The organism is Bradyrhizobium sp. 197, from assembly GCF_023073375.1.
In the GTDB taxonomy this organism is placed as follows: domain Bacteria; phylum Pseudomonadota; class Alphaproteobacteria; order Rhizobiales; family Xanthobacteraceae; genus Bradyrhizobium.
Genome location: NZ_JADPJJ010000053.1, coordinates 1 through 96,597, shown reverse-complemented (window position 1 = coordinate 96,597; position 96,597 = coordinate 1). Strand labels below are relative to the sequence as shown.

The window sequence follows — 96,597 nt, the reverse complement described above, 5'->3', positions numbered from 1 at the left end:
CATTGTCCCGATGCCCCACACAACTCATCCACAAACTCAGCGTCGCCTAACCGAGCAAACGGACCTGGGCAGTTACGCGCAGCGAAGCAATCCAGACTGCCACCGCGGAAAGATTCTGGATTGCTTCGTCGCTTCGCTCCTCGCAATGACGGGGAGAGAGTGGAGTTTAAGCCTCGCGCTGCTTCAGCAGCTCTTCCAGGTCCAGCCGCTTCGTGACCATCGCAAGCTTTCCGTCCGGCCCGAACGGCCATTGCTCCCTGGGCCGGTCCCGATACAGCTCCACGCCATTCTGGTCGGGATCGCGCAAATACAGTGCCTCGCTGATGCCATGGTCGCTGGCGCCGTCCAGCGCAATGCCGGCCGAGAGCACGCGATGCAGCGCATCCGCCAGCGCAGGCCGTGTCGGATAGAGGATCGCGGTGTGATAGAGACCGGTCGCATCAGGCGGCGGCGGCGAGCCGCCCTTGCTCTCCCAGGTATTGAGCCCGATGTGGTGGTGATAGCCGCCGGCCGAGATGAAGGCCGCGCCGGAGCCCATCCGCTGCATCAGCTCGAAGCCGAGCACGCCGCAATAGAAGCCGAGCGCGCGATCGAGATCGGCGACCTTGAGGTGAACGTGGCCGATCCTGGTGTCGGCATGGACGGCTGGGCTTTGCGACATGTGGCTGCTCCGTTGGTGAATTCCACATAAGGCGAGCCTCGGCACAGCGCTACGGGGCTATCCCGAAACCCAGCGTTTCCGAATCGGCAATCAAGCCAGCTCCTGGTCCTCGCCCTCCGGCAACTCGAACTCGAACGTGTTCAGCGTCATCGACACCATTGTGTAATAGCCGCACAGTCCGATTACCTCGACGACGCCGCGCTCGCCGAGCACCTTCACCGCCTCGTCATAGAGGCCCTTCTCGACGCCGTGGCCCTCGTGCAATGACTTCGCGACGTCGTAGATCATCTTGCCCTTGGGATCGTCGAAGACGGGCGTGCGGCGGTCGCGGATGGCGTCGATGATCTCGGGCTTCATGCCGCCTGCAAGCGCCAGGCGCTTGTGCGCATACCATTCGTAATGCGCGGTCCAGTGCCGCGCCGTCACCAGGATCGCGATCTCCGAAAGTTTTGCGGGGAAGATCGTGTCGTAGCGCAGGACCTCGCCGAGTCGCGTGGCGTGACGGGCCATGTCGGGGCTGTTGAGCCAGGCCATCATCGGCGCCGGCGGCTTGCCGCGTTTGCCGGCAATCGACTCGTCATAGGTCTGCCGCTGGCTCTCGTTCATTTCGCCAGGCGAAAGAAGCTTCAGGCGCATTGTTGTTTCCTCTTTGTTTTCAAGCTTCGCCGTCGCGGCGACTATAGCCGATGCGGGACGCGGAAGTGGTTGAATTCCACGAGGCGATGGCCCAGAGTCGCCGATAACAAGTCGTTTTTGATTGATGGAAACGCCCATGAGCGATGCTGAAAACGCCGATCACGAAACATTCCGCAAGCAAACGCGCGCCTGGCTGGAAGCCAACTGCCCGCCGGAAATGTGCAAGCCCGCGACCTCCGACGCCGACGTCTTCTGGGGCGGGCGTAACGCAAAGTTTGCATCCGAGCCGCAGCGCATCTGGTTCGAGCGCATGCGCGACAAGGGCTGGACCGTGCCGGACTGGCCGAAGGAATATGGCGGCGGTGGCCTCAGCGCTGCCGAACACAAGGTGCTGCGCGCGGAAATGGCCAAGCTGGGTGCGCGGCCGCCGCTGTCGAGTTTTGGCATCTGGATGCTCGGGCCGGCGCTTCTGAAATACGGCAACGACGCCCAGAAGAAGGAGCATCTGCCCAACATCGCCGCGGGCCTGATCCGCTGGTGCCAGGGCTATTCCGAGCCGAACGCCGGCTCCGATCTCGCTTCGCTCCAGACCCGCGCCGAGAGCGACGGCGATGATTTCGTCATCACCGGCCAGAAGATCTGGACGTCCTATGCCAATTATGCCGACTGGATCTTCTGCCTGGTGCGCACCGATTCCGCGGCGAAGAAACACGACGGCATCAGCTTCATCCTGTTCGACATGACCTCGAAGGGTGTCTCGACCAAGCCCATCCTTCTGATCTCCGGCTACTCGCCGTTCTGCGAGACCTTCTTCGACAATGTCCGCGTGCCGAAATCGCATGTGGTCGGCACCGTCAACCGCGGCTGGGACGTCGCAAAATATCTGCTTCAGCATGAGCGCGCGATGATATCAGGCATGGGCGAGCGCGGCGTCGGTCGTCCGCTCGGCCAGATCGCGGCGGATTCCGTCGGCACCGATGCGCTGGGGCGGCTCGACGATCCCATGCTGCGTGGCCGGATCGCCAGCTTCGACGTCGACGAGGCCGCGCTTGCAGCCTGCGCCGAGCGCGCGGTCGACCTCGCCAAGGCGGGTCAGGCGCATCCGGCGTTCTCTTCGGCGATGAAATATTACGGCACCGAGCTCAACAAGCGCCGTTACGAAATTCTGATGTCGGCCGGCGGTGTCGATGCGCTGGAATGGGAGAGCGAGCGTTCGAAGCAAGGCGCCCGGCCACGCGCCTGGCTGCGTACCAAGGCCAACTCGATCGAGGGCGGCACGACGGAGGTCATGCTCGGCATCGTCGCCAAGCGCATCCTCGATCTGCCGGGGGCGTAAGCGAAGTCCTCATCCGGAGGAGCGGCCGTCAGGCCGCGTCTCGAAGATGGCCTCGTGGTTCGAGACGGCGCTGACGCGTCGCCTCACCATGAGGGTCACCACCGAATTCCGCCGAACCGCACTTTGTTGGAGCCCGCCATGGCCCTCGTCCTTACCGAAGAACAATCGATGCTCCGCGACAGCGCGCGCGGGCTGATCAGCGACAAGGCGCCGGTGTCGCATCTGCGCAGCTTGCGCGATAGCAAAGACCCCACCGGCTTCTCCAAGGAGTTTTGGCATTCGTTCGCCGAGATGGGTTTTGCCGGCTTGCTGGTGCCGGAAGAGTTCGGCGGCAGCGGCCTCGGCTATGTCGAGGCCGGCGTGGTGATGGAGGAGATCGGCCGCACGCTGATGCCGTCGCCCTTCCTCGCCACCAGCGTGGTCGCGGCCTCGGCGCTGAACCGTGGCGGCAATGCCGCGCAGAAGTCGGAATATTTGCCGAAGATTTCCAACGGCTCGCTGCTCGCGACGCTCGCGGTCGACGAGGGCGCAAAGCACCGCCCGCTTCAAACCAGCTTGCAGGCGGTGCGCGCCGGCAACGGTTTCAGGCTCTCCGGCGCCAAGGCGCTGGTCGTCGACGGCCATGTCGCCGACCTCCTCATCGTCGCCGCGCGCACCGCGGGCGCTGCCGGCGAGCGCGAGGGGCTGACGCTGTTCCTGGTCAACCCCAAGGCCAAGGGCGTTGCGATCGAGCGCACCATCATGGTCGACGCGCACAATGCGGCGCGCATCGAGCTTGCCAATGTCGAAGTCGATGCCGACAGCGTGCTCGGCGAAATCGACCAGGGTGGCGCGCTGCTCGACGGCGTGCTCGATATCGGCCGCGGCGCGGTTGCCTCCGAAATGGTGGGCTTGAGCGAAGAGGTGTTCAACCGCACCGTCGAGTACCTGAAGAGCCGCAAGCAGTTCGGCAAGCTGATCGGCGAATTCCAGGCGCTGCAGCACCGCGCCGCCGAACTCTATGTCGACATCGAGATCACTCGCGCCGCGACGATGAAGGCGCTTCAGGCGCTGGATACAGACGTTGCCAAGGCCGCCTCAGCCGTCGCAGTGGCAAAGGCCCGCGCCGGCACCACCGCCGCGCGCGCGGTGCAGGAAGGCGTGCAGATGCATGGCGGCATGGGCATGACCGACCAGTTCGACATCGGCTTCTTCATGAAGCGCGCGCGCGTGTGCGAGGAATTGTTCGGGGACGCCAATTACCAAACCGAGCAGTTGGCAAGGGCAAGAGGGTATTGAACTCCATCTCCTCATGGTGAGGAGCCGCGCTCTTGCGCGGCGTCTCGAACCATGAAGGCCCGGCTAGGGCCTGCATCCCTTCGAGACGCGCGTTCCGCGCTCCTCAGGATGAGAGGGAGAGAGCGTCACCCGTTACGTAGGTCGTCATGGCCGAGCGCGTCCCGGCCATCTACGTTCTTAATGTGCCTCAAACGTAGATGCCCGGGACAAGCCCGGGCATGACGAATGAGGATGTGGCGCGAGCCCCGCTCCGCTCGCAATGACGGCGGATAGAGCTCCTTATCTCACCGGCGGCGCGTACTGGACGCCACCGGCGTTCCACAGCTGGTTCATCCCGCGCGGGATCTTCAGCTTGGACTTCTCGCCGATATTGCGCTCGTACATCTCGCCGTAATTGCCGACGTTCCGGATGATGCGGACGACCCAGTCCTTGGTGAGGCCGAGCTGCTCGCCGTAATTGCCCTCGGTGCCGACCAGCCGCATCACTTCCGGCTTCTTCGACTTCAGGGCCTCGTCGATGTTCTCCGAGGAGACGCCAAGCTCTTCGGCGTTGATCATCGCGTACAGCGTCCACTTCACGATCATCATCCAGTCGTCGTCGCGCTGGCGCACGACGGGGGCGAGCGGCTCCTTGGAGATCATGTCCGGCAGGATCATGTGGTCGCCGGGCTTCGACAGGTTGATCCGCAGCGCGTAGAGCTGGGAGACGTCGGCGCTCAGCGTGTCGCATTTGCCGGTGTCGTAGGCTTTCACGACGTCGTCCAGCTTGTCGAACTTCATCTCTTCGTACTTCATATTGTTCGCACGGAAGTAATCCGCGACGTTGAGCGCCGTGGTGGTCCCCGTCTGGACGCACACCTTGCTGCCGGTCAGGTCCAGTGCGGTCTCCTTGTTGCGCGCGCGCGGCAGCATGAAGCCTGCGCCGTCATAATAAGCGACCGCCGGGAAATAGAGGTCATATTCGAGTTCGCGCGCCATGCTCCAGGTCGAGTTGCGCGAGAGGATGTCCACTTTCCGGCTCTGCAATTCCTTGAAGCGCTCGCTGGCATCGAGCGCGACGAATTTCGCCTTGTTCGGATCGTTGAAGATCGCGGAGGCCACCGCGCGGCAGAAATCGACGTCGAAGCCGGTCCAGTTGCCCTTGTCGTCGGGGATCGAAAACCCCGGCAGGCCCTTGTTGACGCCGCACAGCACTTCGCCGCGGCGCACGGTGCGCTTCAGCGTGCGGGTGTCATAGAATTCATAGATGATGGCCAGAACGGCGACCAGCACGGCGACCGCGAGCCCGATCAGCAGGCCGCCTCGAAAAGTGCGCATCATGTTGCTCTCTCGAAAATATCGGGAAAAGGAATTTTGACGAAGCGGGAAGATCAGAGTTCGGGCTTCTGCCGGATGACCACCTTGGTGCCGACAGGGACGCGATCATAGAGATCGGCGACGTCGTGGTTGACGAGCCGGAAGCAGCCCGAGGACACTTTGGTGCCGATCGTGTCGGGCCGATTGGTGCCGTGGATGCGGTAGACCGTGGTGCCGAGATACATGGCGCGCGCACCGAGCGGATTGCCGGGGCCGCCGGCCATGAAGCGCGGCAGATAGGGCTGGCGCTGGATCATCTCCGGCGGTGGCGTCCAGTCCGGCCACTCCTTCTTGTTGGTGATATTCACTAGCCCCTGCCACTGAAAACCATCGCGGCCGACGCCGATGCCGTAGCGGATCGCGCGACCGCCGGGCTGCACCAGATAGAGATGCCGTTCGGCGGTCGAGATGATGAGGGTGCCGGGCGCTTCGGTGGTGCGGAAGTAGACGACCTGCTTCTGCCATTCCGGATCGAGCTCGTAGGCATCGTCGGCGACCAGGCCCGGTTCGTCGCCGCGGTCGGGCTGCTGGGCGGAGGCGTGCGGGATGGCCAGGACCAGGCCGATCGCAGCTACAAATATTCCGGTCAGGCGACGAATATCCGTCATTTCAAGCTCTCCCCGCTGCCACAGCGCAAATCATCAGAAACCATCTGAACCCAGGGGCAGCTTCATGGCAAGTTGATGGCGCGCCCGGCTGGTATGTCACGAGAATGCTTTGGTTTTTTGACGGACCGCGAGCAATGCCACAAACAGGGGATGGCGCGAAAAGCAGTGAGCTGGGCGCGATGTGCTCCCTCCCCCCCGCTTGCGGGGGAGGGTCGGGGAGAGGGTAGCTCCGCAGGAAGACCCAGAGGAGAGAACCCTCACCCGGCGCTCTGCGCCGACCTCTCCCGCAAGGGGGTGAGGTTAGAGCGAGCACGCGGCCAGATCACGTGAGCCGAAGGGCAACCTTGTCACTGGATCTGATTGCTCTCAGCCGCGATCCCGAGGCGCCGGACGATCTCGGCGCCTACGGCCCGGGCCTCAGGCCGCGAACCGATGCGCGGGCTGCGAAACCGTTGTCCTGAGAGCAACCGGATCACAACGATGCAGTGCTCGTCTTCCGACCGGCCGCGGCGCTCGACCGTGATCGTCTTCACCTGGCGCCCTTCAATATGGTCGGCGCGCAACGTGCCGTCGCCCCACAGGCGTTCGACGCGGATATCGCCTTGGCGGATGATCCAGAAAGCGCCGGTCACGAGATTGGCGTATCTGTGCACGGCGAAAGCGGCAATCGCGCCAACCGGCAGCAGCATCATGTCGACCGGCCCGGGCGACAGGCCACGCCAGAGCCTGTAGGCGTAGGGAACGGTACATAGCGCGACGACGATCAGTGCGACGATCCTTATGTCCCTCGTGGAAAACGGCTCGAGGGGGTCGCCGAGACGCATCTCGGGATTGCTGGCATCGAGCGGATTGACGGGGGACTCGACATCGGGAACGTCGAATTGTGCGGCGATCCGCGCCACCGTGTCGTGCACGTGGGTGACATCGGCGATCGGCGGGGATGTCAGGCGCTCCCCGGAGGCCAGCGTGAAGGCGAGCCGAAAGCGGGCTTTCGCCCTCTTGCTGCCGGGAACCTGCAATCCCCTGATGTCGTCTTTGGCCACGACCCGCGTCCGGAGTTTTCCGAACGGGCGCTGCTCTCCGATCAAGATCTCGTCCGCCGTGATGATCCACACCACCGCCGGCGCCAGCATGATGACGCCGACGAACGCTGCTCCCACGAGGAGCGCGACCACGGAGATGATCACTTCCAGGGTGTCGTGCGTGAACAGGCCCGGCGTGAAGCACAGCGCAACGGCGGCCGCAAAGCCGGCCATGACCAGCCGCTGCGCGATCGAGGCGCCTTCACGAAGGCGAATGTCGGTGCTGGTGCTGGGGTCGTCCATCGCGGGCGGCTGATTGCGTTGCCGCGAAACTCCACGGACGGGTCCGTGGAGTCAAGCAACAAGGGCGGGACCGCCGTAGCCCGGGCATCAGCTCTTGGCGTTCAGCAGCTTTGCCACGGTGCGATCAATCTCGTCGTAGCGGCCTTCGCCCTCGTGCTGGAACACGATCTTGCCGTTCTGGTCGATGATGTACTGCGCCGGCCAATATCGGTTGCGGTAGGCGTTCCAGGTCTTGGAATCATTGTCCTGCGCCACCGGATAGGTGATGCCGTGGCGCTTCAGTGCGGACTGGACGTTCGAGGCCGAGCGCTCGAACGGGAATTCCGGCGTATGAACACCGACCACGACGAGGCCCTTGTCCTTGTACTTGGCATAGAGCTCGGTGACGTGCGGCAGCGTGTTGACGCAGTTGACGCAGCCATAGGTCCAGAAGTCCACCAGCACGACCTTGCCGCGGAGATCGGCAATGTTCAGCGGTTTGGAGTTGAACCAGTTGTTGATGCCGGCGAAGTCGGGCGCGGCCTCCTGGCTGGCGGCAGCGGTGACGACAGGCGCGGCGCGCGCGGCCTCGTCGCAGATGCCGGGGATGACGGCGCCGGTCACAGCGATGGCGATCAGTGCGGCGGAGACGGCGAGCAGTTTGAAAGTCATGGATGAGTCCTTCGGTTGCGATGCGCGATGATCACAGGCCGATCTGGCCGGTGGGATAAAAGCCGGTGAGCCACGCCACGATCAGCGTGTCGTATTGGAAATAGGCGGCGAGGGCGAAGCCGATCACCACGACGCCAAAGCCCTGCTGAAGCCGTGGCGAGATGCGGGCGAGGCTGCGCACCCGCGTGGTCGCGGCCTGCCCGCCATAGGCGATCGCCAGCATCGGAATCGCCGCGCCGATCGCGTAGGCCACCAGCAACGTGCCGGCCCAGCCAAAATTCTTCGCGGTCGCGACCAGCGTCAGGATCGAGCCGAGCACCGGGCCCGCGCAGGGCGTCCAGACCAGGCCAAGCGTGGTGCCGAGCAAGAGCCCGCCGAGCGCGCCCTCGCGCTGCGTAGCGTTGGAATTGCCGAGATCGAGCCAGCCATTGAGCCGGATCGACAGCCATTCGAACGGCGCCGGCCACAGCATCAACAGACCGAAGCCGAGCAGCAGGATCGATGCCGCCTCGCGCAGCACGTTCGGATCGAAATCGAACAGCCGCGTGATTGTGCCGAGCAGCAACGCGGTCGCCGAGAACGAGATGACGAAGCCGAGCGCGATCATCGCCGGCCGCAAGTGTCCCGCGCGCCCGATCGAGGCGCCGAGCAGGATCGGCAGCATCGGCAGCGTGCAGGGCGCGGCGATGGTGAGGACGCCGGCAAGGAGGGCGAAGGTGAGTTCGAGCATGGGGCACTCGTGATGGGGGTCACGAGAGGAGTTCGGGCGGGATGGGGCGGACGTTACGCGGCGTCACACGTTCGTGACGGGGAAGCCGTGGCCGCATCGGCGGTGTGCCCCCTCTCCCGCAAGCGATTCCGGCAAGCGGGAGAGGCGGGAGCCCGTGGTTGGCCCCACAGACCCCCAAAATACAAAACGACCCGGAGGGGGCATCCCGGCCGGGTCGTTGGAGGTCTTGGGAGGTTTAACGAAACCGTATGTGATCTTTATAGGAGGGAAGTTTTTCCGCCTGATGTTGTGCTTTGTTTCAATTGTTTCGTCCGCGGTAACACTTCCGTGTCCGGGATAGGACCATCGTAAAACCCTATCTCTTTGAAATAATTCATCTTTAGGCAGCGAAGCGCTCGACGCCGGCGCCCTTAAGCAACTCGGCCAGTTGCTTGCGGGCGTAGAACATGCGGGTCTTCACCGTGCTCTGCGGGATGCCGATGATCTGACCGACCTCCTCCACCGACTTCTCATGGTAGTAGACGAGGTTGATGATTTCGCGATGCGCGGGTGACAGTTTCTGAACGCAGGCGCGCAGGATGGCGCTGGTATCGCTGCGGTCGAGCGAGGTCTCGGGCGTGTCGCAACCATCGGCGATCTGGCGCACGTCTTCCTGGTCGATGTCCTCGAAGCGCCGCTGGCGCATCGCGGTGAGCGCCTTGAAGCGGGCGATCGAGAGCAGCCAGGTCGAGACCTGCGAGCGGCCCTGGAATTGGCCGGCGGTCCGCCACACATCCAGAAACACCTGGCTGACGAGGTCTTCCGCCGTGGTGGCGTCCCGCACGATCCGCAGGATGAAGCGGTAGACGCGCACACTGTGACGGCAATAAAGGATGTGCATGGACGTACGGTTGCCGTCGGCAATGCTTTCGAGAAGCATGTCGTCCGAGGTCGCCTGAGCGGCGATGATGCTCTGGCTGGCTTGGGCGTTGATGGCGATGACGTTCGGCATTGACTTGGCTCCCCGTAGCGCCGCAACCGAGCGGCGTTTCCTTCGAGCAAAGTGTTAATGAGCCAACGTTTCGGGACGTCTGCACGAAAAGAGGAAAATGGTTTCGTGCGCAGCCAAATTGTTTCGTCGGATAGGGTGCGACGAAACATTCGAGGCAAAAAGGCGTGGAATTTCAATATACGGAAAATACGGGGCGGGGGGTCGGCGGCGCCGGGAACGTATTTCGGGCTTTTGCGTTCGCTGTCGCCTCAACCCCGATGTCGTCCTGGCTTTCGCGAGGACGACACTCAAGCCTTCTCCCCGACCGGCGAGAACAAATAGCCGCCGCCGCGGATGGTGCGGATCACGGCGGGTTTTGTCGGATCGGGCTCGATCTTGCGACGGATGCGCATGATGCGCAGATCGACGGCGCGGTCGAAGGCTTCGGCGTCACGCGCGTTGGCCAATTCCAGCAGGCGCTCGCGCGACAGCACGCGCTTCGGGTTGGCCGCGAACACCTTCAACAGCCCGAACTCGGATGCGGTCAGCGGATGCTCGTTGCCCTCGTCGTCGCGCAAGGCCTGCGCTTCGAGATCGAGCCACTTTGTCCCGAACCGTACCAATTGCTCCTTGTCCGATTTCGCAGCCGCCGCTTCCGCCGCCACGGCTTTCACCGGCGTGCTCCGGCGCAGCACCGAGCGGATGCGCGCCATCAGCTCACGCAGCTCGCACGGCTTTGCCACGTAATCGTCGGCGCCGAGCTCGAGGCCGACGACGCGGTCGATCGGGCTCGCCGTCGCGGTGAGCATGATCACCGGCACGTTGATGCGGCTCTTGAGGTCGCGGATGATAGAGAGCCCGTCTTCCTCGGGCATGTTGAGGTCGAGCACGACGAGGTCGGGCATGCTGCCGTCGATCGCGGTGCGCAACGACTTGCCGCCGTCGCACAGCGTCACGGTGAAGCCGTGCATCTTGAGGTAATCGCCGACCATCTCCCGGGCCGGGGCCTCGTCATCGACGATCATGATGTGCTGGCTTTGGGTCATGGTCTTGAAATCACGGGATTTCTGTCGCGGGGAGGGTGATGGTGAAGGTCGAGCCCTTGCCGGGGCCCTCGCTCTCGGCGGTCACTTCGCCGCCATGCATGTCGATAATACGCTTGACGATGGACAACCCAAGCCCCGTCGAGCTCTCGCCGGCGGTCGGTTTTGCGGACAGTCGCTGGAACCGGCCGAACAGGCGGCCGAGATCCTCCGGCGACAGGCCGGCGCCCTCGTCGCTGACGCGGACGATGGTGTCGCCGCCCTCATGGCTGACGGCGACGTCGATCTTGCCGCCGATCGGTGAGTATTTGATCGCGTTGCTGATGAGATTGTCGATCGCCTCGCGGATGCGGTCGGTGTCGCACATGGTGACGATGTTGGCCGGCGCGATGACGCTGATCGCCTGCTGCTTGTTGACCGCGAGCGGCTGGTTGGCCTCGGCGACCTCCTTGACCAGGGCCGCGACGTCGACCGGCTCGCGACGGATGGTGATGTCGAAGGCATCGGCCATCGCGTCCGAGATCAGATGGTCGACCATCGTGGTCAGGCGCTTCGTCGCATCGCGGATGTGATCGACCTGGGCGACCACGCCGCTCGACGACGCGCCGGTCGAGATCAGCTCTTTCAGCATCTCGGTGCGGCCGAGGATGACGCCGAGCGGGTTCTTCAGATCATGCGCGACGGTGCCGAGAATCTCGTTCTTGAAGCCGTTGGCGCGCTGCAGCCGCAGCCATTGCGCCGAGAGGCGGCGGTTGGCCTGCATCAGCGCGCGGGTGCGCTGGGCGACGCGGTCTTCCAGCTGGGTGTTGGCGGCCTGGAGCTGCTGGTAGAGGATGACGTTGTCGAAGGCGATCGAGAGCCGGCTGGAGAAGATCTCGACCAGCGAGCGGTCGGTCTCCGACAGCTCGCGCTCGGCCTGGAGCAGCACAACGACCTCGCGGCCGCTTCCGGTGCGCAAATAGATCACGCTGCGGTGGTCGGCGAACTCGTTCTTGCGGCGCTGGAACGCGTCCTCCACCATCTGGCGCAGCTCGGGGTCGAGCGCCTTCGACGTGGTCATGCCGATGAAGCGGCTGTAGCAGCCGCTGCCGGCGAGCACCGAGAGCTCGGGGTCGATGCCGCCATTGTCGCGCAAAACCAGTATACCAGCGCAATCGACATTGAGCAGCGAGGCGAGCTGCGTCAGCACGCCCTCGGCGAGCCGCTGCATCGACTTGAAATCGTACAGCGTCGAGGCGGCGTCGATGATGATCTCGAGCCCGCGCCGGGTCTGCAGCATGCGCTCGAGCTGCTGGTAGGAGCGTAGCGCCGCGGTCAGCGAGGTGAACAGCTTGTCGGCGGTGAGCTCGGTCTTGGCCTTGTAGTCGTTGATGTCGTACTGCACGATCACGCGCCGCTCGGGCGCCTGGCCGGGCTGCCCGGTGCGCAGGATGATGCGCACGGTCTCGTTCTTGAGCTCGTTGCGGATGTACTCGACCAGGTCGAGGCCGGCGACGTCCGTTTCCATGATGACGTCGAGCAGCACGGCGGCGATGTCGCTGTGCGCGGCCATCAGCTTGCGACCTTCCGCCGCGGAATGGGCAGAGAGGATCTCCAGGCCCTGGCCGTTGAGACTGTAGTCGGACAGCGCGAAGCGGGTGCCGTCATGCACGGCCTGATCGTCGTCGATGACGGCGATCTTCCATTTCCGGGCGTCAACATCCTCCGACGCGGTACCGGTGTCGTCGATCAGGTGGAGGACATCGTCCTGTTCGGCCATTGAGAAGTCCCGTCAGTCTCTGTGCTTTGCGCGCCGCCCCTGGCGACCCGGGGCATGATAATGCGAAATGTAGTGCCTTGTCCCAGCTTGGATTCCAGCATCATGCGACCGCCGAGCTGCTGGGTGACGAGGTTATAGACGATATGGAGCCCGAGTCCCGTGCCACCTTCATTGCGCCTTGTGGTAAAAAATGGGTCAAAGGCCTGGCGCTGCACGTCGGAGGTCATGCCGGCCCCGTCATCGGTGAAGATGATCTCGACGTCGTCGGCCCCGCGGGGCCGCGCCGAGATCGTGATCGTGCCGGCACGGCCGTCGGCAAAGGCGTGGTTGGCGGCGTTGAGGAAGAGGTTGGTCAGGATCTGGCCGTAGGAGCCGGGATAACCGTCGAGCAGCAGCCCCTCGGGCATGTCGACATGGAGCGTGATCGGCGACCGCTTCAGCACCGGGCGCAGGCTCGCGATGATCTGGTCGGTGGCTTCGCTCAAGGAGAATTGCCGCCGCTCGGCATGGGAGCGGTCGACCGCGACCTGCTTGAACGACTGGATCAGTTCGCCGGCGCGCTGCAGGTTGGCGACCAGCTGCTGCGAGGCGTCGCGCGAGGACTGCACGAATTCTTCGAGCTGCGAGCGGCGCAGGCCGCCTTCGCCCTTGAGCTGGGCCTCGAAGATCTCGGTGCGCCGGGCAAAGCTGGAGGCGACGGTCAGGCTGATGCCGATCGGGTTGTTGACCTCGTGGGCGACGCCAGCGACGAGGCCGCCGAGGGCTGCGAGCCGCTCGGCATCGATCAGATTCTGCTGCGCGGTGTTGAGCTCGAGCAGCGCGCTCTCGGCCTTCTCCTTGGATGCGCGCAGCTCGTCCTCGGTCTCGCGCTTGGCAATCGCGTTTTCGCGGAATACTTCCACCGCGCGCGCCATGGCGCCGACTTCGTCGCGCGCGCGCGTGCCCTGCACCTCGCGGCCGAGGTCGCCGAGCGTAATCGCGCGCATCGCGGCCATGATCTGCTGCAGCGGCAGCCGGATCGACAGCGCGATCAGCACGCCGGCGGTGAGGATGATGCCGAGGAAGATTACGGCGATGGAAAGAACACGCCGCGAAATGTCCGCGAGCGTCCGGTCGAACGTCTCCTGCGCCTTCTGCTCGCGCTGGCGCATCTTGGTGGAGAGGTCGTCGATGGCGCCGATCGCCTCGGCCTGGTTGGCGTCGATGGTGTTGCGCAGCAGCTCGGTGCGGCTCGTGAGCTGTTCGGAGAGCTTTGCAAAGCCCTCGCGCAGCGCCATGGTGCGGGCCCCGAGCTTTTGCAGCGCCATGCGCTGGAGATCGTTGTCGGCGAGATCGATCATGACCGGGATGGTTGTCTCGATCGTCTCGGTGTTGCGCCGCGCCTCGTCGGCTGCGGCCGGTGACAGCGACAGATAGTAGGAATTGGCCGCGACCAGCATCGCGGTGAAGGCCTCGCGCGACTTGCCGAGCGAAGGCCAGATCAGCGCGTCGCGATGGCCGGTGGCGCCTTCGATGATGGAGTAGAGGCCGGCCATGTCCCTGGCGGGTCCCTGCACCTGGTCCTCGTAGGTCCTGGCGATGGTGACCTGCACGCTGCGCAGTTCGCCAAAGCCGTTGAGAAAGCGGTCGGTGGTACGCTCCAGCTCCTCGACCGAGCCCGACAGCATCGGGTCGTTGGCGGCGCGGTTGGTCAGCGTACCCAGCACCGCCTCGCGCAGCAGCAGGATCTCGGCGAACAGATCCGGGCTCGGCTGGTTGATGTAGCGGTGAATCAGATTGTGCAGCCGCCCTGTCTCGCTTTCGAGCAGCGCCAGAATCCGGTCGGACTCGCGCACCTGGCGCACGTCGTCCCAGGCCGAGCCGAGCACCTGCGAGCCGTTCCAGATCAGCGCGACCAGCACCACCACCACGGCGGAATTCAGCGCCGCGATCGACAGGATGCGCCAGCGGATCGGCACCGCCCGGAGCGCACCGAGGAGCCGCGCGCGCAGCCGCCCGATCGTGCCGGGCGGCCAGTCTGCGTGCTCGCTGTGTCCAAGCCCGGGCAAGAGGCCTTACTCCACCTTGCGAATGCGTTCGATCAGCGCGGTCGCGGCGGGATCGTCGACGGTCCTCGCGTAGACCACGCTCTTCACCGGGCGGCGCGCGCCGGAATCGCAGAGGGTGAGGCCGACCAAGCCGCAGGGCTCGAAACCGCCGAGGGTCTCGCTGCCGATGGGGCCGTCCAGCACCTTCCGCATGTGCTCGATGGACCGGAACAGGATCTTGTGCCGGCCGCCGCTGCGCTCGGCGATCAGGGCGCCCATGTAGCGCAGCGCCTGCACGGTCGGATAATCCTCGGTCTGGGTGTCGGCCGCGCGGAATTCACGCGCGACGGCGCTCGTCGCGCAGATGGCGATCACAAGCGCGACGAAAACCACCCCGGTCCGCGAGCGTTCGGCACGGTTCAACACTGGCACACTCAACCCCTCAGTGGTGGAGTCTATGGCGGGAGGAAAAGGTTCAATGCAATCTAGCAGATGGTCGGGGGAAGGCCATCCCGCCCGGCGCAGCCGCATGATTGTGCGGCGCGGCCGGCGCGCATTCCCGGTTGAAACCGCAAATGCCGCGCCTTAAGCAGGGACAGCCGCCTTTCGTCGTGCGGCACGGGAAGAGCCATCGTGACTTCAGCATCGCGCCTTTTGCAGATCGTCGCCGCCTTTGCGGCTCTCTCATTGGCTGCGCCGGTGCGTGCCGCCACCGACATCGCGTGGTGGCACGCCATGTCCGGCGAACTCGGCCGGCAGCTCGAGAAGCTCGCCTCCGACTTCAACGCCTCGCAGCCGGATTATCGCGTCGTGCCAACTTACAAGGGCAATTACACCGAGACGGTGACGGCAGCGATCTTCGCCTTCCGCTCGCGCAGCCAGCCCGCGATCGTTCAGGTCAACGAGGTCGCCACCGCCACCATGACCGCGGCCAAGGGTGCGATCTATCCCGTGTTCAGCCTGATGCGGGACATGAACGAGCCGTTCTCGCTGGGCGATTACCTTCCCGCCGTCTCCGGCTACTACACCGATGCGGCCGGCAATCTGTTGTCCTTCCCGTTCAATTCGTCGACGCCGATCCTCTATTATAACAAGACCATGTTCCGCGATGCAGGGCTCGATCCGGAGACGCCGCCGAAAACCTGGCCGGAGCTCGGCGCTGCTGCAAAACGCCTGCGCGATCGCGGCGCGGTGTGCGGCTTCACCACGTCCTGGCCGTCCTGGATCCATGTCGAGAACTTCTCGGCGTTTCACAATCTGCCGCTGGCGACGCGGGCCAACGGCTTTGCCGCGCTGGATGCCGAACTGACCATCAACAATCCGGTCGTCGTCAAACACGTTGCCCAACTTGCCGAATGGCAAAAGACAAAACTGTTCGATTATAGCGGCCGCGGCCAGTCGGCCGAGCCGCGCTTCCAGAACGGCGAATGCGGCATCTTCATCGGCTCCTCGGCGACGCGCGCCGACATCAAGGCGAATTCGAAATTCGAGATCGGTTATGGCATGATGCCGTATTGGCCCGACGTGAAGGGCGCGCCGCAGAACTCGATCATCGGCGGCGCTACGCTGTGGGTGCTGCGCGATCGCCCGCGCGAGGAATACAAGGGTGTGGCGCGGTTCTTCGCCTATCTGTCGCAGCCCGGCGTTCAGGCCGCCTGGCACCAGAACACCGGCTATCTGCCTGTTACCCGCGCCGCCTTCGAGCTGACGCGCGCGCAGGGCTTTTACGAGCGCAATCCGGGCTCGGCGATCTCGTTCGAGGAGATCACGCTGCATCCCCCGACGGAGAATTCGAAGGGCATCCGGCTCGGCTCCTTCGTGCTGATCCGCGGCGCGATCGAGGACGAGCTGGAGCAGGCCTTTGCCGGCCACAAGAGCGCGCAAGGTGCGCTCGATTCCGCGGTCGAACGCGGCAACAAGCTGCTGCGCCAGTTCGAGCGCGCCAGCCCGGATAGGTAGCGGCGATCCGAGCGCGCGCCTCATCCTTCGAGACGACCGCTTCTAGCGGTCTCCTCAGGATGAGGCTCAAGCGGCATCGGTGCCCGTTGAAATTGCTGCCGCGCACTCCGCCCTCATCCTGAGGAGCCCGCCAAAGCGGGCGTCTCGAAGGATGGGCCCCCGGGGATTGTTTGAAATGCTATTAAAGTTGCGATGTCGATGACGCTACCTCACTTCGCCGACGCAGAAAGCTTTCGCGCCTGGCGCTCCGCTTCCTCGCGATGGCTGCCGATCGCGCTCGACATCGTGCGCAGTCACGGTGTCGATGTCAGCGCGCCGCATGTGTTTGCGACCGGCACCAATCTCGTCGTCGGCCTCAGTGACCGGCTGATCCTGAAAATCTTCCCGCCGCTGCTTCGCGCGCAATTCGTCTCAGAGCGCGGCTCGCTGACGCAGCTTGCCGGCCGTCTACATTTGCCGATTCCCGAGATCGTCGCGGAAGGCGAGCGCGACGACTGGCCTTATCTGATCATCACGCGCCTTGCCGGCACGCTCGGCTCGGAGGTCTGGCCGCAATTAGCCGAAGCGCAGAAGGAGCGCGTGCTGCGTCAGATCGGCGAGACCATTGCGTCCGTGCAGCGCGCGCCGTTCGGCCCGCTCGCGCAAATCCAGCCGCGCTGGGACGACTTCATGCGCGCCCAGATGCTGGGCTGCAAGGCGCGGCACACGCGTCTCGGCCTTGCGCCGAAATTCCTCGCCGGCCTCGACGATCTCCTGCGCGACGCGCCAAAACTCATTCCGATGGACGCGCCGCCGGTGATCCTGATCGGCGAATACATTCCAGAGAACTTCTTGCTCGCCTGCCGCGACGATCAATGGTCGCTCGCCGGCCTGTTCGACTTCGGCGACGTGCTGACGGGATGGCGCGATTACGATCTGCTCGGCCCCAGCGCGTTCATGGCGGCGGGCCGGCCGGGGAGGGTGCGCAACCTGCTCGAAGGCTTTGGTTATGCAAAGCTCGATTTCGCGCTCAAGCGCCGGCTGATGGCCCTGATGCTGCTGCATCGCGCCAGCGACCTCAACAGCCACGTCTGCATCGAGGGCTGGCAGGAGAAGGCTGATAATCTTGTCGAGCTGCAGGACCTGATCTGGCCGGGATGACGCCCACGAGTTGAGCGCGGAGTACGGCAGTCTATTTTATGTGCAAATACGCCTCTTTGTATGCAATGCCTTGGCATCTTGATCGAGAGCGGCTGCTGGGCCGAAAAGCTATATTATCACGTACTAACAACATCTTATTGATTGACTAGCGTCTCGTTAAGCCTTGGCACGAACCTTGCGAATCCAGTTCCAACCAAAAACTTTTGAGTTGGAGCCGTTTCATGAAGCGCCGCGATTTCCTCAAGTCCGTTTCCGGATTGGCCGCTGGCGCGGCGCTTCCGGCCATGCCGTCCGTGATCTCGTCCGCCCAGGCCGATGCGCGGTCGGAGACGCTGCTGATCGTCTCGGAAGGTGGCCCCAACAATCTCGATATCCATGGCATCGGCACCAACGTGCCCGGCTACGAAGTGTCGTGGAATTGCTACGACCGCCTGATCAGCCACGAGATGAAGAGCGGCCCCGGCGGCGTGCCCTATTACGACCGCGACAAGTTTAGGGGTGAGCTCGCCGAGGACTTCAAGATCGACGAGATGTCGGTCACCTTCACGCTGAAGAAGAACGCCAAATTCCACGATGGCGCGCCTGTGACCGCCAAGGACGTCAAATGGTCGCTTGACCGCGCCGTCAGCGTCGGCGGCTTTCCCACCTTCCAGATGAGCGCGGGCTCGCTGACGAAACCCGAGCAGTTCGTCGTGATCGACGACTACACGGTGCGCGTCGACTTCCTGAAGAAGGACAAGCTGACGATCCCCGATCTCGCGGTGATCGTGCCGTGCATCATCAATTCCGAACTGGTGAAGAAGAATTCGAGCGAGAAGGATCCCTGGGGTCTCGAATTCACAAAACAGCAGACCGCGGGCTCCGGCGCCTACAAGGTGACGAAGTGGACCGCCGGCACCGAAGTGGTGATGGAGCGCAACGAGGATTGGGTCGGCGGCCCCTTGCCGAAGATCAAGCGCGTGATCTGGCGCATGGTGCCGCAGGCCGGCAACCGCCGGGCGCTCTTGGAGCGCGGTGACGCCGACATCTCCTACGAGCTGCCGTTCAAGGATTTCCAGGAGATGAAGGCGAGCGGCAAGCTCAACGTGGTGTCGCTGCCGTTCTCCAACGGCATCCAGTATATCGGCATGAACGTCACCAAGCCGCCGTTCGACAATCCCAAGGTACGTCAGGCGGTCGCCTATGCGATTCCCTATCAGAAGATCATGGACGCGGTGATGTTCGGGCTGGCGAACCCGATGTTCGGCGCGGCCAAGGACAAGCCGACCGAAGTCGCCTGGCCGCAGCCGCACAAATACAACACCGACATGGACAAGGCGAAGGCGCTGCTCGCTGAAGCCGGTTATGCCAACGGCTTCGAGACCACGATCTCGTTCGATTTGAATTTCGCCGGCGTCAACGAGCCGCTCTGCGTGCTGGTGCAGGAAAGCTTGGCCCAGATCGGCATCAAGACCACCATCAACAAGGTGCCCGGCGCCAACTGGCGCACCGAATTGAACAAGAAGGAGATGCCGCTCTTCACCAACGTGTTCTCGGGCTGGCTCGATTACCCCGAATACTTCTTCTACTGGTGCTATCACGGCAACAATTCCGTCTTCAACACCATGAGCTACAAGTCGGCGGAGATGGACAAGCTCATCGACAGCGCACGCAATGCGGCAGCTATCGGCGACACGGCGACCTACGACATCGACGTGAAGGGCTTTGTCGACCTCGCCTACAGCGACATCCCGCGCATTCCGCTGTACCAGCCCTTCGTCAACGTCGCGATGCAGAAGAACATCAGCGGCTACCAATACTGGTTTCACCGCCGTCTGGATTACCGCACGATGGCGAAGGGGTGAGGGGTCATGCTGACCATGATCGGCAAGCGCCTGATGTTCGCGATCCCGTCGCTGATCGGGGTCGTCATCGTCACCTTCCTGCTGACGCGCGCGCTGCCCGGTGACCCTGCCGCGTATTTCGCCGGTCCCGCCGCGACCAAGGAAGCCGTCGAGCAGATCCGCAAAAAGCTCGGCCTCGACAAGCCGCTGATCGAGCAGTTCTTCCGCTACACCAACGACCTCGCCCATGGCGATTTGGGCAATTCGCTCACGACGGGCCAGCCGGTCGCGGCGGAGATCCGCAACCGCCTGCAGGCCTCCGCCGAATTGACGCTGCTCGGCCTCGTCGTCTCGATCGTGATCGCCATTCCGCTCGGCGTGCTGGCGGCGACGCGGCCGGGATCATGGGTCGATCATCTCTGTCGTGTCACGACGACGGCTGGCGTCTCGCTGCCGGTGTTCTTCACCGGCCTCGTGCTGGTCTATGTCTTCTATTTCCGGCTCGGCTGGTCGCCCGCGCCGCTTGGCCGGCTCGATGTGTTCTATAGCGCACCGCCGACGGTAACCGGCTTCTACCTGATCGACACCCTGATCGCGCGCGACCTCGAGGCGTTCCGTTCGGCATGCAGCCAGCTCATCCTGCCGGCGACGACGCTTGCGATCTTCTCGCTGGCGCCGATCGCGCGCATGACGCGCGCCTCGATGCTGGCGGTGCTGTCGTCGGAGTTCGTGCGCACCGCGCGCGCCAGCGGCCTGTCGCCGGCGACCGTCATCGTCACCTACGCGTTTCGTAACGCGATGCTTCCCGTCATCACCACGCTCAGCATGGTGTTCTCGTTCCTGCTCGGCGCCAACGTGCTGGTCGAAAAAGTGTTCGCATGGCCCGGCATCGGCTCTTACGCGGTCGAGGCGCTGATCTCGTCGGACTTCGCGCCGGTGCAGGGTTTCGTGCTCACCATGGCGGTGATGTACGTGCTGCTCAATCTGGTGATCGATATTCTCTATGGCGTGATCGATCCGCGCGTGCGGCTGGAAGGGTAGGGAGCATTCATGAGTTCTGTTGCGCCTGCTGTTGAACCCGTCGGTCCCGCGCGGACGTCAGGGCTCGTCGCGCTGCTCGACCAGACCCGCTACGTGCTCGGCGAGAACAAGGTCACGGGCTTCGCCTTCGCGCTGCTGATCGTGATCCTCATTGCTGCGATCTTCGGTCCCTATGTGGTGCCGTATGATCCGCTGGCGTCCGACACCGCCGCGTCGCTGAAGCCGCCCTCGGCTGCGCACTGGTTCGGCACCGACCAGCTCGGCCGCGACATCTTCAGCCGGGTCGTCGTGGCGACGCGGCTCGATGCGTTCATCGCGGTGGCCTCCGTCGTGCTGGTGTTTTTGATGGGCGGGCTCGCCGGCATCGCCGCCGGCTATTTCGGCGGCTGGACCGACCGTATCGTCGGCCGCATCGCCGACACCATCATGGCCTTTCCGCTGTTCGTGCTCGCCATGGGCATCGTCGCGGCGCTCGGCAACACCGTGCAGAACATCATTTTGGCGACCGCGATCGTGAACTTCCCGCTCTACGCCCGGGTCGCGCGCGCCGAAGCCAATGTGCGCCGCAATGCCGGCTTCGTTCAGGCGGCGCGTCTCTCCGGCAACGGCGAATTCCGTATTCTTCTCGTGCATATTCTGCCCAACATCATGCCGATCATGATCGTGCAGATGTCGCTGACCATGGGCTACGCCATCCTCAATGCCGCCGGCCTGTCCTTCATCGGCCTCGGCGTCCGTCCGCCGACGGCGGAATGGGGCATCATGGTCGCCGAAGGCGCGGGCTTCATGGTTTCCGGCGAATGGTGGATCGCGCTGTTCCCCGGCCTCGCGCTGATGATCGCCGTGTTCTGCTTCAACCTCCTCGGCGACGGCCTGCGCGACATCGTCGACCCGCAGCGGAGGACGTGATGGCTGGAGTACGCGCAAATTCCCGCTCAAAATTCTCCAATGAAATCAATCCAATTCTACTGTGCATGGGGTTGTTTTCGACGTTTTTGTTTGGGAGGCACCCTTGACCGCCCGGCCCCTGCTCGACGTCCAGGACCTCACGGTCGAATTCAACACCCGCCGCGGCATCGTCAAGGCGGTGCAGCACGTCAACATCTCCGTCGCCAAGGGCGAGACGCTTGCCATCGTCGGCGAGTCCGGCTCCGGCAAATCGGTGACGTCGTATGCGGTGATGCGCATCCTCGACCGGGCGGGCCGAATCGCCGAGGGCTCGGTGATGTTCTCCGGGATCGACGTCAAGGCCGCGACCGAAGACCAGATGCGCGACCTGCGCGGCCGCGAAGTCTCGATGATCTTCCAGAACCCGCGCGCCGCGCTCAATCCGATCCGGAAAGTGGGCGATCAGATCGAGGACGTGCTGCGCACCCATGTGCAGCAGGCCATGGTCTCGGACCGCGGAGAAAAGGCGATCGAGGCGCTGGAGCAGGTCAAGATCGCCCGCCCGCGCGAGCGCTATCACGCCTATCCATTCGAGCTGTCCGGCGGCATGTGCCAGCGCGTCGTCATCGCGCTCGCGCTCGCCTGTAATCCGCAGCTGCTGATCGCGGACGAGCCGACAACTGGGTTGGACGTCACCACCCAGAAGGCGGTGATGGACCTGATCGTCGAGCTGACCAAGCGCAAGGCGATGTCCACCATCCTGATCACGCACGACCTCGGCCTCGCGGCAGCCTATTGCGACCGCGTCGTGGTGATGGAAAAGGGCCGGGTGGTCGAGACCGCGAAAGCCGCCGACATCTTCGCCAGCCCGCAGCACCCCTATACGAAAAAGCTGATGCGCGCGACGCCGCGGCTCGGCGTGAGCCTGCGGGATCTGTTGCCCGAGGAGGAGGCGGGTCCATCGACGGCATCAAGCAGCGCCCCAGCGGAGAGCCTTGCTGTCCCCGCCAGCGGGAAGCAGCCCCTTCTCCTCATCGAAAAGCTCGTCAAGGAATATCCCCGTCAAGGCGCCACTACCACGCTTGGCAAATTGTTCGGCCGCAAGCCGCCGGTCGAGCCGGATATGTTCCGCGCGGTCGACGGCATCAGCTTCTCGATTGGCCATGGCGAGAGCGTCGGCCTGGTCGGCGAGTCCGGCTGCGGCAAATCGACCACGTCGATGATGGTGATGCGGCTCTTGGACCAGACCTCGGGCCTGATCCAGTTCGACGGCGAGGACATCGGCGGCATTGCGCCGGCGGGATTTGCCCGGCTGCCGCAACGCAGCCGTATCCAGATGGTGTTCCAGGATCCGACCGACAGCCTCAACCCGCGCTTTACCGCCGCACGCGCCATCATCGACCCCATCATGCAGCTCGGCGACATCAGGGGGCGCGATGCGCTGCGCACCCGTTGCGAGGAACTGGCCACCATGGTGGGCCTGCCGCTCAATCTGCTCGATCGCTTCCCGCATCAATTGTCGGGCGGCCAGAAGGCCCGCGTCGGCATTGCCCGCGCCATCGCCCTGCACCCAAAGCTCGTCATTCTGGATGAGCCGACCGCGGCGCTCGACGTCTCGGTGCAAGCCGTGGTGCTCAATCTGCTTCAGGACCTCAAGGCACGGCTAGGTATGAGCTATCTGTTCGTCTCGCATGATTTGAATGTGGTGCGCTTGTTGTGCGATCGTGTCATTGTCATGCGGTCGGGTCGAATCGTCGAAGAAGGCTCTTCCGACAGAGTTTTGAGCGATCCGCAGGACGATTACACCAAGGAGCTGCTGACGGCGATCCCGCATCCGCCGTTGCCGTTGCATTGATTGTTTGGGAGCGTGATGGCCGAACCGCTGGACGATTACATCGACGCCGTATCGCAGGCGCTGGCATTGCCGGTCGAGGACGCTTGGCGACCGGCCATTCGCGCCAACCTCGAAGTCTCGTTGCGGCTCGGCCGCCTCGTCGACGAATTCGCGCTGCCGGACGAGACCGAGCCGGCGCCCGTGTTCACGGTCTGACGCCGCCATGACGACCAAGCCAGAGATGACAGCTTCCGATATCGCGAGCGCGGTTGCGGGCCGTAAAATGTCGGCGCTCGATGCGACCGAAGCAGCGCTTGCGCGCATCAAGCAGCACGACACCATCCTCAATGCGTTCACCGACATCACCGCCGATCGCGCCCGCGCCAAAGCGCGCGCGATCGACGCCGATATCGCCGCCGGCAAGACCGTCGGCCCGCTCGCCGGCGTGCCGTTCGCGGTGAAGAACCTGTTCGACGTCGCGGGCCTCGCCACACGCGCAGGCTCGAAGATCAACCGAGACCGCGTGCCCGCCACGCGCGATGCCACGCTGATCGAGCGCATGGAGGCCGCCGGCGCCGTGCTGGTCGGTGCACTCAACATGGGCGAATACGCCTATGACTTCACCGGCGAGAATGTCCATCACGGTCCCTCGCGCAATCCGCATGACACCACGCGAATGAGCGGCGGCTCCTCCGGCGGCTCGGGCAGCGCTGTCGGCGGCGCGCTGGTGCCGATCGCGCTCGGCTCTGATACCAACGGTTCGATCCGCGTGCCGTCCTCCTTCTGCGGCATCTTTGGCCTGAAGCCGACCTATGGCCGGCTCTCGCGCGCGCGCTCGTTTCCGTTCGTCGCGAGCCTCGATCATCTCGGCCCGTTCGCGCGCTCGGCCACCGATCTCGCGCTCGCCTACGACGCGATGCAGGGCCCGGATGCCGACGATGCCGCCTGCACGACGCGCGGGATAGAGCCGACGCTGCCGCTGCTCGCCAATCCGGTTTCGGATCTGCGCATTGCGATCGCCGGCGGGTACTTCCAGCAGAATCTGTTTCCGGAAGCCGTCGAGGCTATCGGCCGCGTCGCCAAGGCGCTGGGCGCAACGCGCGTGGTGGACGTGCCCGAAGCCGCGCGCGCCCGTGCCGCGGCCTATGTCATCAGCACCACCGAAGGCGCCTCGCTGCATCTCGATCGCCTGCGCAAGCGGCCGAACGATTTCGATCCAGCCGTGCGCGACCGGTTGATCGCGGGCGCCATGGTGCCGGCGCCGCTGGTCGACCGCGCCCAGAAATTCCGTCGCTGGTATCGCGCGCAACTCGCCGAGGTCTTCAAGTCCGTCGACGTGTTGCTCGCCCCCGCGACGCCTTGCACCGCGCCAAAGCTCGGCCAGGTCAATTTCAGCCTTGGCGGCGTTGAGCTGCCGGTGCGCGCCAACATCGGTATCCACACCCAGCCGATCTCCTTTATCGGCCTGCCCGTGGTCGCCGTGCCGGTGCCGCTCGAGCCGCTGCCGATCGGCGTACAGATCATCGCCGCGCCCTGGCGCGAGGACATCGCGTTGCGTGTCGCGTACGCGTTGGAGAAGATGGGCGTCGTCGCCGCGCCCAGCCCAAAAGGATTTTGAGATGGAGATCGATCTCCCCGACGTGATCGCGGAAGTCAAAGCCGCGTTCGACCGCTACGAGCAGGCGCTGATCACCAACGACGTCGCCGTGCTCGGCGAGCTCTTCCGCAACGATCCCCGCACGCTGCGCTATGGCATCGGCGAGAACCTCTACGGCTATGAGGCGATCTCCGGCTTTCGAGCCGGGCGCTCGCCGGTCGGCCTCAACCGCCGCACTGCGAAAACCGTGATCACCAGCTATGGCCGCGACACCGCGGTCGCCTCCACCCTGTTCTATCGCGACACGGTGCCGGGTAAGGTCGGCCGGCAGATGCAGACCTGGGTAAAATTCCCGGAGGGCTGGCGCGTCGTCGCCGCCCATGTCAGCATCATCGACGAGTCGAAAGAGACCTGATCGTATGACGCTTGACGACCTTCCGCAGGGAACACTGCCGGCCGAGCCGGTGGTGCCGCGCGTCGACCGGGCGTCGCCTTCGGTGCAGAAGGTCACGCGCGCCGAGGAGCTGCGCCTGCAGCTCGCCGACGAGATCGTGCGCGGAGCCCTTGCCCCCGGCGCGCCGCTTGACGAAACCGACATCGCGCGCCGCTTCGGCGTTTCGCGCACGCCGGTGCGGGAAGCACTGCGCCAGCTCGTGGCAAGCGGCCTCGTCGAAGCGCGTGCTCATCGCGGCGCGGTCGTGGCGCAGCCTTCATTCGAACGGCTGACAAGCATGTTCGAGGCGATGGCGGAGCTAGAGGCGCTCTGTGCAGGTCTTGCGGCCGAGCGCATGTCTGCCGTCGAGCGCCACGGCCTGGAGGCCATCCACGAAGAGCTGCGGGTCTTGAGCTACACCGGCAATCCCGATCGTTTCCACGAGGACAACGAGCGCTTCCACAACGCGATCTATGCAGGCTCGCAGAACGGCTACATCGCCGAGATCACGCTGGCGACCCGCGTGCGCGTGCAGCCGTTCCGCCGCGCCCAGTTCCGGAACCTCGGCCGTCTCGCCAAATCCCAAGCCGAGCACGACCGCGTCGTCGTCGCCATCATGCGCGGCGACAAGCAGGGCGCCGCCGCCGCGATGCGCGCGCATATCGAGCTGGTGCGCGGGGAGTACGAGATCTACGCGGTGTCGGTGTGATCTCATCCTGAGGAGCGGCCGAAGGCCGCGTCTCGAAGGATGAAAGGCCGAGATGCAGCCGCGTGGCCTTCATGGTTCGAGACGGCGCCTGCGCGCCTCCTCACCATGAGGAGATGCACCTATCTCGTCGCCTTCTCCGCCATATACGCCCGCCAACCGCCATAGTCCGTAATGTCGCGGGCGTCGCCCAGCACTTCCGGCTCGACGAGAAACCCCTTCACGGTGCGGCCGTCGGCCAGCCGCACCGTGCCGATCGCCATCGGCGCGGGGATCGCGTTGACGAACTTGCCGAAAGCGGACGACGACAGCGACCATATCTCCAGCTCGATCGACGCGCCCTTGTCGGCTTCGACGCGCAGCATGCCCGGCTTCGGCGGCGTGGTCTTCAATGCGTAGAGCTTGTAGTCAGCCGCGGTCCTGGTCGCCTCGATCAGGTGGCCGTTCAGCGCTTTCAGCTCGCCGTTCAGCGCCATGCCGGACAGATGCGCGCCGACGACGGCGATCGGAATTTCATCGACGCTGGTCGCGGCAAGCGGCGCGAGCGGAGACTGCGCCACGCCCCTTGCGCCAAGCGTCAGCTCCGTAGCCGCATGAAACACGCGCCCGATGCTCGCGAGCAACGCGTCGTGGCCGGCGGGCGCAAGCAGCGTGATGCCGAACGGAATGCCGTCGTCACGCATCGCTGCCGGCACCGCGAGGCCGCAGAGGTCGAGCAGATTGACGAAATTGGTGTAGGTACCGAGCCGGCTGTTGAGCTCGACCGGATTGGCCAGCACCTGAGCGGTCGTATAGACCGTCGGTGCCGTCGGCAGCACCAGCGCGTCGACGTCTGCAAACGTGCGCTCGGCGATCTTGCGCAGGCCCTGCAAGCGGTAGAGCGCGGAGAAGGTCTCCGCCGCCGTCAGCCGCGCGCCGGCCACGGTGATCTCGCGCGTCACCGGATGGATCGCATCCGGCCCGGACGCCAGCAGGTCGCGGATCACGAGATAGCGCTCGGCGACCCACGGTCCCTCGTAGAGCAGCCGCGCCGTCTCGTAGAACGGCTCGAGGTCGAACTCGACGAGCGCTGCGCCAAGCGCGGTCCAGCGCTTCAGCGCATCGCTAAAGGCCGCTTCCGCCTGCTTGTCGCCGAAAAAGATCAGCTGTCCGTTGCGCGGCACGCCGAGACGCAGGTTTGCCGGGAGCGGCGTGATCGCGCCCAGCGGCCGGTCGCGCGAGAACGGATCGGTCTGGTCGGGGCCAGTCATCACGGAGAGCGCCAACGCGGCGTCGTCCACGGTCAGAGCGAACACCGAGATGCAGTCGAGCGTCCGGCAGGCAGGCACCAGGCCCGCGGTCGAGATCATGCCGAGGCTCGGCTTGAGACCGACGATGTTGTTGAGCATCGCCGGCACGCGTCCAGAGCCGGCGGTGTCAGTTCCCAGCGACAGCGGCACCAGCCCGGCGCCGACGGCGGTGGCCGAGCCCGAGCTCGATCCGCCGGGAATGAGATCATCGCGGATCGAATTGCGAGGGATGCCATGAGGGGAGCGTACGCCGACGAGGCCGGTCGCGAACTGGTCGAGATTGGTCTTGCCGATGATGATGGCGCCGGCGGCGCGCAGCCGTTGCACCGCGGTCGAATCATGGGTCGGCGTATACGAGAAGGCCGGGCAGGCCGCGGTGGTCGGAAATCCCAGCGCGTCGATATTGTCCTTCACCACGACCGGCACGCCATAGAGCTGCAGGCTGGCGACATCCTTCGTGGCGAGCTTCTCGGCCTCCGTGGTCGCGTCCTTTTCGTCGCGCAGGCTGATGAACACGGCCGGATCGTTGTGGTCGCGGATGCGCTGATAGGTGCGCGCGATCGTCTGCGCCGGCGTGAGCATGCCCGCGCGATGCGCGGCCACAATCGCGGCGATCGTTTCAGGCTGCTCAGCCCCCATTTCAGCCCTCATGGCCACAAAACTCCGGCTATCTGTCTTCACCCGGATCGAAGCAAGCGATGTGCCATTGTGTACACAATCCGGGCAGGACGAGTGCTCCGGATACTATCGGGGGATCAGTGGCTTGGGGATATTTCGCGGGCTGTCGGGCTTTAAGGCCCGCGCCCTGTTACGGGCAATTGCGTAAATATTGGGCAGTCTGGGTCAGGTGAAGTCAGCGAGGATCCGCAGCAGCCGTTCCCGGTTCTCCTTGCCGATCCTGTCCTCGACATGCCGCTCGTGCTCCGCGGCGAGGCGCTTGAATTTCGCCAGCGCCGTCTCGCCTTGCGCGGTGAGGTGCAGGGCATGGGAGCGCCGGTCGGTCTTCGATCTGACCCGCTTCACGAGCCTGCGCTGTTCGAGGCTGTCGAGCAGATGCACAAGCCGCGCGCGCTCGATGCCGAGGCGCTTGGCCACCGCCATCTGCGAAAGGCCGGGATTGGCGCCGATCACCGTCAGCACCGAATATTGCGTCGGCCGGATGTCGACATTGCCGAGCGTTTTGATGAAGTCCTGGAAAATCCAGATCTGGAAGCGCCGCACCGCATAACCGGCGTGGCCGACCAGTGCATCGAGGCCGATTTCGTCCGCGTCGTTCCGCGGCGTTGCGCCGTTGGCCGCACGCTTGCGTGGGAAAGTCTGGGCTGCGGTGGTTGTCACGTCGGGTCTCCTGCCGGGCCATTGTTGTAGCGTCTTCGCCGTGCCAACGGAAGATTGTTGTTGACGACAACAATTGCCACGCCCAACATTATGGCCAACGCGGCCCGCGACGAGGCTGCGGCCGATCCCGGCATCCGGGCGAGGAGGAAACCATGACAGCCGCCCCACGCGGTGATGCTTCGAGCCTGTTCGCGACGCCCAGAACCGTTGCCGAGCATCGCGCCGACGGCAGCATCGTGCTGCGCTCGCCCGACCCCCTGCGCGATGGCGCACGCTGCATCGGCGACTGGCTGGAGCAATGGGCGCGGCAGAGGCCCGATGCGATTTTCCTCGCGGAGCGCAGCAGCACCGAGGCGCCATGGACCACCGTTACCTATGCGCAGGCGCTGCGCCAGGTGCGCGCGGCGGCGTCCTGGATTTTGGCGCGGGGGCTCAGCGCAGAGCATCCGCTAGCGATCCTCTCCGACAACAGCATCGATCATGCGCTGCTGGCACTTGCGGCCCAGCATGTCGGCGTGCCCTCGGCGGCGATCTCGCCAGCCTATTCGCTGATGTCAAAGGACTTTGACAAGCTCAAGAGCATGATCACTCTGCTTGAGCCCGCCGCGATCTATGTCTCAGCAGTGAAGCCGTTTGCGGCGGCGATGGCCGCGATCAAGCCCCTGCATCGTGCGCAGATCATCAGCGGCAATGCAGACGATATCGATGCGCTGGCCTTCGGCACCATCGCGGCAACGCCCGAGAGCCCCGAGGTCGCAACGGCCTTCGCCGCGGTGACGCCCGATACGATCGCAAAATTCCTGTTCACCTCGGGCTCGACCGGTGCGCCGAAAGCCGTGATCAACACCCAGCGCATGCTGACTTCCAGCCAGCAGGCCAAGGCGCAGACCTGGACCTTTCTCGAGCAAGCTGGCAGCGATCTCGTCATTCTCGACTGGCTGCCCTGGAGCCACACGTTCGGCGCCAACCACAATTTCAATCTCGTGCTGCGCAATGGCGGCTCGCTCTATATCGACGGCGGCAAGCCTGCGCCGGGCCTCTTTGCGACGTCACTCGCCAATTTGAAAAGCGTGATGCCGACGGTCTATTTCAACGTGCCGCGCGGCTTCGACATGCTGATCGCGGCGCTGCGCGGCGACGAGGCGCTGTGCCGCCGCTTCTTCGGCGAGGTGAAGTTCGCGTTTTACGCCGGTGCCGCGCTGCCGCAAAATCTATGGGACGCGATCGAGGAGCTCTCCGTCAAGACCGTTGGCCGCGCGATACCGATGGTCTCGGCGTGGGGTTCAACCGAGACCTCGCCGCTGGCGACCGACTGCCATTTCCTCGCGGAGCGCTCGGGCAATATCGGCGTGCCGATTCCCGGCACCGAATTGAAGCTCGTTATCTCCGGCGACAAGCTGGAGGTGCGCGTGCGCGGCCCCAACGTCACGCCGGGTTACTGGAAGGCGCCGGAGCTAACCAGGCAGGCGTTCGACGAAGAGGGTTTTTATCTCATCGGTGACGCCGTGAAGTTCGCCGACGCCGGGCGGCCCGAGCGCGGCCTGTTCTTCGACGGCCGCGTCGCGGAGGACTTCAAGCTCAATTCCGGCACCTGGGTCAATGTCGGCACGCTGCGCGTCGCCGGCATCGCCGCGCTGGCGCCGCTCGCGCAGGACATCATCGTCACCGGTCATGGCGGCGACGAGGTGCGCTTCCTGGTGTTCCCGAACATCGCCGCCTGCCGCGTTCACGCGGGTTTGCCCGAGACGGCAGGTGCGAACGACGTGCTCGCGCATGAAAAGGTCAGAGCGGCGATCGCGCGGGGTCTCGCGAAACTGAGGCAGCAGGGGGCCAATTCCTCCGGCCACGCCACGCGCGCACTGCTGCTCGCCGAGCCGCCGTCGGTGGACGGCGGGGAGATTACGGACAAGGGCTACATCAATCAGCGCGCCGTGCTAACGCTGCGCGCCAAAGCGCTGGCGCGGTTGAACGACGATGCGCCGGGGGAGTGGATTGGTCCGTAGCGGTTGTTTGGGCCCGTGCCCCGGACGCAGCGCAGCACGCAGTGGTGCGCTGCAGAGCGGGGGCCTATCTCGCCTAGTGCGCGCGGTCGCATGGATCCCGGCGCCGCGCAGCAGCGCTTCACGCTGCAGCGCGTCCGGGACACGAGAGTTGGGCAAGCCCAATTACGCCAGCGATTCTGCCGCAATATCTTTGCCGAATTCTTTTGTTGCCTAAGCAACTAACTTGTGCGAACCGTTCCGGACAAGGATGATGGCTGGAGCAACCGCCGCGTCTGATCTCGGAGGGAGCAATGCTCGGCAGAGAGGGTGCCGCGGGCGAGTGCCGGCGCATGCCTGGACGTGACAGGGGTCCGCGCCCGCTGCGCGGCGCGTCAGGTCTCGGTGCCGCCGGTGACCGCGCCGAGATTCTCGTGCAGGCGGCGCAACAGGTCGATCAGCACCTCGCGCTCGTCCTTGCCCAGACAAGACAACAGGCGTCGCTCGCGCTCGAATGCCGCGACGATCACCTTGTCATGGGTGGCGCGGCCCTTCGCCGTCAGCGAGATCGAATGGGTGCGCCCGTCGTTGGGGTCGGTGCGGATCGACACCAGCCCCCGCTTTTCGAGGCCCGCCAGCGTCCGGCTCACCGGGCCCTTGTCGAAACCAATGACGTGGCAGATTCGCGAAGCGGGAATGCCGGGCTCGATCGCCAGCAACGACATGATCCGCCATTCCGTGACGTTGACGCCGAACTGCCGCTGATAGAACGCGGTGGCGCTATTCGAGAGCTTGTTGGCGATGAAGGTGATGAACGCCGGGACGTAGCGATCGAGATCGAGCGTCGGCCCCGTCTCCGCGGGCGCAGGTTTTTGGCGGGCTCTGGTCGAAGACGGCGGCATATCGGGATTCTGTCTCGCGGCGTGTCCGGAGACCTAAAGGTAAGCGCGGCCCTTTCACAAGATCAAAATGAGGGAGGACTTCAATGAGTGCACCCGGCTCTGCCGTATCGGCCGTCCCGCATCTCGACGTCGATCCCTTCGACATGGATTTTTTCGCCGATCCTTATCCGACGCATGAATTGCTGCGAGAGACAGGTCCGGTCGTTTATCTCGACAAATGGAAACTCTACGGCGTAGCGCGCTATGCCGAGGTTCATGCCGTGCTGAACGACCCCGCGACGTTCTGCTCGAGCCGCGGTGTCGGTCTCTCCGATTTCAAGAAGGAGACGCCGTGGCGGCCGCCGAGCCTGATCCTCGAGGCCGATCCTCCCGAGCACACCCGCACCCGCGCCGTGCTCTCAAAGGTGCTGTCGCCGACGGTGATGAAGGGGCTTCGCGACCGCTTCGCCGCGGCAGCGGAAGCGCGTGTGGACGCGCTGCTGGAGAAACGCAGCTTCGATGCCATCGCGGACCTCGCCGAGGCCTATCCGCTGTCGATCTTCCCGGACGCGCTCGGGCTGAAGCCTGAGGGACGCGAGAATCTCATTCCCTATGCGAGCCTGGTGTTCAACGCCTTCGGCCCGCCGAACCAGTTGCGTAAGGAGGCGATCGCGCGCTCGGCGCCGCACCAGGCCTACGTCACCGAGCAGTGCCAGCGCGACAATCTCACGCCCGGCGGCATCGGCGCCTGCATCCACGCCCATGTCGACGAGGGTGCCATCACCGCCACCGAAGCGCCGCTGCTGGTGCGCTCGCTCTTGTCGGCCGGTCTCGACACCACCGTCAACGGCATCGGTGCAGCGGTCTACTGTCTCGCGCGCTTCCCTGAGCAGTGGCAGCGCCTGCGCAACGATTTCACGCTGGCGCGCAACGCTTTCGAGGAGGCCATTCGTTTTGAAAGCCCGGTGCAGACCTTCTTCCGCACAACAACGCGCGAGGTCGAACTGTCAGGCGCGACCATCGGTGAGGGCGAGAAGGTGTTGATGTTCCTGGCTGCCGCCAATCGCGATCCGCGGCGCTGGGACAAGCCCGACAGCTACGACATCACCCGCCGCACGTCCGGCCATGTTGGCTATGGCTCAGGTATTCACATGTGCGTCGGCCAGCTGGTCGCGCGGCTCGAAGGCGAGACAATGCTCGCGGCGTTGGCCCGCCGGATCGCAAAGATCGAGATCACCGGCGCTCCACAACGTCGCTTCAACAACACGCTGCGCGGGCTCGACAGCCTGCCTGTGACCATCACGCCGGCCTGACGCTGCTGGCATCGAAAACAATAAATACGACAGGGGAGGGAACAATGAAGAACTTGAAGTGGACACTTGCGCTGGCTGCGAGCTTGATCGGCGGCGCGGCAAATGCCGAGATCTCGGACAATGTCGTGCGCGTCGGCGTGCTCAACGACATCTCCGGCATCTTCCAGGACACAAACGGCATGGGTTCGGTCGAGGCCGCGCGCATGGCTGTCGAGGATTTCAACGGCGGCGGCAAAGGCATCAAGGTCGAGATCGTCTATGCCGATCACCAGAACAAGGCCGATGTCGGCAACGCCATCGCGCGCAAATGGCTCGATGTCGAGGGTGTCGACGCCATCGTCGACGTGCCGAACTCGGCCGTTGGTCTCTCCATCAACACGCTGCTACGCGACAGCCGCATGACGTTCCTGGCGTCGTCCACCGCGAGCTCCGATCTCACCGGCAAGGCCTGCTCGCCCAACACCATCCAATGGGTCAACGACGCCTGGGCCACCGGCAATACGACAGCGGCCGCGATGATGTCGCGCGGCGACAAGAACTGGTATTTCCTCACGGTCGATTACGCGCTCGGCAAGGGCATCGAAGCGGAAGCCCAGAAATACATCGAGGCGCATGGCGGCAAGGTGTTGGGCTCCAGCAAGCATCCGCTCGGCACCTCCGATTTCGCGTCCTTCCTGTTGCAGGCGCAGGGCTCGAAGGCGGAGGTGATCGGGCTCGCCAATGCCGGCGGCGACACCATTAACGCGGTGAAGCAGGCCGCCGAGTTCGGGATACAGCAGGGCGGACAAAAACTGGTCGCCTTCCTGCTCTTCATCAACGACGTCCATGGCATGGGTATCAAGGTCGCGCAGGGCCTTCAGCTCATGGAAGCCTTCTATTGGGACATGAACGACGACACCCGCGCCTTCGCCAAGCGGTTCGCCGCCCGGCCCGGCATGAACGGCAAGATGCCGAGCGGCAACCAGGCCGGCGTCTATGCGTCCACGCTCGCTTATCTCAATGCGGTCGCCGCGACCGGCAGCGACAGTGCCAAGGACGCTGTGCCCGAGATGAAGAAGTTCAAGGGCAAGGACAAGCTGTTCGGCGACACCACGATCCGCCAGGACGGCCGCGTCGTGCATCCGATGTATCTGTTCGAGGTGAAGAAGCCGGAGGAGTCGAAATATCCGTACGACTATTACAAGCTGGTCTCGACGATTCCCGCGGAGCAGGCGTTTCGGCCGCTGGCGGAGGGCGGGTGTGAGCTGGTGAAGTAGGGTCTCGTGCCCGGACGCAGTGCGGCGCGTAGCGCTGCGCTGCAGAGCCGGGGCCCACAGGTCTGGGCCCCGGCTCTGCGTCGCGTCATTTCATGCCGCGCCGCGTCCGGGACACGAGAGGATGATCCCTACACCACCTTGCTGCTTCCCTGCGTGATCAGCCGCGCGGCGCGCTGGTCGCGGGCGTAGATCCAAAGCCAGCTCAGCGCGACGCTGAGGCGGTGGCGCAAGCCGATCAGGAAGTAGATGTGGGCGATGCCCCAGATCCACCACGCGACGGTGCCGCGCAGTTTCACCTTGCCGAAGTCGATCACCGCGAGCCGTTTGCCGATCTGCGCAAGGCTGCCGGAGTGCTTGTAGCGGAACGGGCCTGTCGGTTCTCCGCGTAGCAGGGCCTTGATGCTGTCAGCGACGTGACGGCCCTGCTGCTTGGCCGCCGGCGCGATACCGGGCACCGCCTTGCCGTCCCAGGCGTTGATCACAACGGTGTCGCCGATCGCAAAGATTTCGGGATGACCGGGGATGGTGAGATCGGCCTCCACTTGCACGCGTCCGGCACGATCGGCCGGCGCGCCCAGCCACTCAGCCGCGGGCGAGGCGCGGACGCCGGCGGCCCAGATCTTGGTTTTGGCATCGAGCCGCGTGCCGCCGAAAACCACGCCGTCGCGGTCGATCTCGGTGACGGCCTTGCCAAGTACGACCTCGACGCCGATCTTTTCCAGCGAGACCTGCGCATAGGCCGAGAGGTCGTCGGCAAAACCTGCCAGCACGCGCGGCCCCGCCTCGATCAGCACCACGCGCGCTTTCGTCGTGTCGATGTTGCGGAAATCGCCGGGCAAGGTGTGGTGCGCCATTTCGGCAATGGTGCCGGCAAGCTCGACCCCGGTGGGGCCGGCGCCGACGATGACGAAAGTCAGCCGCGCCGCGCGCTTTTCCGGATCGGTCTCGCGCTCGGCGCGCTCGAACGCCACCAGGATGTGACGGCGCAGCGTGGTCCCGTCCTCCAGTGTTTTGAGACCCGGCGCGAACTGCTCCCATTCGTCGTGGCCGAAATAGGCATGCCGCGCGCCTGTGGCGAGCACCAGCGTGTCGTAAGGCACCTCGCTGCCGTCGTCGATCAGCACGCAGCGCCTGTCGGCATCGACGCCGCTGACGGTCGCAAAGAGCGTCGTCACGTCGCGCCGGTCGCGCATCAGGTGCCGGACCGGCCAGGCGATCTCGCTGGTGGCGAGCGAGGCGGTCGCGACCTGATAGAGCAGCGGCTGGAACAGGTGATGGTTGCGGCGGTCGATCAGCGTGATCTCGACCGGGCTGCCGGCCAGCCGGTGGGTCGTCTCCAGTCCGCCGAAGCCGGCTCCGACGATGACGACGCGATGCGGTGTCGTGGTCATGATGCGCCCTCGAATCTCGCTGCTCTGTTCTTTCATTTAAGTGCGAATTGGGCGTCGCGGTCCAATAGCGGTCATCAATCGCCGGATAGGCCAAGTGTATCGAGTGTACCGATATCCCGCGAAAAAGCGCCGCAGCCCTCGCCGAAGTGAGTAGAACTATATTTCTTGCCATTCACGATTAGGGCGAATTATGGTGCAGGGCAGGCGCTGAGCCATTGGCGGCTCGACAGATTTTGCGTTCAATAGAGATTGACCCGGGGCGGCGATCACCCGTTTGCGGGCTTCAATAATAAGGAGGGGAGAGGCTATGAGGACGGCATTCTGGCTGGCGGGCGCAGCGGCGCTGGTGCTGGCAAACCCGGCATCCGCCGGCGACACCATCAAAATCGGCTTCGTTTCGACCTTCAGCGGCCCGACCGCCGTGATCGGCAACGACATGCGCAACTCCTTCGAGCTCGCGCTGGATCACATTGGCCGCAAGATGGACGGCAAGCCGGTCGAGGTGATCTACGAGGACGACGGGCAGAAGCCCGATGTCGGCAAGCAGAAGACCGAGAAGCTGGTGCAGTCCGACAAGGTCGATTTCATCGTCGGCTACATCTGGTCGAACGTGCTGCTGGCCTCGCTCAAGACCGCGGTGGATTCGCAGACCTTCCTGATCTCGGCCAATGCCGGCCCGTCGCAGCTCGCGGGCGATCTTTGTTCGCCCTACGTGTTCTCGACCTCCTGGCAGAACGACCAGACGCCGGCCGCCATGGGCCTTTACATGAACCAGAAGGGCGTCAAGAGCGTCTTCCTGATCGGCCCGAACTACGCCGCCGGCAAGGACATGCTCGCGGGCGTGAAGAGCACGTTCAAGGGCGAGGTCAAGGGCGAGGAATACACGGTGTGGCCGAGCCAGCTCGACTTCTCCGCCGAGCTCTCCAAGGCGCGCGCCTCGGGCGCCGAGTCGATCTTCGTGTTCTATCCCGGTGCGGCCGGCGTGCAGTTCCTCAACCAATATGCGCAGGCCGGGCTGAAGAGCACGATGCCGCTCTATACGGCTTTCACCGTCGACGAGCTGTCGCTGCCGCTGCAGAAGGAGAACGCGCTCGGCGTGCCCGGCGCGCAGGAATGGGTGAATGATTTGCCCAACGAGCAGAACAAGCGCTTTGTCGCCGACTACCGCAAGAAGTACACCGGCCTGCGCCCGACCTATTACGGCGCGCAAGCCTATGACGCCGCCCAGCTCATCAACAGCGCGGTGGTCGCGGTCAAGGGCGACACCAGCAAGAAGGACGCGATGAAGGCCGAGATGGAGAAGGCCAACTTCAAGTCGCTGCGCGGCCCCTTCAAGTACGGCAAGAACCACATCCCGGTGCAGAACTTCTATCTCCAGGACGTGGTCAAGGATGGCGACGGCCAGCTCTCGCTGAAGACGGTCGCGACCATCGTCGAGAACGACCAGGATCGCTTCCACGACAAATGCGCGATGAAGTGAGGTCTCTGCTTTCCCTCTCCCCGCTCGCGGGGAGAGGGGCTCTCAGCTCTCTCCCCGTCATTGCGAGCGCAGCGAAGCAATCCAGAATCTTTCCGCTGAGGGATTCTGGATTGCTTCGTCGCAAGGGCTCCTCGCAATGACGGCGTAGAGAGAGTCTACACCCGCGGCATGCTCGCAGGCCGCACCTCGCGCGCCTGCGCCGCGAGCCTGATGCCGGCATTGGCCGCGCCGAAGCCCTGATAATCCCGCCGCTCCACGATCTCGAAGAAAAACCGCTCGTCGAAGATGTGGGTATAGACCTGGAAGAATTCCCCGTCGCCTTCGCGGTCGTAGAGGATGTGGTTGGCGCGCAGCTGCGCCATCAGCTCGGGTGCCAGATCGTACTTGGCTTCGATGTCGTCGTAGTAATTATTAGGGATATCGAGGAAATCAGCGCCGCGCTTGCGCATCTCCGCGACCGCCGCAAAAATGTCCCGGCACGTGAAGGCGACGTGCTGCACGCCTGAGCCGAAAAACTCCGAGATGAAGCGCGCCGGCAGTGTACGGTTGGCGGATGAGCCGTTGAGCACGAAACGCAGGCTCTGGTCGCCATTGATGACGGCCTGGCTCTGCACGAGCCCTCTGGGATCGGCGATCTCCATCTGCGGCAGACGCGTCAGGTCGAGGATCCCGGTGTAGAATAACAGCCAGGACAGCATCTCGTCATAGGGCATCGACTGCGCGATGTGATCGACCGCCAGCAGCGCGTCCGCGCCGGCGTCGCTCGCAATCGGCTCGAAATCCGTGTTCCAGTTCTTGCCGGCTTGATCGAGGAAATACAGCAAGCTGCCGCCGACGCCATGGATCGCGGGAATCTCGAGTTCGCCCGGCCCGACCGGCTGGTAGAAGGTGCGCGCCTTCAGTGTCTCGGCGCGTTGCATGGCAAGGCCCGCATTGTCGACCTCGAGCGCGATGGCGCAGACGCCGGGACCGTGCGTGACATAGTGCGAATGCGCAAAGCCGTCGGTCTCGGAGTTGATGACGAGCTCGACCTTGCCTTGCGACCAGCGCTCCACCGCCTTGCTGCGATGCTTGCCGGTCTTGCGGAAGCCGAGCTGCGAAAGCAGGTGGGCAAGTTCGCCGGCCTTGGTCTCGTTGACGGCAAATTCGATGAAGCCCGTGCCGCGACTTTTGGCTTTCGGCGCCAAAGGCTCGCTGACGAGCTTTGGCCAATCCGGCGCAAGCTGGTCCTCCAGCAGGATCAGCGAACGCAGGCCGTCGACCGCGGTCTGCGCGGCCGAGCCGGCGCGGAACTGGTCGTTGAAGATCTCCAGCGACAGCGGCTCCGCATAGCCGGTCGCCGCGATCGCCGCCATGAACTCGCCGACCGGCAGATTGCCCTGGCCGGGGAAGGAGCGGAAGTGCCGGCTCCACGACAGGATGTCGAGCTCGAGCTTCGGCGCATCCGCAAGCTGGACCAGAAAGATCTTGTCGCCGGGGATCGAGGCCATCGCGCGAACCGGAAAGCCGGGGGCCAGCGCGTGAAAGCTGTCCAGGATGACGCCGATCGCGGGGTGATCGGCGCGCCGCACGATCTCCCAGGCGTCGCGGTAGTCGTTGACGTGGCGTCCCCAGGCCAAAGCCTCGTAGCCGACACGCAAGGACCGTTTTGCCGCGCGCTCGCCGAGCTCGCGAAAATCATCCGCGGCGCGGTCGATGCCGCCGAGCGAGCTGGGGGACACGTTGGAGCAGATCAGCAGCAGATCGGTGCCGAGCTCCTGCATCAGGTCGAACTTGCGCTCGGCGCGGGCAAAGTTGCGCGAGCGCTGCGGCTCCGGCATGCCCTCGAAATCGCGGAACGGCTGAAATGCGCAAATCTCGAGATTGAGGTCGCCGCAGAGCTTTGCGATGTCGCGCGGGCTTGCGCCGAACGACAGCAGATCGTTCTCGAAAATCTCGACCATATCGAAGCCGGCGGATGCGATGGCGCGGAGCTTTTCGTCGAGGCTGCCGGAGAGGGAGACCGTTGCGATCGAGCGTTTACTCATGCTGCGTTGTCCTCCATCGCGCCGCCGAGGAATAATTGTCCGATGCGGGGATCATTCAGGATGCGCTCGGCCTTGTCGAGCATCCGGGTCTGGCCGAGCTCGAGCACGATGCCGATGTCGGAAATCTCCAGCGCCGAGCGTGCGTTCTGCTCGATCATCAAAATCGTGACGCCCCGGTCGCGCAGGGATTTCAGGATGTCGAAAGTCTGCTGCACCATCAGCGGTGACAGGCCGATCGAGGGCTCGTCGATCAGCACCAGCTTTGGCTCGAGCAGCAGCGAGCGGGCGATTTCGAGCTGCTTCTGCTCGCCACCGGACAGCGTGGAGGCCTGCTGCGTCGATTTCCGCCGCAGCGCCGGGAACAGGTCGAGTGCGGCCTCGATCCGCGTGGGCAGGTCGATGCCCTTGCCCGCGGAAACGCCGCCGAGCTCGATGTTGTGGCGCACCGACAGCTCGGGAAAGATGTTGCGGCCCTGCGGCACGTAGCAGATCCCGGCATTGAGCAGCGCGCGCTGGCTCAAATTGGTGACGTCTCGGCCGGCAAAACTGATCTTGCCCTCGCGCAGTTTGAGCAGGCCGAAGATCGCCTTGAACACGGTGGACTTGCCGGCGCCGTTCGGGCCGATGATGGTGGTGATGGTGGCCTGCGGCACGGCGAAGGTCGTGCCGTTCAAAATCGTCATCTTGCCGTAGCCGCCGACGAGATTGTGAACCGAGAGGATCGGATCGCTCATGATGGCTCTCCCTAATGTCCGAGATAGGCTTCGATCACGGCGGGATCCTTGCGGACCTCGTCGGGCCGTCCCATTGCCAGCACCTTGCCTTCCGCCATCACCATCACGCGCGAGCACAGCGACATCACGAATTCCATGTTGTGCTCGATCACGACGAACGTGGCGTTCTTCTCGCGGTTGATCGCGACCAGCCGCTCCTTCAAATCCGTCAGCATCGACGGGTTGACGCCGCCGGCGGGCTCGTCGAGCAGCACCAGGCGCGGTCCACCCATGAAGGCCATGGCGGCGTCGAGCAGCTTCTGTTGGCCATAGGAGAGTCCGCCGGCCGGCTCGTCGGCGAGATGATCGAGCTTGAAAAAGCCGATCATCTGGTTGGCGGCCTCCGTCAGTCCGGCATCGGAGCGGCCGACCAGGCGCGAGGCCATGCTGCCCTGGTGCTCCTGTCCTGCGAGGATCAGGTTCTCGCGCACCGAGAGTTTTGGAAACACCTGCAGGAGCTGGAAAGTGCGACTGACCCCGAGCTTGTTGAGCTCTGCAGGGCGCAGGCCGGTGACCACCTTGCCGTCGAGCTTGACCTCGCCGCCTGATGGCGTGAGCTGGCCGAGGATGCAGTTGAACAAGGTGGACTTGCCGCAGCCGTTCGGGCCGATCAGGCCGAGGATCTCGCCTTCGCGCACGTCGAAAGAGACGCCGCCGACGGCACTGATGCCGCCAAAGTTCTTCTTGATGTCGGTGACTTCGAGGACTGCGCTCATTGCACCGTCTCCAGCCGGGATTTTGCGACAGCGCGCAGCGTAGAAGCCGCCTTGGTGCGGCGTTCGGCCAGATAGCGATCCAGGATTCCCAAAATGCCGGTCGGCGACCAGATCAGCAGCCCCATCACCGCGATCGCGTAGAGCATCAGATAATAGCCCTCGGTGAAGCGCAGCCATTCCGGCAGCAGCACGGCGATCATCGCGCCCAGGAACGGACCCAGGAAGAAGCCGGCGCCGCCGACGATCACCATCATCAAGAGGTCGAGCGAGAGCGACAGGTTGAACGGCACGGGATCGATATATTGCGTCAGCGGCGCATAGAGCGCGCCGGCGCCGCCGCCGAGCGCCGAGCCGATCGCGAACGCCATCAGCGTATAGCGGCGCGTGTCGACGCCGAGCGATTGCGCGCGCAGCGGATTTTCGCGCAGCGCCATGAACGCGCGGCCCCAGGGGGAGCGGATCAGCCACCACACCGCCAGCGACACGATCGCGAGCGAGCCGAGGCAGACATAGCAGAACGGCAGCGGCTTGCTGGTTGGGATGCCGAAGATGTGCGGGCGCGGAATGTTGGAGATGCCGTAGATGCCGCCGGTGAGCCAGCTCTCGTTGCGAAACACCAGGAAGGCCAGCGTGGAGAAGGCGAGCGTGACGAAGGCGAGGTAGTGGTGCTGCACCCGCAGCGCGGGGTAGCCGAGCACCCAGCCGACCGCGAAGCTCAACGCGATCGCGACGACGATCGCCGCCGGCAGCGGCCAGCCATGCGTGGTCATGATCGCTGCCGCGTAAGCGCCGATGCCGACGAAGGCGCCCTGCGCCAGCGAGACCTGGCCGGCATAGCCGAGCGTGAGGTTGAGGCCCATGGCGGCGATCGCCATCACCGCCCACTGGCTCAGGATGAACAGGCCATAACGGTTGAAGTTCATGGGGATGACGATCAGCGCGGCGATGACGATGAGGCCGAGCGCGATCTTCAGAGGTTTGGCGAAGGCGCTCATACGGTGCGCTCCTCGGCACGGCCGAGCAAGCCCTGCGGCCGGAACAGGATGACGGCGATCAGGATGATCATCGGCACGGCGGCGCGGTACTGCGTCGAGACGTAGGCGGCGGCGAGATTGTCGAGCGTGCCGATCAGGAGGCCGCCCGCGATTGCGCCGCGCACCTGGTTGAACCCGCCGACGATCGCGGCGATGAAGGCGGCCTGGCCCAGCACCTCGCCCGATGTAAATTTTGCGAGATAGATCGGCGTGATCAACAGCGAGGCGAGCGCGACCAGAAACGCATTGATCAGGAAGGTCAGGAGGATCATGCGCTCGACCGGGACGCCGATGATGCGCGCCACCGTCGGGTTCTGCGCCGCCGCCTGCATCTGGTGGCCGAGCGAAGTTCGGTTCAGGAGCGCCGTCAGACCGGAGACAGCAAGGATGGCGAGGACGAGGACGCCGATGCTTTGCAGCGAGACGGCATGGCCGAGGATGGAGACGTCGCCGGTCGGCACGATCGAGGGGAAGGGTGATGCTTCGGCGCTGAAGAACTGCTTCACGGCCTCCTTGATGCCGATCGCAAGCGCCATGGTCGCGATCGCAAGCGGCAGCACGCCATGGCGCATCATCGGATCGACCAGCAGCATCTTGAACGCGAGGCCCAGCAGCAGCATCGAGAGCAGGATGCCGAGGATAATCGCGAGCCAGAACGGCGCGCCGGCATGCATCGCTGCCAGCATCAAAAATGCCGGCAGCATCACGAACTCGCCTTGCGCGAAATTGATGGTCTGCGAGGTCTGCCACAGCAGCGTGAAGCCGACCGCGACCAGCGCATAGATCGCGCCGGTGGCAAGTCCCGCGACCAGAAGATCAAACAGATTGGACATTTTCCCCTCTCGGCGCTCTGTCTTCTCCCTCTCCCCGCTCTCTTTTTTCTCCCTCTCGCCGTTCTTACGAGGAGAGGGAGAAGAGAGATCTCTCCCCGCGCGGGCGGGGGGAGGGGAGGAAGCCCTCACTTCACTTTGGGCAGCACCTGCTTCACGACTTGCTTGCCTTCGACCACCTCGACCAGAAAGCTCTGGCGGTCGATGTCGCCGGTGTCGCTGAAGGTGACGTCCATCAGGATGCCCGGCTCGTCCGCGGCCTTGATGGTCAGACCATGCAGCGTGTCGGCGAAGGCTTTGGAATCGACTTTGCCCATTTTCTCGGTCGTGGCTTTCACCATGTAGACCGCAAGATAGCCCTTCAGGCCGTTATGGTCGGGCACGTAATTGTACTTCTTCGCGAACTTGTCGCGAAACGCCTTGATCAGGTCGACCGGCGCGTCGGTGGTCAGGCCGACATGGCCGCGCGCGCCATTGGCGGCATCGCCCGCGAGCTCGATCACCTTCTGGCCGATCAGCGTGGTCTCGCCCATCAGCGGCGCGGTGACGCCCTGGCGCTTCAGCTCCTTCAGGATGCGCGCGCTCTCTTCCTCGTTCAGGTAGACGAACACGGCGTCGGGATTGGCCGCCTTGATCTTGCCGACGTCGGCGGCGAAATCCGCCTGGCCCGCTTCGGTGGAGAGATCGGCGACCACCTTGGAGCCCAGCCGGTCGAGCTCCTTGACCACGACGTCGCGACCGCCGCGGCCGAAATCATTGTTGACCCAGACCACCGCGACCGACTTCCCCTTCATGTCGTCGTGAATGTATTTGGCGACCTTCGGCATCGAGGATTGCTGGCCGAACGAGGTGCGGAACAGGAATTTGTTTCCGGCCTGCGTCAACTCGGCGGCTTCACCGCCCATGATCTGCGCGATGCCGGCTTCGGCCGCGAGCGGCGCGGTGACCTTCACGGAGCCGGAATAGCCGGGCCCGAGCAGCACATAGGGCTCGGCGTCGAGCGCCTTCTGCACCTGCGCGCGCGCAACCCCGGGGTTGGATTGCGAGTCCGCATGGGTGACCTCTAACTTGCGGCCGAGCACGCCGCCCTTGGCGTTGATCTCTTCGATCGCGAGATCGATGCCGTTCTTCCAGTTGGTGCCGACGGTTGCGCCGCCGCCGGAAAGCTCGGCGACGTCGGCGAGCTTGATCGCCTGGGCGTGAACACTGGTTGCAGTCGCGAAGGCAAGCAGGGCGCCCGCCAGAATGGCCGATTTCATGGTCTATCCTCCCATTTTTCGTTGATGTTGTTCGCGGCCTTGTGTCCGGCCGCTTTGGTTACGCTGCGTGATAGGCCGAGCTTCGTGCCGCCATCACCTCGTCAAATGCCTCTCCCATGACCTCGGTCGATGGGGCAAGGCCCGTGAACAGTTCGAAAGCGTCGGCGGCCTGGTAGATCGCGAGCTCCCGCCCGGTCATGATCCGCGCGCTCGTGGCTTGGGCGGCCGCGAGCAGCGGCGTGATCAGCGGCGAGTAGACGGCATCCGCAACCCACAATTTTTCATGCAGCAGCGTGGCCGGGACCGGCATGCCGCGGTTCGGCAGCATCCCGACCGGCGTGGCGTTGACGAGGCCGGTCGCGCCTTGCAGCGCGTCCTCGATGCTCGACGCCAGCCTTGCGACGCCCTGTGCGGCGAGCAGGGAGACGAGCGTTTCGGCGCGCGCCGGCTCGCTGTCGAAGATGCGGATGTCGGTCACGTCCAGGCTCGCCAGCGCAAACGCGATTGCCTTGCCGACGCCGCCGGCGCCGATCACGGCGACGGCGTTGCCGGACGGTGCCAGCAGTGGCGCCACCGCGCGCGCGAAGCCGGTGGTGTCGGTGTTGTGGCCGGTCAGCCGGCCGGCCCGGGCGACGACGGTGTTGACCGCGCCCATCGCGGCAGCGCCCGGCGCCAGTTCGTCGAGCAGCGGGACCACCGCTTCCTTGTAGGGGTAGGTGACGTTGACGCCGGCAAAGCCGAGCCGCCGCACGCCCTCGAGCATCATGCGAACCCCGGCCGCATCGGCGCCGGCGACCTCGATGAGCTGGTAGTGGCCGCGCAAGCCCAGAGCCTCGGCGGCGCTCTCATGCATGGCGGGGGATGCGGAATGCGCGATCGGCGCGCCGATCAGGCCGGTGAGGAGTTTTTTGCTGGCGGCGTATCCGCGCTCGGACATGGTTCGCTATCGTCTCGTTGGGAGTGTTCGGTCCCGGCCATTAGCGGGGAAATCCGCGCAATTCCAAGGGGGCTTCCATGTGCGACGATAGTCTTTCCCCTGCCTAACACAATTACCCATTTATCTGGCAAACCTAACATAATGTTATTTCTTGCGCCCGCGCGAAGGGATGGCCTTGCCGTTGATGCGGGACGGCTCCACCGCGCGCATCTCGGCGCGCAGGGACTCGATGAAATACTCGACGTGAAGCGACAGCGGCGCGCCGCGCTTCACCGCGATGTAGGTGTCGAAACGCGTCGGCTCGGTGATCTTCAAGAGCTCGATGCCGGGATAGCCGCCATGGGCGACCGTGAACTGGTCGATGATGGCGATGCCGAGCCCCGCCTTCACCAGCGCGCAGACCGTGGTACCGAAGCGCGCGCGGATGGTGATGTTGTAGTCGAGCCGGTTGCGCGCAAAGATCTCGGCCATGATCCGGCCGTAAGGGTCGTTGGGATCGATGCCGATCAGCGGATAGCGGGTGATCTCGGCCGCGGAAACCTGCTTGCGGCCGGCGAGCTCATGGCCTGATGGCACGATGCAATAGAGCTCGCCGGAGGCGAGCGGCATGAAGTCGAGCCCGGAATGGTCGAGCCGATAGCTCATCGCGACGCACTCGCCGCGGCCGAGCAGGAGATAGTCGATGGCTTCCTCGAGCTTGAGGATGTTGATGTCGATGCCGAGGTCGGGATAGCGGCGGCGGACGCGCTCGATCGCGCGCGGCACCATCACCTGCGAGATGCTCGGTACCGAGCCGATGCGCAGCTCCGACAATCCACCGCGGCCGATCTTGGAGATGAGCTCGGAGAGGTCGTCGACCTTCTTGTAGACGCCGTTGATCTGCTCGAAGATGTTCTCGGCTTCCGGCGTCGGGAAATAGCGGCCGTTCTGGCGCTGGAAGAAGCGGATGCCGAGCGAGCGTTCGGTATATTTGACGAGGCGGCTGATCCCCGGGGCCGAAACGTTGAGCAGCTTCGCCGCGCCGCCGATGGTGCCCGTCACCATCACGGCACGGATCACTTCAACCTGGCGCAGCGTCATCATGTCCTGGGCATCCGAAAGATAATCGTGGTCGCGATCATCTCACGAGAGCCGCGAGGTCATCCAGCGGCAAATGTTCGACAACGTGAATTGGCCGCGCGCCCGCGCTGCCGCGACCGCGTTTAGCTCGACGGTCCTTCGGGCGACACGCTGCCGGGTCGTTCCGGGCGCTCGCTTTGCAGCACCTCGCGCGCGAACTCGATGATCTTCTGCTTGTTCGCCGTTTCACGGACGGCGAAAAACACGCGGTTGAGTTCCAGGCCGAGAACGCTGTTGAGGGCGATGTCCTCGTCTTCCATCGTGGTTTTCCCGCTTCAGACGTCATAGGTGTAACTTGACGTTCCATCTTCCACAAGTAGATCAAAGCTTCGAGGTCAATGGGATACCGGACAACTACGGAAACGGTGAATTGAGGCAGCCCGCGAAGACGTGCTATACCGGAGCCCAAGGGTCAGGAAACGCACCGATGTCCGCCGTGGATTATGGCCGGGAGGCGCTCGACTTCATTGAAGGCCTGGCGGCCTATCGTAAGGTTCCGGACGCGATGAACGCGCTCGAAGGAGCGTTCGGGCGCTTCGGCTTCGAAACCATCATCGTGACAGGGTTGCCGAATCCCGACCAGCGGTTCGCACAGATGGTGCTTGCCAAGCGCTGGCCCGCGGAATGGTTCAGTCTCTACACACAGAACAACTACGACCGCGTCGACCCGGTGGTGCGGATGTGCCGACAATCGGTCAACCCGTTCGAATGGTCGGAAGCGCCCTATGATGCCGAACTCGATCCGGGCGCGGCGGAGGTAATGAACCGCGCCGGCGATTTCCGCATGTCGCGCGGCTTCATCGTGCCGATCCACGGGCTCACCGGCTATGAGGCCGCCGTGTCGCTCGGGGGCATCCATCTCGATCTCAACGCCCGCAGCAAGCCGGCATTGCACCTGATGGCGATGTACGGCTTCGACCACATTCGCCGTCTGCTCGATCCGGCGCCGTATTCCTCGACACGCCTCACCCCGCGCGAGCGCGAAGTGATCTCCTGGGCCTCGCAGGGCAAGTCGGCCTGGGAAATCGGCGAGATCCTGCACATCACGCAGCGTACCGCCGAAGAGCATCTTGCAACCGCCGCGCGCAAGCTCGGTGCCGTCAACCGCACGCATGCGGTTGCACTGGCGATTCGCAACAAGATCATCAATCCCTAACCGACGTACTGGGAAACAATATCGAACCTGCCTCATTTCGCAGAGGCTGCTCCCCATTGAGGACGAATGGGGGCTTTCATGATTCACGCCATTTCTGCGGTAAATCGTCACCTTTACGAAGACGTGCTCGAGCAGCATTTCCGGCTGCGGCACGACATCTTCGTCGAGGAACGCCACTGGGAGGCACTTCGCAAACCGGATTGCCGCGAGATCGATTCCTATGACGATGAGGATACCGTCTATCTGCTTGCGCTGGAGGGGCGGCGCATCATCGGCGGTCACCGTCTCTACCCGACCACCAAGCCTTCAATGATGAGCGAAGTCTTCCCGCATCTGGCGGCGGTGCGCGGCTGTCCGGCGGATCCGCTGGTCTGGGAATGGTCGCGCTACTTTGTCGTGCGCGATCGCCGCGACGGCGCGCTCAACCTGCAACTGATGACGGCGGTGCAGGAGTTCTGCCTCGGTCAGGGGATCGCGCAAGTCAGCGCGATCATGGAAACCTGGTGGTTGCCGCGCTTTCATGAGGCCGGCTTCGTCGTGACCCCGCTCGGTCTGCCGGCTCTGGTGGAGAACGCATGGACCATGGCGGCGACCATCGACATCCGTCGGGAGACGCTGGATGCCCTGCATGATCGCATCGGCATGCCTTCGATCGTGCAACAGGACGGCCCGCGTCTGGACGCCGTCGCCCGTGCCAACCTCTGCGGCCTCGCCGCGCAACAAAAGAGCGCCTGAGATGTCGAACATGATGCGGAACAGCCAGATCATGGCGCAGACCAAGGACGAGAATCTCGGCTACATGTCCGACATGGCGCTCGAACTGGCGCAGATGGCGGAAGACACCGGATTGGGGACGCTTGCCTATCTGTTCCGGATGGCGGCGCTGGAAGCCTCGACGGCCAACAGCGTGCTCGCTGAACCGGATGACCTTCCCCGGCAGATGACGTCGCACTAGGCGCCATCCTTCCTGACGTTGCGACGAATTTCACACCCTTCCTTCGGCAACGGGGGGAGGGTGATCGTTTGGGTGCGGCAGGTTGACCCATCCCGCGCGGCAGCCTTCGTGCACAGCGCTTTGCACGGCGGCGCTCGATCGCATGCATCGGCATGCAACAAAGTGCATGTTTGGTGTCAAATCGCTCTTGCCTCGGAACGATACTGCCATTACCCATTTTTCCGCCTTGTACAGGCAGGGGGAACTCTTTCACTGATGGCGACCGTGTTCGAACATCGGCGCGAACCTGCGTACGCCTGAAAGAGTTTTGATGTTGCTCGTCGTCGAACAGTTCTTGAACGGATTGCAGTTCGGCCTGCTGCTGTTTCTGCTCGCCGCCGGCCTGACGCTGGTGTTCGGGATCATGGATCTCGTCAACCTCGCGCACGGCTCGCTCTACATGATGGGCGCCTATTTCGCCGCGACCTTCGCAGCCTGGACCGGCAGCTTCCTGCTCGGCGCGCTGCTGGCGCTCGGCGCGACGCTCGTGCTCGGCATCGTGCTGGAGATGAGCGCGCTGCGGCATCTCTACGGACGTGACCATCTCGACCACGTGCTCGCGACCTTCGGCCTGATCCTGTTCTTCAACGAAGCCGTGCGGCTGATCTGGGGGCCGGCCGGCCTTGCGCTGCCGCTCCCGGCCTGGCTCACCGTGCCGGTGCCGATCCTGCCCGGCATTCACTATCCCGCCTATCGCCTCGCCATCATCGCGGTGGCGCTGCTGGTCGCGCTCCTGCTCTATCTCGGCGTGATGCGTACCCGCATCGGCATGCTGATCCGCGCCGGCGCCTCCAATCGCGAGATGATCGGCGCGCTCGGCATCAACATCAAGCTGCTCTACACCTTGGTTTTCGGCCTCGGTGCCGCGCTCGCCGGCCTTGCCGGATTGATGCAGGCGCCGATCCTCACCGTGCAGATCGGCATGGGCGAGAACATCCTGATCCTCGCCTTCGTCATCATCGTGATCGGCGGCATCGGCTCGATCCGCGGCGCCTTCCTGGCCGCGATCTTCGTCGGCATGATCGACACGCTCGGCCGCGCCTTCCTGCCCAATCTGTTGCGGCAGGTGCTGAGCGGCGCTGCGGCCTCCACCGCCGCGCCCGCGCTGTCGTCCATGCTGATCTATCTGCTGATGGCGATCGTGCTGGTGGTGCGGCCGGAGGGGCTGTTTCCGGCCAACCGTCGATGAAGACATTCACTGTGAGCAAGGCCGTCACGGTCCTGATGCTGGCGGGCCTCGTGCTGCTGCCGCTCTATTCGCAAGCCTCCGGCAACATCTTCATCCTGACGCTGTTCACGCGCATCGTCATCCTGGCGCTGGCGGCCGCGAGCCTCAACCTCATCATGGGTTTTGGCGGCATGATGAGTTTTGGCCACGCCGCCTATCTCGGCATCGGCGGCTATGCGGTCGGCATGCTGGCGCAGGAAGGCGTCGGAAGCGGCTTCATCCAGTTTCCAGTCGCGATCGCGGCCTCCGCGATCTACGCGCTGGTGATCGGCGCGCTCTCCCTGCGCACCCGCGGCGTCTATTTCATCATGATCACGCTCGCCTTCGCGCAGATGGCCTATTACGTCGCCTCGGGGCTGGCGCGTTACGGCGGCGATGACGGCCTCACCGTCTACAAGCGCAGCGACTTCTCCGGGTTGATCAATCTGTCGAACCGCACGCAGTTCTACTATCTCTGCCTCGCCTGCCTGTTCGGCGTGGTCTTCCTGATCTGGCGCATCACCAATTCGCGCTTCGGTCTCGTCCTGCAGGGCCTGCGCTCCAACGAGCAGCGCATGCAGGCGATCGGCTTTCCCTCGAAACGCTACCAGCTGGTCTGCTTCGTCATCTCGGGCACGATGTGCGGCCTCGCCGGCGCGCTGCTCGCCAACAATACCGATTTCGTCAGCCCGGCCGTGATGTACTGGACGCGTTCCGGCGACCTCATGGTGATGGTGATCCTCGGCGGCATGGGCACGCTGTTCGGTCCGGTCGTCGGCGCGGTGGTATATTTGCTGCTGGAAGAGTTCTTGTCGCAGCTCACCGAATACTGGGCGCTGATCATGGGCCCGCTGTTGCTGCTGGTCGTGCTGTTCGGCCGCGGCGGCATCATGGGCCTGCTCGGGAGGCTCAACCGTGGCTGAACCGCTGCTCCGCGTTGACAAGCTGGTGCGCCGCTTCGGCGGCATCATTGCCACGGACAACGTCTCGCTCGACGTCGCGGCAGGTGAACTGCACGCCATCATCGGCCCGAACGGTGCTGGCAAGACCACGTTGATCAGCCAGCTCACCGGGCATCTGGAGCCGCATTCCGGCAGCATCTCGCTCGGCGGTCGCGACATCACCTACTTGCCGGCCTATCGCCGCTGCGCGCTGGGCCTGGCGCGTTCGTTCCAGATCACCTCGCTGCTGCTCGATTTCACCGCCGCCGACAATGTCGCGCTCGCGGCGCAAGCGCATGCCGGCACCTCGTTTCGCTTCTTCGCCGATGCGCGCAAGGAAAAAGGCCTGCGCGATGCCGCGCATGCCGCGCTCGACCGCGTCGGTCTCGCCCATCGTGCCGATGTCCTGGTGTCCAGGCTCAGCCATGGCGAGCGTCGCCAGATCGAGCTTGCGGTTGCGCTGGCAAGCAAGCCGAAGCTTTTGCTGCTCGACGAGCCGATGGCGGGTCTCGGCGTCACTGAGTCCCAGCGCATGGTGCAGCTGCTCCAGGAGCTGCGGAAGGAAGTCTCGATCGTGCTGGTCGAGCACGACATGCCCGCGGTGTTCGCGCTCGCCGACCGTATCTCGGTGCTGGTCTATGGTCGCGTCATTGCCTCCGGCGATCCGGCCGCGATCCGGGCGAACGAGGACGTCAAGCGCGCCTATCTCGGCGAGGCGCATGTGGTGACGCACCATGTCTGAAAAAATGGTGGCTGACACGCTGCTCGAGGTCGACGGCATCGAGACCTGCTACGGCCTGTCCCAGGTGCTGTTCGGCCTGTCGCTGTCGATCAAATCAGGCGAGATGGTCTCACTGATGGGCCGCAACGGCATGGGCAAGACCACGACGATCCGCTCCATCATGGGCCTGACGCCGGCGCGCGCGGGCAGCATCCGCTTCGCGGGCTCGGAAGTGCGGACGCAGCCGTCCTACCGAATCGCAAAACTCGGTGTGGGCCTCGTCCCCGAGGGACGTCAGATATTCCCGAACCTCACCGTGCGTGAAAATCTGGTCGCGGCCGCCGCCGATCGCTTTGGCAGCGCCAATCCCTGGACGCTGGCGTCGATCTACGTGATGTTTCCGCGCCTCGCCGAGCGCGCCTCCAACATGGGCAACCAGCTCTCCGGCGGCGAGCAGCAGATGCTCGCCATCGGCCGCGCGCTGATGACCAACCCGAAGCTCCTCATTTTGGATGAAGCGACCGAAGGCCTGGCGCCGCTGATCCGCGAAGAGATCTGGAACTGCCTGTCGCTGCTCAAGAGCCGGGGACAGTCGATCCTGGTCGTCGACAAGAACGTCGACCACCTCGCCCGCATCTGCGACCGCCACACCATCATCGAGCGCGGCAAGACGGTGTGGAGCGGCACCTCCGAAGAGCTGATGGCGGAACCGGATCTGCAGCACAGATATCTGGGAATTTGAGCCTCCGCTCTCTCCCGTCGTCACGTGCGTAGCGAAGCAATGACGGGGAGAAAGCCGAGGTCAAAACACCTCGAAATACTCGCGGTGCTCCCAGTCGGTCACCTCGGACAGGAAGCGGTCGATCTCGGCGTTCTTGATGTGGGTGTAGTAGTCGACGAACTCGGCGCCGAGTTTTTCGCGGAAGAACGGATCGTCCTTCAGCGCGCTGACCGCATCGCGCAGGGACTTCGGCAAGAGCGGCGCCTTGGTCTCGTAGGGCGTATCGGCGGACGGGCCGGGATCGAGCTTGCGGTCGACGCCGTCGAGGCCTGAGAGAATCTGCGAGGCCATGTAGAGATAGGGATTGGCGGCGGGCTCGCCGATGCGGTTTTCCAGGCGCGTGGCGGCATCGCCGGCCGCGCCGAGCACGCGGATCATCACGCCGCGATTGTCGCGGCCCCAGATCGCGCGGTCCGGCGCCAGCGAATAGGAGCGGTAGCGCTTGTAGCCGTTGATGGTCGGGGTCGTGAACACGGTAGACGCGCGGGCGTGGTCGAGCAGGCCGGCGAGCCAGGCCCGGCCGAACGCGCTGAGCGGTTCGCCGCCCTCCTTGGTCGTTTCCTTGGCCATGAACTGGTTGTCGCCGCTCGTGCGGGAGACGACCGATTGGTGGAGATGCCAGCCGCTCGCGAACAGGTTCGGCAGCTTCGGCCGGCACATGAAGGTGGCGTGATAGCCGTGGCGGTGCGCGATCTGCTTCACGGCAGAGCGGAACAGCACCATATTGTCGGCGGGCTCCAGCCCTTTCTTCGGCGCGAAGGTGAATTCGCACTGACTTGGCCCGAACTCGACCTCGACCGAACGCAAGGGCAGCCCGAGCGCGACGATGTCACGCCGCAAAATCTCCAGCACCGGCTCCATCTGATCGAAGCGCTGCTCGGTGAGGTACTGATAGCCGTGGCTGAGCAGGCTCACCGAGGGCGGCGTGCCTGGCTGTCCCGCATCCTCCGGGCGCATATGCGCGTCGTCGAGCTTGAAGATGTGGAATTCGACCTCGAGGCCTGCAACGAAATCGTGGCCGCGGCGTCCAAGCTCGTCGAGCGCCTTGCGATAAAGCGCGCGCGTCGCAAACGGCACGGGCCGGCCGTCGTTGAAATAGAGGTCGCAGAGCACCCAGCCCGTCGCCGGCGCCCATGGCAAAACACGAAAAGTGGTGGGATCGGCGATCATCAGCACGTCGGCCGCGCCCTCCATCTCCTTCATGCCGAAGCCGCCGCCTGACGTGAACACCGGAAACACCGTGCGGTGCGAGGTGTCCTTGGCGAGCATGGTCGTGGTGATCGAACAGCCGCTTTCCAGCGCGGCGATCGCCTCCGAGGCGATGATGGTCTTGCCGCGCAGAATGCCGTGCTGGTCGGGAAAGGCGAGGCGGATGACTTCGAGATTTTTCTCCTCGACGAGACGGCGCATGCGCGTCGCCGCGTCCTTCTGCTCATCCGACCACAGCGCATGACGCGCGACGAAACTCACTATGTTTGCTCCTTCAGTCACCGATGCACGACGGGTGCAAGACGCCCGCCACATTCTCCGTCATTGCGAGCGCAGCGAAGCAATCCAGAAATGCGTCCGCGGAGACAGTCTGGATTGCTTCGCTTCGCTCGCAATGACGAGGATGGGCCGTCACCCTTACTCCGCCGCCGTCAGCCGATGCACATTGTCCGCGATCTCCTTCGGCACCGGTGCCGTCCACGGCGCGCCGCGGCGGCGCTTGACGTCGACTTCCATCCAGTAGGTCTCCCAGCCACGTGTCGGCCCGATGCCGTCCATGGTCGCCGGACCCTGGATGCTTCGTGCGGTGCTCTCGTCGAGATGCAGCATCGGCTTCTCGCCGCCCGCGACCTTCTCGATCTCCTGCCGCAGCAGGCGGCGGTATTGCACGATCGCCTTGTCGCTCGTGCCGAGGTGCTCCTTGGTGCGGTCCTGAATCGCGCCCATCGACTCCACCGCCCACTGGTCGTGGACGTTGATGTCGGTGCCCATGCCGGTATAGGTCGCCGTCTGCTGCTCGTGCGGATCGAAGCCGTAATCGTTGTTGCTGTTCTTGCGCGATTTGTAGTCCGGCAGCTCGTAAAGCTCGAGCCGCTGGTCGCGCATCTTCTGCTTGTCGACCTGGTTCGCGTAGCTCGTGAAGATCGCGTACCAGTAGCAGTTCTCGTCGTCGACCGGCACGTGCCACTGCGTGATCGTCATCTCCGTGCTCATGGGGATGACGAAACCGTGCGGGAACAGCTGGTTGGTGACGCGCACATGCGTCCGCTCCTCGTCGATCTCGCGCAGCGCGATCAGCCGCAGGCCGTATTCGGTGTGCTCGACATTGATGATCGGGCGGTCGTACTCGCGCAGGATCTTGGTCATCGGCAACTCGCTGCCTGCGGAGGCGCCGCGGAACTGCTTGCCATACGCCGTGGACGTGTCCTCGTCCTCAAAGAAGCGATGCAGATAGGACGCGTGCGCGGGATCGATGCCGACTTCGAGTGCCTGGAGCCAGTTGCAGGCCATATGGCCTTTGAACGCAAAGGTGTGGGTGCCGGGCGCGACAAAGCAATCGAGTTCGGGAAAGGCCGGCGGCTCACCTTCGCCGAGCCAGGCCCAGAGGATGCCGCTCTTCTCCACCACGGGATAGGAGCGCTGGCGAATGTTCTGGCAAAGCTTTGAGTCCTTCGGCTCAGCCGGCGTCTCGATGCATTGCCCGGTCGCGTCGAACAGCCAGCCGTGGAATGCGCAGCGCAGGCCGCCATGCTCGAGCCGTCCGAAGGCGAGATCGGCGCCGCGATGCGCGCAGTGGCGATCGATCAGGCCGTAGCGCCCGGTCTCGTCGCGGAACAGCACCAGGTTTTCGCCGAGCAATTTGACGGGGCGGATCGGGCGATCGCCTTCAAGTTCGTCCACCAGTGCCGCCGGCTGCCAATAGCTCCGCATCAGCTTTCCGCAAGGGTTCTTCGGACCGGTGCGGGTGATCAGGTCGTTCTGCTCCTGGCTCATCATGGCGAGTGCATCCTTGTGGAGTGGCGTTTGTTCGCCTATTGAACGAATGGGCGAATTATGACATGCCTTGGATCGGCAGCAAGCACTATTTTGCAGGAATGTCCCGACGCCATGCCCAAGCTGAAGCGAAGCGAGAGCGACGAACGCGCGACGGATTTCGTCGAGAGTCTCGATCGCGGCCTGCGCCTGCTGCAATGCTTTGGCACCGCGGCCGGCCCGATGACGCTGAGCGATCTGGCCCGCGCCGCCGATCTGCCGCGCGCCACCGCGCGGCGCATGCTGTTCACGCTCCAGCGCGGCGGCTTCGTCGCCGGCGACGGCAAGCTGTTTTCACTGACGCCACACGTGCTGACACTGGCCGCATCGTATCTGCGGTCCAGCCAGCTCGTCACGGTCCTGCAACCGGTGCTCGATCGCGTCGCGACAGCGGCCAACGAGATCTGCTCGCTCGCGGTGCTCGACGGCGATGAGGTCGTGTTCGTCGCGCGCAGCAGCCCGGCGCGCATGTTCTCAGGCGGGCTCGAAATCGGCTACCGCCTGCCGGCGTTCTGCACCTCGGTCGGCCGCGCCATGCTCGGCCAGCTCGATGATGCCGAGCTCGTTGCGCGCCTGAAAGCGATGAAGCGTGAGGCGCTGACGCCGCAGACGGAGACCGATCCCAAGGCGTTGCTCGCGCGCATCGTCGCCGACCGCGCGCAGGGCTATTCGCTGGTCGACCGCGAAGCCGAGCCGCATTTCCGTTCGATCTCGGTCCCTGTCCGCCGCTACGACGGCGTGATTGTCGCCGCCATCAACATGGGCGCCCATGTCGACCGGGTGCCGGCGCAGGAATTGATCGGCCGCTTTCTGCCGCTGTTGCGGGACGGTGCGGAGTCGGTGCGTTCGCAGCTGTTGTAGCTGAGGCCAGGAGAGCAAATAGCCCAGAGAGCAAAGAGGTGGGTTTCGCTCGTCCTGCCTGGCAGGCTATAATGCGCGCGGCAAAAAAGAGAACAGGGAGAACGCCATGCACCATACCATGGTTCCCAGTGATCGCGTGGAGCATGTCGCCGTCTACGGGCGCGACGGCACCAAGCTCGGCACGATCGAGCGGTTGATGCTCGACAAGGTGAGTGGAACGGTCGCCTACGCCGTGATCAAGACCGGCGGGCTGCTCGGCACCCACCATCATTATCCTCTGCAGTGGAGCGCACTGAGATATGATCCAGGACGTCAGGTCTTCCAGGTCGAGCTGACGCCGGAGCAACTGAGCAGCGGCCCCTGCGAGGTCGATGGCGATGAATTCGACTGGGGTGACCGCTCGCGGCCTTACCCGCATCCGAATTACTGGTCGATCTAGTCGCGTCGCAAGTCTCATAGTCCGGGTCAGCGAAGCGGTACCCGGAACGCCACACGTCGGCCTTGATCGACGCTTTTACGGCCGGTTGCGCATCCAGTCGGCGAGGCCGGACAGCGCCTTGTCGAGGTCTTGCCGCGCGGCAGCATCGACGACCGTCTCCTCCAGCGCGCCGCGCATGCAGAGCATCCACGAATCGCGCTCGGCATCGCCGATGGCAAAGCCGATGTGGCGCTGGCGCAGCCGCGGGTGGCCCTTCTCGACCGAATAGAGTTTTGGGCCGCTGGTCCATTCGGTGAGATAGCGCTTCAGCACGTCCCTGATCGCGCCGAGATCGGCGGCGTGCATCGTGCGGATGACCTGCGCCTCCGGCAGGGTGTCCATGCGATCGTAGAAGCGATCGACCAGCCGCTCGATCGTGGCGCTGCCGCCGATCCGCTCGAACATCGAGATTGCGACGTCGCTCTCGGCCATGGGAGTTCGGACCTACAGCGCCACGCTGCGCAGCCCAAAGCTGCGCGCTTCGTTTTGCAGCACCGGCCGCACCGCATCAATCAGACGGGCCGCGGCGGCATCGACGGAAAGTCCCGCCGTGTCCACCACCGCCGTCGCGCGCGCATACAGCGGCTCGCGGCTCAAGAGGATGTTGCGCAGCTCCGCCATGGCGGAGCGGTCGTCCGCCATCGGCCGCAAATCGCCCTGGCGGCGGACGCGGGCCATGTGCTCCTCGGGCTCGGCCTTCAGCCAGATCGTGTAGAACGACGACAGGATCTGGTCGAAAGTCAAAGGCTCCGAGACGATGCCGCCGCCGGTCGCCAGCACCATCAGCTCGTTGCGCGCGAGCAGCTGTTGCAGCGCCGCCTGCTCCATGCGGCGAAAGCCTTCCTGGCCGTAGAGCGCGATGATCTCGGCGACCGAGAGGCCGTTCTGCTGCTCGACCTCCTTGTTGAGCTCGACAAAACTCCAGCCGACCTTCTTCGCCAGCATCCTGCCGAGCGTGGATTTACCGGCGCCGCGCAGGCCGATCAGCGCGATGCCGCAGAACGGCGCGCGCCGCGGCGCCGATGCGCTGCCGCCGGCGAGCAAATCCTTGGCTTGCGCGATCTGCGCAGGCGTCGCCTTGCGCAAGAGATCGCGAAACATCTGCCAGTCCGGGGTCGGATCGGCCGAGGGAAGCAGATCTTCCAGATGCGCGCCCATCGCGTCGGAGACGCGGCGCAGCAGCACGATGGAGACGTTGCCCTTGCCGCTCTCGAGCTGCGCGATGTAGCGCTCCGAAATTCCTGATACCTTGGCGAGCACTTTGCGCGACATGCCGCGCAGCGCGCGCATGGTGCGCACGCGCTGGCCGAGCTGTTCGAGAAATCGGGATTCGGCGTCGGGACTGTCGGTCATGGACTACGGATCATGGGCCTTCTTGAGCGGGTGTCCTGCGGCGCATATTAATGAAACATAGTGCCTGCTGGCATTGACAGCAAGCCGCCACAGTGTCTTTCTATGAATTATAATTCTAAATTCGGGGGAGAAGTCCGTGAGCGAGGGATCCTATAACGCGGTGACCTGGCTGCTCGACCGGAACGTCGAGGAGGGGCGCGGCAACAAGACCGTGTTCGACGACACCGTCTCCCGGCTCACCTATGGCGAGCTCCAGCACCAGACCCGCCGCACCGCCAACATGCTGCGCCGGCTCGGCGTCCGCCGCGAAGAGCGCGTGGCCATGATCATGCTGGATACGGTCGATTTCCCCGTCGTGTTTCTGGGTGCGATCCGCGCCGGCATCGTGCCGGTGCCGCTCAACACGCTGCTGACATCAGATCAATACGCCTACATCCTCGCCGACTGCCGCGCGCGCGTGCTGTTTGTCTCCGAGGCCCTCTATCCCGTCATCAAGGATGTCGTCGGCCGCATGCCCGATCTCGAGCATGTCGTGGTGTCCGGCGCCAAGCTCAACGGCCACAGGCAGCTCGCTGAAGAGCTCGCGGGCGAGAGCGACCGGTTCACGACCGCCGTGACGCATCCCGACGAGCCGGCGTTCTGGCTCTATTCCTCAGGCTCGACCGGCATGCCCAAGGGCGTGCGCCACATCCATTCGAACCTGCAGGCGACCGCCGATACTTACGCGAACCAGGTGCTTGGCATCCGCGAGAACGACGTTTGTCTCTCTGCGGCAAAGCTGTTCTTCGCCTATGGCCTCGGCAATGCGCTGACCTTTCCGATGTCGGTCGGTGCCACCGTGGTGCTCAACAGCGAACGGCCGACGCCGGCGCGCATGTTCGACCTGATGAACCGCTACAATCCTTCGATTTTCTACGGCGTGCCGACATTGTTCGCGGCGATGCTCAACGACGAGGCGATGAAGAGCGAGCGCGGCGGCAGCGCCTTGCGCATCTGCACCTCGGCCGGCGAGGCGCTGCCGGAATCCGTCGGCAACAGCTGGAAGGCGCGCTTCAACGTCGACATCCTCGACGGCGTCGGCTCGACCGAGCTGTTGCACATCTTTCTGTCGAATGCGCCCGGCGACATCAAATACGGTTCCTCCGGCAAGCCGGTGCCGGGCTATGCAGTGCGGCTCGTCAACGAGGCCGGCCAGGATGTCGCCGATGGCGAGGTCGGCGAGCTGTTGGTCGACGCGCCCTCCGCCGGCGAAGGCTACTGGAATCAGCGGCACAAGAGCCGCCGCACCTTCGAAGGTCCGTGGACCCGCACCGGCGACAAATACGTTCGCGACAGTGATGGCCGCTACACTTTTTGCGGTCGCGCCGACGACATGTTCAAGGTCTCCGGCATCTGGGTCTCGCCGTTCGAGGTCGAGAGCGCGCTGATCACGCATCCCGCCGTGCTGGAAGCCGCCGTCGTGCCCGAAGCCGATCCGGAAGGGTTGCTGAAGCCGAAGGCCTTCGTCGTGCTGCGTCCCGGCGCGACGACAACGGACTTGCAGGAGATGCTCAAGGACCACGTCAAGCAGAAGATCGGCCCCTGGAAATATCCGCGCTGGATCGACGTGGTGGATTCCTTGCCGAAGACGGCGACGGGCAAGATCCAGCGGTTCAAACTGCGGGACGGGGCGAATTGAGTAACAGCATGACCAACCTCACCCTCACCGGCTTTCTCAGCATCGGCAACGCCAGCCTCGAATACAAATGGCTGGCGCCACAAACCGCGGACGCACCGACCATCGTCATGCTGCATGAAGGCCTCGGCTCGGTCGGGCTCTGGGGCGACTTCCCGGAAAAGCTGCAGCAGGCCACCTCCGCCGGCATCTTCGTCTATTCGCGTGCGGGCTACGGCCAGTCGAGCAAGGTCGCGCTGCCGCGGCCGCTCGACTATATGCAGCGCGAGGCGCTGGACGTGCTGCCGAAGGTGCTCGATGCGATCGGCTTCAAGCGTGGCCTCCTGCTCGGCCATTCCGACGGCGCCTCGATCGCGACGATCTATGCCGGCGCGCATCAGGATCATCGCCTGAGCGGGCTCGTGCTGATCGCGCCGCATTTCATCGTCGAGGACGTCTCGGTGAAATCCATCGCCGCGATCAAGAGCACCTTCGAGACCACCGACCTGAAGGCAAAACTCGCGCGCTGGCACAAGGACGTCCACAACGCCTTCCAGGGCTGGAACGGCGCCTGGCTCGATCCGAAATTCCGCGACTGGGATATTTCCGAGTCTCTCGCCTACATCCGCGTCCCTTTGCTGATCCTGCAAGGCCGGAATGATCAATATGGGACATTGCGTCAGCTCGAAATCGCGCAGGAAGAGTGTTATTGTCCGGTAGATTTGAAAGTCATTTCAGACGCGGGACATTCCCCGCATCGTGAAGCGCCGGGGGCGACGCTTGACGCTATTGAGCAATTTGCAAAAGCGGCCCTGCGCGATGATCAGGGACTCCAGGGACGCGCCGCATGACGTTGCGGAGGCACATCGATGAATGTGCCTTCGAACGCGAGTGATCCAATGCGCGCGCTGAACTCGCGCAGCGCTTTCCGGTCCCGGCGCTGACGGCCTGCTTCAAGCCAAGCTCGGCAGGCCGCAACTGTCCAAAGCCGACTGGATCGCGCTCAGCGCCGGCTCGTGATCCCAGCGGGGGTCATGAAACAAAGTGCATGCCTCGTCCGTTAAGGGCTAGACGCGCCCAAAAAGATGCACTATTGTGCATCTAACGCGACAGCCAAAACGCATCATCAAGCTCAAGGGTGGCCCATGGCCGGGGAAGATCGGCGCCTCGCAGGCGGCGCGACATTCATCGATTTCCAGACCGAACCGTCCCGCTACCGGCACTGGAAGCTCGCGATCGACGGTGACGTCGCTACCCTGACCATGGACGTCGACGAGAACGGCGGCCTGTTCGAGGGCTATCTGCTCAAACTCAACTCCTACGATCTCGGCGTCGACATCGAGCTTGCGGACGTGGTGCAGCGGCTGCGCTTCGAGCACCCCGAGGTGAAGGTCGTGGTGATGCGCTCGGCCAAGAACCGCGTGTTCTGCGCCGGCGCCAACATCCGCATGCTCGCGGGCTCGACTCACGCTCACAAAGTCAACTTCTGCAAGTTCACCAACGAGACCCGCAACGGCATGGAAGACTCGTCGGAGAATTCCGGCCAGCGCTTCATTACGGTGGTAAACGGCTCGGCCGCCGGCGGCGGCTATGAGCTTGCGCTCGCCACCGACTACATCATGCTCGCCGATGACGGCGCATCTGCCGTTGCCTTGCCCGAAGTGCCGCTGCTGGCGGTGCTGCCCGGCACCGGCGGCCTCACGCGCGTGGTCGACAAGCGCAAGGTGCGCCGCGACCATGCCGACTTCTTCTGCACCATCGAGGAAGGCGTCAAGGGCAAGCGCGCCGTGCAATGGCGCTTGGTCGACGAGATCGCGCCGAACAGCAAGCTCGAAGGCAGGGTCGTCGAGCGTGCCAGGGAGTTTGCGGCTGCGTCGAAGCGCAACGGAAGCGGCAAGGGCATTGCTCTCTCCCCGCTCAAGCGCGTCATCGACGAGACCAGCCTGCGCTATGGCTTTGTCACCGTCGATATCGACCGCGCCGCGCGCATCGCCACGATCTCGATCAAGGCGCCTGAAGCCGCGCCGCCCGCCGACATCGACGGCATGATGGCGCAGGGTGTCGCGTTCTGGCCGCTCCAGGTGGCGCGCGAACTCGACGACGCGATCCTGCATCTGCGCATCAACGAGCTCGAGATCGCCATGCTGGTGTTCAAGAGTCACGGCGATCGCGCCCATGTGCTCGCCTGCGATGCCTTCCTCGAAGCCAACAAGGCGCACTGGCTGGTCAACGAGATCAGGCATTACTGGAAGCGCGTCTTGAAGCGCATCGACGTCACCTCGCGCACGCTGGTGACGCTGGTCGAGCCCGGCTCCTGCTTTGCCGGCACGCTCGCCGAGCTCGTCTTCGCCGCCGACCGCTCCTACATGCTGATCGGCACGCGCCAGGGCGACAACCGCCCGCCGCCGTCGATCGAGCTGTCAGCGATGAATTTCGGCCCGTATCCGATGAGCCATGGCCTGACGCGGCTTCAGTCGCGCTTCCAGGCCGACCCGTCCGATGTGGAACGCGCGGAAGCCACGATGGGCACGGCTCTGGACGCCGAGCAGGCCGAAGAGCTTGGTCTCGTCACCTTCGCGCTCGACGACATCGACTGGGACGACGAGGTCCGCGTGTTCCTGGAGGAGCGCGCCAGCTTCTCGCCCGACAGCCTCACCGGCATGGAAGCCAGCCTGCGCTTCGTCGGCCCCGAGACGATGGAATCGAAAATCTTCTCGCGTCTCACCGCGTGGCAGAATTGGATCTTCCAGCGCCCGAACGCGGTCGGCGAGGAAGGCGCGCTGCGCCGCTACGGCAGCGGCCAGAAGCCGAAATTCGATATGACGCGGGTGTGACGACTTTCGTGTCCCGGGCGCGCTGCGGCACGAAATGACGCTGCGCAGAACCGGGACCCATTACGGACCGGACAATAGGTCTCGGCTCAGCAGTGCAGCACTTCGCGCCGCACTGCATCCGGGACAAGAGATCGCAAGGAGCACGGCCATGAGCATGAACATCATGAACGTCGACTACTCGACCAAGATTCCGAACAACGTCAATCTCGCCGAAGACCGCCAGGTGCTGAAGGCGCTGGAAGGCTGGCATCCCGGCTACATGGATTGGTGGAGCGACATGGGGCCGGAAGGTTTCCAGGAGTCGCTGGTGTATTTGCGTACCGCCTACTCCGTCGATCCGCGCGGCTGGGCCAAGTTCGACTATGTGCGGATGCCCGACTATCGCTGGGGCATTCTTCTGGCGCCCCAGGAGGAGAATCGCGTCGTGCCGTTCGGCGAGCATTTTGGCGAGCCGGCCTGGCAGGAGGTCCCGGGCGAATATCGCGCCATGCTGCGCCGTCTGATCGTGATCCAGGGCGACACCGAGCCTGCCTCGGTCGAGCAGCAGCGCCACCTCGGCAAGACCGCGCCCTCGCTGTACGACATGCGCAATCTGTTCCAGGTCAATGTCGAGGAAGGCCGTCACCTCTGGGCGATGGTCTACCTGCTGCAAAAGTACTTTGGTCGCGACGGACGTGAAGAGGCTGACGATTTGTTGCGCCGCCGCTCGGGTGACGCTGACTCGCCGCGCATGCTGGGCGCCTTCAACGAGGCGACGCCGGACTGGCTGTCCTTCTTCATGTTCACCTATTTCACCGACCGCGACGGCAAGATGCAGCTGCACTCGCTGGCGCAGTCCGGCTTCGATCCGCTGTCGCGCACCTGCCGCTTCATGCTGACCGAGGAAGCGCACCACATGTTCGTCGGCGAGACCGGCATCACCCGCGTCGTGCAGCGCACCTGCGATGCGATGCGCGAAGCCGGCATCACCGATCCGTCCGACATCGCAAAAGTCCGCGCGCTCGGCGTGATCGACCTGCCGACCATCCAGAAGAAGCTGAACCTGCACTACACACTGTCGCTTGATCTGTTCGGCTCGGAAGTCTCGACCAACGCGGCCAACGCGTTCAACACCGGCATCAAGGGCCGCTATCACGAGACCCAGATCGACGACGATCACCAGCTCAAGAACGCGACCTATCCGGTGCTGAAGTTTATCGACGGCGAGATCAAGCTGGTCGACGAGCCGGCGCTGACCGCGCTCAACATGCGCCTGCGCGATGATTACAGCCAGGATTGCGTCAAAGGCATGCTGCGCTGGAACAAGGTGATCTCGTCCGCGGGCTATCAGTTTGAGCTCAAGCTGCCCAACGTCGCTTTCCACCGCCACATCGGCGAGTTCAAGGCCATCCACGCGACGCCCGACGGCCTCCTGATCGACGACGCCAATTGGGCCAAGCGCAAGGATGATTGGCTGCCCTCGACCGAGGACGGCGACTTCATCACCTCGCTGATGCAGCCCGTCACCGAGACCGGCGTGTTCGCATCCTGGATATCGCCGCCGAAGGTCGGCATCGACAACAAGCCGGGCGATTTCGAGTACGTGAAGATCGAGTCGTAGGGGTCAGGGTCTGACGCTCTCGCAATACAAATGGTGTCATCACCCGCGAAAGCGGGTGATCCAGTATTCCAGAGGCAGCGAGGCCTAGAACCGATAGGCCGCAGCGTACTGGATGCCCCGCCTGCGCGGGGCACGACACTGAGTATGAGGCGAGGGCACGCCGCCCTCGCGGCAACCCTCAGCTATCCCACCCGCTCCCCTTGATCCCCGGGTTTGCGTAAACAATTCCACCATCCACCGCGATGGTTGCGCCCACCACATAGTCGCCCGCGCGCGAGGCGAGATAGATCGCGGCACCCGCCATGTCCTCGTCGGTGCCGATGCGCCCCGTGGGCACGCGGGTCGAGACCTCGTCGCTGTGGTCGCGCGCGGCGCGGTTCATGTCGGATTTGAACGGGCCCGGCGCGATCGCGGTGACCACGACATGGTCGGAGATCAGCTTCACGGCCATGCGCCGCGTCAAATGGATCAGCCCGGCCTTGCTCGCCGCATAGGAATAGGTCTCGCCCGGATTAACGAAAATGCCGTCGATCGAGGCGATGTTGATCACCTTTGCTGGCCGCTCTGCCGAGGCCGCCGCGCGCAGCATCGGCGCCAGCGCCTTGGTCAGGAAGAACGGCGCCTTGAGGTTGAGGTTCATCACCTTGTCCCAGCCGCTCTCGGGAAACTCGTCGAACTCCGCGCCCCAGGCGGCGCCCGCATTGTTGACGAGGATGTCGAGTTTTGGCTCGCGCTTCCCAAATTCACTCGCGAGCAGCTCGGCGCCAGCGAGCGTCGAGATGTCGATCGGCAGCGCGATGCACTCGCCGCCATACTGCGCGGTGAGCTCGTTCGCGGTCGCTTCGCAAGGCCCGGCCTTGCGCGCGGTGATGTAGACCTTCGCCGCACCGGCGCTGAGAAATCCCGCCGCGATCATCTTGCCGATGCCGCGCGAGCCGCCGGTCACCAGCGCGACGCGGCCTTTGAGCGAGAACAGATCGTTGAACATGATGCCTCCCTTGGTTTGCGCTGGTTGTGAGCGGGGTGGGGAGGGGAGTCAACTCAGCTCGTCGTCAGCTCCGCCCTCATCCTGAGGAGCGCGCCAGCGCGTCTCGAAGGATGCGGGCGGCCCATCCTTCGAGACGCGCTCCTTCGGAGCGCTCCTCAGGATGAGGTCTGAGTGTGCGGTTGGATCAAGCCGCCGCGATCCTTCGAAAGCCATTCCACATCGCGGTCGCGGCGCCTGAGGTCAGCACCGGCAAAATTCGCGTGTCCTGGTAATTGCCGTTGAGCGAGACGCGTGGCAGCGCGGTCATGTGGCCGGCGTTCTCGGCGAACAGCATACCGGGCCGCGTCGTCACCGCGGTCTTGAAACCGGCGGCCGCCGCAAGGGCGAATTCACGCTCGCCTGCGGCTTGGCGGTCGCCATAGGGATAGGCAAGATGCTGGACATTGCGGCCGAGCGCCTGCTCGATCCGCGCGCGGCTCACGGCTATCTCTTGCGTGGCGATCTCTTCGCTTTGCTTGGCGAGATTGCAATGGCTGATGGTGTGGGCACCGATCGTGACCAGGGGGTCGGCGGCAAATCGCTTCACCTCGTCCCAGGACAGGCAGAGGCCGCGGCACAACGCGGTCATATCGACGCCGTACCTGGTGCAGAGCGCTTCGATCTCGCGCTTGAGATCGTGCTCGCCCGGCAATGCGCGGAGCCAGTCGTGCACGCGGTCGAATGCCGCCTGCTTGGCGGCCGGCGTCGTCGCATCGAGCCGCAGCGCGGCATTGCCGATTTTGACCTCGATCTGCTCGGTCTTGGCGATCACGGCTTCCAGCGCCTCCCACCACAGCCGCCCCGTGCCCTCGGCGAAATCGCTGGCGACATAGACCGCCAGAGGCGCGTCAAATTCGCGCAGAACCGGCAGCGCATAGTCGAGATTGTCGCGATAGCCGTCGTCGAGCGTGAAGGCGGCGAAGCGGCGGTCGAACCGGCCCCGCACCAGCCGCTCATGCAGCTCGTCCATGCTGACGATGTCGATCTCGTGCGAGCGCAAATGGCTGAGCGTGGCGCGCAGGAATTCGGGGGTGACTTCGAGATGCCGGTTCGGCTGGAAGGCGGCGTCGCGGCCCGGCCGCACGTGGTGCAGCATGAAAATAGCGCCGACGCCCGATAAAAGCGGGCGCAACAGATGGTGCGCCCCGCTGAAATAGAGTGCTCCCAGCCCGGCGCGGATGACGTTGTTTCGGAGTTGTTTCATGACCGGCGGGCGGACTCTGGCATTCCGGATTCAACTTACGGAAGAACCCTTGAAGAAAAAGTTATTCCAATTGTCCATGCAGGGCCTTTGGAAGGGCGTCATTTCCGGTTTGACAGCCTGCCAAGGGTTTGTTTTGTCTCCGGTTCCAGAGTTCGGGTCGTCGAATGCAGAAGCTTTTCAGGTGGGCCAGCAAATGGTGGCCGGGGTTAATCCCGCTGGCCGTCATGTGGGGATTTGCGGCCTGGAATAATACCTTGCCGGTCGAGGCGGACCTTTCCGCCCGGAGTTCGGCCGCCCTCAAGGACACCGTTCTGGACAAGACCCGGATCGCGGTGGACGGCCGCGACGTCAGCCTGGCCGCGGACGCGTTTTCCGAGGAGGGGCGGCGCGACGCCGTGGTGGCGGTCGAGACCGTCCCCGGCGTGCGCCTGGTCGACGACCGGACCCGCCTCGTTCCCGAGGCCAAACCCTTCGTCTGGAACGCCGAACGCGACGTGGTGCGGGTGACGCTGTCAGGCTCCGCGCCCTTGCCGTCGATCAAGGGCCGCCTGACCGAGGCGGCCCGCAAGGAGCTCGGCGGCGTCGAGGTGGCCGATCAAATGGGGCTGGCGCGCGGCGCGCCGCCGCGGTTCGAGGCGGCTGCGACGCTGCTGCTCGACCAGATCGGCAAGCTCAAGGACGGCAAGATCACGATAACGGACACCAAGGTCAATCTGTCGGGCATGGCGCGCGACCTCGGCGGCCGCGAAGCGGTCGCAGCCGCGCTCAAGAACCTGCCCGAGGGCTTCTCGATTGCTGCCAACGACGTCAAGGCGCCGCCCTACGTCTTCCAGGCCTACAAGGATCCGGTGGCCGCGACGGTGACGCTGACCGGTTATGTTCCCGACAACAATGTCCACACGGCAATCGTCACCAGCGCGTCGCGGAAATTCTTCAACGAAAAGGTCGTCGACAATCTCAAGGCCAGCCTCGGCGCGCCCGGCGCCTTCAACCCCGCCGTGGTCGCAGCGCTCGGCGGGCTGTCGCGACTGTCGACCGGCACGCTCGTCTTATCCGATCGTGAGGTAAAGCTGTCGGGCGATGCGCTCTATGAAGGGGCCGCCAACGACATCCGGGCAGGTCTCGGCAAGGATTTCCCGAAAAACTGGCAGTACAAGCCGGAAATCACGGTGAAACCCGCGGCCGGCCCGGTCGACGGCACCGTGTGCCAGCAATTGTTCTCGGAGCTGCTGGCCAAGGCCAAGATCCGCTTCGGGGCGAAACGCGCCGACATCGATCCGGATTCCGCCGGCATTCTCGATCATCTGATCGAGACGGCGCTGCGATGCCCCACCACCAATATCGAGGTCGCCGGGCATACCGATGCCGACGGTGAGGACGCCTTCAACCAGGCTCTCTCGCAGAAGCGCGCGCAGGCGGTGATCGATTATCTGGTCAAGGCCGGCCTGCCCGCCAGCCGCTTCACCGCGGTCGGCTATGGCAGCACGCAGCCCGTCGCCGGCAACGCCACCGAAGACGCCAAGGCGCAGAACCGCCGCATCGAATTTTTGGTGAGGTGACGATGCCCTATCTCGTCTCGTTTCATCTGGGCTGGCTGATCGGCTCGCTGCTGCTCGGCTTTTGCATGGGCTGGATCTCGGTGGTCCAGCGCGGCAACGGCACCTCGAAAGTGACCGCGCGCTGGCTCGCCGTGCTTGCGGCCGCCCTGGTCGCCGTCTCGTTCGCGCATGTGGTCCCCGGCCGTTTCGGCTACTGGCTCGACCTCGCCCTGATCATGTTCGCCTGCTACCTCTTCGGCTGCACCATCGGCGCCTGGCTGCGCGACCGTGTGGTCTCGCGCACCGCGCCGCCGGCCGCTCTGTGATGTTGCCGTGCCCCCTTGACCACGGGAGTCAGGGTCGGGCTGCGCGGCCGTTCGGCACATCGGAAAACCGCGATCAAGCGCTCAAGTCACCCCTCTTTCAAGAGGTGGGTGCGGCCCATAGATTGACGTCGGCTTAAGCCGTGACGGAACATTGTGCGGTCGAAATCATCAAAACTTCATGGCGACTGCGCAGGATCGCCATGGAGATTCGCGTCAGTCTTGCCGCCGAAAGCGCCAAACCGCGCATCAGGAGCCCGTAACCCTGCCTAAAATACTGAAGGCACGAGTTTTTGTTCGAATTGCCGAATTCCACTCCGCCCAAAAACGCGCTAGGGGAGAGGAAGGGGGCCTGCGCGATGCCGGAGCCGGCGGCGAGGGTTCGTTGAGCGCCTGCGTGTCGTCCGCCTGTTCGCCGGCCACCCTGGCCGCTGAAGCGTTGTTCGAGGTTTAGATGCTGGAAGCCATACGCAGGGCGATGTCGTTTCTGCGCCAGAAGCAAGTCCTGCATAAGCTTGGAGTTGTGATCAGCGTCGCGGTCATCGGCATCGCTTGCTACGTGCTCTACCACATGCTGCGCGGCATCGATGTCAACGAGGTCCTCGAAGCGATCAAGAGCACCGAGCCGAGCCAGATTGCGATGGCGGGGCTCTTCGTCGCTGCGGGCTATTTCACGCTGACCTTCTACGATCTGTTCGCCGTGCGCGCGATCGGCCACGCCCACGTGCCCTATCGCATCAACGCGCTCGCCGCCTTCACCAGCTATTCGATCGGCCACAATGTCGGCGCCAGCGTCTTCACCGGCGGCGCGGTGCGCTACCGCATCTATTCGGCCTACGGCCTGAACGCGATCGACGTCGCAAAAATCTGTTTCCTCGCCGGCCTGACTTTCTGGCTTGGCAATGCCGCCGTGCTGGGCCTCGGCATCTCCTATCATCCTGAGGCCGCCGCGGCGATCGACCAGCTGCCGCCCTGGCTGAACCGGGCGCTGGCGATGATGATCATCGTCGGGCTGGTCGCCTATGTGGTTTGGGTCTGGACCCAGCCGCGGATGGTCGGTCGCGGACCCTGGACAGTGATGCTGCCGGGCGGCCCGCTGACGCTGCTCCAGATCACGATCGGCATCATCGATCTCGGCTTCTGCGCGCTCGCGATGTACGTGCTGGTTCCGGACGAGCCCAATCTCGGCTTCGTGGTGGTCGCGGTGATCTTCGTCTCGGCCACCTTGCTCGGCTTTGCCAGCCATTCGCCCGGGGGCCTTGGCGTGTTCGACGCCGCCATGCTGGTCGGCCTCTGGCAGATGGACCGCGAGGAACTGCTGGGCGGCATGCTGCTGTTCCGTGTGCTCTATTATCTGTCCCCCTTCGTCATATCTGTAGTCTTGCTGACGTTTCGCGAGGTTATCATCGGCGCACGATCGAAACGCTTGCAGCAGGCCGCGCTCAAGCTCGACCCCGGCCCCGCGCCTAAAGCCGCTTATGTGAGAAAGCGCAGCGACAGCGGCGCCTGACCGGCGCAAATAGTCTCAGGAGAAGCCCGCCCCGATGGCGATCGACGCCCCATCGTCTCCCACCGCCCGGCCCTGGTCCGACCGGCTGCGGCACTCGACCATCATCCTGATCGCCGCAGCCCTGGCGCTGTCGGTGGTGGTCTCGCTCGGCGAATTGTCGGTGATGCGGGCGGCGACGGTGTTCCTCTGCATCGCGGCCGCAGCGCTGATCCCGTGGCGCCTGCACGATACTGCCGCCTCGCGCGAAGACACCCGCCGCGTCAACCCCGTCGAGAGCGCGGCGGTGGCTGCGGTTGTTGCCGGAATGCCCGATCCTGCGGTGCTGCTCGACCGTGCCGGCCGCGTCATCCATCTCAACGCTGCGGCCGCCCAGCTCGCGCCGGCGCTGCGCCGGAACGAGCTGGCCCAGTTCGCACTGCGCTCGCCGGAGATCATCACCGCTCTGCGCGAGTCGATCGCGACTACCGAGCCGCGGCGCGCGACCTATCTCGACCATGTCCCGGTCGATCGCTGGATGGAGCTGACCATCACGCCGGTGCCGGTGCCGACCACCTTCGGCGGCGCCGACAAATGCATGTTGATGACCTTCCACGACCAGACGCCGCTGCGCCGGGTCGAGGAAATGCGCGCCGATTTCGTCGCCAATGCCAGCCACGAGCTGCGCACGCCGCTGGCCGCACTGTCCGGCTTCATCGACACGCTCCAGGGCCAGGCCAAGGACGATCCCAAGGCGCGCGAGCGCTTCCTCGGCATCATGCACAACCAGGCCACCCGCATGGCGCGCCTGATCGACGATCTGCTGTCGCTGTCGCGGGTGGAACTGTCAGCCCATGTGCGCCCCGACACCCTGGTCGACCTGCTGCCGATCATCTTCCAGGTCGCCGACGGGCTCGAACCGCTGGCGCGGGAACGCCGGGTCGAGGTCGAGACCCATCTGCCGGAGACGCCGGTGATGATCGCGGGCGACCGCGAGGAGCTGCTCCGCCTGTTCGAAAATTTGATCGAGAACGCGCTCAAATACGGCGCCTCGGGTGGCCGTGTCGTCGTGTCGCTGACGTCCAGTCCTGCCATTGATGGAACTCAGGAGATCCGGGTCCTGGTCCGGGATTTCGGCCCCGGCATCGCGCCGGAGCATTTGCCGCGGCTGACCGAGCGCTTCTACCGGGTCGATATCGGTGACAGCCGCTCGCAGGGCGGCACCGGCCTCGGATTATCGCTGGTGAAACATATTCTTAACCGCCATCGCGGCCGGCTTTTGATCGAAAGCGTGCCCAAGCAGGGCGCCACTTTTACCGCCTGTTTTCCCCAGGTGAAGGCCTTGATCCAGAGCTGAAATACAAGCGATTCCAATTGCTTGTCTCCGTCATCCAGCTGTCACGAAAGCTTCGTAAAAGCTCAGCTGTCCGCTCCTAAAGGAGCGGCACGGGGAGCGCGATCGGGCGCGGATGGCGCTTCGCTCCCCTGCATGGAGACCAACATGAATTTCCTCAAAACGATCGTCGCTGCTGGCTTGGTCGCCGCATCGACGACGGCGGCCTTTGCCGCCGATATCACCGGTGCCGGTGCGACATTCCCGTTCCCGATCTATTCGAAATGGGCTGACACCTACAAGAAAGAGACCGGCAACGGTCTAAACTACCAGTCGATCGGTTCCGGCGGCGGTATCAAGCAGATCCAGGCCAAGACCGTGACCTTCGGCGCCAGCGACGCGCCGCTCAAGGCCGAGCAGCTCGAAAAGGACGGCCTCGTCCAATGGCCGATGGTGATGGGTGCCATCGTTCCCGTCGTCAACATCGAGGGCGTGAAGCCCGGTGAGATGGTGTTCGATGGCGAGACCCTCGCCGGCATCTATCTCGGCAAGGTCACCAAATGGGACGACGCCGCGATCAAGAAGCTCAATCCGAACCTGAAGCTGCCGTCGGAGGCGATCACCGTGGTCCGCCGTTCGGACGGTTCGGGCACCACCTTCAACTTCACCAACTATCTCGCCAAGGCCAGCGCTGACTGGAAGAGCAAGGTCGGTGAAGGTACCGCCGTCGAGTGGCCGGTCGGCGTCGGCGCCAAGGGCAACGAAGGCGTGTCGGGCAACATCAGCCAGACCAAGAACTCGATCGGTTACGTCGAGTACGCCTATGCCAAGCAGAACAAGCTGACCTACACCGGTCTCGTTAACAAGGCCGGCAAGCCGGTGCAGCCGACCGTCGAAGCCTTCCAGGCAGCCGCCTCCAACGCCGACTGGGCCAAGGCTCCCGGCTACTACGTCATCCTGACCGACCAGCCCGGCGAGAAGTCCTGGCCGATCACGGCGGCGACCTTCATCCTCATGCACAAGGAGGCCACCGACAAGGCGGCCTCGCAGGAAGCCATCAAGTTCTTCCGCTGGGCCTTCAAGAGCGGCGGCAAGGCGGCTGAAGAGCTCGACTACATCCCGATGCCCGAGGGCGTCGTGACCCTGGTCGAGAAGACCTGGGCTGCCGAGATCAAGAGCTAAGCTCGCGATGCTCGTGTCCCGGACGCCCTGCAGCGTGAAACGCTGCCGCGCAGAGCCGGGACCCACAACTGTGCCCCGGATCAGCATCGCATCCGGGGCACGGACCAACAAAAAACGTATACTATTTGGTACAGGGGATCGGCGTGGCAGAGATGGCCGTTCAGAGCGATATAATCGACGACGCCGGACCGTATGATCGCGCCAAGGCCTTGAGCGCGTTCAAAGTCGGGGATGTCACCTTCTACTGGATCACGCGGCTCTCCGCGATCTCGGTGCTTCTGATCCTCGGCGGCATCATCCTGTCGCTGATCGTCGGCGCCTTTCCGGCGATGAAGGAATACGGTCTCTCCTTCCTGTGGACGCAGCGCTGGGCGCCGTCCGCCGATCCGCCGGTGCTCGGCGCGCTCGGGCCGATGTACGGCACGCTCGTCACCTCCTTCATCGCGATGCTGATCGCCATCCCGGTCGGTCTCGGCATTGCGATCTTCCTCACCGAGCTCTGCCCGCAATGGCTGCGCCGCCCGATCGGCATGGCGATCGAGCTGCTCGCCGGCATCCCCTCGATCATCTACGGCATGTGGGGCTTCTTCGTGTTGGGTCCGTTCCTCGCCAACACGTTCCAGCCCTTCATGATCAAGATCTTCGACGGCGTGCCGGTGCTGGGCGCGATCTTCGCAGGTCCCCCGTCCTATCTCAGCCTGTTCAATGCCGCGCTGATTCTCGCCATCATGGTGCTGCCCTTCATCACCTCGATCTCCGTCGACGTGTTCAAGACGGTGCCTCCGGTCCTGAAGGAAGCCGCCTACGGCGTCGGCTGCACCACCTGGGAAGTCGTCCGCAGCGTGGTGATCCCCTACACCCGCGTCGGCGTCATCGGCGGCGTCATGCTGGCGCTGGGCCGCGCGCTCGGCGAGACCATGGCGGTGACCTTCATCATCGGCAACTCGTTCCGCATCTCGACGTCGATCTTTTCGCCGGGCACCACGATCTCGGCGGCGATCGCATCCGAGTTCGCCGAGAGCGACGGCCTGCACCAGTCCGGCCTGATCCTGCTCGGCCTGCTGCTGTTCGTGCTGACGTTCTTCGTGCTCGCGGGCGCGCGGCTGATGCTGATGCGTTTGGAAAAGAAGGCGGGAAACTAACGCCATGAACCCGATCTATTCACGCCGTCGCCGCAAGGACTTCGTCATCCGCGGGCTCTGCATCGCCGCGACCGCCTTCGGCGTCACCTGGCTTGCGCTGATCCTGATCACGCTGCTCTACAACGGCCTGGCTGGCCTCAATGTCCAGCTGTTCATCGAGAACACACCGCCACCCGGATCGAACGAGGGCGGCCTGCTCAACGCAATCGTCGGCTCGCTGATCATGACCGTGATCGGCGTCGGCATCGGCGCGCCGCTCGGCATGTTCGCCGGCACCTATCTCGCCGAATACGGCCGCAACGACCGGCTGACCTCGGTGATCCGCTTCATCAACGACATCCTGCTGTCGGCGCCCTCGATCATCATCGGCCTGTTCATCTACGGCGCGGTGGTGGTGCCGATGCGCGGCTTCTCGGCGATCGCCGGCAGTCTCGCGCTCGCGGTCATCGTCATCCCGGTGGTGCTGCGCACGACTGAGGACATGCTGCTGCTGGTGCCGAACGCACTGCGCGAGGCGGCCTCGGCGCTTGGCCTGCCGCGCTCGCTGGTGATCAAGCGCATCGCTTATCGTGCTGCCCGATCGGGTCTCATCACCGGCGTGCTGCTTGCGACTGCCCGCGTCGCCGGCGAGACCGCGCCGCTGCTGTTCACCGCGCTGTCGAACCAGTTCTTCAGCCTCGGTCTGAACAAGACGATGGCGAACCTGCCAGTCACCATCAACAACTTCGTGCAGAGCCCCTACGCCTATTGGAAGCAGCTGGCCTGGAGCGGCGCGCTGCTCATCACCCTGACCGTTCTTGCCCTGAATATTGGCGCGCGCATCCTTGGCGCCGAGAGGACCGCAAAATGAGTGATCTTTCCGTATCGATGAGCGCGGCCGGCGGACTGCCCCACGCGCCGGTGCTGCCCGAGGCGCCCCCCAAGGTGACCGTTCGCAACCTGAACTTCTATTACGGCGAGCACCACGCGCTGAAGAACATCAACCTGACGCTCGGCGCCAATCGCGTCACGGCGTTCATCGGCCCGTCGGGCTGCGGCAAGTCGACCCTGCTGCGCATCTTCAACCGGATGTACGACCTCTATCCGGGCCAGCGCGCCACCGGTCAGCTCATGCTCGACCAGACCAACATCCTCGACCCCAGGCTGGACCTCAATTTGCTGCGCGCCCGCGTCGGCATGGTGTTCCAGAAGCCGACGCCGTTCCCGATGACGATCTACGAAAACATCGCGTTCGGCATCCGTCTCTACGAGAAGATCTCGAAATCCGAGATGGACGGCCGGGTCGAGAAGGCGCTGCGCGGCGGCGCGCTGTGGAACGAGGTCAAGGACAAGCTCAACGCCTCCGGCCTGTCGCTCTCCGGCGGCCAGCAGCAACGCCTCTGCATCGCCCGCACCGTCGCGGTGCGGCCCGAGGTGATCCTGTTCGACGAACCCTGCTCGGCGCTCGACCCGATCTCGACCGCCAAGGTCGAGGAGCTGATCCAGGAGCTTTCCGAGGACTACACGATCGCGATCGTCACCCACAACATGCAGCAGGCGGCGCGCGTCTCCGACAAGACCGCCTTCATGTATCTCGGCGAGCTGATCGAGTTCGACGACACCAACAAGATCTTCACGTCGCCGACCGACCGGCGCACGCAGGATTACATCACCGGCCGGTTCGGCTGAGGAGACGCGACATGGGTTCTGAACATACCGCAAAGGCCTTCGACACCGACCTCCAGGAACTCACCCGGCTGGTTGCCGAGATGGGCGGCATCGCCGAGCGCATGATCGTCGATTCCGTCGACGCGCTGATCCGCCGTGACGTTCCGCTCGGCCAGCGCGTCGTCACCATCGACACCGAGCTCGACGCGCTGCAGAAGCGCATTGAGGAGCGCGCCGTGCTCACCATCGCCCGCCGTCAGCCGATGGCGGTCGATCTGCGCGAGATCGTCGGCGCCATGCGCGTCGCGACCGATCTCGAGCGCATCGGCGACCTCGCCAAGAACATGGGCAAGCGCGTCGCGGCGCTGGAGACGGATTTCCATCCGCTCAAGCTGTTCCGCGGCCTGGAGCACATGACCGACCTCGTGCAGCAGCAGGTCAAATCGGTGCTGGACGCCTATGCCGCACATGATTTGCCGGCGGCGATGGCGGTGTGGAAGGGCGACGAGGAAGTCGACGCCATCTGCACTTCGCTGTTCCGCGAGCTCCTCACCTACATGATGGAGGATCCGCGCAACATCTCGTTCTGCATCCATTTGATGTTCTGCGCCAAGAACATCGAGCGGATCGGCGACCACGCCACCAACATCGCCGAGACCGTGTTCTACATGATCGAGGGCCAGGCGATCACCGACAAGCGGCCGAAGGGCGATATGACGACCTTCGCCACCTCGATACCGAACACCTAGGGAGCAACGACCCAGATGGGCGCACGCATTATGGTGGTTGAGGACGAGGAAGCCCTGACCGAGCTTCTCCGCTACAACCTCGAAGGCGACGGCTATGACGTCGAGACGGTCATGCGCGGCGACGACGCCGACACCCGTCTCAAGGAGCACATTCCCGATTTGATCGTGCTCGACTGGATGCTGCCGGGCCTGTCAGGCATCGAATTGTGCCGGCGGCTTCGCACCCGTCCCGAGACCAAGCAGCTCCCGATCATCATGCTCACCGCGCGCGGCGAGGAAAGCGAGCGGGTGCGGGGTCTTGCGACCGGCGCCGACGATTACATCGTCAAGCCGTTCTCGGTGCCGGAGCTCCTGGCGCGCGTGAAGGGCCTGCTGCGGCGCGCAAGCCCCGAGCGGCTCGCCACCGTGCTCGCCTTTGGCGACATCGAGCTCGACCGCGACAAGCGCCGCGTGGCGCGCTCGGGCCGGCCGATCGATCTCGGCCCGACCGAATATCGCCTGCTGGAGTTCTTCCTGGAGCATCCGGGGCGGGTGTTCTCGCGCGAGCAACTGCTCGACAGCGTCTGGGGCCGCGACATCTACATCGACGAGCGTACCGTCGACGTGCATATCGGCCGCCTGCGCAAGCTGCTCAATCTCGGCCGCGAGCAGGACCCGATCCGCACCGTCCGCGGCGCCGGCTACGCGCTGGATGATCGTTTTGCCAAGGCGGAGCAGCAGGCGTAACTCGCTTCAAGCTCCGCCGTCGTTCCGGATCGACACGCGCTTTTGGCACGCTTGTCCGGGACGACATCAAGTGGGCCGAGGCGTCATCGTGTGACGGCGCCGCCCTTGCAGTCAGCTAAATCCGCTAGCTCAGCGCGGGCTCGGCTTCACCGGTGCGCGGCGCCGATCCGACGCCGGCTGATACGCGACGCGCGAGTGTTGTGCGCAATAGGGCAGGCCGGACAGCGCCTTGCCGCCGCAGAAGAAGAAGTCCGGGGTCGAGGGATCGCCGACCGGCCAGTGGCAGGTCGCCTCGTTCAGCTCGAGCAGCGTCAGCCGCTGGCTCATCGGCACCACGTTGTCGTAGGTGACCGGTTCGGCCTCCACTTCGACCTCGAAGGCCTGTGCCAGCGCGGTGTTGCCGCGCGAGATCGGGCGGGTCACCCGCATCATATGCTGCGCGGGGCGCGCCTTGCGCGGCCGGGGCGCTGCCGATGAAGGGCTCTTGGCGCGACCCGACAGGCCGAGCCTGTGCACTTTGCCGATCACGGCATTGCGGGTCACATTACCGAGCTCAGCCGCGATCTGGCTGGCCGAAAGTCCGGCCTCCCAGAGCTTTTTAAGCTGCTCGACGCGATCATCGGACCAGGTCAAAACTGTCATTGCACCCTTTCCCTCGCTGCCGGCCTGCCATCCTGGCGCCTCGCAGCGAATGCCTAAGCCTTTAAAAACCCGTGCCGCCAGAATCCCTTAAGGCTCGCCGGGCGTGACTAGAACGCCCGAACGTTTACGCCGGTACATAAGGACTTAGAGATCAGAACCACTGCACGAGATGTCGTATCTGACAATCCAAACGCTACAATATGGCGTGACTCCCGCGCAAGAGTCCGCCGACTCGCTTCCACATGTTCCGTGGTGAAATCCGCGAAATCAGCACCGCAAGACTACGGATTCAGCGTTTCGCGAGGCTTTCCGGGCGGCATTGACACCCGTCTTCCCAAGCATAAGATAGTGACACGTGCCGCCCCGAAAAGGCGGCACGTTTCGTTTTCCGGGCCGGTCAATGGTGCGTTGCGCAATGCACGCGTCACACCGTCCGCAACATCCAAGTGACATCATGACCAACAGCGCAGCGCCGCATTTGCTCCCCGTTTTCGCCAGAACCGACCTCGGTTTCGAGCGCGGCGAAGGCTGCTGGCTGATTGCGACCAATGGCGAGCGCTATCTCGATTTCACCTCGGGTGTCGCGGTGAACGCGCTCGGCCATGCCCATCCCGCGCTGGTCAAAGCGTTGCAGGAGCAGGCCACGAAGCTCTGGCACATGTCGAACCTGTTCCAGAGCCCGGATGGCGAGAAGCTCGCCAACCGCCTCTGCCATGAGAGTTTTGCGGACTTCGTGTTCTTCTGCAATTCCGGCGCCGAGGCGCTGGAGGGCGTGATCAAGCTGGTCCGCCATCATCACTTCTCCCAAGGGCATCCGGAACGTTACCGCATCATCACCTTCGAAGGCGCGTTCCACGGCCGCACGCTGGCGACGCTGGCCGCGACGGGATCTGCAAAATATCTGGAAGGTTTTGGTCCGCCGATGGATGGCTTCGACCAAATCCCGCATGGCGATATCGAGGCCGTGAAGAAAGCGATCGGTCCGCAGACCGCCGGCATCCTGATCGAGCCGATCCAGGGCGAGGGCGGCGTGCGCTCGGCAACCCCGGCCTTCCTCAAGGCACTGCGCCAGCTCTGCGACGACAAGGGCTTGCTGCTCGCGTTCGACGAGGTGCAGACCGGCATGGGCCGCACCGGCGATCTGTTCGCACACCGCCGTCTCGGCGTGACGCCCGATGTGATGTCGCTGGCGAAGGCGCTCGGCGGCGGCTTTCCGATCGGCGCGGTGCTGGCGACCGCGAATGCGGCGGCCGGCATGGGGCCCGGCTCGCACGGCTCGACCTTCGGCGGCAATCCGCTCGCGATTTCGGCTGCGAATGCCGTGCTCGACGTCATGCTCAAGCCCGGCTTCTTCGACCACGTGCAGAGGATGTCGCTGCTGCTCAAGCAGAAGCTCGCCTCCGTGATCGACCGTCATAGCGATGTCGTCAGCGAAGTGCGCGGCGAGGGCCTGCTGATCGGCATCAAGGCCGTGGTGCCTTCAGGCGATCTCGTTGTAGCCTTGCGCGACGAAAAGCTGCTCACCGTCGGCGCCGGCGACAATGTCGTACGTTTCCTGCCGCCTTTGATCGTCACCGAAGCCGAGATCGAGGACAGCGTTGGGCGGCTCGAACGCGCCTGCACCGCGTTGTCCGGCAACAAGCGGGCGGCAAGCTGATGAGCAAGTCGCCCAATAAAGCACCGAAGCACTTCCTTGATATCGACGCGCTGCCGCTGTCGGAGCTCAAGAGCATGCTGGCCGCGTCCTCCGCGATGAAGGCGAAGCAGAAGGCGCATCAGCCGGTCAGGCCGCTTGAAGGCAAGACGCTGGCGATGATCTTCGAGCGCCCCTCGACGAGGACGCGGGTGTCGTTCGATGTCGCTATGCGCCAGCTCGGCGGCGAACCCATCATGCTCACCGGCGCGGAGATGCAGCTCGGCCGCGGCGAGACCATCGCCGACACCGCGCGCGTGCTGTCGCGCTATGTCGACGCCATCATGATCCGCATTCTCAATCACGATGCCCTGCTCGAGCTCGCGGCGAACGCCACCGTTCCTGTCATCAACGGCCTGACGCGGCGTTCGCATCCCTGCCAGGTGATGGCTGATCTCATGACCTATGAGGAGCATCGCGGCCCGATCGAGGGCAGGACTGTGGCCTGGACCGGCGACGACAACAACGTGCTCGCCTCCTGGGCGCACGCCGCCGAACGCTTCAAGTTCCAGCTCAACGTCGCGACGCCCCCGGAGCTCGCGCCGAAAAAGGCGATGCGCGATTTCATCAAGGCGACCGGCGCGCCGATCATGCTCGGCAGCGATGCCGAAGCCGCCGTGCGCGGCGCCGATTGTGTCGTCACCGACACCTGGGTGTCGATGGGCGACAAGGAAGGCGAGCATCGCCACAACGTGCTCAAGCCCTATCAGGTCAACGCCCAGCTGATGTCGCTGGCCAAGCCCGATGCGCTGTTCATGCACTGCCTGCCCGCCCATCGCGGCGAGGAGGTCACCGACGAGGTGATTGACGGCCCGCAATCCGTCGTGTTCGACGAGGCCGAAAACCGCCTGCACGCGCAGAAGGGCATTCTGGCCTGGTGCTTCGACGCGGTGAAGTAGGCGCGGGGCGCGCGGTGAAGGCGAAGTCGGTTTGTTTCGCCGTCCTGGCTTTCGCCAGGACGGCACCGAACTTGCGGTATCGTGTGTAACCATAGCTGCGCCCGGAACACGCTGCCCGCGCCCCCTTCCATTTCCGCTCTCCGACCCCAGATAAAGCGCCATGATTTCCCAATCCCCTGACATGAAAACCGGGCCCGAAGGCCCGGTTCGCGCACCATCCGCGGTTCCGGTCGACGACGCCGTGCTGCCCTACGAGGTCGACGCGCTTGACGTGCGCGGTCGCCTGGTGCGGCTTGGTCCGGCGCTCGACGATATCCTGACCAGGCACGATTATCCGGCGCCTGTCGGCAAGCTGCTCGGCGAGGCCATCGTGCTGACCACGCTGCTCGGCTCGGCGCTGAAGTTTGAAGGCCGCTTCATCCTCCAGGCCCAGACCGACGGTCCGGTGTCGTTCCTGGTCGTCGATTACATGGCGCCGGATCGCCTGCGAGCCTACGCACGTTTCGACGCCGCGCGCCTCGGCGATGCCAAAGATTCCGGCGCGCTGCTGGGCCACGGTCATCTCGCCATGACCGTCGACCAGGGGCCCGAGATGAGCCGCTACCAGGGCTTGGTTGCGCTCGACGGCGGCAGCCTGGAAGACGCAGCTCACGAGTACTTCCTGCGCTCCGAGCAAATCCCGACGCGCGTGCGTCTCGCCGTCGGCGAGGAGTGGCGTTCGAACGATGGCGGCAAGCATCGCTGGCGTGCCGGCGGCATGCTGATGCAGTTCCTGCCGAAGGCACCTGAGCGCGCGCGGCAGGCCGATCTGCATCCCGGCGATGCGCCCGAAGGCGTCGAGGTGCATAGCGTCGCTGAAGACGATGCCTGGGTCGAGGCGCGCTCGCTGATCGAAACCGTCGAAGACGTCGAGTTGATCGATCCCGAGCTCTCCGGCGAGCGGCTGCTCTACCGTCTCTTCCACGAGCGCGGCGTGCGCGTGTTCAATCCACTGTCCTTGAAGGCGCAATGCTCCTGCTCGCGCGATGCGGTCGCATCGATGCTGAAGAGCTTTTCGTCCGACGACCGCGCCGCCATGGTCAAGGACGACAAGGTCGTCGTGACCTGCGAGTTCTGCAGTTCGGTGTACGATTTCACGCCGGCCGAGGCGGGCGTGGAAGACGCTTGAGGCATTGGACCGTGTCGCCATCCGGGTCCCGGCTCTGCGCAGCAACGCTCGCGCGTTGCAGCGCGTCCGGGACACGAGAGTCATGACGCCGTCGGGGAAGCCGCGCCCCAAAAGGCCGCGCCGCCGCCTATCTCAGTTCAACACCCGCTTGTTGTCCGGGCTGTCCAGCGAGAATGTTGGCACCTCGACCTCGAAGCGTTCGCCGCTGGCGCTGACCATCTGGTAACGGCCGGTCATGAAGCCCGAGGCGGTCGTGAGTGGCACGCCGGAGGTGTATTCGAAGCGTTCGCCGGGGGCGAGCGTCGGCTGCTCGCCGACGACACCCTCGCCCTTCACTTCCTGCTGCCGGCCGGTGGCATCGGTGATGATCCAGTGTCGCGTCTTGAGCTGCACGGTCTCGTCGCCGGAATTGATGATGACAATGGTGTAGGACCAGAAATAGCGGGAGCGGTCGGCCGACGACTGCTCCGGAACAAAGTTCGGCTCGACGGTCACTTCGATCTGGTGGGTCACGGCGCGGTACATGATTGCCATCATACCGAAATCCGCCGGGGAACCAAACGCCGGAGGCGGCCTTGGTGACATCGTCCCGCCAGAATTCGAAAGGAAGTACACATCCAGGTGTATTTTCAGGTGTATTTGCAAGTGTACTTGCATGTGATCCGGTCGCTTTGCGAGATGACGGCCGGACCGGTACACTCCTTGCCACGTCTTACCACGTCGCGATTTTGCGGAAGGGTTTTTAGGCCCCGATGACCATTGCCGACCAAGTGACGGGATCGACGGTCGCAGGAACCGCCAAGCCTCTGCAGGCCAACCCTGCAGGTGCCAGGCCGCGCACGGCCTCGCCGGCTATTTCGCTGCCGGCCATCGGCGAGCGCGAGCTCCGACTCGATCTGTTCCGCGGCCTCGCGCTGTGGCTGATTTTTATCGACCATTTGCCGCCGAGTCTTCTGACCTGGTTCACGATCCGCAATTACGGCTTCAGCGACGCCACCGAGATCTTCATCTTCATCTCAGGCTATACCGCCGCCTTCGTCTACGGCCGGGCGATGCTGGAGTCCGGCGTCGTCGTCGCCACCGCGCGCATCCTGCGGCGCGTCTGGCAGATCTATGTCGCCCACGTCTTCCTGTTCACGATCTTCCTTGCGGAAATCTCCTACGTCGCGACCAGGTTCGAGAACCCGCTCTACACCGAAGAGATGGGCATCATGGATTTCCTCAAGCAGCCCGACGTCACGATCGTGCAGGCGCTGCTGCTGCGCTTTCGTCCCGTCAACATGGACGTGCTGCCGCTCTACATCGTGCTGATGCTGGCGCTGCCGTTGATCCTGTGGCTGATGAAATGGCGCCCCGACGTGACGCTCGGCCTCTCGGTCCTGCTCTACGCGGTGACCTGGGAATACGACCTCTATCTGTCGGCCTATCCGAACGGCTTCTGGGCGTTCAATCCCTTCGCCTGGCAATTGCTGTTCGTGTTCGGTGCCTGGTGTGCGCTCGGGGGCGCACGACGCATGTCGCGCATTCTGGCTTCGCGGGTGACGATGTGGATCTCGATCGCCTATCTGGTCGCGGCATTCTACGTGACGCTGACCTGGTATGTGCCGCAGCTGTCCCAATTCATGCCGAAGCTGCTCGAGCAGTGGATGTATCCGATCGACAAGGCCGATCTCGACGTGCTGCGCTTCACGCATTTCCTGGCGCTGGCCGCGCTCACGGTGCGCGTCCTGCCGCGGGACTGGCCGGGCCTGAAATCGCCTTGGCTGCGGCCGCTGATCCTGTGCGGCTCGCATTCCCTGGAGATATTCTGTCTCGGCGTCTTCCTTGCCTTTGCCGGCCATTTCATCCTGGCCGAGGTCGCGGGGGGCCCGGCCCTGCATGCGCTGATTAGCCTCTCGGGAATCCTGATCATGTGGGCCATGGCCTGGGTGATTTCGTGGTACAAGCGCGTGGCTGACAAAAGCGGTTCGAAAACCAAAAGCGCCGTCGGCAGCGCCGATATGGCGGGAGGGGGCTGATGAAGGCGAAGGTTTTCCTGAGCCTGATCCTGCTGTGCGGTGGTCTCGCCGCGCCTTCGGCGCGCGCGGGCGATGCTGCGCCTGCTGCTTCGGCCGCGCCTCCAGCCTGCGAATTGCCGTCCTATCTGCTCACCAGCGAAAGCCAGCTTCCCAAGGTCGCCGATGCCGTCAAGGCCGGCAAGCCGCTCGAAATCCTGGTGATCGGCAGCCGCTCGACCACGATTCCAGCCTCCGAAGACGCCTCCTATCCGGCGCGGATGCAGGCCATCCTGAAGGACAAGCTGCCGCCGTCCGAGACCGTGCACGTCTCCGTAGAAATACAGAGCAAGAAGACGGCAGAGGAAGCGGCCGCCAGCTTCGTTAAGCTGATGGAAGCAAAAACGCCTACTTTGGTCATCTGGCAGACCGGGACTGTCGATGCTATCCGAGCAATCGATCCCGATGATTTTCGTGGCGCGGTAACCGAAGGGGTTGCTGCGCTGCAAAAGGCAGGGGCTGACGTCGTCTTGATGAATTTGCAGTACAGCCCGCGCACCGAAACCATGATCTCGGTGCCGCCATACCTCGACAATATGCGGGTGGTGGCGCAGGAGCACGATATCCCGCTGTTCGATCGTTTCGCGATCATGCGGCAGTGGAATGATCAGGGGCAGTTCGACCTGTTCAGCCCGTCGCGCGGGCTTGAGCTGGCGAAACAGGTCCATGATTGCCTTGGCCGGGCGTTGGCACAGTTCGTCATCGACGCTGCCCATCTGGAGCCGGCCCAGCAGCAAAATTGAGGTCTAGCGTTAATGAGTTCTCTCCGCCCTTTTTGCCTGACGGCATGGCTGGCTGCGCCCGCTGCGGCGGCGTTGCTGTTGCTAACGCCTGTATCGCAGTCGCGCGCGCAGGAGCCGGCCGCGCAGGCAACGCCGGCCCCGCAGCAATCGGCTAATCCCGCTTCCGCTTCACCGTCCCAGACCACCGTCGCCGCGACGTCCCCCGACCAGCGCGGCATCACGGCGCGCGCCATCGACAAGGTGAAGCAGGTCGCGAAATCCGCCGGCGACATCTTCAGCCGCGTCCCCTGCCTGTCGCCGAAGGGCGGCGCGAAGGCGATGGGCACGCTGCCGCATGTCGCGGGCAAGCTCGTCGCCGGCCAGCCGGTCGTCATCGTCGCGTTCGGCTCGTCGTCGACCGCAGGATTCGGCGCGAGCTCGCCGGAGTTCAACTATCCCAATCGCCTTGCCGCGCAGCTGCACCGGCATTATCCGACCGCCGACATCACGGTCGTCAATGCCGGCGTCGGCGGCGAGGACGCGCCCGAGATGATGAAGCGGCTCCAGAAGGCGGTGATCGACGTGCATCCGGATCTGGTGATCTGGCAGGTCGGCACCAATGCCGTGCTGCGCAATCTCGATCCCGGCGAGACCGCGAAGATGGTCGAGGACGGCATCGGTCGCATCCAGGCCGCCGGCGATGCCGACGTCGTGCTGGTCGATCCGCAATATTCGCCCGCCGTCAACCAGCGCGCGGAGAGCGCCGGCAAGATGGTGAAGCTGCTCGGCAAGGTCGCCGAGCTCCGTCACGTCGGCATCTTCCCGCGCTTCGAGGTGATGCGCGACTGGCACGAAAAGCAATCGCTTCCGGTCGAGAGCTTTGTGATCGCCGACGGCCTGCACATGAACGATTGGGGCTACGCCTGCTTCGCCCAGCTCCTCGGCGACGACATCATCCGTTCCGTCGGCCAGATCAAGCTCGGTGTGAACGTGCCGGCGGACGTGCGGACGTACCGGCCGATGTAATTGTCGTCCCGGCCTAGTGCGCAATTGCGCACGGGGGCCGGGACGACCAGCACCTCACGCCTTCTCCAGCGCCGCGGTCAGATCTTCGATCAGATCATCCGGATGCTCGAGCCCCGCCGAGAAGCGGATAAAACCCTCGCTGATGCCGAGGGCGGCACGATCCTCCGGCTTCAGGCGCTGATGCGTCGTCGTGGCCGGATGCGTGACGAGGCTCTTGGCGTCGCCGAGATTGTTCGAGATCTTCGCCAGCTTGAGCTCGTTGAGCACGCGGAACGCACCCTGCTTGCCGCCCTTGACCTCGAAGCCGACCAGCGTCGAGCCGCCGCGCATCTGCTTCTTCACCAATGCAGCCTGCGGATGATCGGCGCGGCCGGGAAACACCAGCCGCGAAATCTTCGGATGGCTCGCCAGCACGTCCGCGATGCGCGCCGCCGTCTCGGTCTGCGCGCGCACGCGCACGCCCAGCGTCTCCAGGCCCTTGAGCAGGACCCAGGCGTTGAACGGCGAGATCGACGGCCCGGTCTGGCGCATGAAATTGTGGATGTGCTCGGCGATGAACGCTTCCGAGGACAGGATGATGCCGCCGAGACAGCGGCCCTGGCCGTCGATGTGCTTGGTCGCGGAATAGACCACGACGTCGGCGCCGAGCGCGAGCGGGCTCTGCCAGATCGGCGTGGCGAACACGTTGTCGACGACGAGCCGCGCGCCGCCCTTGTGCGCGATCTCGGCAATCCCGGGAATGTCGAGCACGTCGAGCGTCGGATTGGTCGGGCTCTCCAGGAAGAACGTCTTGGTGTTCGGCTTCACCGCGCGCTGCCACTGGTCGAGATCGAGCCCATCGACCAGCGTCGTCTCGATGCCATAGCGCGGCAGCAAATCCTGCACGACGTAGAGACACGAGCCGAACAGCGCGCGCGAGGCCACCACGTGATCGCCGGCCTTGAGCGGCGCCAGGATCGCGGTCGTCACTGCGGCCATGCCGGTCGCGGCCGAACGCGCCGCTTCGGCGCCTTCGAGCTCGATCATGCGGCGCTCGAACATCTGGATGGTCGGGTTGGAGTAGCGCGAATAGATGAAGCCGGGGTCCTCGCCCTTGAACCGCGCCTCGCACTCCTCGGCGCTGTTGTAGACGTAGCCCTGGGTCAGGAACAGTGACTCCGACGTCTCGCCATATTGCGAGCGCAGGGTACCGGAATGGACCAGACGGGTTTCGGGACGATATTGTGCGGTTGGCGCCGGGGACTTCGACATAGGACCTCCTCTGCGTGACCATCGAAAATGGTCACAAAAAAACCGGCCTGGAATATCTCCACGGGCCGGGATCACAGAGGTCCCCGGCCTGTTTAGCGACTTATTTAACGTGGCTGCAAGCCGGCCGGCTCAAATCACCACGGGATAAGTCATGCTCATATTCCGCAATGCCCTTTCCGTCAAGCCGTCCATCGGATAGCCGTAAAACGCCAGTATTTCCCGCATGTCGGGATGCATTTGCCCCCTGATGAGGACCCTCGGTTGACGTTCACGGTTGCCGCCGACGCCAATGGTATCCTGCCCGACCGCATGATCGCGGCAATGGCGGAGGGCGGTCTCATCCTGCCCGCATACGACTTCGTCGAAAGCCAGATCCAGCCGGCAAGCCTCGACCTTCGCCTCGGCGACATCGCCTATCGCGTCCGCGCCAGCTTCCTGCCCGGCCCCGGCGCCACCGTCGCCGAGCGCATCGACGAGTTGAAGCTGCACGAGTTCAGCCTTGCCGACGGCGCTGTGCTGGAGACCAACTGCGTCTACATCGTGCCGCTGCTCGAAAGCCTCGCGCTGCCGCCGGAAATCGTCGCGGCCGCCAACCCGAAAAGCTCGACCGGCCGGCTCGACGTTTTCACCCGCGTGATCGCCGACGGCACCCGCCGCTTCGACATGATCGGCGCCGGCTATCACGGCCCGCTCTATGCCGAGATCAGCCCGAAGACGTTCCCGGTGCTGGTCAGCGAGGGCTCGCGCTTGTCGCAAGTACGCTTCCGCACCGGCGATGCCATCCTCAACATCGACGAGCTCGAGGCGCTGCACGCGACCGAGCGTCTCGTCGACGTCGACGATGCCGATCTCACCGGCGGCGTCGCGGTGTCTGTCGATCTCTCCGGCGAAAAGAGCGGCGGCTTTGTCGGCTACCGCGCCAAGCGCCACACCGGCGTCATCGACGTCGATCGCCGCGCCGGCTACGCGGTTGACGATTTCTGGGAGCCGATCGCGGCGCGTCCCGACGGCAATTTGATCCTCGATCCCGGCGAGTTCTACATCCTCGCGTCGAAAGAGGCCGTGCAGGTGCCGCCCGATTACGCCGCAGAGATGGTGCCGTTCGATCCGCTCGTCGGCGAGTTCCGCGTGCATTACGCCGGATTTTTCGATCCCGGCTTCGGCTATGCCGGTGCGGGCGGGCTGGGATCGCGCGCCGTGCTCGAGGTCCGCTCGCGCGAAGTGCCTTTCATCCTCGAGCACGGCCAGATCGTGGGCCGGCTCGTCTACGAGAAGATGCTGGCCCGCCCCGACGCCATGTACGGTCAGCGCATCGGCTCGAACTACCAGGCACAGGGCCTGAAGCTGAGCAAGCACTTTCGGGTGTAGTGATCATCCGGGCCACAAGGTGTTGACATGACCAATTCATCCCAACTGGACGCACATATTGTCAACGACGTCGCCGACGCGCTGATCTATTCCGATCCGTCGGGCACGATCACGCGCTGGAATCGTGCATCGGCCGCGCTGTTCGGCTTCGCCGCCGACGAGGCGCTGGGCCAGAATCTCGACCTGATCATTCCCGAACATCTGCGCGCCGCGCATTGGAAGGGCTTCGAGACCGCGTTTGCCAGCGGCGCGATGAAGCTTGCGGGCAAGCCGACACTGACCCGCGCGCTGCACAAGAGCGGACGCAAGCTCTACATCGAGATGACATTCGCGCTGGTGCGGGACGCCGGCGGCGCGGTGCAGGGATCGGTCGCCATGGCGCGCGACGTAACCGAGCGCGTCGAGCGCGAGCGCGCCGCCAAAGCCACTCACAATTCGTGATGCGGAATTGGCGGGCCGCCGTGCAGGGCGCCCTGCGTGCGGTTCAGGTTGTCCGTCACCCAATGCAGTGACACACTCGATCAAAATAACGATCGGGAGCGAACATGTCCGCCGCATCAGACCCCGCGCAGGAAACCCAATGGAAACGCTGGCGCGCGGTTGCCGATCTCTATCACGCCTACTTCACCGGCCTGATCCTCACCGTCGTCACGCGTCGCGGCACGGCGGATGCGGCGGAGTTCGTCTTCCGCGTGTTCCGCCGCCAGCAGCAGGAGCGCTTCCTGCCGGGGCTGAAAAAGCTCGGGCTGAGCCATCTGCCGCCCGCCGTCGCCGCTGCGCAATATCACTACCTCTCGAACTGGATCGGCGGCGTGCACGTCGAATACATGTATGAGAGCGACACCAAGGCCTGGATCCGCTATCCGCCGCCGCGCTGGATCTGGAAGGGCACCGCGATCTGCGGCGTGCCGGGCGAAGTTTCGCGCGCGATGCTGCGCGGCTGGCACGCCAACAACGGTGTCGCGCTCGGTGATCTCCGCCTGGGCTTCGTCTGCACCAAGCAGAGCGTCGAGAGCCAGGATGGGCTCGAAGGCTATTACCATCAATACGACCAACCGCTCGAGCTCGACCAGCGCCTCGTGTTCGCGCGGCATCTCGAAGCGCCATTGTTCGATGCGAAGTCCGCGCCGGCTCTTCCTGTTGCGAGTTGGCCAAAGCCGCGGCTCGAAAAAGCCTACCGCAACTATGCGATGGAATATGTTCGCACCGCCGCGCCCGTGATGGTGCAGCTGTTCGGACCGGAGGATGCCGGCTATCTCCTGCATCTCACGGGTAAGCTGATAGGGATGCAATATTTCGATGAGGTCGCTGCGGCGCTGTCGATGGGCCGTGGCGGGGCGAGCGAATTCGCGACGTTCCTCAACGCGCTGTTTGCCGCGCAGGGCGATGCGGCCGAGGTAACGCCATCCGAAGGCACCTTCGAAATCCGTCAGCAGAGCTGGAAGTTGATGGACGACGTCGCCGACTGTCACCCCGCCTGCGCCAAGGTGCTGGAGGGATTGTTCGAGGGCCTCGCTGCAGGATGCGGGCGGCACATCGGCGTTCACCTGCGCGCGCCCGCAGGCGGCCGCCCGCCGTTGCTCTGGCGCATCGGGTAATTCCACTTTGAAACGCGACGCCGCAGGGCACGCCTGCATCTGACGCAGGAGGAATCGCTGCGTGGTGTGCTAACAAGCCCCTCGTTGCGCCTTGTGCGCGAATAAATTTATTGACACACCTACTCATTGCGGCGCCGCAAATGGCGCTCGTGCCCCGGAGAGGACATGTCCGACATCGCCGAAATCCCGGTCGATGAACAAGAGCGTCCGCTGCCGCCGCCTCCACGCCCCGTGAAGAGCGCGCTGTTGGACGGCCCGATTCTGCGCACGCTGCTCGGGCTGGCCTGGCCCAACGTGGTCGCGCTCTCCGCCGGCACCTGCACCGTGATTGCGGAGACCTCCTATATCGGACGTCTTGGTGTGGAAGCGCTTGCCGCGATGGCGCTGGTGTTTCCGACCGTGATCCTGACCATGACGATGTCGGGCGGCGCGATGGGCGGCGCGGTGGCCTCCGCCATCGCGCGTGCAATCGGCGCCGGCGATCGCGAGCGCGCCGGCACGCTCGCCGCGCATGCGCTGCTGATCGGCATCAGCTTCGGCCTCGTCTTCATGCTGGGCATGCTGGTCTTCGGGCCGCGCGTTCTGGAAATGCTCGGCGGCCGCGGCGATGTGCTGACACATGCGATTGCCTACACCCAGGTGTTTTTCGGGGGCGCGGTGCTGCCCTGGCTGCTCAACACCATGGCGGGCGTCCTGCGCGGCACCGGCAACATGAAGCTGCCGTCGCTGTTGATCCTCAATTCCGCGGTCTGGCAGATATTGCTCGGCGGCACGCTCGGCCTTGGGCTCGGCCCCGTGCCGCAGCTCGGGATGCGCGGCGTCGCGGCCGGCGCGCTGATCGCCTATTCTATGAACATCTGCGTGATGGGCTGGTATCTGTTTTCCGGCCGCGCCCGCGTTACGCCGAAGCTGCGCGGCCTGCGCATCCAGTGGGCGATGTTTTTCGACATCCTCAAAGTCGGCGCCATTGCCTGCTTCTCGCCGCTGCAATCGGTGCTGACGATCTCGATCTTCACCCACATGCTGGCGAAATTCGGCACCGCGATCCTCGCCGGCTACGGCATCGGTGCGCGGCTGGAATTTTTGCTGACCTCGATCGCGTTCGCGTTCGGCATCGCCTCGGTGCCGATGATCGGCATGGCGGTCGGCGCCGGCCGCATCGCCCGCGCCCGGCGCATCGCCTGGATCGCAGGCGCGAGCGCCTTCGTCGCCGTCGGCGCACCTGCGTGCCTGGTCGCGCTCTTCCCCGATCTCTGGGTCAATATTTTCACGGACAGCGAGATCGTGCGCGCCACCAGCCATCAATATTTGTCGACGGTGGCGCCGTTCTACGCGTTCATTGGCCTCGCCTCGACGATGTATTTCTCGTCGCAGGGGGCTGCGAAGGTGATCGGCCCGGTGCTGGCGCAGACCGCGCGGCTGATCTACATCGCAGCGGTCGGCTGGTGGCTGTCGACGCACGATGCCACCGCGCAGAACTTCTTCTGGCTAGCGGCCAGCTCGATGGTCGTGCTCGGCCTGCTCGCGTGCTCCAGCGTGGTGCTGACCCGCTGGGGACCGCGCGAGAGCAAGGCCGCGATCAGGCGCGCTCTTTCGGCCGCGGCGGACTAGCGATGTCTGTGGCGGCGATGGCCGTCACCACCGCCGACCTTGGCGAGCCGCATCAGTTGCGGGATCATCGCCATCATGTCGCCGCCGCCGGCGCTGCCGAGCATGCCCATGATATCGCCGCCGCCAATGCCGCCCATTCCGGTTGGCATGGTGCCGCCGTAATTGGGCGCACCGAAACCGCCGCCGAGATTGCCGGCGTTGAGGCCGCTAAACCCGCCGCCGCCATTCTCCATCATGCGGCTCATCATCGGGCCCATGGTCTGCATCATCATGGCGAAGCGGCGCTTGCCCATCTTGGCCTTCATCATCTCCAGCATCGGCGCCATCTGGGTCATCATGTCCTCGCCGCCGGCTCCTCCGCCGCCGTTTTCCGAAAGGATCATGCTCAAATAAGTAAACTAAGCCGGAAACGCCTTGTGGATGGCGATCACGGCATCCCCGGTTTGGCCCTGCACGTAAGCTGCAAGCTCGTTCGGCAGCATGTCGATGATCCAGACCAGGCGGCATCTCGCATCGCCCTCGGCGATCACCTGCACCGAGGCGCTGTAATGCTTCAGCCGCTCGCTGTTGATCGCGTAGACCAGCCGCTGCCGCGCATCGTCGCAATCGACCAGCACTTCGCGCGCCACCGAGCCATTGGCAAAGGTGACGACGCGCGCATCGCCGTCGATCGTGCAGGCGGTGACGAAGCCCGGCGCCAGCCGCCGATGCAGCGCGCCGAAATCGCGCACCGCGTCCCAGACGTCGTGCGCTGAGGCGGGGAGGGGAATGTCATTGTGGATGGAGGCCATGAAAGTGTCCTTGATTATGTTAGGCGTTCGCCACAAACACCGTCATTGCGAGCGCAGCGAAGCAATCCAGAAATGCTTCCGCGACTACGGTCTGGATTGCTTCGTCGCAAGAGCTCCTCGCAATGACGGAGAGAACTCACGTGCAGACCGCCTCGACATTGTTGCCATCGGGATCGATCAAAAATGCCGCGTAGTAAGTCGGGCTGTAATCCTTGCGCGGGCCGGCACCGCCATTGTCGCGGCCGCCGCTCTTCAGGCCTTCGCCGTGGAACGCCTTGACCGCGTCATGATCCCCGGCGCGAAATGCGATATGCGCGCCATCGGCTTTCCGTCCCTTGTTCAGGTGCAGCCACAGCGCCGGCTCGCCCTTCGGCCCGAAGCCGGCATAACCGTCGCCGCTCGAACACAGGACATAACCGAGCGGCGCCAGCACCGCGGTGTAGAAGCGCGTGGCGGCGTCGAGGTCGGCAACGCGCAGCCCGATATGGTCGTACATGGTCGTCTCCATTTCCAAAGCGCGCCGCAACTGGCGCGCGCCGGAGACGAACCTAGTCAGTTGAGGGCGAGCTGCTCTTGGAGAATCTTGCGCTTCCCCTTCGAGGCCTGACGGAACTTGGTCGGCGAGACGCCGGCGGCGCGGCGGAAGGTGCGGACGAAGTTGGAGAGGTCGCCGAAGCCGACGTCATAGGCGATATCGGTGACCGCGATGTCATGGTCAGTGAGCAGCCGCGCAGCATGTCGCAGCCGTGAGCGCACCAGATATTGATGCGGGGTGACGCCGAGCACGCTCGAAAACAGCCGCAGGAAATGGAACGGGCTGAGGCCTGCCTGCCGCGCGGCCTGTTCGAGGTCGACCTCGGCATGCGAGTTGGCGTCGATCCACAGCGCGGCTTCCACGGCGCGGCGGCGGTCGCGCGCAGTGGGCGTTGTCGGCTTGCGCGCCTTGCCCGAGACGACGTCAATGAAGCGGCCGGCGAGGATTTGACCGACCTCGTCGAGACCGAGATCGCTGTTGCCATCTGCCGCCGTCTGGGCGAGCTCGCCCAGCACCATCAGCTCGGGCAGCGGCGGCGTCGCGCCGACCTGCCAGATGTCGCGACGTCCCCCGAGGGCGTCGACCAGATCCTCGCCCAGGAAAAAGGACAGGCAGACGTCGCCGGAGACATGCTCATGCGTGCAGGTGTATTCCTCGCCCGGTGCGCCGACCAGCATCGAGCCCGCCACCAGCTCGAAGAAGCCGGCGCGGCAGTGGCAGCCGAAGCTGCCCGCGCGGACATAGGCGATGGAATGGCCGGTGCGGCACTCCGCAAACGACGCGTCGTCCGGTCCCGCATCGCAGCGAAACTCGGAGACCGTCATCGAGGGCGTCGTCAGCAGCGTGGTCGCATCCATCCCGCCTATCTAGGCATGATCCAGAAAAGTGTTAGCGGTTTTTCGACAGGATCATGACCAAAAACAAAGCTAAGGTGCGATCAAAATCGCGCCTTAGCTGGGCGCACGGGGCGGGGCAACGGGCAGCAGCACCTCGAATAGCGTCTTGCTGGCGACCGGATGAGCGCCCTCGAGCGACAGCAGCCGCCGCTTGGAGATCACCCCGCCATAGGGCGAGAGCCGGTCGGTGTAATTGCCGGCCTCCAGCACCCGGTGGCAGGGCACGATCAGCATGTAGGGATTTTTCGCGACCGCCTGCGCCACCGAATGCGCGGCGCCGGAGGCGCCCAGCGCCTTGGCGATCTCGTGATAGGTGCGCGTCTCCCCGCGCGGAATCGTGCAGGCGAACTCGTAGACGCGCCGGTTGAAGTCGGACACGCCGCCCGCATCCAGGCTGACCTCGGAAAAATCAGGATCGTTGCCTTGCAGCAGGCCCACGATGCCCTCGATCGCAAGCTCGGCGTTCGCGGACGGCCGCTGTTCGCGCGCCTCGGGATGGACCTGGAAAATCCGGCGGCGGGTGTCGATCTCCCGCGCCTCCGGCAATTGCACAGCGACCACGCCGGTGCTGCTCCAGATGATGGCGCAGCGCCCTATGGTCGTGTCGAATATCGTGTAGCCACGCCCCACCATGCACACGCCCCACTCAGTGCACGTCTTTCCCCAGACCCGGGATCATAACACCGCCACAATCCGGCGCACCCAAAATCTTACCGAGACGTTAACAACCGTCCGGCCGGTCGCGCCAAAGCGCTTGGCGGGAAGCGCCGTCTCGGCTAATCAGAGGCGCGCAGGCTTGCGCATCAGCGGGCGTAGTTCAATGGTAGAACGGCAGCTTCCCAATCTTTTGTGAAGCCTCTCCACCGTTCCACATAGCGCCCGTAGACCCCTTATTTTACAGTGCTTTCGCGACTCGGCCGTCGTATACTTCGGCATGGTTATCCGCCTCAATCCACGTGAAAGGCGTGCCAAATCGTGCCAAATTTTACACTCACAGATCTCACGGTTCAGTCATTGAAGCCCGGTCTGTACATGGACCGGAAGACGCCAGCTTTCGGCCTGCGTGTCGGCAAGCGTCGCAAGACCTGGATCATTCTCAAAGAGCCCAACCGCACCAAAATACGGCTCGGTCACTATCCTGACCTCAAGCTCGCAGAGGCACGCCGCCGCGCCTTTGTTGCGCTCGGCACTCCCGCCGGGCAGAAGGAAATCAGCATTGAATTCGAGCAGGCGAAGCTCGTGTTCATTGAGGAGAACTACAAGGGCAAAGCCGAGCGCACGAAATCTGAGACGCGTCGCCTCCTGAACCGTCTTCAGTTCAAGTGCACGCTCGCTCAACTCGACGATACAATGATTGAGCGTGAACTCGGCAAGCTCGCTGATGTACCAAGCGAGCAGCTTCACGCATTCCGCGCTTTGCGGACAATGCTCCGATGGTGCACAAAGCCTCCGCACCGCTACATCAAGCGCAGTCCGCTTGAAGGTTATACGGCTCCAGGGAGGGACAGGAAGCGCAGTCGTGTCCTCAGCGACGACGAGCTCAGAAAAATCTGGCAGGCATGCGAGGGCTTCTTCGGGGATATGATCCGGCTCATCATCCTCTGGGGCTGCCGGAACGGCGAAATAGGACGGCTACAGCGAGCGTGGCGAGAAGGCCGGGTGATCACGATTCCGGGCGAGTTCACGAAGAATGGGCGCGCGCACGCAATTCCGATCCTCCCGATGGCTCGTGCGATCCTCGACCGGCAAGAAAAGATCGGCGACAATTGGCGCGACAAAAACACCGACTTCTACTTCCCTGGTCACATCAAGGGCACGCATTTCAACGATGGCTCGTGGGGAAAGCTGAAGAAGGAGATCGACAAGCGATCAGGCGTGATTGGTTGGCAAGTACGGGATCTGCGGCGCACGTTCCGCTCTACCCTCGCCCGCCTGGCAATCTCACGCGAGATCGCCGAGATCATGCTTAACCACGTGACCGGAGGGGGCAAAACCGATCTCGACGAAATATACGACAGGTATGACTACCTACCTGAGAAGCGGACAGCGCTGCAGAAACTCGAAGCTCTCCTTAAAAGGATAGTGGCGAGCTAGGCCGCGCCTTTCATGACCATTGCAGTCAGCGACAGCTCCTCTCTGACGTTTTGCAGGCGTCAAGAACATGTACTCGAAGCGACTCAGGGAGCGGCCCCGGTGCGCAAGCGACGGCTGTTCTGCGGCTCCTCAGCTACCAAAGCGAACACAGCGACGGTTGAGAGGCTAGGCACGCGACCATTAGCTGTGCTGAGTTTGCCTATTCAGATTTAAAAAAGGGATTTCCAATGAGCGAAACGATCGTTCTAGATACCACCCACCGCCAGGTTGTCCGAGGAATTGTCAAAGACAGCTCAGTCCTTTGCACCGCCACCAGCGCTCCCGATGTCTACGTTCACGTTATCACCAAGGAAGATACGGCCGAACTTCATCAGGGCGATGGCACGGTCATCCCCAAAATGACACGGACCAGATTTTATGTATTTAGGTCCAATACAGGCAACGAACCTTTCTCCGCCACCGTCACTGTAACCGACCTGCCTGCCACGGCTGCAGCGCGTAGCGACGTTCTCATGACGGCGTTTAGTCTGGTAAAGCATAAGCCCGATGGCATCAGGCCCGCGCGGGCAAAAAGGTCCGCGAAAGCGAACGCGAAGAAGTCGAGCAAATCCACCGAGCGAAAGAAGCCGAAAACCGACAGGCCAGTTGCGTGACACCCGTGGGTCGACTCGTCTTCGCACGAGCCATGATTTTGCTTGCGATTTCCACGCGCCGCGCCTCGTCGGTGAGAACGATTAAGCCCGTTCGGGCGATACAAACGTCGCGTACTGCCGTCGATATCGGTTAAGGCCGCGATGCAGAGCTGATGCCTTTCAGCCAGCTCTGCATCGGACTTGCGAGTTTACAGGCGTGAGCGATAGCCAAGTTCTTCGTGCGCCGTCTACGCCGCGACGGATGCCTGCACTGGTGCTTGTGTTAACGCGGCGATCAATTGCTTCATGTCCGGCGTCCCCAATCCGGTGACGCGGTCATAACCGGCAGTTGCTTTAAACTCGCCATTGCTGCCAGCTGTAACGTCCCGGAAGCACCCGGTGCCGCCGAGTGGGTAGATGAGCGGGTTCAAATACGGGAGCGAGGGTAATCCTGCCTTTTGGCGCGCCTCGTTGATGAGAGCGCAAAAACCAGCCCAAACCGGCGCGGCCCAACTTGTTCCGCCAATTCCAGTGGGTTGTCCATGCAGAACCAGAAATGCCCCTTCATTTGGATCTGCGGCGGCACTCACGTCGGGTACTGACCGTTTGCTCCCCGTCGGTACGCCTTTGCCTGTCTGCCAGCCAGGGCGGCTGAAGAAGATACTGTCGCCGCCACCACTGCCGGGCCAGCCGTCTTCCTGTGCGACGGCCCCGTTCCCTGGTGCAAGTCTCAAACTGGTCCCGCCGACCCCGACAACTGCCGTATCGGAAGCTGCATACTCCGCCTGAGTTGGGCCGCTGGCGGTGTGCCCGTCGACGCTCGGATTCGATCCGGCATCGCCGCTCGACACGAAGACATTTACACCCATTGCAGCGAGTCTGAGGAATTTCTGATGCTGCGTTGCCACCTCGCCGTTTGGGCCTCCCATGAACGTTTCCCCCAGCCCGAGGCTAATCGACAATTGACGCAGGCTCGGATCGTTCGAAGCATCCGCAATGATCCGATCGAGCGCCCGGTCGAGCGCCACAAACTGAAGCGAACCCGTCGCGTAGATTTTAATCTTCGCTCCAGGAGCGATCCCGCTGGTCCAGGAGACATCCAGCGTCTCCTCTCCCTCAGGGGCGGGCAGATGGCCAGCGCCCACTTTGATCTTGCCGATCCTTGCCAGATCGACGGCGATCCCGTTTGCTTTCCAAAACTCGGTGATGTCGTGATCGTTCGGAAAGGTATCTATCAATATCGCAATCGTCTGGCCTGCGCCGGTGACGCCCAATGCGTTCGCATTGTATGCATGGAGAATCTCCGCAACGAGATATGGTGGAGAATTGGCGATATTCGGCGAGGGCAGACCATGCCGATCCAGAGTGACGCGATTGCCGTGCACAAGCTTGCGCGCCATGTGCTTGTGAGCGTGACGGAATGGTTGCAAGCCGATGATGGCATGGACGGGTGCGCCGACAGATATGGGAAGGCTCGGCGCGTTCTGCGCGGCGGTATAGGTGATTCCTTCTTTTGTGACCTTTACCATTTGGACGCCGAGGCTTTGTTCGATCTGGCCGACAGTGGCCTTGGCGTATACCCCGGTATCGCCGGGACTTTCGCCGACGATTGTGAAGCCTTGTTCGGTCAACCACGTTTTGAGCGCATCGACGTCTGCTTTTTTAGGACTGTACTTCTGAGTCAGTTGGTCTGCAGACAATACCTCGCCCCCAGCAACACGCTTCTCCAGATCGTCCTTGTCAGACATTTCAAGCGAAAAGAGCAATTCCATCGTTTCATTGCGGGCGTCGCGCTTTGCTGGAGCGACCAGCAGACCATGCTTGGCCATTCCGTCGGTGGGCAATTCGGTGACGCTGTCTGTAAACACCTTGCGATCGCTCATGGACATTCTCCCTCAGATACTTGGTGGAATGATCGTCCGCGACTGGGGTTCAGGTGCGCCGCAACTCAACCCGCCAGCGCAAAGCTGATAGCTTTCCATCTTTATTAGCGTCTAAGACTGCTGCCGTTTGTGGCTTAGTTCACATTGGGAAAGAAACTCGCGAATTCCACGCACCTTTTGATCTTTGTGAATGCAAGAGGATCGTGTCCCCGGGCGTGGTGTAGCTGAGCTCAGAGCTTATCAGGTGTTTTAAGCTAGGGTCTGTTGGGATTCAGGATTCTCATCGGGGCTTGGTTGTGATTCAAGCTTGGGATGGACCGATTCGTTTTGACTGACGCCCAATGGGCGAAGAT

General features: G+C 64.1%; 90 protein-coding genes, 1 pseudogene and 1 riboswitch. Of the genes and pseudogenes, 51 read left to right on the top strand and 40 right to left on the bottom strand.

Annotation, left to right across the window (positions count from 1 at the left end):
- Positions 1-166: 166 nt before the first annotated feature.
- Entirely contained in the window at positions 167-661 is a 495-nt protein-coding gene (locus IVB27_RS11400) for a VOC family protein (protein ID WP_247443618.1), read from the bottom strand.
- A gap of 90 nt (positions 662-751) precedes the next feature.
- The gene (locus tag IVB27_RS11395; RefSeq protein WP_247443617.1) at positions 752-1,297 is read right to left on the bottom strand and encodes a carboxymuconolactone decarboxylase family protein; all 546 of its coding nucleotides are present in this window, start codon (positions 1,295-1,297) and stop codon (positions 752-754) included.
- A 136-nt stretch (positions 1,298-1,433) separates the two neighbouring features.
- On the opposite strand from IVB27_RS11395, the gene IVB27_RS11390 reads away from it, so the two are divergent.
- Together IVB27_RS11390 and IVB27_RS11385 are read left to right on the top strand one after the other, a co-directional pair.
- Positions 1,434-2,633, top strand: a complete 1,200-nt coding sequence (locus IVB27_RS11390) for an acyl-CoA dehydrogenase family protein (protein WP_247443616.1) — start codon at positions 1,434-1,436, stop codon at positions 2,631-2,633.
- 138 nt (positions 2,634-2,771) lie between these two features.
- A complete protein-coding gene (locus IVB27_RS11385) occupies positions 2,772-3,911 on the top strand; it encodes an acyl-CoA dehydrogenase family protein (RefSeq protein WP_247443614.1) in 1,140 nt (379 codons plus the stop codon).
- Between the two features lie 279 nt (positions 3,912-4,190).
- Here IVB27_RS11385 and IVB27_RS11380 read toward each other — a convergent pair whose 3' ends face one another.
- The 10 genes and pseudogenes from IVB27_RS11380 to IVB27_RS11335 all read right to left on the bottom strand — a co-directional run.
- A complete protein-coding gene (locus IVB27_RS11380; protein ID WP_247351867.1) occupies positions 4,191-5,228 on the bottom strand; it encodes an amino acid ABC transporter substrate-binding protein in 1,038 nt (345 codons plus the stop codon).
- A gap of 53 nt (positions 5,229-5,281) precedes the next feature.
- Entirely contained in the window at positions 5,282-5,875 is a 594-nt protein-coding gene (locus tag IVB27_RS11375) for a L,D-transpeptidase (RefSeq protein ID WP_247443612.1), read from the bottom strand.
- 347 nt (positions 5,876-6,222) lie between these two features.
- Entirely contained in the window at positions 6,223-7,200 is a 978-nt protein-coding gene (locus tag IVB27_RS11370; RefSeq protein WP_247443610.1) for a hypothetical protein, read from the bottom strand.
- Between the two features lie 87 nt (positions 7,201-7,287).
- Positions 7,288-7,851: a thioredoxin family protein gene (locus IVB27_RS11365; RefSeq protein ID WP_247443608.1), complete on the bottom strand. Its 564-nt coding sequence runs from the start codon at positions 7,849-7,851 to the stop codon at positions 7,288-7,290.
- 31 nt (positions 7,852-7,882) lie between these two features.
- Positions 7,883-8,581 (bottom strand): cytochrome c biogenesis CcdA family protein, encoded by a 699-nt coding sequence (locus IVB27_RS11360; RefSeq protein WP_247443606.1) that lies wholly within the window; start codon positions 8,579-8,581, stop codon positions 7,883-7,885.
- 379 nt (positions 8,582-8,960) lie between these two features.
- A complete protein-coding gene (locus IVB27_RS11355) occupies positions 8,961-9,572 on the bottom strand; it encodes a sigma-70 family RNA polymerase sigma factor (protein WP_247351852.1) in 612 nt (203 codons plus the stop codon).
- Between the two features lie 287 nt (positions 9,573-9,859).
- On the bottom strand, positions 9,860-10,597 hold the full coding sequence (locus IVB27_RS11350) for a response regulator (RefSeq protein WP_247351854.1): 738 nt from the start codon (positions 10,595-10,597) through the stop codon (positions 9,860-9,862).
- A 10-nt stretch (positions 10,598-10,607) separates the two neighbouring features.
- Positions 10,608-12,353 carry an ATP-binding response regulator gene (locus IVB27_RS11345; protein ID WP_247443605.1) on the bottom strand — a complete coding sequence of 582 codons (1,746 nt, stop codon included), beginning with the start codon at positions 12,351-12,353 and terminating at the stop codon, positions 10,608-10,610.
- Positions 12,323-14,353: a sensor histidine kinase gene (locus tag IVB27_RS11340; RefSeq protein WP_247443621.1), complete on the bottom strand. Its 2,031-nt coding sequence runs from the start codon at positions 14,351-14,353 to the stop codon at positions 12,323-12,325. Before IVB27_RS11340 ends, IVB27_RS11345 begins: the two co-directional genes overlap by 31 nt.
- Positions 14,354-14,464: 111 nt before the next feature.
- A pseudogene (locus IVB27_RS11335) lies at positions 14,465-14,812 on the bottom strand (TRAP transporter substrate-binding protein); the annotation flags it as partial.
- A 222-nt stretch (positions 14,813-15,034) separates the two neighbouring features.
- On the opposite strand from IVB27_RS11335, the gene ugpB reads away from it, so the two are divergent.
- The 10 genes from ugpB to IVB27_RS11285 all read left to right on the top strand — a co-directional run bounded on the left by ugpB (position 15,035) and on the right by IVB27_RS11285 (position 25,804).
- Positions 15,035-16,339: a sn-glycerol-3-phosphate ABC transporter substrate-binding protein UgpB gene (gene ugpB / locus IVB27_RS11330; RefSeq protein WP_247443620.1), complete on the top strand. Its 1,305-nt coding sequence runs from the start codon at positions 15,035-15,037 to the stop codon at positions 16,337-16,339.
- Between the two features lie 192 nt (positions 16,340-16,531).
- The gene (locus tag IVB27_RS11325) at positions 16,532-17,479 is read left to right on the top strand and encodes an aminoglycoside phosphotransferase family protein (protein ID WP_247443603.1); all 948 of its coding nucleotides are present in this window, start codon (positions 16,532-16,534) and stop codon (positions 17,477-17,479) included.
- Between the two features lie 221 nt (positions 17,480-17,700).
- A complete protein-coding gene (locus IVB27_RS11320) occupies positions 17,701-19,323 on the top strand; it encodes an ABC transporter substrate-binding protein (RefSeq protein ID WP_247443602.1) in 1,623 nt (540 codons plus the stop codon).
- A gap of 6 nt (positions 19,324-19,329) precedes the next feature.
- Positions 19,330-20,343 carry an ABC transporter permease gene (locus tag IVB27_RS11315; RefSeq protein ID WP_247443601.1) on the top strand — a complete coding sequence of 338 codons (1,014 nt, stop codon included), beginning with the start codon at positions 19,330-19,332 and terminating at the stop codon, positions 20,341-20,343.
- Positions 20,344-20,352: 9 nt separating this feature from the next.
- Positions 20,353-21,252 (top strand): ABC transporter permease, encoded by a 900-nt coding sequence (locus tag IVB27_RS11310; protein WP_247443600.1) that lies wholly within the window; start codon positions 20,353-20,355, stop codon positions 21,250-21,252.
- A gap of 103 nt (positions 21,253-21,355) precedes the next feature.
- Positions 21,356-23,086 (top strand): dipeptide ABC transporter ATP-binding protein, encoded by a 1,731-nt coding sequence (locus tag IVB27_RS11305; RefSeq protein WP_247443599.1) that lies wholly within the window; start codon positions 21,356-21,358, stop codon positions 23,084-23,086.
- Positions 23,087-23,101: 15 nt separating this feature from the next.
- On the top strand, positions 23,102-23,281 hold the full coding sequence (locus tag IVB27_RS11300; protein ID WP_247339199.1) for a DUF4089 domain-containing protein: 180 nt from the start codon (positions 23,102-23,104) through the stop codon (positions 23,279-23,281).
- 7 nt (positions 23,282-23,288) lie between these two features.
- Positions 23,289-24,683, top strand: coding sequence for an AtzE family amidohydrolase (locus tag IVB27_RS11295; RefSeq protein WP_247443598.1), 1,395 nt, complete (start codon positions 23,289-23,291; stop codon positions 24,681-24,683).
- 1 nt (position 24,684) lies between these two features.
- On the top strand, positions 24,685-25,077 hold the full coding sequence (gene hpxZ / locus IVB27_RS11290; RefSeq protein WP_247443596.1) for an oxalurate catabolism protein HpxZ: 393 nt from the start codon (positions 24,685-24,687) through the stop codon (positions 25,075-25,077).
- A gap of 4 nt (positions 25,078-25,081) precedes the next feature.
- A complete protein-coding gene (locus IVB27_RS11285; protein ID WP_247443594.1) occupies positions 25,082-25,804 on the top strand; it encodes a GntR family transcriptional regulator in 723 nt (240 codons plus the stop codon).
- Between the two features lie 119 nt (positions 25,805-25,923).
- On the opposite strand, the gene atzF is transcribed toward IVB27_RS11285, so the two are convergent.
- On the bottom strand, positions 25,924-27,729 hold the full coding sequence (gene atzF / locus IVB27_RS11280) for an allophanate hydrolase (protein ID WP_524536478.1): 1,806 nt from the start codon (positions 27,727-27,729) through the stop codon (positions 25,924-25,926).
- Positions 27,730-27,933: 204 nt separating this feature from the next.
- The gene (locus tag IVB27_RS11275; RefSeq protein WP_247443590.1) at positions 27,934-28,428 is read right to left on the bottom strand and encodes a MarR family winged helix-turn-helix transcriptional regulator; all 495 of its coding nucleotides are present in this window, start codon (positions 28,426-28,428) and stop codon (positions 27,934-27,936) included.
- Positions 28,429-28,580: 152 nt separating this feature from the next.
- Here IVB27_RS11275 and IVB27_RS11270 point away from each other — a divergent pair, with 152 nt between their 5' ends.
- Positions 28,581-30,431 carry a feruloyl-CoA synthase gene (locus IVB27_RS11270; protein WP_247443588.1) on the top strand — a complete coding sequence of 617 codons (1,851 nt, stop codon included), beginning with the start codon at positions 28,581-28,583 and terminating at the stop codon, positions 30,429-30,431.
- Between the two features lie 371 nt (positions 30,432-30,802).
- Here the strand turns inward: IVB27_RS11270 and IVB27_RS11265 are convergent, their stop codons facing one another.
- On the bottom strand, positions 30,803-31,309 hold the full coding sequence (locus IVB27_RS11265) for a MarR family winged helix-turn-helix transcriptional regulator (RefSeq protein WP_247339213.1): 507 nt from the start codon (positions 31,307-31,309) through the stop codon (positions 30,803-30,805).
- 83 nt (positions 31,310-31,392) lie between these two features.
- On the opposite strand from IVB27_RS11265, the gene IVB27_RS11260 reads away from it, so the two are divergent.
- On the top strand, positions 31,393-32,601 hold the full coding sequence (locus IVB27_RS11260; RefSeq protein ID WP_247443587.1) for a cytochrome P450: 1,209 nt from the start codon (positions 31,393-31,395) through the stop codon (positions 32,599-32,601).
- Between the two features lie 44 nt (positions 32,602-32,645).
- A complete protein-coding gene (locus IVB27_RS11255) occupies positions 32,646-33,857 on the top strand; it encodes an ABC transporter substrate-binding protein (protein ID WP_247443586.1) in 1,212 nt (403 codons plus the stop codon).
- 128 nt (positions 33,858-33,985) lie between these two features.
- On the opposite strand, the gene IVB27_RS11250 is transcribed toward IVB27_RS11255, so the two are convergent.
- Positions 33,986-35,248 carry an NAD(P)/FAD-dependent oxidoreductase gene (locus tag IVB27_RS11250; RefSeq protein ID WP_247443585.1) on the bottom strand — a complete coding sequence of 421 codons (1,263 nt, stop codon included), beginning with the start codon at positions 35,246-35,248 and terminating at the stop codon, positions 33,986-33,988.
- A 307-nt stretch (positions 35,249-35,555) separates the two neighbouring features.
- Here IVB27_RS11250 and IVB27_RS11245 point away from each other — a divergent pair, with 307 nt between their 5' ends.
- Positions 35,556-36,728 carry an ABC transporter substrate-binding protein gene (locus IVB27_RS11245; RefSeq protein WP_247339217.1) on the top strand — a complete coding sequence of 391 codons (1,173 nt, stop codon included), beginning with the start codon at positions 35,556-35,558 and terminating at the stop codon, positions 36,726-36,728.
- A 155-nt stretch (positions 36,729-36,883) separates the two neighbouring features.
- Here IVB27_RS11245 and IVB27_RS11240 read toward each other — a convergent pair whose 3' ends face one another.
- From IVB27_RS11240 to IVB27_RS11200, 9 genes are all read right to left on the bottom strand, one after another.
- Positions 36,884-38,755 carry a bifunctional sugar phosphate isomerase/epimerase/4-hydroxyphenylpyruvate dioxygenase family protein gene (locus IVB27_RS11240; protein WP_247443584.1) on the bottom strand — a complete coding sequence of 624 codons (1,872 nt, stop codon included), beginning with the start codon at positions 38,753-38,755 and terminating at the stop codon, positions 36,884-36,886.
- On the bottom strand, positions 38,752-39,489 hold the full coding sequence (locus tag IVB27_RS11235) for an ABC transporter ATP-binding protein (RefSeq protein WP_247443583.1): 738 nt from the start codon (positions 39,487-39,489) through the stop codon (positions 38,752-38,754). The genes IVB27_RS11240 and IVB27_RS11235 overlap by 4 nt, the downstream gene beginning before the upstream one ends.
- An 11-nt stretch (positions 39,490-39,500) precedes the next feature.
- Entirely contained in the window at positions 39,501-40,244 is a 744-nt protein-coding gene (locus IVB27_RS11230; RefSeq protein ID WP_247338759.1) for an ABC transporter ATP-binding protein, read from the bottom strand.
- A complete protein-coding gene (locus tag IVB27_RS11225) occupies positions 40,241-41,239 on the bottom strand; it encodes a branched-chain amino acid ABC transporter permease (RefSeq protein ID WP_247443582.1) in 999 nt (332 codons plus the stop codon). The genes IVB27_RS11230 and IVB27_RS11225 overlap by 4 nt, the downstream gene beginning before the upstream one ends.
- The gene (locus tag IVB27_RS11220) at positions 41,236-42,111 is read right to left on the bottom strand and encodes a branched-chain amino acid ABC transporter permease (RefSeq protein WP_247443581.1); all 876 of its coding nucleotides are present in this window, start codon (positions 42,109-42,111) and stop codon (positions 41,236-41,238) included. Before IVB27_RS11220 ends, IVB27_RS11225 begins: the two co-directional genes overlap by 4 nt.
- Positions 42,112-42,236: 125 nt before the next feature.
- The gene (locus IVB27_RS11215) at positions 42,237-43,367 is read right to left on the bottom strand and encodes an ABC transporter substrate-binding protein (protein WP_247443580.1); all 1,131 of its coding nucleotides are present in this window, start codon (positions 43,365-43,367) and stop codon (positions 42,237-42,239) included.
- A gap of 58 nt (positions 43,368-43,425) precedes the next feature.
- A complete protein-coding gene (locus IVB27_RS11210; RefSeq protein WP_247443579.1) occupies positions 43,426-44,304 on the bottom strand; it encodes a shikimate dehydrogenase in 879 nt (292 codons plus the stop codon).
- A gap of 144 nt (positions 44,305-44,448) precedes the next feature.
- A complete protein-coding gene (locus IVB27_RS11205) occupies positions 44,449-45,387 on the bottom strand; it encodes a LysR family transcriptional regulator (RefSeq protein ID WP_247443577.1) in 939 nt (312 codons plus the stop codon).
- Positions 45,388-45,506: 119 nt separating this feature from the next.
- Positions 45,507-45,683, bottom strand: a complete 177-nt coding sequence (locus IVB27_RS11200; protein WP_247338748.1) for a hypothetical protein — start codon at positions 45,681-45,683, stop codon at positions 45,507-45,509.
- 167 nt (positions 45,684-45,850) lie between these two features.
- On the opposite strand from IVB27_RS11200, the gene IVB27_RS11195 reads away from it, so the two are divergent.
- The 7 genes from IVB27_RS11195 (at position 45,851) to IVB27_RS11165 (ending at position 51,184) form a co-directional block, all read left to right on the top strand.
- Complete coding sequence (locus IVB27_RS11195) at positions 45,851-46,579, top strand: helix-turn-helix transcriptional regulator (protein WP_247338746.1); 729 nt, start codon at positions 45,851-45,853, stop codon at positions 46,577-46,579.
- 78 nt (positions 46,580-46,657) lie between these two features.
- On the top strand, positions 46,658-47,314 hold the full coding sequence (locus IVB27_RS11190) for an acyl-homoserine-lactone synthase (protein WP_247443575.1): 657 nt from the start codon (positions 46,658-46,660) through the stop codon (positions 47,312-47,314).
- 1 nt (position 47,315) lies between these two features.
- Complete coding sequence (locus IVB27_RS11185; RefSeq protein WP_247443574.1) at positions 47,316-47,534, top strand: hypothetical protein; 219 nt, start codon at positions 47,316-47,318, stop codon at positions 47,532-47,534.
- Between the two features lie 310 nt (positions 47,535-47,844).
- The gene (locus IVB27_RS11180) at positions 47,845-48,762 is read left to right on the top strand and encodes a branched-chain amino acid ABC transporter permease (RefSeq protein WP_247324607.1); all 918 of its coding nucleotides are present in this window, start codon (positions 47,845-47,847) and stop codon (positions 48,760-48,762) included.
- Entirely contained in the window at positions 48,759-49,703 is a 945-nt protein-coding gene (locus tag IVB27_RS11175) for a branched-chain amino acid ABC transporter permease (protein ID WP_247443572.1), read from the top strand. The genes IVB27_RS11180 and IVB27_RS11175 overlap by 4 nt, the downstream gene beginning before the upstream one ends.
- Positions 49,696-50,463, top strand: coding sequence for an ABC transporter ATP-binding protein (locus IVB27_RS11170; protein WP_247443570.1), 768 nt, complete (start codon positions 49,696-49,698; stop codon positions 50,461-50,463). Before IVB27_RS11175 ends, IVB27_RS11170 begins: the two co-directional genes overlap by 8 nt.
- Positions 50,456-51,184: an ABC transporter ATP-binding protein gene (locus IVB27_RS11165; RefSeq protein ID WP_247443568.1), complete on the top strand. Its 729-nt coding sequence runs from the start codon at positions 50,456-50,458 to the stop codon at positions 51,182-51,184. Before IVB27_RS11170 ends, IVB27_RS11165 begins: the two co-directional genes overlap by 8 nt.
- Positions 51,185-51,244: 60 nt before the next feature.
- On the opposite strand, the gene IVB27_RS11160 is transcribed toward IVB27_RS11165, so the two are convergent.
- Both IVB27_RS11160 and IVB27_RS11155 read right to left on the bottom strand, forming a co-directional pair.
- The gene (locus IVB27_RS11160) at positions 51,245-52,693 is read right to left on the bottom strand and encodes a glutamine synthetase family protein (RefSeq protein ID WP_247443567.1); all 1,449 of its coding nucleotides are present in this window, start codon (positions 52,691-52,693) and stop codon (positions 51,245-51,247) included.
- A 156-nt stretch (positions 52,694-52,849) separates the two neighbouring features.
- Positions 52,850-54,208: an aromatic ring-hydroxylating dioxygenase subunit alpha gene (locus IVB27_RS11155; RefSeq protein WP_247443566.1), complete on the bottom strand. Its 1,359-nt coding sequence runs from the start codon at positions 54,206-54,208 to the stop codon at positions 52,850-52,852.
- 111 nt (positions 54,209-54,319) lie between these two features.
- Here IVB27_RS11155 and IVB27_RS11150 point away from each other — a divergent pair, with 111 nt between their 5' ends.
- Positions 54,320-55,105 carry an IclR family transcriptional regulator domain-containing protein gene (locus IVB27_RS11150; protein WP_247443565.1) on the top strand — a complete coding sequence of 262 codons (786 nt, stop codon included), beginning with the start codon at positions 54,320-54,322 and terminating at the stop codon, positions 55,103-55,105.
- A gap of 106 nt (positions 55,106-55,211) precedes the next feature.
- Positions 55,212-55,544, top strand: coding sequence for a PRC-barrel domain-containing protein (locus tag IVB27_RS11145; RefSeq protein ID WP_247338730.1), 333 nt, complete (start codon positions 55,212-55,214; stop codon positions 55,542-55,544).
- 75 nt (positions 55,545-55,619) lie between these two features.
- Here IVB27_RS11145 and IVB27_RS11140 read toward each other — a convergent pair whose 3' ends face one another.
- Positions 55,620-56,015 (bottom strand): group II truncated hemoglobin, encoded by a 396-nt coding sequence (locus tag IVB27_RS11140; protein ID WP_247443564.1) that lies wholly within the window; start codon positions 56,013-56,015, stop codon positions 55,620-55,622.
- Positions 56,016-56,027: 12 nt separating this feature from the next.
- Positions 56,028-56,936 carry a helix-turn-helix transcriptional regulator gene (locus IVB27_RS11135; protein ID WP_247443563.1) on the bottom strand — a complete coding sequence of 303 codons (909 nt, stop codon included), beginning with the start codon at positions 56,934-56,936 and terminating at the stop codon, positions 56,028-56,030.
- A gap of 136 nt (positions 56,937-57,072) precedes the next feature.
- Here IVB27_RS11135 and IVB27_RS11130 point away from each other — a divergent pair, with 136 nt between their 5' ends.
- From IVB27_RS11130 to boxB, 4 genes are all read left to right on the top strand, one after another.
- Positions 57,073-58,614, top strand: coding sequence for a benzoate-CoA ligase family protein (locus IVB27_RS11130; RefSeq protein ID WP_247443562.1), 1,542 nt, complete (start codon positions 57,073-57,075; stop codon positions 58,612-58,614).
- An 8-nt stretch (positions 58,615-58,622) separates the two neighbouring features.
- A complete protein-coding gene (locus IVB27_RS11125; protein ID WP_247443561.1) occupies positions 58,623-59,441 on the top strand; it encodes an alpha/beta fold hydrolase in 819 nt (272 codons plus the stop codon).
- A gap of 294 nt (positions 59,442-59,735) precedes the next feature.
- Positions 59,736-61,424 carry a 2,3-epoxybenzoyl-CoA dihydrolase gene (boxC, locus tag IVB27_RS11120; protein WP_247443560.1) on the top strand — a complete coding sequence of 563 codons (1,689 nt, stop codon included), beginning with the start codon at positions 59,736-59,738 and terminating at the stop codon, positions 61,422-61,424.
- Between the two features lie 148 nt (positions 61,425-61,572).
- Complete coding sequence (gene boxB, locus IVB27_RS11115) at positions 61,573-63,024, top strand: benzoyl-CoA 2,3-epoxidase subunit BoxB (protein WP_247443559.1); 1,452 nt, start codon at positions 61,573-61,575, stop codon at positions 63,022-63,024.
- Between the two features lie 178 nt (positions 63,025-63,202).
- On the opposite strand, the gene IVB27_RS11110 is transcribed toward boxB, so the two are convergent.
- Together IVB27_RS11110 and IVB27_RS11105 are read right to left on the bottom strand one after the other, a co-directional pair.
- Positions 63,203-64,012: an SDR family oxidoreductase gene (locus IVB27_RS11110; protein ID WP_247443558.1), complete on the bottom strand. Its 810-nt coding sequence runs from the start codon at positions 64,010-64,012 to the stop codon at positions 63,203-63,205.
- 184 nt (positions 64,013-64,196) lie between these two features.
- A complete protein-coding gene (locus IVB27_RS11105) occupies positions 64,197-65,255 on the bottom strand; it encodes a polysaccharide deacetylase family protein (protein WP_247338722.1) in 1,059 nt (352 codons plus the stop codon).
- 164 nt (positions 65,256-65,419) lie between these two features.
- Here IVB27_RS11105 and IVB27_RS11100 point away from each other — a divergent pair, with 164 nt between their 5' ends.
- The 10 genes from IVB27_RS11100 to phoB all read left to right on the top strand — a co-directional run bounded on the left by IVB27_RS11100 (position 65,420) and on the right by phoB (position 75,381).
- Positions 65,420-66,814 carry an OmpA family protein gene (locus IVB27_RS11100; RefSeq protein ID WP_247443557.1) on the top strand — a complete coding sequence of 465 codons (1,395 nt, stop codon included), beginning with the start codon at positions 65,420-65,422 and terminating at the stop codon, positions 66,812-66,814.
- A gap of 2 nt (positions 66,815-66,816) precedes the next feature.
- The gene (locus tag IVB27_RS11095; protein ID WP_247443556.1) at positions 66,817-67,119 is read left to right on the top strand and encodes a hypothetical protein; all 303 of its coding nucleotides are present in this window, start codon (positions 66,817-66,819) and stop codon (positions 67,117-67,119) included.
- 451 nt (positions 67,120-67,570) lie between these two features.
- The gene (locus tag IVB27_RS11090; RefSeq protein ID WP_247443555.1) at positions 67,571-68,626 is read left to right on the top strand and encodes a putative bifunctional lysylphosphatidylglycerol flippase/synthetase; all 1,056 of its coding nucleotides are present in this window, start codon (positions 67,571-67,573) and stop codon (positions 68,624-68,626) included.
- Positions 68,627-68,660: 34 nt separating this feature from the next.
- Positions 68,661-69,959 (top strand): ATP-binding protein, encoded by a 1,299-nt coding sequence (locus tag IVB27_RS11085; protein ID WP_247443554.1) that lies wholly within the window; start codon positions 68,661-68,663, stop codon positions 69,957-69,959.
- A gap of 144 nt (positions 69,960-70,103) precedes the next feature.
- Complete coding sequence (gene pstS, locus IVB27_RS11080) at positions 70,104-71,117, top strand: phosphate ABC transporter substrate-binding protein PstS (RefSeq protein ID WP_247443553.1); 1,014 nt, start codon at positions 70,104-70,106, stop codon at positions 71,115-71,117.
- A gap of 152 nt (positions 71,118-71,269) precedes the next feature.
- Complete coding sequence (gene pstC / locus IVB27_RS11075) at positions 71,270-72,259, top strand: phosphate ABC transporter permease subunit PstC (protein WP_247338767.1); 990 nt, start codon at positions 71,270-71,272, stop codon at positions 72,257-72,259.
- Positions 72,260-72,263: 4 nt separating this feature from the next.
- The gene (gene pstA / locus IVB27_RS11070) at positions 72,264-73,109 is read left to right on the top strand and encodes a phosphate ABC transporter permease PstA (protein ID WP_247443551.1); all 846 of its coding nucleotides are present in this window, start codon (positions 72,264-72,266) and stop codon (positions 73,107-73,109) included.
- Positions 73,106-73,927: a phosphate ABC transporter ATP-binding protein PstB gene (gene pstB, locus IVB27_RS11065; RefSeq protein ID WP_247443550.1), complete on the top strand. Its 822-nt coding sequence runs from the start codon at positions 73,106-73,108 to the stop codon at positions 73,925-73,927. Before pstA ends, pstB begins: the two co-directional genes overlap by 4 nt.
- Positions 73,928-73,938: 11 nt before the next feature.
- The gene (phoU, locus tag IVB27_RS11060) at positions 73,939-74,655 is read left to right on the top strand and encodes a phosphate signaling complex protein PhoU (protein ID WP_247443549.1); all 717 of its coding nucleotides are present in this window, start codon (positions 73,939-73,941) and stop codon (positions 74,653-74,655) included.
- A 15-nt stretch (positions 74,656-74,670) separates the two neighbouring features.
- Positions 74,671-75,381 carry a phosphate regulon transcriptional regulator PhoB gene (phoB, locus tag IVB27_RS11055; protein WP_247443548.1) on the top strand — a complete coding sequence of 237 codons (711 nt, stop codon included), beginning with the start codon at positions 74,671-74,673 and terminating at the stop codon, positions 75,379-75,381.
- A 129-nt stretch (positions 75,382-75,510) separates the two neighbouring features.
- Here phoB and IVB27_RS11050 read toward each other — a convergent pair whose 3' ends face one another.
- Complete coding sequence (locus tag IVB27_RS11050) at positions 75,511-76,023, bottom strand: GcrA family cell cycle regulator (protein WP_247443547.1); 513 nt, start codon at positions 76,021-76,023, stop codon at positions 75,511-75,513.
- A 454-nt stretch (positions 76,024-76,477) separates the two neighbouring features.
- Here IVB27_RS11050 and IVB27_RS11045 point away from each other — a divergent pair, with 454 nt between their 5' ends.
- From IVB27_RS11045 to IVB27_RS11035, 3 genes are all read left to right on the top strand, one after another.
- The gene (locus IVB27_RS11045; protein WP_247443546.1) at positions 76,478-77,680 is read left to right on the top strand and encodes an aspartate aminotransferase family protein; all 1,203 of its coding nucleotides are present in this window, start codon (positions 76,478-76,480) and stop codon (positions 77,678-77,680) included.
- Entirely contained in the window at positions 77,680-78,615 is a 936-nt protein-coding gene (gene argF / locus IVB27_RS11040) for an ornithine carbamoyltransferase (protein ID WP_247338700.1), read from the top strand. The genes IVB27_RS11045 and argF overlap by 1 nt, the downstream gene beginning before the upstream one ends.
- 160 nt (positions 78,616-78,775) lie before the next feature.
- Complete coding sequence (locus IVB27_RS11035; protein WP_247443545.1) at positions 78,776-79,783, top strand: Hsp33 family molecular chaperone; 1,008 nt, start codon at positions 78,776-78,778, stop codon at positions 79,781-79,783.
- Between the two features lie 132 nt (positions 79,784-79,915).
- Here the strand turns inward: IVB27_RS11035 and apaG are convergent, their stop codons facing one another.
- On the bottom strand, positions 79,916-80,320 hold the full coding sequence (gene apaG / locus IVB27_RS11030; RefSeq protein ID WP_247338696.1) for a Co2+/Mg2+ efflux facilitator ApaG/CorD: 405 nt from the start codon (positions 80,318-80,320) through the stop codon (positions 79,916-79,918).
- Between the two features lie 215 nt (positions 80,321-80,535).
- Between apaG and IVB27_RS11025 the strand changes: the two genes are divergently transcribed.
- Genes IVB27_RS11025 through IVB27_RS11015 form a run of 3 tightly spaced genes read left to right on the top strand, consistent with a single transcriptional unit; the run spans position 80,536 to position 83,585 of the window.
- Positions 80,536-81,801, top strand: a complete 1,266-nt coding sequence (locus IVB27_RS11025) for an OpgC domain-containing protein (protein WP_247443544.1) — start codon at positions 80,536-80,538, stop codon at positions 81,799-81,801.
- Positions 81,801-82,580: an SGNH/GDSL hydrolase family protein gene (locus IVB27_RS11020; RefSeq protein ID WP_247338693.1), complete on the top strand. Its 780-nt coding sequence runs from the start codon at positions 81,801-81,803 to the stop codon at positions 82,578-82,580. The genes IVB27_RS11025 and IVB27_RS11020 overlap by 1 nt, the downstream gene beginning before the upstream one ends.
- Before the next feature lie 12 nt (positions 82,581-82,592).
- Positions 82,593-83,585 carry an SGNH/GDSL hydrolase family protein gene (locus IVB27_RS11015; RefSeq protein ID WP_247338691.1) on the top strand — a complete coding sequence of 331 codons (993 nt, stop codon included), beginning with the start codon at positions 82,593-82,595 and terminating at the stop codon, positions 83,583-83,585.
- A 54-nt stretch (positions 83,586-83,639) separates the two neighbouring features.
- On the opposite strand, the gene IVB27_RS11010 is transcribed toward IVB27_RS11015, so the two are convergent.
- Positions 83,640-84,836: an O-succinylhomoserine sulfhydrylase gene (locus IVB27_RS11010; protein WP_247338689.1), complete on the bottom strand. Its 1,197-nt coding sequence runs from the start codon at positions 84,834-84,836 to the stop codon at positions 83,640-83,642.
- Positions 84,837-84,907: 71 nt separating this feature from the next.
- Positions 84,908-84,987, bottom strand: a riboswitch (SAM riboswitch).
- An 80-nt stretch (positions 84,988-85,067) separates the two neighbouring features.
- Here IVB27_RS11010 and IVB27_RS11005 point away from each other — a divergent pair.
- The 4 genes from IVB27_RS11005 (at position 85,068) to IVB27_RS10990 (ending at position 89,413) form a co-directional block, all read left to right on the top strand.
- Positions 85,068-86,204, top strand: coding sequence for a 2'-deoxycytidine 5'-triphosphate deaminase (locus IVB27_RS11005; protein WP_524536477.1), 1,137 nt, complete (start codon positions 85,068-85,070; stop codon positions 86,202-86,204).
- Between the two features lie 27 nt (positions 86,205-86,231).
- Positions 86,232-86,645 (top strand): PAS domain-containing protein, encoded by a 414-nt coding sequence (locus tag IVB27_RS11000; RefSeq protein ID WP_247443540.1) that lies wholly within the window; start codon positions 86,232-86,234, stop codon positions 86,643-86,645.
- A 104-nt stretch (positions 86,646-86,749) separates the two neighbouring features.
- A complete protein-coding gene (locus IVB27_RS10995) occupies positions 86,750-87,802 on the top strand; it encodes a hypothetical protein (RefSeq protein ID WP_247443538.1) in 1,053 nt (350 codons plus the stop codon).
- Positions 87,803-87,967: 165 nt separating this feature from the next.
- Positions 87,968-89,413 (top strand): MATE family efflux transporter, encoded by a 1,446-nt coding sequence (locus tag IVB27_RS10990; RefSeq protein WP_247443536.1) that lies wholly within the window; start codon positions 87,968-87,970, stop codon positions 89,411-89,413.
- Here IVB27_RS10990 and IVB27_RS10985 read toward each other — a convergent pair.
- From IVB27_RS10985 to IVB27_RS10965, 5 genes are all read right to left on the bottom strand, one after another.
- Positions 89,410-89,796, bottom strand: coding sequence for a hypothetical protein (locus IVB27_RS10985; protein ID WP_247443619.1), 387 nt, complete (start codon positions 89,794-89,796; stop codon positions 89,410-89,412). The two genes, IVB27_RS10990 and IVB27_RS10985, sit on opposite strands and share 4 nt — an antisense overlap.
- Positions 89,797-89,811: 15 nt before the next feature.
- Positions 89,812-90,204 (bottom strand): SRPBCC family protein, encoded by a 393-nt coding sequence (locus IVB27_RS10980; RefSeq protein WP_247443534.1) that lies wholly within the window; start codon positions 90,202-90,204, stop codon positions 89,812-89,814.
- A 136-nt stretch (positions 90,205-90,340) separates the two neighbouring features.
- The gene (locus tag IVB27_RS10975; RefSeq protein WP_247443532.1) at positions 90,341-90,700 is read right to left on the bottom strand and encodes a VOC family protein; all 360 of its coding nucleotides are present in this window, start codon (positions 90,698-90,700) and stop codon (positions 90,341-90,343) included.
- Between the two features lie 56 nt (positions 90,701-90,756).
- Positions 90,757-91,596 carry a helix-turn-helix transcriptional regulator gene (locus IVB27_RS10970; RefSeq protein ID WP_247443530.1) on the bottom strand — a complete coding sequence of 280 codons (840 nt, stop codon included), beginning with the start codon at positions 91,594-91,596 and terminating at the stop codon, positions 90,757-90,759.
- Between the two features lie 93 nt (positions 91,597-91,689).
- The gene (locus IVB27_RS10965) at positions 91,690-92,268 is read right to left on the bottom strand and encodes a methylated-DNA--[protein]-cysteine S-methyltransferase (protein ID WP_247443528.1); all 579 of its coding nucleotides are present in this window, start codon (positions 92,266-92,268) and stop codon (positions 91,690-91,692) included.
- A gap of 342 nt (positions 92,269-92,610) precedes the next feature.
- Here IVB27_RS10965 and IVB27_RS10960 point away from each other — a divergent pair, with 342 nt between their 5' ends.
- The gene (locus IVB27_RS10960) at positions 92,611-93,729 is read left to right on the top strand and encodes an integrase arm-type DNA-binding domain-containing protein (protein ID WP_345946861.1); all 1,119 of its coding nucleotides are present in this window, start codon (positions 92,611-92,613) and stop codon (positions 93,727-93,729) included.
- A 227-nt stretch (positions 93,730-93,956) separates the two neighbouring features.
- A complete protein-coding gene (locus tag IVB27_RS10955; RefSeq protein WP_247443523.1) occupies positions 93,957-94,382 on the top strand; it encodes a hypothetical protein in 426 nt (141 codons plus the stop codon).
- Between the two features lie 227 nt (positions 94,383-94,609).
- Here IVB27_RS10955 and IVB27_RS10950 read toward each other — a convergent pair whose 3' ends face one another.
- Positions 94,610-96,244, bottom strand: coding sequence for a S53 family peptidase (locus IVB27_RS10950; RefSeq protein ID WP_247443522.1), 1,635 nt, complete (start codon positions 96,242-96,244; stop codon positions 94,610-94,612).
- Positions 96,245-96,597: the final 353 nt, after the last annotated feature.

Bases quoted from the DNA above. Each gene is read 5' to 3' on its own strand.
- IVB27_RS11300 (WP_247339199.1), top strand. From the start codon at position 23,102: ATGGCCGAACCGCTGGACGATTACATCGACGCCGTATCGCAGGCGCTG.
- IVB27_RS11295 (WP_247443598.1), top strand. From the start codon at position 23,289: ATGACGACCAAGCCAGAGATGACAGCTTCCGATATCGCGAGCGCGGTT.
- IVB27_RS10970 (WP_247443530.1), bottom strand. From the start codon at position 91,596: ATGGATGCGACCACGCTGCTGACGACGCCCTCGATGACGGTCTCCGAG.
- IVB27_RS11385 (WP_247443614.1), top strand. From the start codon at position 2,772: ATGGCCCTCGTCCTTACCGAAGAACAATCGATGCTCCGCGACAGCGCG.
- IVB27_RS11270 (WP_247443588.1), top strand. From the start codon at position 28,581: ATGACAGCCGCCCCACGCGGTGATGCTTCGAGCCTGTTCGCGACGCCC.
- hpxZ (WP_247443596.1), top strand. From the start codon at position 24,685: ATGGAGATCGATCTCCCCGACGTGATCGCGGAAGTCAAAGCCGCGTTC.
- IVB27_RS11400 (WP_247443618.1), bottom strand. From the start codon at position 661: ATGTCGCAAAGCCCAGCCGTCCATGCCGACACCAGGATCGGCCACGTT.
- IVB27_RS11325 (WP_247443603.1), top strand. From the start codon at position 16,532: ATGTCGATGACGCTACCTCACTTCGCCGACGCAGAAAGCTTTCGCGCC.
- IVB27_RS11135 (WP_247443563.1), bottom strand. From the start codon at position 56,936: ATGACCGACAGTCCCGACGCCGAATCCCGATTTCTCGAACAGCTCGGC.
- IVB27_RS10995 (WP_247443538.1), top strand. From the start codon at position 86,750: ATGTCCGCCGCATCAGACCCCGCGCAGGAAACCCAATGGAAACGCTGG.
- IVB27_RS11035 (WP_247443545.1), top strand. From the start codon at position 78,776: ATGATTTCCCAATCCCCTGACATGAAAACCGGGCCCGAAGGCCCGGTT.
- IVB27_RS11150 (WP_247443565.1), top strand. From the start codon at position 54,320: ATGCCCAAGCTGAAGCGAAGCGAGAGCGACGAACGCGCGACGGATTTC.
- IVB27_RS11205 (WP_247443577.1), bottom strand. From the start codon at position 45,387: ATGATGACGCTGCGCCAGGTTGAAGTGATCCGTGCCGTGATGGTGACG.
- phoU (WP_247443549.1), top strand. From the start codon at position 73,939: ATGGGTTCTGAACATACCGCAAAGGCCTTCGACACCGACCTCCAGGAA.
- IVB27_RS11165 (WP_247443568.1), top strand. From the start codon at position 50,456: ATGTCTGAAAAAATGGTGGCTGACACGCTGCTCGAGGTCGACGGCATC.
- IVB27_RS11350 (WP_247351854.1), bottom strand. From the start codon at position 10,597: ATGACCCAAAGCCAGCACATCATGATCGTCGATGACGAGGCCCCGGCC.
- IVB27_RS11230 (WP_247338759.1), bottom strand. From the start codon at position 40,244: ATGAGCGCAGTCCTCGAAGTCACCGACATCAAGAAGAACTTTGGCGGC.
- IVB27_RS11045 (WP_247443546.1), top strand. From the start codon at position 76,478: ATGACCAACAGCGCAGCGCCGCATTTGCTCCCCGTTTTCGCCAGAACC.
- IVB27_RS10955 (WP_247443523.1), top strand. From the start codon at position 93,957: ATGAGCGAAACGATCGTTCTAGATACCACCCACCGCCAGGTTGTCCGA.
- IVB27_RS11255 (WP_247443586.1), top strand. From the start codon at position 32,646: ATGAAGAACTTGAAGTGGACACTTGCGCTGGCTGCGAGCTTGATCGGC.
- IVB27_RS11355 (WP_247351852.1), bottom strand. From the start codon at position 9,572: ATGCCGAACGTCATCGCCATCAACGCCCAAGCCAGCCAGAGCATCATC.
- IVB27_RS11020 (WP_247338693.1), top strand. From the start codon at position 81,801: ATGAAGGCGAAGGTTTTCCTGAGCCTGATCCTGCTGTGCGGTGGTCTC.
- IVB27_RS11360 (WP_247443606.1), bottom strand. From the start codon at position 8,581: ATGCTCGAACTCACCTTCGCCCTCCTTGCCGGCGTCCTCACCATCGCC.
- IVB27_RS11235 (WP_247443583.1), bottom strand. From the start codon at position 39,489: ATGAGCGATCCGATCCTCTCGGTTCACAATCTCGTCGGCGGCTACGGC.
- IVB27_RS11210 (WP_247443579.1), bottom strand. From the start codon at position 44,304: ATGTCCGAGCGCGGATACGCCGCCAGCAAAAAACTCCTCACCGGCCTG.
- IVB27_RS11085 (WP_247443554.1), top strand. From the start codon at position 68,661: ATGGCGATCGACGCCCCATCGTCTCCCACCGCCCGGCCCTGGTCCGAC.
- IVB27_RS11010 (WP_247338689.1), bottom strand. From the start codon at position 84,836: ATGTCGAAGTCCCCGGCGCCAACCGCACAATATCGTCCCGAAACCCGT.
- IVB27_RS11215 (WP_247443580.1), bottom strand. From the start codon at position 43,367: ATGAAATCGGCCATTCTGGCGGGCGCCCTGCTTGCCTTCGCGACTGCA.
- IVB27_RS11265 (WP_247339213.1), bottom strand. From the start codon at position 31,309: ATGCCGCCGTCTTCGACCAGAGCCCGCCAAAAACCTGCGCCCGCGGAG.
- IVB27_RS10990 (WP_247443536.1), top strand. From the start codon at position 87,968: ATGTCCGACATCGCCGAAATCCCGGTCGATGAACAAGAGCGTCCGCTG.
- IVB27_RS11050 (WP_247443547.1), bottom strand. From the start codon at position 76,023: ATGACAGTTTTGACCTGGTCCGATGATCGCGTCGAGCAGCTTAAAAAG.
- IVB27_RS11175 (WP_247443572.1), top strand. From the start codon at position 48,759: ATGAAGACATTCACTGTGAGCAAGGCCGTCACGGTCCTGATGCTGGCG.
- phoB (WP_247443548.1), top strand. From the start codon at position 74,671: ATGGGCGCACGCATTATGGTGGTTGAGGACGAGGAAGCCCTGACCGAG.
- IVB27_RS11155 (WP_247443566.1), bottom strand. From the start codon at position 54,208: ATGATGAGCCAGGAGCAGAACGACCTGATCACCCGCACCGGTCCGAAG.
- pstB (WP_247443550.1), top strand. From the start codon at position 73,106: ATGAGTGATCTTTCCGTATCGATGAGCGCGGCCGGCGGACTGCCCCAC.
- IVB27_RS11125 (WP_247443561.1), top strand. From the start codon at position 58,623: ATGACCAACCTCACCCTCACCGGCTTTCTCAGCATCGGCAACGCCAGC.
- IVB27_RS11105 (WP_247338722.1), bottom strand. From the start codon at position 65,255: ATGAAACAACTCCGAAACAACGTCATCCGCGCCGGGCTGGGAGCACTC.
- IVB27_RS11145 (WP_247338730.1), top strand. From the start codon at position 55,212: ATGCACCATACCATGGTTCCCAGTGATCGCGTGGAGCATGTCGCCGTC.
- IVB27_RS11380 (WP_247351867.1), bottom strand. From the start codon at position 5,228: ATGCGCACTTTTCGAGGCGGCCTGCTGATCGGGCTCGCGGTCGCCGTG.
- IVB27_RS11285 (WP_247443594.1), top strand. From the start codon at position 25,082: ATGACGCTTGACGACCTTCCGCAGGGAACACTGCCGGCCGAGCCGGTG.
- IVB27_RS11195 (WP_247338746.1), top strand. From the start codon at position 45,851: ATGTCCGCCGTGGATTATGGCCGGGAGGCGCTCGACTTCATTGAAGGC.
- boxC (WP_247443560.1), top strand. From the start codon at position 59,736: ATGGCCGGGGAAGATCGGCGCCTCGCAGGCGGCGCGACATTCATCGAT.
- IVB27_RS11005 (WP_524536477.1), top strand. From the start codon at position 85,068: ATGCATTTGCCCCCTGATGAGGACCCTCGGTTGACGTTCACGGTTGCC.
- IVB27_RS10975 (WP_247443532.1), bottom strand. From the start codon at position 90,700: ATGTACGACCATATCGGGCTGCGCGTTGCCGACCTCGACGCCGCCACG.
- IVB27_RS11390 (WP_247443616.1), top strand. From the start codon at position 1,434: ATGAGCGATGCTGAAAACGCCGATCACGAAACATTCCGCAAGCAAACG.
- IVB27_RS11245 (WP_247339217.1), top strand. From the start codon at position 35,556: ATGAGGACGGCATTCTGGCTGGCGGGCGCAGCGGCGCTGGTGCTGGCA.
- IVB27_RS10985 (WP_247443619.1), bottom strand. From the start codon at position 89,796: ATGATCCTTTCGGAAAACGGCGGCGGAGGAGCCGGCGGCGAGGACATG.
- argF (WP_247338700.1), top strand. From the start codon at position 77,680: ATGAGCAAGTCGCCCAATAAAGCACCGAAGCACTTCCTTGATATCGAC.
- IVB27_RS10950 (WP_247443522.1), bottom strand. From the start codon at position 96,244: ATGAGCGATCGCAAGGTGTTTACAGACAGCGTCACCGAATTGCCCACC.
- pstA (WP_247443551.1), top strand. From the start codon at position 72,264: ATGAACCCGATCTATTCACGCCGTCGCCGCAAGGACTTCGTCATCCGC.
- IVB27_RS11185 (WP_247443574.1), top strand. From the start codon at position 47,316: ATGTCGAACATGATGCGGAACAGCCAGATCATGGCGCAGACCAAGGAC.
- atzF (WP_524536478.1), bottom strand. From the start codon at position 27,729: ATGGGGGCTGAGCAGCCTGAAACGATCGCCGCGATTGTGGCCGCGCAT.
- IVB27_RS10965 (WP_247443528.1), bottom strand. From the start codon at position 92,268: ATGGTGGGGCGTGGCTACACGATATTCGACACGACCATAGGGCGCTGC.
- pstS (WP_247443553.1), top strand. From the start codon at position 70,104: ATGAATTTCCTCAAAACGATCGTCGCTGCTGGCTTGGTCGCCGCATCG.
- IVB27_RS11100 (WP_247443557.1), top strand. From the start codon at position 65,420: ATGCAGAAGCTTTTCAGGTGGGCCAGCAAATGGTGGCCGGGGTTAATC.
- IVB27_RS11225 (WP_247443582.1), bottom strand. From the start codon at position 41,239: ATGAGCGCCTTCGCCAAACCTCTGAAGATCGCGCTCGGCCTCATCGTC.
- IVB27_RS11190 (WP_247443575.1), top strand. From the start codon at position 46,658: ATGATTCACGCCATTTCTGCGGTAAATCGTCACCTTTACGAAGACGTG.
- IVB27_RS11365 (WP_247443608.1), bottom strand. From the start codon at position 7,851: ATGACTTTCAAACTGCTCGCCGTCTCCGCCGCACTGATCGCCATCGCT.
- IVB27_RS11025 (WP_247443544.1), top strand. From the start codon at position 80,536: ATGACCATTGCCGACCAAGTGACGGGATCGACGGTCGCAGGAACCGCC.
- IVB27_RS11240 (WP_247443584.1), bottom strand. From the start codon at position 38,755: ATGAGTAAACGCTCGATCGCAACGGTCTCCCTCTCCGGCAGCCTCGAC.
- IVB27_RS11375 (WP_247443612.1), bottom strand. From the start codon at position 5,875: ATGACGGATATTCGTCGCCTGACCGGAATATTTGTAGCTGCGATCGGC.
- IVB27_RS11200 (WP_247338748.1), bottom strand. From the start codon at position 45,683: ATGGAAGACGAGGACATCGCCCTCAACAGCGTTCTCGGCCTGGAACTC.
- IVB27_RS11180 (WP_247324607.1), top strand. From the start codon at position 47,845: ATGTTGCTCGTCGTCGAACAGTTCTTGAACGGATTGCAGTTCGGCCTG.
- pstC (WP_247338767.1), top strand. From the start codon at position 71,270: ATGGCCGTTCAGAGCGATATAATCGACGACGCCGGACCGTATGATCGC.
- IVB27_RS11315 (WP_247443601.1), top strand. From the start codon at position 19,330: ATGCTGACCATGATCGGCAAGCGCCTGATGTTCGCGATCCCGTCGCTG.
- IVB27_RS11000 (WP_247443540.1), top strand. From the start codon at position 86,232: ATGACCAATTCATCCCAACTGGACGCACATATTGTCAACGACGTCGCC.
- IVB27_RS11110 (WP_247443558.1), bottom strand. From the start codon at position 64,012: ATGTTCAACGATCTGTTCTCGCTCAAAGGCCGCGTCGCGCTGGTGACC.
- apaG (WP_247338696.1), bottom strand. From the start codon at position 80,320: ATGATGGCAATCATGTACCGCGCCGTGACCCACCAGATCGAAGTGACC.
- IVB27_RS11345 (WP_247443605.1), bottom strand. From the start codon at position 12,353: ATGGCCGAACAGGACGATGTCCTCCACCTGATCGACGACACCGGTACC.
- IVB27_RS11250 (WP_247443585.1), bottom strand. From the start codon at position 35,248: ATGACCACGACACCGCATCGCGTCGTCATCGTCGGAGCCGGCTTCGGC.
- IVB27_RS10980 (WP_247443534.1), bottom strand. From the start codon at position 90,204: ATGGCCTCCATCCACAATGACATTCCCCTCCCCGCCTCAGCGCACGAC.
- IVB27_RS11140 (WP_247443564.1), bottom strand. From the start codon at position 56,015: ATGGCCGAGAGCGACGTCGCAATCTCGATGTTCGAGCGGATCGGCGGC.
- IVB27_RS11260 (WP_247443587.1), top strand. From the start codon at position 31,393: ATGAGTGCACCCGGCTCTGCCGTATCGGCCGTCCCGCATCTCGACGTC.
- IVB27_RS11095 (WP_247443556.1), top strand. From the start codon at position 66,817: ATGCCCTATCTCGTCTCGTTTCATCTGGGCTGGCTGATCGGCTCGCTG.
- IVB27_RS11090 (WP_247443555.1), top strand. From the start codon at position 67,571: ATGCTGGAAGCCATACGCAGGGCGATGTCGTTTCTGCGCCAGAAGCAA.
- IVB27_RS11395 (WP_247443617.1), bottom strand. From the start codon at position 1,297: ATGCGCCTGAAGCTTCTTTCGCCTGGCGAAATGAACGAGAGCCAGCGG.
- IVB27_RS11310 (WP_247443600.1), top strand. From the start codon at position 20,353: ATGAGTTCTGTTGCGCCTGCTGTTGAACCCGTCGGTCCCGCGCGGACG.
- IVB27_RS11220 (WP_247443581.1), bottom strand. From the start codon at position 42,111: ATGTCCAATCTGTTTGATCTTCTGGTCGCGGGACTTGCCACCGGCGCG.
- IVB27_RS11370 (WP_247443610.1), bottom strand. From the start codon at position 7,200: ATGGACGACCCCAGCACCAGCACCGACATTCGCCTTCGTGAAGGCGCC.
- IVB27_RS11320 (WP_247443602.1), top strand. From the start codon at position 17,701: ATGAAGCGCCGCGATTTCCTCAAGTCCGTTTCCGGATTGGCCGCTGGC.
- IVB27_RS11015 (WP_247338691.1), top strand. From the start codon at position 82,593: ATGAGTTCTCTCCGCCCTTTTTGCCTGACGGCATGGCTGGCTGCGCCC.
- boxB (WP_247443559.1), top strand. From the start codon at position 61,573: ATGAGCATGAACATCATGAACGTCGACTACTCGACCAAGATTCCGAAC.